The organism is Citrobacter sp. B72 (genome assembly GCF_016894305.1).
In the GTDB taxonomy this organism is placed as follows: domain Bacteria; phylum Pseudomonadota; class Gammaproteobacteria; order Enterobacterales; family Enterobacteriaceae; genus Citrobacter; species Citrobacter portucalensis.
Window position 1 is genome coordinate 2818553 of record NZ_CP069801.1, and the last position, 115343, is coordinate 2933895.

Below are 115343 nucleotides of genomic sequence, written 5' to 3' on the forward strand. Positions count from 1 at the left end.
GAAAATATAGGAGTCGAGCATCGGCTTCGCCCAGACGTGGAACGTCTTACCGGCTTCCAGCGCGGCGTCTACGGAACCAAACTGTTGGTAGATAGAGATGTTTTCCAGCGCCCATGGCGTCATGATACCGCTGTCCAGCGCAGTCAGCGCCAGTGAACCGTGAATACCGAAGAACCACAGCAGCGGAACAAAAATCACATAGGCCCAACCCACTACGCTACCCAGCGATGCCAGCGGCGTTGAAATGGAATCCATAATGATCTGGTGGAAGTTGGTACCCCAGGTGTTCAGCGCCCAGGCGATGATCCCCATAATGGAGAGAATAAGGAAGCCAGGAATCAACGCAGAGAAGGAACGCGATACGGACGTCGGTACGCTATCAGGTAATTTAATCACCCAATTACGATGGACCACAAAAGTGAACATTTCCGCGACCACCAGGCCGATAATAATACCGGAAATAATATTGGCACCGCCGAGCCAGTTCGCGCCAACGGCATAGGCTTCACCCACGCTATAAGGCGTTACGGTCATAAACGCGGCGACGGATAACAGCCCGGCAGCCAGTGAGTCGACTTTACGTTCTTCTGCCAGCGCCATGCCGATAAAGAACGGTGCCATCAATGACATGATACCCAGCGTACCGTTATAGACGTTTCCACCAATGCCTTTCAAGCTATTCAAAGTTTCAATAGTTGAAGCATCAAGTCGAATGCCCATTGAATAAAAAAACGACCCCTCCCCAAAGCTCAGGAAAACGTTATTGATTAATACAAACATGGCCCCTGCGAGGGTTAACGGCATTAAACGAATAAAGCCGTTCTTGATTGCATTAACGTGTGGCTGCTTTCCAATTTTTACAGCAAAAGGAAGGAGTACCTTTTCAAGTGAAGCAATAGCGTTACTCATAGAAAAATACCCTTAAATACCGCAATTAAAAATTGCGGTGAATGTTAATGAAATAACTCTTTGACGGGAAAAATTAAAATAAAATAATTAATTTGCTGCGGCTTTTTTAATTGCTGCAACAGCAGCCTTAAGCACGCCTAAACCATCGACTTTGCCATACAGCAGCGAGTCAATCACTTCCACAGGCTTGTTGGGTAACAAACGCTGAATTTCGGGCAACATATAAGCAATTTGTGGACCTAATAACACGACATCGGCGACAGGACCTTTTTCTCCGGCCAGCGTTTCAGGAAATGCTTCAAGAATAACCGGTACTTCGTATTTTTCGGCCTGAGCACGCATCTTCGAAACCAACAATGAAGTCGACATGCCCGCAGAACAAAACAGATAAATGTGTTTCTTTTCCATTAAAACGATCCTCATGTGCGATTATCTGTCAACCAGACACTCCGCAAGCCATAACCTGCATCCATGCTCTGGGTAACTTGCGTCAGCTAAATTACTTTTTTAGGTGGCTGAAATGAGTATACGGGATTGCACCGGTGGATGGTATTTCCTTGACCAACTAAATTGTCTCTCCTTGACCTATCGTTATGACCCCCCTCACATTTCGGGCAAATAATTCGCAGCAATAAATAAGATCGTTCGGCACAAAAAAACCGGCACGATGGCCGGTTTTCCAGAGAGCTCAGGCAATAAGCAGTTGTTACTTCTTCGCCGCCTGCGGGTCAGTGTCGTACTCTGCGCAGGTCTGGTAACCGGAGTTAATCACATGTCCGGTGTCGTCTAAAGCAACAAAATAGGTTTCAGCTTTACCATCTCGTTGACCCAAGATGTAGGTCTGGCATGTCCCTCGCGCATGAATCATGCTGACTTCAGAAGAAGGTTTACCGGCAATCTGCGCCACCTGCGCCCGGCTCATCCCTTTCTTCACATCTTTCACCACGGGCTGAACAAATTGGTCTTTGGTGCGATCGTAGGCCGTACATCCTGCCAGCATAGTCAAAACAGCCGCTGCGCTTAGAATTCCTGTTAGGTTCTTGTTCATATTCCGTCCTCTTGTATTTCAGCGTGTTATATAAGCCTGGAGCACAACAACACATTTTTCAAGCAATCAGATGATACTTAGGTCGTTTCGGAAAATTCTATTAAAACAAAATGATGTTAGATCAGGCCTGCATCCCTTGTCGTTTGGGTCCCAACGCGTTAGCTTTAACACATCATTTTTTTGATCATTTCATTTTTCGGAGGGGGTTAAATGACTCTGCAGCAAGAGATAATCCAGGCGCTTGGCGCAAAACCGCAAATTAATGCAGAAGAGGAAATTCGCCGCAGCGTGGATTTCTTGAAATCCTACCTGCAAACCTACCCTTTTCTGAAATCACTGGTATTAGGGATAAGCGGCGGACAGGACTCAACGCTCGCGGGAAAACTTTGCCAGATGGCTATTTCCGAGCTTCGCGAAGAAACGGGGAATGACGCGCTGCAGTTTATTGCCGTACGTCTGCCGTATGGCGTTCAGGCTGATGAACAGGACTGTCAGGATGCCATCGCCTTTATCCAACCTGACCGCGTGCTCACAGTAAATATTAAGGGTGCGGTACTGGCCAGTGAACAGGCCCTGCGTGAAGCGGGTATTGAACTGAGCGATTTTGTCCGTGGCAATGAAAAAGCCCGTGAACGTATGAAGGCCCAGTACAGTATCGCCGGAATGACCAGCGGTGTTGTCGTGGGTACCGATCATGCAGCAGAAGCCATCACCGGATTTTTCACCAAATACGGCGATGGCGGTACTGACATTAACCCTATTTTCCGCCTGAACAAGCGTCAGGGTAAGCAGCTGCTTGCCGCGCTGGGTTGCCCGGAACATTTATATAAGAAAGCGCCAACCGCCGACCTCGAAGACGATCGCCCTTCTCTGCCGGATGAAGCCGCATTAGGCGTCACCTATGACAACATCGACGATTATCTGGAAGGAAAAACGCTGGCTGCCGACATCGCGAAAAAAATTGAAGGCTGGTATCTGAAGACCGAGCACAAACGTCGCACACCGATCACGGTGTTTGATGACTTCTGGAAAAAAGCGTAATTTTTTTAATCACATATCGCCGGATAGCACTGGGATCACCGCTGTCCGGCCCCTCCCCCTGGTCTGATGCCGCTTTTTTAATCGGTTTCAAACTGCTACACTGGATGAATAACCAGCATCCGGAGTGAGAAGTGGTACGGCGTCAATCAGCCCCACGCCTGACATTTGAGGCAGCAGCAATCTATGAATATCCAGAACACCTGCGCCCATTTTTGAGTGCGCTTCCCACCGCACCAGGCGTCTATCTGTTTCACAGTGAAAGCGACACTATGCCTCTCTACATTGGTAAAAGCGTCAATATTCGCAGCCGCGTGCTGGCACACCTGCGTACCGCGGACGAAGCGGCAATGCTGCGTCAGGCCAAACGCATTAGCTGGATTTGTACGGCGGGAGAAATTGGTGCCCTGCTGCTGGAAGCGCGGTTGATCAAAGAACAACAGCCGTTGTTTAATAAACGACTGCGGCGCAATCGTCAGCTTTGCGCCTTGCAGCTTACCGACCGAACTGTTCAGGTTGTCTACGCACGAGATATTGATTTCTCCCATGCACCCAATCTGTTTGGCCTGTTTGCCCATCGTCGCGCAGCGCTACAAGCGTTGCAAAACCTCGCGGATGAACAGCAGCTGTGCTACGGCCTGTTGGGGCTGGAACCCCTGAGTCGCGGGCGTGCCTGTTTTCGCTCCGCGCTTAAACGCTGCGCCGGGGCGTGCTGCGGGAAAGAGAGTCATGAAGCGCATCACTCGCGTCTGCTAGAGGCGCTGGAAAGAGTGAAAGTGATTTGCTGGCCATGGAGCAATGCCATTGCCTTGCAAGAAACCGGTGCCGAAATGACACAGTACCATATCATCAACAACTGGCTGTGGCTGGGAGCCGTTTCAACGCTGGATGAAGCGACTACCCTGGCGCGTATGCCAGCAGGCTTTGACCATGATGGCTACAAAATTCTCTGCCGGCCTGTTCTGTCTGGTCAATATGACATTATTGAACTGCATCCGGAGAATGCCCCGGCATCCAGTTAATCTCGCTGAACAGCAATTTTCCCTCGCGTTCCAGCAGTCGTAATGTGTGTTTGCCGTCATGCCAGCTCGCACCCTGGTCGGCCGTCAGCAGTTTATCGCCCAGTTGCCATGCACCACTGATAACAAACACCACGCCGCCGCGTGAACCAAAGGTCGTAAAGGTGCGATCGGCCACTCTGACTTTTGCCTGGCAAACATCTCGTCGGGTCATGATATTAAAATCCATCGACATCTGCCCTTCCGTCAGCTTTGCTTTTACCACCTTGTCACCGGCAAAGGTAAAAGGTTGATGCTGTTTCAGGGTATGCGTAAAGATGTTCGCTTCTTCCAGAGTGACTTCCCCTCCCTCCAGCAGCGTAATCACGCGCTCTACACCCGGGAAAAGTGAAAATTCACCGTTTGCTGCAATGGAGGCGATACTCGCCCGCCAGTGAAAATCTCGTGTTGCTGGCGGAAAACAGCAAATCTCACGCGTTTCTCCCGCACCATTCCGCCAGAGATTAACCGGCATTTTGCGGATATCAAAGTATTCCATCATCCCTCCAGAAAGGAGCAGCATGGCAGCCTGCCGTAAACAGACAGCCATAAATCATCATTATTATGTTCACCCTGCAGATTATTGTTATCGGCAGCAGAGTTGATTTGCCTTAGCGATGAACCCGGCATTTTGCAAAAAAGAATAACGCGCTGATCCAGGTAGAATTTTCGCGGGCTTCAGGAGAATAGCGTGTCGTGCGTCCGGTGCAATAGGCAGAAATGAAAAAACCGCCGATCCTGCCCACATCGTTATACGTGTTGTGGACAAGAGCGGCGGTCTTGAGTTTGGTTTCACACTGTGCGGCAATCAGCGCGACACAGTGTGAATGATTTAGTGTAGACGCTGATCGATTACTCAGCAGCTTCTGGCATTTTACCTTTCTGCGCTGCACGTTCTGTCAGACGCTTCTCAAAATTGGCATTAAACTGCTTTTTCTGTTCCGGGGTAAGAATGTTGTAAATTTTGTTCTGGGTTTCCATATGCGCCAGCATGTTGGCTTTGCGCTGTTCTTCCATCTTCGCAATCTGCGCTTCGGCTTTCGCTTTATCGAAGCTATCGCTGGCGATGATATCGTGCATTGCACGGCGTTCTTCCAGCGGCGGACGTTTCATCTGATCGCGCTGGCCTTTCATGATTTCGCGGATCTGCTGTTTCTGTGCGTCAGTCAGGTTCAGGTCTTTAAACATCATGTCGTGATGCGGGGCAAATTTGCCGTTGTGATGCATCATCGGTTTAGCATCCGCTGGTGCAGCTGTTGTAGTGTCAGCAGCATGAGCCAGGTTCGCAGCACCCAGCGCCAGAGTAGAGGCAACAAACAGAGCAGTCAGTTTACGCATAATTTCTATCCTTTCTTTCAGTTATTTTTACGACACTCATGCGACTCTTATGCAATGTGATGTCGTGTTGACGAGATTAACTTTACCGGCTTAAGCGTCAATTAATCAGAGCAACGGTAAAACAGTGAAAGTGTAAAAAACAAACTTTCATCAATTATGAAGAAAAAAAGAATAAATTGCGCAGAGTTGCAATAAAAAATTACAACCGGATGATTTTGAAAGGATTATGGAGAACTATACCTGAACCCTGATTATTAAGAAAGCAATTCACCAGGAATAATCCGTAATAAATAAAAACAGCACGCAAAAATAAGCCCTAAAGGATAAACCTGCAGGGCGAATATATTTATCACAACTTTTCGAGCATCAATCCGGCACGTAAACCACAGGCCACGTTAGGGTTGGGAAAGAGAACGTATTCAACATCATGGGTGACGATAAAACGTTCATCTCCGTCCTGCGCCAGCAAGGTGCCTTCTTTAAAGGGGGTAAAGTTTAGCGTCTGGTTATCCATGTGGAGAATGAAATCATTGCTACGACGCGTGATTTGCGACACCACGCGATAACGCAGCGGGGATATTTCTCTCGTCGACACCCGTTCACCCCGCAGCAGTTTTTCCAGTGCGTCTGCCGTTTGTGCAAACTGGGTGAGATCGTTTTGTCCAAACGGCAGCGCTTTACCCAGTTCCAACGTACAGGCCAACGCACCAAAATGTTCCCCGCTAAAATGGGTGAACGTGCCGCCAGGCGTCTGATGGAAAACCAGCGCTTCCAGTCCCGCGTCTCCCAGCCATTCAAGGAAATCCTCGTCCCAGGCAACGTTGCGTTGTGGCAATACGCCAAAGCGCAGATGCTGTGAACCGCGAATCGCGGTATGCAGATCCAGATGCCAGCGCACAGGCTCCTTTGCGCGCGAATAAAAATCTTCCAGACACAGCTCAAGCCCATGGGCTCGGTGCGTTTCTTCACTTGCGGTAAAAATCTGCCACCGACCGCCAAACATACGATTCAGGTCGCTATGACAATACCGTTTTCCCGCAGCCAGCGCCTGCGGGTTTCCCAGAATCACCAGCAGCCGCCATGTCAGTGTCAGCTCGCCGCTAAACAGCCTGGAAAGCAATGAATCGAGTATCTCTACCGGCGCTGTTTCATTGCCATGGATCCCCGCAGACAGCACCAGAGAATGTTCAACGGGTGCAAGCGGCGTCAGTTCCAGAATTCCGTGACCGATCCACTGCCAGTCAAAACCATGAGTGGCTCCTTGCGTTTTCTCTGGAGTGGTGCCTGCGAGCGTAATAGCCAGAAAGTTATCCATGGCGCATCCCCTCCTGCTGGAAAGGATACACTGAGCCGAGGTTGAGCAATTGGGTCAGCGTATCCAGCGCTTCACGCCCCTCGCGCAACAGCTGTGGGTCGGCAAGGTCGGCAGCGGTAAGACGATCGCGATAGTAACGGTCAACCCAGTTATTCAACGTGTTAAACAGCGTGTCGTTCATGATAACCGCCGGATTCACCGCCTGCTGTTCCTGCAGAGTGAGCACCACTCTCAGGCGCAAGCATGCCGGACCACCGCCGTTGGACATACTTTCACGCAGATCGAATACCCGCAGGTCATCGATCGGATTGTCTTCCTCGAGAAGCCGGTTCAAATACCGCCACACGCCAGCATGCTCCCGACACTCCTGCGGCAGGACCAGCATCATCGAACCGTCACTACGACTCAGCAACTGACTGTTAAACAGATAAGTGGTCACGGCATCCTGCACCGACACTTCCGCTGTCGGGACTTCCAGCGGGGTAAAACCTGCCACCTGACTGCGCAACTGCTCTAACAATGCCTGCTGTCTGACAAACGCCTGCTGATGACAAAACAGCACCTGGCGATTCGACACCGCAATCACATCGTTATGGAACACGCCAAGATCGATAACGTCCGGGTTTTGCTGAGCAAAAATGCGCTGATGCGGGTTGACCTGATTCAGTCGCGCGACCGCCTCGCTGGCCTCACGGGATTGCCTTGCCGGATAGCGCTTCGGTTGGGATGCATTGCCTTCTTCACGACCGTAAACAAATAGCTGTACGCCGGGGTCACCGTAATCTCCACCCAGGCGGTTATGGTTTGCCGCCCCTTCATCGCCAAATAGCGCAACCTGGGGTAACGCACCGTGGACCGCAAAGCTATTCTCATCACGGAAAATCGCCCGTAACAATGCTTCGGTAGTAGGCGCTTCCAGTGAACGGTGGAACTTATTATTCAGATTCGCCACCGTCAGATGCACTTTCCCGTCCAGCGAGTCTGCCGAAGGGCAAACCGTCGCCGCATTCGCTACCCACATAGGCGATGCGGAGCTGGCACTGGAGAGCCAGTGAGGCGCCTGACGCGCCACTTTATCCAGCACCTGTTCGTCACTGCCGCTAAAACCCAACTGACGCAGAACCGGAATATAAGGCCGCTCGTGGGGTGGGATCACCGCCTGAGGAAATCCCGCATCCGCCAGCGCTTTCATCTTTAGCAGACCTTGCTTTGCCGCCAGACGCGGGTTCGACACCTGAAATCGATGTTTGGTTGAGGCCTCATTACCAAATGACAATCCAGCATAGTGGTGAGTTAGCCCCACCAGACCATCAAAATTTACCTCACGGGCTTTCATAGCTTATCCTCGCGAGAAAAATCCAGTCCGGGGCTAAGCGCCGATGGCAGCGTTAAGGCCGGGGATTCCAGACTTGCCATCGGCCAGGCGCAATAATCTGCGGCATACCACGCGCTGGCGCGATGGTTCCCGGAAGCGCCTACACCGCCAAACGGTGCGGTACTCGCAGCGCCGGTTAACGGCTTATTCCAGTTGACGATCCCTGCCCGCGCCTCCAACAGTAGCTGTTCAAACTGGCCGCGATCGGGCGAAACTAACCCACACGACAATCCAAAGCGGGTATTGTTCGCCAGACGAATCGCATCATCAAAGCTGTCATAACGCCAGACGCCGAGCAGCGGACCGAAAACCTCTTCATCAGGTACGTTCCCCGCCCCGGTCAGTTCGATGATTCCAGGGGTCAGCAGTGACGTTCCGGCATTTACCAGACGTGGCGCTAACAACGTACGGCCGCCCAACGACGCCAGACGCTGCCAGGCATCATAGACGTGCTGCGCGGCCTGTTCGGAAATCAGTCCACCCATAAATGGCTGCGGTTGTGCATCCCAGTTGCCGGGCACTAAACGCTGACTAACCTCCACCAGACGCGTCAGGAACGCATCACCCTGCGCGCCTTTTTTTACGAGCAGGCGGCGGGCACAGGTACAGCGCTGTCCGGCGGTGACAAATGCGGATTGAATAGTCAGATGCACCGCGGCATCAATATCCTCCGGATTTTCAATAATCAGCGGGTTGTTGCCCCCCATCTCCAGGGCAAGGATTTTTTCCGGCTGGCCGGATAACTGCTTATGCAGCTGATAACCGGTATTCGCACTGCCGGTAAACAGCAGGCCATCGAGGTCTTCCAGCGCACTCAACGCCTGCCCCGTTTCACGTCCGCCCTGCACCAGATTCAGCACGCCCGGCGGCACCCCCGCCTGCTCCCACAGTTTTGTTACTGCTTCACCGGTCCACGGCGTCAACTCGCTGGGTTTGAAAATCAACGTATTGCCTGCCAGCAATGCCGGAACAATATGACCATTGGGTAAATGACCGGGGAAGTTATACGGACCAAAAACCGCCAGCACGCCGTGTGGGCGATGGCGCAACGTTGCCGCACCATCCGGTAGTTCGCTGTGCTGCTCACCGGTACGGGCATGATAAGCTTTGACGGAGATGGCGATTTTATTGATCATCGCCGTCAGTTCAGTCGCGGCTTCCCAATGAGGTTTTCCGGTTTCCTTGGCGATAATCTGAGTTAGCTCGGCTTTATTGCTTTCCAGCAATAAAGCAAACTTTTCAACAATAGTCTGGCGTGCGCTGAAAGGCTGTTTAGCCCAACCGACAAAGGCCGCACGTGCGGCCTGGCACGCTTGCGTCACCTGCGTTGCGTCAGCATCATTACCGTGCCACAGCACATCACCGCTTACCGGGTTGGTTTTCACCCGACGCTCGCCCAGACCCGTCACCCAGTCACCGTTTATCCATAGTGTCATGCTGTTTTCTCCTCTGCACAAAGACGTACAAAACGTACATGGTCGCCCGCGTGGCATTTCAGGGCATCCAGTTGCGCCGCCGTCAGTACCAGACGTTGGGTATCCGGGTCTGCGCGAACCAGCATGACGCGGAAATTTTGATAGTTTTCATTGGCAACCAGACAGGCCGGATAATCGCCGGTTGCTGGCTGACCTTCCGCCACTTCCACCAGCCTGCTTTTACGAATAGCCCGAACCCGGTCGATATCGCATTCCAGCGTTGGCCCGCCGTCGAAAATATCGACATAGTTGCGGTAGCGAAATCCTTCTTTCTCCAGCACCGCCCGCGCCGGGGCAGTTTGCGGATGCACCTGACCAATCACGCCTTGCGCTTCATCAGACAGAAAATGGGTATAAATAGGATGCTTGGGCATCAGTTCAGCAATAAAGGCTTTCTGTCCTGTTCCGCAGAGAAAATCCGCCCGGCTAAACTCCATCGAGAAAAATCGTTTGCCGAGGCTTTGCCAGAACGGAGAGTAGCCATGCTCATCGATCACGCCGCGCATCTCGGCCACGACCTTCTCATTGAATCGATCGCGAAAGGCCGCCATAAACATAAAACGCGACTTCGACAGCAAATAACCGTTGCCCTCTTTACGCCAGTCCGGATCGAGAAACAGAGTGCAAAGTTCGCTACTGCCCGTATGATCGTTACTCAGAAACAGCGTCGGCAGCGCGTTGTACACGTTCAGCTCTTTCGACGCGTGCACCAGAGTACCGACCCGGTAGTTGTACCAGGGGTCGTTAAGCCCCACCGCCACCTCGATGGCGCAAATTCCCGCCACGGTTCCGCTGGCGCTGTCTTCAAGCACAAACACATATCCCTGCTCACTTTTTGGCAACTCACCGCGCCAGGTTTGGAGTGAACGTTCGATACGCGCCATCAGCGTAGCTTCATTCGCCGGTAGCGAGGTCAACCCGCCACCGGTCTTACTGGCAAGCTGCATCAACGCGGTGATATCCGCGCGTTCAATGGGACGAATCACCATCATGATGAACCTCCTGCTTTAATGCGTTCGCAGGCCAGCGCAAAGCGATCCAGTCCGGTAGCGACTTCTTCTTCGCTGACGTTGAGCGCTGGCGCAAAACGCACCACGTTAGCGCCAGCGATCAGTACCATCACCCCGGCAACAGCCGCTTCTTGCGAGATGAGTTTCGCTTTCCCGGCAAATTCCGCGTTCAGCACGCAGCCGATCAGCAGTCCGAGTCCACGAATTTCACTAAACAGTCCAAAACGTTCGTTAATGGCGTTTATACGCTCCACAAACCAGTCGTGGCGCTGTTTTACTCCGTTGAGCACTTCCGGTGTATTCACAATTTCCAGCAATTTACCTGCCACCGCCGTCGCCAGCGGGTTTCCGCCGTACGTTGTACCGTGTGTACCAACCGTCATCACACTGGCGCAACGCTCTGTCGCCAGCAGTGCGCCGATGGGGAAACCACCGCCCAGCGCTTTTGCTGTCGTCAGCAGATCCGGCGTCACGCCGTAGTGCATATAGGCATACAGTTCCCCGGTACGGCCAACGCCGGTCTGAACTTCATCAAAAATCAGCAGCGCATTATGGCGATCGCATAACTCACGTAGCCCCTGCAAAAAGGCTTTTGTTGCCGGTACCACACCGCCTTCACCCTGCACAGGCTCCACGATAACCGCACAGGTGGTGTCATCAATCAGTTGGCTGGCAGAATCGAGATCGTTGTATACGGCATGACGGATATCCGGCGGCAGCGGCGCGAAATCCTGTGAGTAGGCAGGCTGTCCTCCGGCGCTGACGGTAAACAGCGTGCGTCCATGGAAAGCATTTTTAAACGCTACAATCCCGCTCTTCTGACTGCCAAAACGATCGTGGGCATATTTACGCGCCAGTTTTAGTGCCGCTTCGTTGGCTTCTGCACCGGAGTTACAGAAGAAAATGCGCTCGGCGAAGGTGGCGTCAATCAGCTTTTTCGCCAGACGCAGTACCGGCTCGTTGGTGTAGCCATTTCCCGTATGCCAGAATTTGCTCGCCTGGTCGTTTAATGCCTCGCGCAATGCCGGGTGGGCGTGACCCAGCGCGTTAACCGCAATGCCTCCCGCGAAATCGATATACTCTTTACCCTGCTGATCCCACAGACGTGAACCTTCACCCCGCACCGGAATAAAAGGGGCCGGAGCATATACGGGCATCATCCATTCATCAAAATTTTCACGCGTAATTGACAGAGACATAGCGACCTCAACGGTAAATAAAAGGTTATTTATATGTTAATAAATATAGTGTTTGCGGTGTAAATGTAGATTGCAGGGTTCGTGCCAGCCAGCGAAAAAAGTGCATAAACGGAGGTCGATGACGAAATATCAACAGGTTACAACGTGGCGATATTCACTGCATGTGCATATAAAGTGAATATGTTTGCGCATCAGGCGACTAAACAGAGGAAAAAACGCAGTTTTATTCAGTCGCCAAATATAATTCTGGAATTGTGATCGTATACGAAATTTTTCGGAAATTATTGCTCCATTCCGACGCGCTTCGCGCCAAAACGGTGCAGTTTTTGCTCCATCGTTAACACCATTAGCAATCATTGTTGGAATCAGGTGACAAGAAGCAGTCAGCCTGCAGAAATTCTGCTACCATCCTTGCACTATTCATCTTGCAAAGTGGCAGCGACTATGAAATTTGTCTCTTTTAATATCAACGGCCTGCGTGCCCGTCCCCATCAACTGGCAGCCATTGTCGAAAAACACCAACCGGATGTTATTGGCTTACAGGAGACAAAAGTCCACGACGATATGTTCCCTCTCGAAGAGGTAGCAAAGCTCGGTTACAACGTCTTTTATCACGGCCAGAAAGGTCATTACGGCGTGGCGCTGTTAACGAAAGAAACGCCAATTGCGGTACGTCGTGGCTTCCCAGGCGATGACGAAGAAGCGCAGCGTCGGATCATCATGGCAGAAATTCCGTCCCCTCTGGGCAGCATCACGGTGATCAACGGCTACTTCCCGCAAGGAGAAAGCCGTGACCATGAAACCAAATTCCCGGCCAAGGCCGCGTTTTATCAGAACCTGCAAAACTATCTGGAGACTGAACTGAAGCGCGACAATCCGGTATTGATCATGGGCGATATGAATATCAGCCCAACCGATCTCGATATCGGCATCGGCGAAGAAAACCGTAAACGCTGGCTGCGTACCGGTAAATGTTCCTTCCTGCCGGAGGAGCGTGAGTGGATGGAACGCCTGCTGGGCTGGGGTCTGGTGGATACTTACCGTCACGCAAATCCTGAAAAGAATGACCAGTTCTCGTGGTTTGATTATCGCTCAAAAGGCTTTGACGATAACCGTGGCCTGCGTATCGACCTGCTGCTGGCGAGCAACCCATTGGCGGAACGCTGCGAAGAAACCGGCATCGACTATGAAATTCGCAGCATGGAAAAACCGTCCGACCATGCGCCTGTATGGGCTAAATTCCGCGTCTGACCTTCTGCGTCTTTTTACTCTCCAGGCCCGGCCTGGAGAGTCTGTTTATTCTGTGCAAAATCAATAAAGTGACGGTAATACATTGTTACGGCCGGGAATTTATTATATCTTCGCGCGCGCTTTTCGCTGACGAAAATGCTCTATTGCACTCGGTTTTACAGGAGAACCCCCATGAAAAAGAAGTTCGCATAAAGCAGAATACCGGCTGCTGATTGTCGCGGTCCTGTTCTGCGTTCTGGCGGGAGTTTTCCATCATTATGGTCTGACCGACCTGATAACCAATTTCCATCATTTACAAGACGTCATCCGCCAAAGCGGTATGTTCGGCTATACGCTTTATATCCTGCTGTTTATTGTTGCTGCGCTGTGTCTGATCCCAGGCAGCATCCTGGTGATCGTCGGCGGTGTGCTGTTTGGCCCCGTGGCTGGGACGCTTATCTCGTTAGTGGCAGCAACCGTGGCCTCAGCGCTGTCGTTTTTGCTTGCTCGCTGGCTTGGACGGGATCTACTACTGAAATACGTTGGGCACACGGCAACGTTTCAGGCTATCGAAAAAGGCATTGCCCATAGCGGAGTAGACTTTCTAATCCTGACCCGGCTCGTACCGCTGTTCCCCTATAATATTCAAAATTACGCCTATGGGCTGACGGCCATTCCGTTCTGGTCATTTACCGTAATATCGGCACTTACCACCTTACCCGGCATCTTTATCTATACGCTGATGTCGCATGAACTCGCCAGCGAAGGCATTACCCTGGTATTCATCGGTAAGCTCAGCGTGGCAGGGCTGGCGTTATTCGCCCTCGTTCAGGCAGCCAAAGCCTGGGCCCGATATAAGCATATCGATCCGTCAGCCAACCATGAGTGTACGGGTAAATGATAAAACGGAATAAAGCGCGGCTGGCTCGCTATTACCGTGCGGGTTTGATTGCTCTGCTACTGCTCGGGCTAATGGCATGGGCATGGATACCTGGCGTGAGTGATTTTCTCCACAGCAGCCTGGCAGCATTTACCACACTCGATCAGCATGCTCTTGAGAACTTTATTCGTTCTTATGGAACCCATGCGGCGGTGGTGTCGTTCTTCCTGATGATCTTACAGGCCATCGTTGCACCGCTTCCTGCGTTTGTGATCACGTTTGCCAATGCCTCGCTGTTTGGCGCATTTTGGGGCGGCGTACTATCCTGGAGCAGCGCAATGGCAGGTGCGGCGCTGTGCTTTTTTATTGCCCGCATTTTAGGTCGCGGTGCGGTGGAAAAGCTGACCGGAAAAACGGTGCTGAACAATATGGACGCTTTTTTCGAGCGCTATGGTAAGCGCACTATTCTGGTCTGCCGCCTGTTACCTTTTGTGCCGTTCGACCCGGTAAGCTACGCGGCTGGCCTGACCTCAATTCGTTTTCGCCATTTTTTCATCGCCACCGGCATCGGACAGTTACCCGCCACTATCGTCTACTCATGGGCGGGAAGCCTGTTAACCGGCGGCACATTTTGGTTTGTGACGGGTCTGTTTGTCCTGTTTGCCCTAAGCGTGGTGATATCGATAGCGAGAAGCCTTTATCTTGAGCGCCAACGGAAAAAAAGCTGAGACCTTCCCCCATTTTTAGCCATGGAGATATTATGCGTTACTGCTTATTGTGTCTGAGTTTGTTGCTCTGCCCGCTGGCGACGTTTGCCCAGGACGCCAGCTGGCAACAAATCAAAAATGACGCCCGTGGTCAAACGGTGTGGTTCAACGCCTGGGGTGGCGACAATGCAGTTAACCAGTATCTCGACTGGGTTAGCGGCGAGATGAAAACGCACTACGACATTAACCTGAAAATCGTGCGCCTGGCGGACGCCGCCGATGCCGTAAAACGCATCCAGACGGAAGCGGCATCCGGGCGAAAAACCGGCGGCTCTGTCGATTTACTGTGGGTTAACGGCGAAAACTTCCGTACGCTAAAAGAAGCCGGGCTGCTGCAAACCCAGTGGGCGCAAACGCTGCCTAACTGGCGCTATGTTGATACACAAAAACCGGTGACCGAAGATTTCTCCGTTCCAACAGAGGGGGCTGAATCACCGTGGGGCGGTGCCCAACTCACCTTTATTGCCCGGCGCGATCTTACCGCGCAGCCGCCGCAATCTCCGCAGGCACTGTTTAAATTCGCGCAGGCGCACCCTGGCACGGTGACCTATCCACGCCCGCCAGACTTTACCGGAACGGCTTTTCTTGAGCAGTTGCTAATTTCGCTCACCACCAAACCACAGGCATTGAAAGTTGCGCCAGATGCAGCGACATTCGCCGAAGTTACCGCGCCATTGTGGCAGTATCTTGATACCTTGCATCCTGTACTTTGGCGTGAAGGCAAAGATTTTCCTCCCACGCCAGCACGAATGGATGCACTGCTCAATAGCGGCACCCTGCGTTTATCATTGACCTTTAACCCTGCCCACGCGCAGCAAAAAGTGGCGAGCGGCGAATTGCCTAAAAGCAGCTACAGTTTTGGTTTCTCACAGGGCATGCTCGGCAACGTGCACTTTGTTGCCATTCCGGCGAATGCCCACGCCAGTGCCGGAGCAAAAGTCGTGGCAAACTTCCTGCTTTCTCCTGAAGCACAACTGCGCAAAGCTGACCCGGCTATCTGGGGAGATCCTTCGGTGCTTGATCCACAAAAATTGCCTGACGAACAGCGTGATGCGCTGCTGGCGCGGATCCCACAGGGGCTCCCTGCCGTGTTGCCAGAACCGCATGCAGCCTGGGTAAACGCTCTGGAACAAGAATGGCTACGCCGCTACGGTACGCATTAATTCTGCTACTCTGGGCCATCATGGCGGCAGTTTATCTGCCGTTGGCGCCAGCGGCATGGTCTCTGATAACACCGGCGCTTAGTACCACACACTGGCTGGCGCTCTTTGCCGATCCTCAACTCCCGCAGGCGTTACTGGCAACGCTGGTTTCCGTCGGCCTCGCGGCTGGGGGCGCACTGATTATCGCGCTGCTGGCGATCCTCGCCTTGTGGCCCGGCGCAGGCTGGGTACGTCTGTATACGCGTCTTCCGTGGCTGCTGGCAATTCCGCACGTTGCCTTCGCCACCAGCGTGCTGTTGGTTTTTGCTGAAGGCGGCATACTTTGGCAATGGCTCCCGTTCCTCAGCCCACAGCCGGACCGCTACGGCATTGGACTTGGCGTAACGCTGGCGGTGAAAGAGAGCGCCTTTTTGTTATGGATCCTCTCGGCCCTGCTAAGTGAAAAACAACTTTCGCAGCAGGTTATCGTGCTGGATTCGCTGGGTTACAGCCGACTGCAATGCCTGAACTGGCTGGTTCTGCCCGCTATCGGCCCGGCATTAGGTAAAGCTATGCTGGCAGTCGTGGCCTGGTCACTCTCCGTTGTTGATGTGGCAATCGTTCTTGGCCCCGGCAATCCGCCAACGCTTGCCGTATTGAGCTGGCAGTGGCTCAGTCAGGGCGACGTCGAACAGCAGGCGAAAGGCGCACTTGCCAGTCTGTTGCTGGTGCTGTTACTCCTTGTTATCGCGCTGGTGGGTTATCTGCTCTGGCGTACCTGGCGACATACTATTCCGGCAGTAAACGGTGAACGCCAGCATTTTTCATCTATGACAATCGTACGCCCGCTGGTACAGATTTTGCCCGTCAGCGGTGTGGTATGCGCGCTGGTACTGGCGCTTATCGCCAGCTATTCCTCGCTAAACAACGAGGCGCTCAGCAATAGCCTGCAACTGGGGCTCCTTTCCAGCGTGCTGGCGCTTCTGATACTTTTTGCCTGGCTGGAATGGGGTCCACAAACCGGACACCGCTGGGTCTGGCTACCGCTCATTTTGCCTGCGCTACCGCTGGTAACCGGACAATATCTGCTGGCGTTATATGCCGAACAAGATGGACTGATGACGACCATTATCTGGGGCCACCTGCTGTGGGTGATGCCCTGGATGCTATTTGTGCTTAAACCGGCGTGGCAGCGCATTGACCCACGATTAATTTTGATTGCGCAAACCCTGGGCTGGACGCGGGGGCGGATATTCTGGCTGGTGAAATGCCCGCAGCTGGCGCGCCCGGCATTGATTGCCTTCGCGGTTGGCTTCTCGGTTAGTATCGCCCAGTATATGCCAACGCTGTGGCTAGGTGCCGGACGCTATCCTACGTTAACCACCGAAGCGGTGGCATTAAGCAGCGGCGGTAGCAGTGCGATTCTGGCAACACAAGCGTTGTGGCAGCTGCTTTTACCACTGCTCGTTTTCGCACTTGCAGCCTTTCTCGCCGCGTGGATCGGCCGCTTTCGACAAGGACTCCGCTAATGCTTACCGTACGAGGCGTTTCGTTGTACCAGGGCGCGAAAGCGCTGGTGAAAGACGTTAATTTTCAGGTTAACAAAAGTGACATTGTCACAATTATGGGACCTTCCGGCAGCGGGAAATCTTCGCTGTTTTCATGGATGATCGGGGCGTTATCTCCCCAGTTCCAGTCCTCAGGCGAACTGTGGCTTAATGAACGGCGCATCGATACGTTACCTACCACGCAGCGCCAGATTGGCATTTTGTTTCAGGATGCGCTGCTGTTTGACCATTTCAGCGTTGGGCAGAATTTACTGCTAGCCTTACCCGCCAGACTGCAAGGTCCTGCCAGGCGTCATGAGGTAGAAAGCGCCCTCGCACGCGCGGACCTGGCAGGATTTTATTCACGCGATCCGGCTTCGCTCTCCGGTGGGCAGCGTTCGCGGGTCGCCCTGCTCCGCGCGCTGCTGGCGCAGCCCCAGGCGCTGTTACTTGATGAACCCTTTAGCAGGCTGGATGCGTCGCTACGCGATAACTTTCGCCAATGGGTCTTCACCGAGGTGCGTAAATTGGGGATCCCTGTGGTACAGGTGACACATGACGCGCAGGACGTACCGCCTGCAGGCCGCGTATTTCAGATGGAAAACTGGGCGTGAATGTGGCGATATGCTGCGTTAACGCAAGGTTTTTACGTAACTGGCGGCACAGAATGTCGTCTTCTTTTTTTCAACGTCGGGCTATTCGATGAAACGTGTTTCTCAAATGACCGCGCTGGCACTGGCTTTAGGGCTCGCTTGCGCTTCTTCCTGGGCTGCTGAAACAGCACAGACGCTCACCCTCAACCAGTTACAGCAAAAGCAAGGCGCGGCGATCGATACCCGTCAGAGCGCTTTTTACAACGGCTGGCCACAATCGCTCAATGGTCCTTCAGGACACGAACCTTCCGCACTGAACCTGTCTGCCGCCTGGCTCGACAAGATGGATGATGAACAACTCAGCGCCTGGGTTAAGTCACATCAACTTAAGACCGACGCTCCGGTGGCGCTGTATGGCAGTAATAACGACATGCAGGCCGTTAAATCCCGTCTGCAAAAAGTTGGCTTTAACCAGATTTCAACCCTCAGCGATGCGCTGACAGATCCTGCGCGTCTGCAACGTCTGCCGCACTTCGAACAGTTGGTCTACCCACAGTGGCTGCACAATTTTCAGCAGGGTAAAGACGTGACTGCCAAACCGGCGGGTGACTGGAAAGTGATTGAAGCCGCCTGGGGCGCGCCGAAGTTGTATCTGCTCAGCCACATCCCGGGCGCGGGCTATATTGATACCAATGAAGTTGAAAGCGAACCGCTGTGGAATAAAGTTTCCGATGAGCAGCTTAAAGCGATGCTGGCGAAACACGGTATCCGCCACGACACCACGGTGATTTTATATGGCCGCGATGTTTATGCCGCCGCGCGCGTGGCGCAAATTATGCTGTACGCAGGCGTGAAAGATGTTCGTCTGCTCGACGGCGGCTGGCAAACCTGGTCCGACTCAGGTTTACCGGTCGAACGTGGTACTCCGCCAACGGTGAAACCAGAACCTGATTTCGGCGTAAAAATCCCTGCCCAGCCGCAGCTGATGCTCGATACGGAACAGGCTCGCGGTCTGCTGCATCGCCAGGATGCGTCTTTGGTGAGCATTCGTTCATGGCCAGAATTTGTCGGTACTACCAGCGGCTACAGCTACATTAAGCCAAAAGGTGAGATCGCAGGCGCGCGTTGGGGCCACGCGGGCAGCGACTCTACCCATATGGAAGATTTCCATAACCCGGATGGCACCATGCGCAGCGCGGATGACATCGCCGCCATGTGGAAGCAATGGAATATCCTGCCGAATCAACAGGTCTCTTTCTATTGCGGTACCGGCTGGCGTGCTTCAGAAACGTTTATGTATGCCCGCGCGATGGGCTGGAAAAACGTCTCTGTTTACGATGGTGGCTGGTACGAGTGGAGCAGCAATCCGAAAAACCCGGTCGCCAGCGGTGAACGGGGTCCGGACGCCAGCAAGTAAGACAGGCATTATTGCCGGATGCGGCGAGAACGCTTTACCCAGCTACCTATATCATTGTTGTAGGCCGGATAAGCGAAGCGCATCCGGCAACGCATTACATTACATCTGACGCTGAACGGTTTTCAGCGTCAGATATCCGCTCCAGATCCGGGTGAACGTTGTCATCCAGCACAACGCGCCAAAGACCCACGCCAGCACGGCAAAATAGTCCGGGAACAGACACCCCAACACAAACAGCAAAATTGTCTCAGTTCCTTCGGTCAACCCGCCCAGATAATAAAACGATTTATGCGCATAACCGGGGTTATCAATCTGATGTTTCGCTGCCAGTGCGGCGAAGGCCAGAAAGCTGCTACCGGTGCCAATAAACGCGAACAACAGCCAACTGCCTGCCAGCGCATTTTGCGCCGGAGCGGCAAGAATAAAGCCAAACGGCACAAGGGCGTAAAACAGAAAATCGAGCGAGATATCGAGAAATCCCCCCGCGTCGGATAGCCCTCTGCGCCGTGCCAGCGCCCCATCCAGTCCGTCAAACAACCGATTGAGCACAATGGCCACCAGCGCAGCCAGATACCAGCCTAACGCCAGAAATGGCAACGCCAGCACGCCAATGGCAAATCCGACCAACGTAAGTCCGTCCGGGGTAATCGCCGGTTTATCGATAATACCTACGCACCGATGCAACAGCGGTTTTAATCGTGGATGAAGATGGCGGTCAAGCATGCGGGCGTCCTTTAAAACTGTCGCACAGTCCCTGCGAGGGAATATCGAGAGCGGCATTAAAACGCGCCGAGAGATTTTGAAACGCAATCAGCGCGGTCATTTCAGTAATCGCGGTATCGGTAAAATACTGCTTCATCTGCACTTTCAGCGCATCGTCAACCTGTGGAGGCGTTGCGGTAACCGCATCGGCATAGGCCAGCGCTACGCGCTCTTCTGCACTGAACAGCGTCGAATCTTGCCAGGTGGCAACCTGCATGACTTTATCCAGCGCGCCACAGCGTTCTGCCAGCCGTAAACTATTCGCATCAACACAGAAAGCACAGTGGCAAACCTGAGAAACGCGGGTCATCAACAGCGCACGCATCACCGGCGTTAAGCGCGCCTTTTTACGCTCCAGAAACCCGACAAACAGCGCCACCAGCCAGAACAGAAACGGCATCCGCCCCCACCAACGCGTGGGATGCAGCACATCGCCATAATGTTTTTTCTGCGTGGCAACGAGCGGTTTTAAACTGGAAGGGATACGCGTTAACGGCTTTACCCACGACTGAGGTTCGTTCAACGGTGGCTCCTGAATACTTTAGATAAAACAAAGATAACGATAGTATGTCATTTTCTGCTGTTAGATCTTGATGAATATGATGAAAACCCTCGACGTGGTCGCCGCTATCATTGAACGTGATGGCAAAATTTTACTGGCTCAGCGTCCGCTGCATGCGGATCAGTCAGGCATGTGGGAGTTTGCCGGCGGTAAGGTTGAATCTGGCGAAAGTCAGCCCGAGGCGCTGATCCGTGAACTGCGTGAAGAGTTGGGCATTGAGGCGGTCGTGGGGCGCTACATTGCCAGTCATCAACGCGAGGTTTCAGGCCGATTGATTCACCTACACGCCTGGCATGTACCGTCTTTTCAGGGGGAATTGAGAGCGTTTGAACATCAGGATATCGTCTGGTGCTCACCCGAAGAGGCGCTGCGTTATCCGCTGGCGCCCGCCGATATCCCGCTGTTAGAGACGTTTATCCTTTTACGCGCCGCCAGACCAGCGGATTCGTGCTGATCGTTTTATCATCGCGCTGGCACTGCAACAGAACGCCATCGGCTTTAATCACCGCCCCTTCAGAGTAGTTTTGATCCTGATAAATACAGCACTGGCTACAGGGCTGCGCCCGCTGACCGCTGGAACTGAACACTTCCGGCGGTACATTCACCTGCACGTCCGGGCGATAAAGCTGATTTGCCAGCGTCGCGCAGGACACCAGTACCAACGCTCCTGCCATGATTAAACGGCGCATTGTCTTTCCTTTTTAACTGACATTTATGCTCAGTATAACGGTATAAATCGGCAGAAACTTTAGTCCCTTCCATCATCGCTTTTGGTTATGACCCACGGCGCAATATTAATTTACTTAGCGGGATTAATTTTTTCTTGCGTCCCGTCACACTGCTGATGGTATAGTCAAAAACTGCACAACACATAACATAAATATCAAAAATATAACCATATCAATACATAAGAGGTTCTTATATCTATGGATCAGACATGTTCTCTGGAGTCATTTCTCAACCATGTGCAAAAGCGCGACCCGAATCAAACCGAGTTCGCGCAAGCCGTTCGTGAGGTAATGACGACGCTGTGGCCCTTTCTCGAGCAAAACCCGCGTTATCGTCAGATGTCGTTGCTGGAACGTCTGGTTGAACCGGAGCGCGTGATCCAGTTCCGCGTAGTTTGGCTGGACGATCGCAATCAGGTACAGGTCAACCGCGCGTGGCGCGTACAGTTTAGCTCTGCCATTGGCCCGTACAAAGGCGGTATGCGTTTTCACCCTTCCGTGAACCTGTCTATCCTGAAATTCCTGGGTTTCGAGCAGACCTTTAAGAACGCCCTCACCACGCTGCCAATGGGCGGTGGTAAAGGCGGGAGCGATTTCGATCCGAAAGGTAAAAGCGAAGGCGAAATCATGCGTTTCTGCCAGGCACTGATGACCGAACTGTTCCGCCATTTAGGTCCTGATACCGACGTCCCGGCGGGCGATATCGGCGTGGGTGGTCGTGAAGTCGGCTTTATGGCCGGGATGATGAAAAAACTGTCCAACAACAGCGCCTGCGTCTTTACCGGTAAAGGTCTCTCTTTTGGCGGCAGCCTGATCCGCCCGGAAGCCACCGGCTACGGTCTGGTGTACTTCACCGAAGCAATGCTCAAACGCCATGGTCTGGGCTTTGAAGGCATGCGCGTGGCGGTTTCTGGCTCCGGCAACGTAGCGCAATTCGCCATAGAGAAAGCCATGGAGTTTGGCGCGCGAGTAGTTACCGCCTCCGATTCCAGTGGTACCGTAGTTGACGAAAGCGGATTTACCAAAGAAAAACTGGCGCGTCTGTGCGCGATCAAAGACAGCCGTGACGGTCGCGTGGCGGATTACGCCCGTGAGTTTGGCCTGACCTATCTGGAAGGCAAACAGCCGTGGTCGGTTCCGGTCGATATCGCCCTGCCGTGCGCCACTCAGAATGAACTGGATGTCGATGCAGCGCGCGTACTGATCGCCAACGGCGTGAAAGCTGTCGCCGAAGGGGCAAACATGCCGACCACTATCGAGGCCACCGATCTGTTCCTCGAAGCGGGCGTACTGTTCGCACCGGGTAAAGCCGCCAACGCCGGTGGCGTAGCGACATCCGGTCTGGAAATGGCGCAAAACGCCGCTCGTCTGGGCTGGAAAGCGGAGAAAGTGGATGCGCGCCTGCACCACATCATGCTGGATATTCACCATGCCTGCGTTGAATACGGCGGCGAAAGCAAGCAGACCAACTACGTACGTGGCGCCAACATCGCGGGCTTCGTGAAGGTTGCCGACGCGATGCTGGGTCAGGGCGTGATTTAACATTGTCTCTGCAGGCCGGATTAGGCACGGGTGCCGCATCCGGCTAAGCCTGATGCGCTATGCTTATCAGGCCTACAAACTTACAGGCCCGCCTCTTCAGATGGCGGGCTTTTTTTCGCCGGACGTTTACGCGGCGCGCTTTTTTTCTTATCGCTACCACTACCGCCAGGTGCAGCAATTCCACGAAAGCGTCGTACCGGTGTGCTGCGCGCCTGATCGATAAGCTGATACAGCGTCCCCACCAGCGGTTGCATGAAATCCTGATAGCGGCACTGCTTTTCGCTGATTTGGGTCAGGATAGATTCCCAGTGCGCGGTCATGTCCGGGCGCGTCGCCATTTCTGGCAGCGAGTGGAACAGCGCTTTTCCCGCATCGGTCGAATGGATATAACGTCCTTTTTTCACCAGGAACCCGCGCTTAAACAGCAGCTCGATAATTCCGGCGCGCGTCGCTTCCGTACCTAAACCATCCGTTGCGCGCAGGATCTTCTTCAGATCTTTATCCTGCACGAATCGCGCAATCCCGGTCATCGCTGACAGCAGCGTGGCATCGGTAAAGTGCCGCGGGGGCTGGGTCTGACGTTCAACCACTTCGCCTTTTTCGCACAGCAGTTCGTCATCTTTTGCCACCACCGGCAGCGGCGTTCCGTCGTTATCTTCGTCGCGCTCTTTGTTACCGAGGAGCGTGCGCCATCCGGCTTCCGCCAGAAAACGCGCTTTGGCGACAAACTTACCTTTGGCGATATCCAGCTCAATAACGCACTTCCTGAATACCGCATCTGCGCAAAATTGCATCAGATACTGACGGGCAATCAGGTTGTAAATTTTCGCTTCGTTGTCGTTCAGGTTAATGGACGAACTGCGTGCGGTAGGAATGATGGCGTGGTGCGCATCCACTTTTTTGTCGTCCCAACAGCGATTTCGCGTATCGGGATTGACCGCCGGCTGCGGGAGCAGATCCGGCGCATGGACGCTAATCGCGTTCAGTACCGCGTGACGTCCGGCAAAGTGTTCTTCCGGCAGATAACGGCTATCCGAACGCGGATAGGTAATCAACTTATGGGTTTCATACAGCTTCTGGCAGATATCCAGAACGTTTTGCGCACTTAAACCGAAGCGCTTCGCCGCTTCAATCTGCAACGCCGACAGCGAGAACGGCAACGGCGCGGATTCTGATTCCCGTTTATCGTTATAACTGGTGACTATCGCCGGTTGACCGTTAATGCGGTTCACCACGTGTTCAGCCAGCGTGCGATTCAGCAAGCGCCCTTCTTCATCCTGATACGGCTCACACGCTTCGCTCGGCTGCCAGATAGCGGTAAACCGCTCATCGGCGGGCGTTACGATATGCGCTTTCACTTCGAAGAAGTCTTTGGCGACGAAGTTCTCTATCTCTTCATCGCGACGCACAACCAGCCCGAGCACCGGCGTTTGTACGCGCCCGACCGAAAGTACGCCCTGATAGCCCGCGTTACGTCCAAGAATGGTGTAAGCGCGCGTCATATTGATACCGTACAACCAGTCCGCACGCGCTCGCGCCAGTGCCGACACGCACAGCGGGATAAACTCACTGTTGGCGCGCAGCCGCTCAATAGCCCGCTCAACGGCCTGTGGGTTGAGGTCGTTAATCAGGCAACGCTGCACCTTCTGGCGCTTTTCAGGTGCCAGTTGCAGGTAATCCAGCACTTCATCCACCAGCAGTTGCCCTTCACGATCGGGGTCACCGGCGTGAATAACTTCGCTGGCTTCATGCAAAAAGCGCTTAATGACGTTGAGCTGTTTGGTCACCGAGGGGCGCGGTTGCAGTTGCCACTTTTCCGGGACAATCGGCAGATCGACCAGACTCCAGCGAGCGTAACGACTGTCGTAGGCATCCGGCTGCGCCTGTTCAAGCAGGTGACCAATACACCAGGTCACCACTTGTCCATTTCCGCATTCAATAAAACCATCGCCTTTGCGATGCGGCTTCGGCAGCACATCGGCGATAGCACGTGCCAGACTTGGTTTTTCGGCAATAAACAACCGCATCGAGTTAACGAATCTCAACCATGGCGCGACCGCCACGAGCTTCCACTAACTCACCAATGGCGGTGAGATCGATACCGAACTGCGCCGCTGCCGCTTTCACTTCGGCTTCAGCTTCCGGCGTTACCGCCAGCAGTAGACCACCTGAAGTTTGCGGATCGCACAGCAGATCGCGTACCGATTGCGGCATTTCACCCATCAGGTGTCCGTAGCTGGCAAAGTTACGTTGGGTACCACCCGGCACCGCGCCCTGCGCGATGTATTCTTCAACGCCAGGCAGCTTAGGAATATCCTGGTAGACGATCTGTGCCTGAACGCCTGCGCCCTGGCACATCTCACTCAGATGCCCCAGCAGACCAAAACCGGTAACATCGGTCATGGCTTTCACGCCGTCAATATCGGCGAATGCCGCACCGGCAATGTTCATCCGGCACATCACTTCTGTCGCCAGTCCTTTATGTTCTTCCTTCAGTAGTGATTTTTTCTCTGCGGTTGTCAGAACACCTATGCCCAGAGGCTTGGTCAGGAACAACTTACACCCTGCCTCAGCGGTGCTGTTTTTCTTCACGCGTTCGGTCGGCACAACGCCGGTTACCGCAAGGCCGAAGATAGGCTCTGGGGCATCAATAGAGTGGCCGCCCGCCAGCGCAATACCCGCCTGACGGCAGGCAAAGCGTCCGCCTTCGGTGACTTCACGGGCGATTTCCGGTGCCAGTTTATCCAGCGGCCAGCCCAGAATAGCAATTGCCATAATCGGTTTGCCGCCCATGGCGAAAATATCGCTGATGGCGTTAGTCGCTGCGATGCGTCCAAAATCAAACGGATTATCGACAATCGGCATAAAGAAATCGGTGGTGCTGATAACGCTGGTGCCGTTTCCCAGATCGTATACGGCCGCGTCGTCGCGGGTTTCATTACCCACCAGTAAGTTCGGATCAACAAACTTCGCCTGCTCGCTGTGCAGGATGGTTTCCAGCACTTTTGGGGAAATTTTACAACCGCAACCGGCTCCGTGGCTGTATTGCGTTAAACGAATAGCTTGCTCGCTCATGGACATCTCCTGTCATTGCAATCCGGATATGGTAGCGCTCATTCCTTGATGTGGTAAGAGTGACTGTCTGAATTCGGGTGTCTTTGCTCAGAATCCAGACAGTTTTGCCGTTGATATCAGAAATAACGGACGAATGCGCTCGGATCGGCAAGGTTAATCGTCGTGGATGCTTTTAGCTGCGGTGTGCCCAGATAGAGGAAACCGACGATTTTATCTTGCGGGCGACAGTCGAATGCTTCGCGCACGACCGCACTTTCGGTTAATGCACCACTGCGCCAGATACCGCCAAAGCCCTGGGCAATTGCGGCCATCTGCATAGCCATCACCGCACAACCGGCAGACATTTCTTGTTCCCACAGAGGAACCTTGTCGTTTTCTTCACATTTCGCCACCACGGTAATAATCAGCGGTGCGCGAAACGGTGCGCTGCGTGCTTTTTCCTGGGCTTTCTCGTCACTGCCTGCGGCGATCGCCCCTTTTTCAAGCACCGCGCTAAAACGCTCACGCCCTTCGCCCTCAATGACAAAGAATTGCCACGGTTGCAGCGTTTTGTGGTCTGGCGCGCGCATACCCGCCCGCAGAATGTTTTGCAGTTGCTCTCCTGTCGGGGCCGGCTCGACGAGACGAGAGGCGCTACGACGGGTAATCAGTAATTCGAGTGCATCCATTTGCTTAACTCCAACAATGAGATTTGTTCACAAAATTAACACGTGAGCGGATTTTGTTACAGCACAGGCGGTGATTCCTGCTGACAAGTGCCTGTCGGGTCATTACGATAGCCTCATCTTATCGCCTTTCTCCGGAATTTCGGGATGGCGTGTTGTTAATCGGTAGGGAGAATACATGCGAACCCTGTGGCGATTTATTGCCGGATTTTTTAAATGGACATGGCGATTACTGAATTTCGTCCGTGAATTTGTGCTTAACCTGTTCTTCATCTTCTTGGTGCTGGTGGGCGTGGGCATCTGGATGCAGGTCAGCAGCAGCAATACCAGTGAACACGCTGAGCGAGGCGCACTGCTGCTGGATATCTCGGGGGTGATTGTCGATAAGCCTTCGAGCACCAGTCGCTTAAGCGTTATTGGTCGTCAGCTGTTTGGTGCCAGTTCCGATCGTCTGCAGGAAAACTCCCTGTTCGATATCGTGAATACTATTCGCCAGGCAAAAGATGATCGCAACATCACCGGCATTGTGATGGATCTGAAAAATTTTGCCGGGGCCGACCAGCCTTCCATGCAGTATATCGGTAAAGCGCTGCGGGAATTCCGCGACAGCGGCAAACCGGTCTTTGCCGTGGGCGATAACTTCAGCCAGGGGCAGTACTACCTCGCCAGTTTCGCCAATAAAATTTATCTCTCTCCGCAGGGCTCCGTTGATCTGCACGGCTTTGCCACCAACGGTTTGTACTACAAGTCCCTGCTCGACAAGCTGAAAGTTTCCACGCACGTGTTCCGTGTCGGGACTTATAAGTCTGCCGTAGAACCGTTCATTCGTGATGATATGTCTCCTGCCGCGCGCGAGGCCGACAGCCGCTGGATCGGCGAGCTGTGGCAGAACTATCTCGACACGGTCGCTGCCAACCGCCAGATCCCTGCTCAGCAGGTGTTCCCGGGCGCACAGGCCATGCTGGACGGTTTGACAAAAGTCGATGGTGATACCGCGAAATATGCGCTCGACAACAAACTGGTGGATGCACTGGCCTCCAGCGCCGAAGTCGAAAAAATGCTGACCAAACAATTTGGCTGGAGCAAAGCGGATAAAAATTATCGCGCCGTCAGCTATTACGATTACTCGCTGAAAACGCCAGCGGATACTGGGGACAGCATTGGCGTCGTCTTCGCGAATGGCGCAATTATGGACGGTGAAGAAACCCCTGGGAATGTGGGCGGTGACACGACTGCCGCGCAGATCCGCGAAGCGCGTCTTGATCCGAAAGTGAAAGCAATTGTCCTGCGCGTGAACAGCCCTGGCGGCAGCGTCAGCGCTTCCGAAGTCATTCGCGCTGAGCTGGCTGCGGCAAAAGCGGCAGGCAAGCCGGTTGTCGTGTCCATGGGCGGCATGGCGGCATCCGGCGGGTACTGGATCTCCACCCCAGCAAGCTACATTGTGGCGAACCCCAGCACGCTGACCGGTTCAATCGGGATCTTTGGCGTGATCAACACTGTGGAAAACAGTCTGGATTCCATTGGTGTACACACCGACGGCGTGGCGACATCCCCACTGGCGGATATCTCCTTCACCAAAGCGTTACCACCTGAAGTGCAGCAAATGATGCAACTGAGCATCGAGAACGGCTATAAGCGCTTTATCACGCTGGTCGCAGATGCGCGTAAGACAACGCCTGAGCAGATTGACAAAATCGCGCAGGGCCACGTCTGGACCGGCCAGGATGCGAAAGCCAACGGTCTGGTAGACAGTCTGGGTGATTTTGATGACGCCGTGGCGAAAGCGGCTGAGCTGGCCAAACTGAAGCAATGGCACATTGAGTATTATCAGGACGAACCGACATTCGTTGATATGGTGATGGACAGCATGTCCGGTTCCGTTCGTGCCATGCTGCCTGAAGCGATCCAGGCGATGCTCCCGGCGCCGCTCGCTTCTGCGGCGAGTACGGTTAAAGCGGAGAGCGATAAGCTGGCAGCGTTTAACGATCCGCAAAACCGCTATGCGTTTTGCCTGACCTGCGCCAACGTTCGCTAACCTGCCAATGCTGCCCCTGTCGGGGCAGCATTTTTTACGCATTCTGATGTCGCGTACTGCGAAAATCTCCAGGCGTACAGCCAAACTCCCGACTAAACAAACGAATAAAGTGCGCACAGTCGCTAAATCCCAGACGCAGCGCAATCTCCGTGACACTCTCTCCAGAATTCATCAACAGCCAGTGGGCATAACGCAAACGCGCACGTCGGATAAACTCTCCCGGCGACTGGGCGAACTCGGCGTTAAACAACCGGGTAAGCTGTCGCGGACTCAGGTTGACTTCAGCGGCCAGCCAGCGGGTCGAAATGGGCTTTACCAGTCCTTGCTCAATTAAAAAGACCGCTTTGCGTAACCGACTGTCGCTCACGTGGGTAAAACCTATCGCTCTGGAGACCGCCACTGACGTGCTGTCTATGCGGTTGGGGACGGACATCTGGAAGATGGCTTTTGTCGCCCTGTCGGGACCACAGTGGCGGCGAATAAGCTCTGTTGCCAGCCCTATCGTCGAAATGCCCCCCGGACAAGTCAGAATCCCTTTTTCCTCAACAAAATCGACCCCGCTACGGGCAGCCAGCTGAGGAAATTGCGTTTTAAAATCATTCAGATGCCAGGGATGGATCGCCGCCATCAGCCCATTGAGGAAACCTTCTTGCGCCAGAACAAAGCTCCCCGTGCAGATACCTACCAGCGGAATGTTGAGCTGATGCGCAAGATGCAGGTAACGTCGCGCGGCCCGATCGGCTTTCGCCATACTGCGCAGCAAGCCGCCAATCACCACCACATAATCAAATTGTTCCGGTGCAACGAATGCGCTATCCGGCATCATCGCCATTCCTGAACTGCTTAGAACTGGTCGGTCTGGTGTAGCGCTCATCAGACGCCAGGAGCAGCGAATTTTCTGGCTATCATCCCCCATATCCGCCGCATGACGTAACGCATCGGTTAACCCCGCCAGCGCCAGCAGAGGAAATTCCGGCCACAGAAGAATGCCGACATTCAACTGTGGTCTGCGCGGTGTCTCTGTCTGACTCGCATCGATAGCCGTAATGATGTCTCCATCCGCCCACTCGCCTGGCTGAAAAATTCTCAGGTCTTTCTTCACTTCAGGCTCCCGTTATAAACGTGAAAGGCGGCGTAAATTCGCGCTGGGGGGTAATGAAACACAAAGCAATCCAATCAATATCAAGAGAGCGCCTGCGATAAACGCGGGCTGCAGGGATTCACCAAGAAAGAGTACCCCGGCAATGATTCCCATCGCTGGCGTCATTAAAATCAGGGTTCCCAAAGATGCGACATGATAATAACGCAGCAGGGTAAACCAGATCAGGTAACTTAAAAAGGCGACAATCACCGTCTGAAAAGTCAGACTCATCACCAACACAGTCGTCAGTTGTACCGTCGTTTCTCCCAGCATCAGTCCGATAAGCAATAAAATCAGCGCGGTAGTCGCCAGTTGATAAAACAGTGTGCAGGACGAGGGAATAGTGGCGAGTCGGCTACAGCGGATCAACACACTGGACGCCCCCCACGCCATACCGGCGAAAAGCCCGCACAGATCGCCCGTCAGGCTCCATTGTGTGTTGCCATTTTGAGGAACCATCGTAACGGCGATGGCGATGCCCAAAAAGGCGATCGCAAGCCCACACCATTGCATACGACTCAGTCGCTCTTCAGGTAAAAGAAAATGTAATCCAATGGCCGAAAACAAAGGCGCAGTATACAGATAAAGCGCCATATGGGAGGCCGTCGTTAACGTGATCCCTACGGAAACCAGCACAAATTCAAGCGCAAATAGTAATCCAACGATTGCGCCCATTTTGGCGATATTACGGTCACGCAGAAGGCCAAAAATATTATCTCGTCGCTGAAACAACAATCCAATAAACAGCGCGGCGATTGCGGAACGCAAACCGACCTGTAAAAAAGGTAACATATCATCAGCAGCCGCTTTAATTGCCACCTGCTGACTGCCCCAGACACCGCAAATCACCACCATCAGCAAAATAGCCGCATTATCAATTCTCTTTCTGATCATTTCTGCACTCGACAACAACACACACCATAGAAGGCTGCTACTGTAGGGCCGAGGGTGCAAAACCACACTGAACAAACGGGACAAGGCACTGAACATAAATGACATATTGATCGGATGGCAGGTATGCGTCATTTGCACTGTATTTTTTCGGGGGGAACTTTATACTGCGCCTGTTTATGCACAACTTAACCTGTGACGCCCATGCAAAAGAAATCGATTTACGTTGCCTATACCGGCGGTACCATTGGTATGCAGCGCTCAGAACAGGGTTATATTCCTGTTTCCGGTCATCTCCAGCGTCAGCTGGCACTGATGCCTGAATTCCACCGCCCAGAGATGCCAGACTTCACCATCCACGAATACGTCCCGCTGATGGATTCCTCAGACATGACGCCAGAAGACTGGCAGCATATTGCTGAAGACATTAAAGCGCACTACGACGATTACGATGGTTTTGTCATTCTGCACGGCACTGACACCATGGCGTTTACGGCTTCGGCGCTCTCATTTATGCTGGAGAATCTGGGCAAGCCAGTCATTGTGACAGGGTCACAAATCCCATTAGCAGAGCTACGTTCTGACGGACAAATCAATTTGCTGAATGCGTTGTACGTTGCAGCAAATTATCCGATCAATGAAGTGACCCTGTTTTTCAACAACCGACTGTTTCGCGGCAACCGGACCACTAAAGCGCATGCTGATGGTTTTGACGCGTTTGCCTCACCCAACCTCGCACCACTGCTGGAAGCCGGGATCCACATTCGTCGGCTGGGAACACCGCCCGCACCTCACGGCACAGGTGAGTTGATTGTGCATCCTATCACTCCGCAACCGATTGGCGTGGTCACTATTTATCCAGGGATCTCCGCTGATGTAGTACGCAACTTCCTGCGCCAGCCAGTAAAAGCATTAATTTTGCGCTCCTACGGCGTGGGCAATGCGCCGCAGAATAAAGAGTTCCTGAAAGAACTTGAAGATGCGAGCTCGCGTGGCATTGTGGTGGTGAACCTTACGCAGTGTATGTCCGGCAAGGTGAACATGGGGGGCTACGCGACAGGGAATGCGCTGGCGCATGCTGGCGTGATTGGCGGCGCGGATATGACCGTCGAAGCCACACTCACCAAACTGCACTATTTGCTGAGTCAGGGACTGGATACGCAGACAATTCGTGAAGCAATGACGCAAAATCTGCGTGGTGAGCTCACGCCCGACGATTAAAGGAGTCTATGCCCATGGCCCGAGCCTTACTGTTGGTCGATTTACAAAACGACTTTTGTGCCGGTGGTGCCCTCGCGGTCCCACAAGGTGACAGCACAATCGATATCGCCAACCGCCTGATTGACTGGTGTGCCATACGCGGCGACACGGTCGTTGCCAGTCTGGACTGGCACCCGGCGAATCATGGTAGTTTTGCCAGCCAGCATCAGGTCGAGCCCTACAGCCAGGGACAACTCGATGGCCTGGCGCAGACGTTCTGGCCCGATCATTGCGTACAAAACAGCGAAGGTGCTGCCCTGCATCCGCTGCTGAACCAGCGTGCGATAACTCAAACGTTCACTAAAGGTGAGAACCCGCTGGTCGATAGCTACAGTGCTTTTTTTGATAACGGTCGTCGTCAGGCAACCGCGCTGAATGCATGGCTACTCGAACACCGCATTGCCGAGCTCATCATCATGGGTCTGGCTACCGACTATTGCGTCAAATTCACCGTACTGGATGCGCTCGATCTTGGCTACACCGTCAGCGTTATAACCGACGGCTGCCGTGGCGTTAATATTCACCCCCAGGACAGTGCAAACGCCTTTATGGAAATGGCGGCTACGGGCGCAACGCTGTATACGTTGGACGACTGGCTGGAAACCCAGCCGTAAGCGATGCCGACAGGGTCACTCCTGTCGGCGCGTTATCTCAGGCCAGCGCTGAAATCTCTTCCAGCGATACTTTGCGTGTTTCGATGCCAAAACAAAAAAGAATCAGCGCGCATAGCACCAACATTGCTCCTAGCACGACAAAGACCGTAACCGAGCCATAGCGGGTCAACAAAATAGCGACGCCATAAGGCGTAAACACAGCGACAATCCTCCCCACCGCATTCACAAAACCCGATCCTCTCAATCTAAGATGCGTGGGCCATAGTTCCGGGACATAAACTGCTGAGGCAAAGCAGACATACATATACAGAAAAAAAATCATCACCAATCCGTAGCTCAGAATTGCCCACTCTTCAGTTTGAAGCGAATAGAAATACCCAAGCAAGGCGATAATAATCAACAAGAATGAGCCAAACAATCGCCGAGGAAAGCGATCGATAATTAACGCGGCAATAAATATCCCAACCGGGGCGCCAATCATAATTATCGCGGTCATAAATATGGATTTCGTTACATCGATTCCCGAATTAACAAATATCGTCGGGATCCATACCGTAATGGTATAGAGCGAAATATTCATTGCAATAAGCACCGTGATCGCCACCAGTGTACAGCGCAACATTGGCCCCTTAAACAAGAGCCAAAATGAACCACTTATCGTGCTTAAATCCGCCGACGAGCATTCGTTCCGGCAGGATGGTAAAGTGATGTTTTTTTCTTTCTCAATTTGCGATTCCACCTGCATAAGATGTTTTTCAGCTTCGCTTCTCTGCCCTTTGCCAGCCAGCCAACGCGGGGATTCAATATAGTATTTTCCCGACAGATACCAGGCCAACAGCATTGCCATGCCGCCGAGCAGAAACATCACCCGCCAGCTTAAAAGTGCAATAATCACGACGCCAATTGCCGCAGATAGCATTGGTGCCCAGTTGCCGACAAATGACAGACGGGCAGACCATTTCCCACGAACCGCGGGTGGAATGAATTCTGTAAATGAGGCATAGCCCACCATAATTAGCGCCCCCATTCCTATCCCCATCAGACAGCGGAAGAAAATAAGCCAGTACATGTTGGGCACAAACGTTGCAGCGCAGGCTGAGACCCCGACGATTAACAAATTGACGCGGAACGCTTTGCGTCGACCGAGATAATCACCAATAAAGCCACCGGCTAGCGAACCGATAAAGTAACCGAACATCAGCGCTGAAGTAAACGCGGCATTGAGATAATTGTTTGACCAGCCTGTGCTGACTAGTTTTGCTAATACCACATTCCCGGAATAGCTGAGAAAACCAGTTATTAACAAACTAACACTAATAATTCCAAAAATACGAAAATGAAATCGAGATAAAGGTAAGCGATCTAATCTTGCGCCGATAGGGTCACATTGTTCCATCTGGATGCCTCAAATTCAGCTAAATAGAAAGTATGGCGATCGCGGCAGAAAAATTTTGCCGCGCCATCCATCATCATTAGATTCTTATGGCATTTACCCGGTGCAAACTTAAAATAATATCGACACAACCCTCGTTATAGCTAATAAACGAGTTGAATATTATTCTCTTTGCAAAATGCAATCCACTCTGCACCCGGTGCCTTGTTGGTTATTAGGTAATTAATATGGCTAAAGTCCACGAGCTGAACGAAAGCTTTACGGTCAAACTTTGAGTGATCAACTAACAGGGCCACCTCAGTCGCCTGGCGGATCATGGTTTTTTTGATTTCCGCTTCCGCTTCATTAGAATCAAGCGCCCCACTCTGCATATCCAAACCTTTGCAGCTCATCACCATGATATCAACATGATAACGGCTGATAATCTCCTTGGTGATTCTTCCCTGCAGCGACAGCGTATTCTTATTCAGCTCACCGCCGGTAGAAACCACGTTAATTTCTGACTGCGCCAACTCATGAAATGCTTCAGCCGAATTGGTAAGCAACGTCAGATCGTTTCTTTCCTTCAACAGCTTTAATAATTCCATCGCGGTACTGCTGGAGTCGGCAGCCATTGTGGTCTTATTTTTAATAAACGGTAATGCATTACGGGCAATAATCTGCTTTTCTTCGAAGAAAGATTTTGCACGCTTATAAAAATGAATATTGTCGGACAACGCGGTGGTATTGAGCACTGCACCGCCATATGTTCGGGTCAAAAAACCTTCATCTTCCAGTTTTTCAAGATCGCGGCGAATCGTTTCCTCAGTCACCTGAAAGATTGAACTTAAATTAGATACCGCCACTTTCTTATCGTTAGCCACCATTTGCTTAATGGCTTGAATCCTGTCTTTTGCCGCCACGATGACACCTCTGTTTCCTGCAAAGTAATAATAAGACCCTAGTATCTCACAGGCTATGTTTATTTTCAAAAGAACATGTCTGAATCACAGATTTCAATACTTTTTTACGCAGAAACAGAGGTCAATTCTATCCGACTTAATTTATATCCAACGCTTCCGCCATTCGCCTCATCAATAATGAATCATCATCTGTCAGGGGAATGGTTAACGCCTCGACGTTCTCGCGAACCTGTTCAGGTGCGGTTGCACCACTCAGTAAGGTGATCAAATCGCTTTGCTTTAAAATCCACGCCAGAGCTAATGCGGGGATTGTGCAGCGGTATTTTTCACACAGTGGCTGCCACTGCTCTAGCATATCAATCACCCGCAGCATATTTTCCCGCTGAAACCAAACCTTGTTAGCCCGTGCGCCGCCAGGAACATAATCTCGGGTGATAGTACCAGTCAACAACCCCTGCTCAAGCGGTGAATATACCTGCACGATGATGCCATTCTGCTGGCATAGCGGCAGCAGATCAGCTTCCAGCGCCCGGTCAAGAATGCTGTACTTGGCCTGGATGATATCCAGCTCACCGTGTTTGAGATACTCCCTTATATGCCCGGCATCGACGTTCGCCGCACCAATCGAACGGATTTTTCCCTCTTTTTTCAGTGTATTCAGCGTGTCTACGGTTTCCGCAATCGGCGTAAAACAGGGTTCAACCGACTGCCAGTGGGTCATATAAATATCAATACTGTCGATACCCAATCTTTGCAGGCTGGCATCAACCTCCTCACGAATCGACTCAGGCGTGAGGTTTTTATACAGCTGGCGATCGCCCACTTTGTTAAACAGGCTGCCTGTTCGCTCCCAGACGATGCCGCATTTGGTTTCAACCACTACCTCGCTGCGCGGCAGCTTTTTCAGCGCCTGACCGACTATCACTTCACTGTTGCCAAAGTTGTATCCTGGCGCGGTATCAATCAGATTAATACCGCAGCGATGCGCCTCAACAATGGTATCAATACAAATCTGCAAATCGAGATCGCCATTCCATGCCGGACCGCCGCCAATGGCCCATGTACCTAATCCCATGCGGGAAAGCGTAATATCCGTACTGCCTAAAGGAATCATTTTCATCTGCCGCTATTACCCTTCGTATTCGTCAAGAAGTTGTTCAACCAGCTTTCTGTTCTTCACACCCGTCGTCGCACCCACGCTCAGTACCGATATTGCCGCCGTTGCATTAGCAAACAGCGCGCAGTCGCGAAGCGGCTTACCTTCAAGCAGCGCGGAGATAAATCCTGAAGCAAAGTTATCCCCCGCGCCGATGGTGTCGATGGCGGTAATCCCCGACACGGCAGGGACTACCATTTTCATATCGACACGTTTGATAAAGCAGCCTCTTTTGCCGGTCTTAATCACGACGGTTTTCACACCACAGTTCAGGAAACTGTCGGCAATCTCATCCAGCGTATCTTTCCCGGTGAGCAGTTTTGCCTCTTCAAAATTGGGAAACAGATAATCCACGTAGCTCAGCGCTTCACGGATGTCGTCCAGCGTTTCGTTAAGCCGTGGCTTAATCATGTCGGCGCAGATAATTAATCCATGCACTTTGGCCTGAGTGAAAATATCCGTTAACGCCTGGCCATCAAGCAGCGGACTATTAAAAATACTCGCCAGCGACAGCAGCTTTGCCTGCGAGAATCGGTCAAAATCAACATCGTTTATATTCAGTTTCCATAAACTGCCGTTACGGTTAGTCACAAAGGTGCGTTCACCATCAGCGGTGACTAAACCTACGTTAATGGAAGTATCAATATCAGCATCCTGCTTCAGGCTTTTAATATCAATATTCTCCCGATGGCAGTGGTCGACAATAAAATAACCGGCTGCATCATTACCTATCCGACTCATTAACGCCGTGCGATGGCCAAGGCGAGAAATAATCGTCGCCTCATTAATAGCGTCACCTCCCGTGGTCATTGCTATTCGTTCTAATGGATAAGAGTCAACATCAAAGATATTTTTACTCACTGGTTGCAAGGGAATATCAACAATTGCCGCCCCTATACAAATAACCTCGATATTATCCATATTGTCATTCCGCTTTACCGTCAGAGCCAAACAGTTTGATTTTCTCCAGCGCGCGCTCTTTTACCGCTTTGCGAACTTCACGCTCAACGTGCAGGAACGGCTGATTCTGGTTCTCCTGCACCGCCGCCATTGCCGCCTGGCACAGTTCGGTATGAATATTGATTTTCGAAATACCTAATGAAATGGCTTTTTTGATATCCGCATCGCTAATGCCGGACGCGCCGTGCAGCACCAGCGGAACGGATACCGCCTCGCGCACGCGTTTGACCACATCGAAATTCAGTTTCGGCTCAGAGGTATAAACGCCGTGCTGGTTACCAATCGCCACCGCCAGAGAATCGCAGCCGGTACGCTCGACAAATTCCGCCGCCTGGCTCGGGTCGGTATAGTGATAGCCCGCCAGCGCTTCTTCATAAACCGTTTCATTCCCCACGTGGCCCAGCTCCGCCTCAACCGGAATACCCAACGGATGGAAGAAGTCCACCGCCTCTTTAGTCAGGCGAATATTCTCTTCGAAATCAAAAGCGGAGGCATCGCGCATCAGTGAATTCATGCCGTGAGTCCAGGCGTTATGGATAATTTCCATACTGCGCCCGTGGTCCCAATGGGTAATAACCGGCACTGAGGCTTTTTTCGCCATCGAAACCATCATATGCGAAAAATCTTCAAACGATGTATTACCCACAAAGCCGGTGCCGAATGAAATAATTACCGGCGATTTAGACTCTTCCGCCGCATCCATCACCCCCATTAACATTTCCGCATTCCACACGTTAAAGTGGGCAATCGCATAATGTTTATTCTGGGCATCATTTTCCCAATATTTAATATCTGCCAGCATGGTTGTCTCTCCCTTTTCAATAAATTAATGGTTAACTTTAATAACACCTTTGATAATTTCGCATTTGTTGTTAACTGACTCATCAAACGCGCGCTGAACATCTTCATAATCATAAATATGCGTCACCATCGACTTGACATCGAAACGCCCGGAGGAAATGGCTTCAATAGTGACCGGATAGCGGTTGGCGTAGCGGAAAACGGTCTGAATGGAGACTTCACGGTTAATTTTGAGGAAATTAATCGCCGAATCACCGGGAACCGTCCCAACGATCATGATTTTCCCGCCGCGCATCACCAGGTACGGAGCCTGCTTAACGGTGATCGCCGAGCCGGCAGTTTCAAAAACAATGTCAGCTCCCATATCGCCGGAGAACTGCTGACAGCGGGCAACGGTGTCCTCTTTCGCTCCGTTGATCACCGTCGTCGCACCAAGCTGCTCGGCCATGGCCAGACGTTTTTCCAGAACATCAACAACGGCGATGTCGGTAGCCCCCAAACATTTACAGGCTTGCAGGGTCATTAAACCAATACAGCCCGCCCCCAGAATGACGATTTTCTTGCCCGGTTTAACGTCTGCCAGCATTGCGGCATGCATCCCTACCGCCGCAGGCTCTACCAGCGCGCCTTCCATGGTGTCCATGTTATCGGGCAGCTTGTAAGTGAAGCTCTCCGGATGGCACAGATAGTGGGTTAGCGCGCCGCGATAATTAGGCTGCGTGGCCATAAAGTCGACATCAGGACAGATGTTGTATTTGCCCTCCAGACAGTAGCGGCAGTGACCACACGGCACGCCGGGTTCAATGTTCACCCGATCGCCCGGTTTAAATTTACTGACGCGATTTCCTACCGCCACCACCGTACCGGCACATTCATGTCCGAGGCCAATTTCCTGGTTTGGGTCTTTTGGCGGAATAAAGGGACCTGATTCGAAACCGTGAACATCTGAACCGCAAATACCTACGTATTCAATTTTGATCAGTACTTCATGCTCTTTGGGTACCGGGATATCGGCGGCAATAATTTTCATCGTGCCCGGCGTTTTTAATATCGCTTTTGAATTTTTCATTTTATTTCCCCATCAATATTATTTGCTGGTAACTGCATCAATACCGAGACTTTCGACAGAGACGCCTTTGGTTTCAATTCCGATGGTAGCAATGGCGACAGCGACAATAATGGAGACCGCACCCAGCAGGACAAACACCCCCGTTACGCCATAACCGTTAAGCAACACCGCCACCGCATAAGGCGCGGCGATACCGCTGATACGCCCTACCGCATTCGCCAGACCAGAACCGCGAAGTTTTGCTTCGGTCGGCCATATTTCCGGGACATATACCGCAGAGGCATAACAAACATACATATAGACAAAGGTAATCAGGAAGAAGCCAATTAGCGTAATCAGCAGCATGCTGGTTTGCAGTGAATAGATATATCCCAGCACGGCGATTAATACTAATAAGCCCACCCCCATGGTCTTTCTGTGAATTTTATCCATCACCAGCATGGCGATAAAAATCCCAAACGGCGCACCGAACATGCTCATGGTATTTAAGACAATCGAGTCTTTCAGGTTAATCCCCTGAGTCATAAATATGGTCGGCAGCCAGTTAATTAAGGTGTACTGCACAACGTTCATGGCAATCAGGACAAAGGAACCTAAAATAACGCGCTTCAGTAACACACCCGTTAATAAGGCCGAATAAGGAACCGTGCGCGGGGCTTTGCCGTCATCTTCAATTACCACAGGCGGCAGCGGCTTGCCGGTCTGCTGAACAACCCCTTCTTCAATGGCCCGCATCACCTTTTCAGCTTCGGCGTAGCGTCCGCGGGATTCCAGCCAGCGGGGCGACTCCGGGAAACTACGCCAGGCAATAACGGTCGCCACCAGCGACAGTATGGCCGGGATCAGCAACTGCACGCGCCAGTTCCATTCGGCGCTGATTAACGGCGTCAAACCCATCGCGATCAGCGAACAGAGCGGATAAGACCAGTTACCGATAAACGAGACCCGGCTTGACCAGGTGCCGCGATTCCTGCCGGGCATATATTCGGTGAACCCGGCAAACAGAGTCACCAGCAGCGCGCCTAATCCAACCCCCATGACAAAACGGCAGGCGATCAGGAAGGTCATATTCGGTGAGAATGCCCCAATGACCATGGCAATAATATGAATCGCTTCATACAGGATAAACGCATTTTTACGCCCGATTTTATCGCCTATGATTCCGCCGCCGAGCGCGCCGAGAAACATTCCCGCCGTCGTAATGGCGGAAAACGTGGCGGTGGTGGAATTATCGGTCCAGCCAAGTTCTTTTAACTGCGCGAGAATTAATCCGCCGACGGCATTACTCCAGCAGACCAGTAATCCAAAGGCGACCATGGCAAACATCGATGAGTGCCAGCGACAGTCAGGCAGCCTGTCCAGCCTGGCGCCGCAGTGCGGTTTCGCTATCTGTTCCATCCGGGAACCTTCCTTTAATAAATGGGATTATTCATCAAAGTCATAGGTCATGATGACCTTAATCGCGGTTTTATCGACCATGGCGTCAAACCCTTCGCGCCATTGCGACAAGCCGATACGGTGAGTAATCATCGGTTTAACTTTGATCGCGCCGCTGGCCAGCAGGCGTATAGCGTTGCGCCAGGATGTGGAATCGTAGGCCATATGGCCAATGATGCTTTTATTCCACGCGGTGATGTCGTTGATGGAGAAATCGAGAGGTTTAAAGCCCATACCGACGCGAACGACTTCACCATTCGGGCGCAGCATTTCGATTGATTGTTTAAGGGCGATATTGGCACCAGAGCATTCGATGACCAGCCCCAGATTGTCTTTACCGCAGATTTCCTGGCAGCGTGCAACCACATCTTCGGTCGAACCGTTAACGACAGCTGTCGCGCCCAGCTCTTTGGCGATCGGGAAGCGTACGGCAACATCCTCTTCCAGCCCGACCATCACAATATTAACGGCCCCCATAATGCGCGCCATTTGAACAGAAAAGAGTCCTAACGGACCGGTACCAAAGACCACCACATCCTGGCCTGGAAGAAATTTGGATTGCTGAGCGATAGATTTGTAGGCATTGCAGATAGGATCCAGTACAGCCGCCTCTTCATAATCTACCCCTGCCGGGATTTCCCACAGAGCATGGCGGTGAATTTTGAGGATTTCCCCAGGGACCAGACAATATTTAGAAAACCCACCGCCCCAAGTATTGTTGTCCAGACCTAAATTCACCTTTTCTGTACAACAAAGAAAATCGCCCTGTTCACAGGCCGGACAAACGCCGCAAACGTGCCCGCTGTTGTCAGACACAACTCGCTGTCCCACCTTCCAGTCCTTAACCTTGTCGCCAACCTGCACAATTTGACCCGCAAATTCATGACCACGAATCGAATTAAACTGCTCGGATCCACTGTCGACATTGTAGTGTTTCATGTCAGCGCCGCAGATAGCAGCAGCCTTAATTTCAATCACAACGTCATCCGGACCACATACAGGTTCCGGAACATCAATCATCTTGTAGCCGCCAAAGGCCTTGCCAAATCTCGCCAGTGCTTTCATGGAATTTTCCTTTGTGTTTAGTTTTGCATCAGTGACCATCATACTTATCCATATAATTTTTGAGGTCAACACCAAATCTTTAAAACACAGATTTTGATCTGTATTTCACAACCAAGATCACAAATAAATGCAAAGATGAACTGAAACCCAAGTGAACGTGGCTGCCGCTTCGCTAAAATGGCGTGAACCCCTTCGCATTTTTCCTGTTATGAAACTGTTAACCTGCGGGTGCTGTTTTTTTCGCCACGCCATTTCCGTGGCGTGTTTGCTTGTTTAAATGTCAAAGAGGAACACCGATGAAACTATTGCCTTTGTTGGCAGCATTACCCCTGCTCTGCGCCAGCGTTGCTTCCGCCAGTTCACTGATGTCAGTTGGCTACTTTAATGGTGGCGGCGACGTCACTGCCGGTCCCGGTGGCGACATCAATAAACTGGATGTTCGCCAGATAACCCATCTCAACTATTCGTTTGGCCTTGTCTACAACAACGAAAAAGACGAGACCAATGACGCCTTAAAAGACGCCAGCAAACTGCATCAGATTTGGCTTTCACAGAAAGTGCAGGATGATTTGCTGAAAATTCCACAGCTGCGTAAACAAAATCCAAACCTGAAAGTGTTGCTTTCCGTCGGTGGTTGGGGAGCGCGTGGATTCTCTGGCGCGGCAGCAACGAAAGAAACGCGTGCGGTGTTTATTCAGTCTGCGCAGGAGATAATTGCGAAATATGGTCTGGATGGCATCGACCTCGACTGGGAATATCCAGTTAACGGCGCCTGGGGACTGGTCGAAAGCCAACCGACTGACCGCGCTAACTTCACCGCGCTGCTAACAGAACTGCGCGCCGCATTGGGGCATAAAAAACTGCTGACCATCGCCGTGGGCGCAAATGCAGAAAGTCCGAAAAGCTGGGTGGATGTAAAAGCAATTGCACCATCGCTCGACTACATCAACCTGATGACCTACGACATGGCTTACGGCACCCAGTATTTCAACTCGAACCTGTATGATTCGACGCAATGGCCAACGGTCGCCGCGGCGGATAAGTACAGCGCCGATTTTGTGGTCAATAACTATCTCGCCGCCGGTCTGAAACCGAGTCAAATGAATCTGGGCATTGGCTTTTATGGACGGGTACCAAAACGCGCCGTTGAGCCAGGTATTGACTGGAGCAAACCTGACGCGCAGAAAAACCCGGCTACCCAGCCCTATTTCGAGTCAGCTCAAATTGAGTTGTTCAAATCACTGGGCGTCGACCTGAGCAAAGACACCTACGTGAAGTACAACGATATCGTGGCGAAGTTGATCAACGATCCGCAAAAACGCTTTAGCCAACATTGGGATGATGAAGCGAAGGTGCCGTGGCTGTCGGTACAGTCTGCGGATGGAAAAAAACTCTTTGCCCTCTCCTATGAAAACCCGCGTTCGGTGGCGATCAAAGCCGACTACATCAAAAGCAAAGGGTTGGCAGGCGCCATGTTCTGGGAGTATGGCGCGGATGACAATAATCAGTTGGCAAAGCAGTTAGCCGATTCGTTAGGCATCAAACACTGATCCCAACGCCTGACACAATAGGTTATGATTAGCGCATTCCGCTGCGCCAGCTTTTGGCGCAGCTCTTCATTTCTACTGGAGGCATGAGCTTTATGGCTTTTATCCCTAAAAATTACGCCCGTCTGGAAGTCGGTTACCGGGAAAAGGCGCTTAAACTCTTTCCCTGGGTCTGCGGACGCTGTTCCCGTGAGTTCGTGTATTCAAATTTGCGCGAGTTGACGGTACACCATATCGATCACGATCACTCGAATAACCCGGAAGATGGTAGCAACTGGGAAATGTTGTGCCTGTACTGCCACGATCACGAGCATTCCAAATATACGGAAGCGGACCAGTATGGTTCAACGGTGGTTGCAGGAGAAGATGCGCAAAAGGCCGTAGGCGAAGCGAAATACAACCCGTTCGCCGATCTGAAGGCGATGATGAACAAGAAATAACATCAACTGCAGGCCCGACACAGATGTTTGCCGGGCCTGGGTAATCAGGATTTAAACGTCGCAATCGGTTCTGGTGTAATACCAAACTCAACCTTCAACTGCTGCTTGCTCTTCATCACCATCTCACCGTTGGTATCAATCGTCATATGCTGCGCGTCAATATTGTTTCGCGCCTGCCATAACATCACCAGCTGTAAGCTATTCTCTTTTTGTTCTGCCGTTAGCGCTACGCCATCCGGCCATTTTCCGAGTTCAACGGCAGTCGATAAGCGCTGATAAACTTCCGGCGTCATGCTGTTGATCATCTCATCAAGATTCATGTTAAATCCACTCTCCGTAGAATAATTTGCTGAATCGTTTCTTCAACCCTTGGTTTGCTCACCGTTTTCACCATCGGTGAAGTTCAAAGACGCTGAGTTAACGCAGTACCGTTCACCGGTAGGTTTCGGACCATCCGGGAAGACGTGTCCCAGGTGTGCATCACAGTTTCCGCAGCGGATTTCAATGCGCTGCATGCCGTGTGACGTATCTTTTATGTAACGGATAGCCTCATCGCTGACAGGCTCGTAAAAGCTGGGCCAGCCGCAGCCAGAGTCATATTTTGTCTCGGAACGAAATAGCGGATTGTCGCAGATCAAACAGTGGTAGATGCCGTCACGTTTGTTATGTAGCAAACGTCCGGTAAATGGCGGTTCTGTCCCGTGATTCTGCGTTACGTAGAACTGCATTTCGGTTAAATTTTTTTTCAGTTCTTCTGGAGAAGGTTGATTAGCCATTTGCTCACATCTCGCTTTATCTAAACTCACATCGCGAGACAGATTCTAACAAAACATTAACACCGGAGTGCGAACTTTTGTTCTAAACTTGATCCTTGCGAAATGGCAGCCTGCAATTCGTGATCAGAATCACGTTTTTATCTTGATTGCCCTTTAAAATTCGGGCCGCCGACCCCATGTGGTTTCAAGCCCAAAGGAAGAGTGAGGCGAGTCAGTTGCGCAAAGCTTAGGCAGCAGATTGATTTGTCGCAATGATTGACACGATTCCGCTTGACGCTGCGTAAGGTTTTTGTAATTTTACAGGCAACCTTTTATTCACTAACAAATAGCTGGTGGAATATATGACTATCAAAGTAGGTATCAACGGTTTTGGCCGTATCGGTCGCATTGTTTTCCGTGCTGCTCAAGAACGCTCTGACATCGAGATCGTTGCAATCAACGACCTGTTAGACGCTGACTACATGGCTTACATGCTGAAATATGACTCCACTCACGGCCGTTTCAACGGTACCGTTGAAGTGAAAGACGGTCATCTGATCGTAAACGGTAAAAAAATCCGTGTTACCGCTGAACGTGATCCGGCTAACCTGAAATGGGACGAAGTTGGTGTTGACGTAGTAGCTGAAGCTACTGGCCTGTTCCTGACAGATGAAACCGCTCGTAAGCACATCACTGCTGGCGCGAAAAAAGTGGTTCTGACTGGTCCGTCCAAAGATAACACTCCGATGTTTGTTAAAGGCGCTAACTTTGACAAATACGAAGGTCAGGACATCGTTTCTAACGCTTCCTGCACCACTAACTGCCTGGCTCCGCTGGCTAAAGTTATCAACGACAACTTCGGCATCATCGAAGGTCTGATGACTACTGTTCACGCGACCACCGCTACTCAGAAAACCGTTGATGGCCCGTCTCACAAAGACTGGCGCGGCGGCCGCGGCGCATCCCAGAACATCATCCCGTCCTCTACCGGTGCAGCTAAAGCAGTAGGTAAAGTACTGCCAGAACTGAACGGCAAACTGACTGGTATGGCGTTCCGCGTTCCTACCCCGAACGTATCCGTTGTTGACCTGACTGTTCGTCTGGAAAAAGCTGCTTCTTACGAAGAAATTAAGAAAGCAATCAAAGCTGCTTCCGAAGGCCCGATGAAAGGCGTTCTGGGTTACACCGAAGACGACGTAGTATCTACCGATTTCAACGGTGAAGTTTGCACTTCCGTGTTCGATGCTAAAGCTGGTATCGCACTGAACGACAACTTCGTGAAACTGGTATCCTGGTACGACAACGAAACCGGCTACTCCAACAAAGTTCTGGACCTGATTGCTCACATCTCCAAATAAGTTGAGATGAAACAGTAATCTGTAAGAGCGACTCAGGTCGCTCTTTTTTTTGCCTGAAGAAAGGATTGCGTAATGATTAATAAAATTTTTGCACTTCCGGTAATCGAACAAATTACCCCTGTCCTCTCCCGCCGTCAGCTTGATGAGCTTGAGGTTCTTGTTGTCGATCACCCACAGGTTAAAGCTTCTTTCGCACTGCAGGGCGCACATCTTCTTTCCTGGAAACCAAATGGTGAAGAGGAAGTCCTGTGGTTAAGTAATAATACCCCGTTTAAAACCGGCGTAGCGCTGCGTGGCGGCGTACCAATTTGCTGGCCGTGGTTTGGTCCGGCTGCTAAGGAGGGCCTGCCCTCGCATGGTTTTGCCCGCAACCTGCCATGGACGCTGAAAGCGCACAACGAAGACGACAATGGCGTGGTGCTGACGTTTGAACTGCAGAGCAACGCTGAAACGCGTCAGCTTTGGCCGCACGAGTTCTGTCTGCTGTCTCGCTTCAAAGTGGGAGCCACCTGTGAAATGGAGCTGGAAGCTCATGGTGAGTTTGAAACCACCTCGGCACTGCATACCTATTTCAACATTGGTGACATTGCGGCAGTGAAAGTCAGTGGTCTTGGCGATCGCCTGATCGATAAAGTGAATGATGCTAAAGAAGATGTGCTGGCTGATGGTATCCAGACCTTCCCGGACCGCACCGATCGTGTCTATCTGAATCCGGAAGCGTGCAGCGTGATTCATGATGATGCGTTGAATCGCAATATAGATGTTGTCCACCACCACCATCTGAATGTCGTGGGCTGGAACCCTGGCCCGGCGCTGTCCGTCAGCATGGGCGACATGCCGGATGATGGCTACAAAACGTTTGTTTGTGTAGAAACGGCTTATGCGACCGCTCCGCAGAAAACCACCGAAGAAAAACCATCTCGCCTCGCGCAGACTATTCGTGTAGCTAAACGCTAACACAGTTCCGCGCACCGTGCCGGATGCGGCTAACGCCTTATCCGGCCTACAAACTACATACAGCCGCAGGCCTGATAAGCGCTGCGCCATCAGGCAGTTCCGCGCACCATGCCGGATGCGGCTAATGCCTTATCCGGCCTACAAACTACACGCAGCCGCAGGTCTGATAAGCACAGCGCCATCAGGCAGTTCCGCGCATCATGCCGGATGCGGCTGACGCCTTATCCGGCCTACAAACTACACGCAGCCGCAGGTCTGATAAGCACAGCGCCCTCAGGCAGTTCCACGCACCATGCCGGATGCGGCTAACGCCTTATCCGGCCTACAAACTACACGCAGCCGCAGGCCTGATAAGCTCAGCGCATCAGGCAGTTCCGCGCACCGAGCCTGGATGCGGCCAACGCCTTATCCGGCCTACAAACTACATACAGCCGTAGGCCTGATAAGCACAGCGCCATCAGGCAGTTCCGCGCACCATGCCGGATGCAGCTGACGCCTTATCCGGCCTACAAACTACATACAGCCGCAGGCCTGATAAGCACAGCGCCATCAGGCAGTTCCACGCACCATGCCGGATGCGGCTAACGCCTTATCCGGCCTACAAACTACACGCAGCCGCAGGCCTGATAAGCTGCGGGAACATCGGCATTTGGTAAATCAGGCCATATCCAGCGCGGTTTTACCTTTTGGCGCCGGATACGCCTTATCTAACTGCTTCAACTCATCTACAGAGAGCGTTATCTCCAGCGCGGCGGCATTTTGTTCGACATGCGCTACGCTTGCGGCTTTCGGAATGGCTATTACACCCGACTGATGAATCACCCATGCCAGCAAAATCTGCGCAGCGCTAACATTGTGCGCGTGCGCGATGTCATTCACCACAGAGTTAGAAAGCAAATCGCCACGCAGTCGTCCCGCCTGGGCCAGCGGACTGTATGCCATGACCGGCATCTGCTGCTGCTGGCACCACGGCAGTAAATCATATTCAATACCGCGCGAGGCTAAATGATAAAGTACCTGATTAGTTGCGCACTCCCGTCCACCGGGAACCTGCCATAACGCCTGCATATCATCATAATCGAGATTTGAGACGCCCCAACGGCGGATTTTCCCCTGCGCAATCAGTGTTTCCATGGCATCGATGGTCTCTGCAAATGAAAAATCGCCCATCCAGTGCAGCAAATAGAGATCCAGATAATCAGTTTTCAGTCGACGCAGGCTCGCTTCGCAGGCGGCAATGGCGTTCTGTCCACCAGCATTCCATGGGTAAACTTTCGAGACTAAAAAAGCGCTATCACGCCGTCCCGTTAATGCTTCACCCACCACCTCTTCCGCTGCACCATCAGCGTACATTTCTGCGGTATCAATCAATCGCAGGCCGAGATCCAGTCCGGCCTGCAGCGCAGACACTTCATCCCGGCGTCGGCTTGGATCCTCGCCCATGTACCATGTTCCCTGCCCAATAGCAGGAAGCGATACCTGGTTTGTAAACGTCACCTGTTTCGCTGTCATCGCACCCTCCTGTGTTAATGCACCACAGTAAAGCAAAACAACGTGCATGTGTCCTGTTAGGGTGCACAAATTGCACCATTATGGATTGGAAACCAATCGTTAAGGCGAGCGAAATAAAAAGCCCGGGAACAGCAGATGTTCCCGCGCCGAAAAAATATAAAATCTTATCTACGAAGTGGTTATTTCAACCGACCTAAATATTTTCCCTCTTTCATAGCGTTGATTTTTCCGTTTTTATAGACGATAACGGAAATCAAACCTGCGCTATAAGACTGAGCTTCTGCACTATTCTCATCATTTGCCGCAGGCTTGCCATTAATATAAGCAATGCCATCAGCACCACGTTTAAAGTCCACGCCCAGTTTATTCACATGCACGGGTGTGGTTTTGCTGGCGTGCACCGGGGCATTAGCATCGCTGACCTGAGTTTTGTGTTCATGCTGTAATTGCTGACGATATGCTTCGCTGATAGCATAAGCAGGCGCAGCAGATGAAGCCACCAGCGCAGCGATAATAATCAATTTCTTCATGAGTTAAACCTTAGTATTTATCGTGTTTGTGGTGATGGTCGGAATGGGTGCCATCAGAGCTATACAGATTTTGCGCGTTTTCCAGGGCCTGTTTTTCAGCCGCGGCATTGATTGTCGCCTGACGGTTTTGTTCGGCGATGTAGCAGGCATCGCGGCTGAACCCTTTACTTTCGCATGCACTCATGCGTGAAGCCTCGCTGGTGCATCCAGCCAGGATCCCGCCCATCACAGTTATCATGATTAACTTTTTCATTATTTATACCAGGTTTTACTCAAGATATCCCCATGGCATATTTAAGGCCTTACCACGAGAGTTGCTATCACTACTTTTAAAGTTTAATGAATATCGGCAATAGGATATTTAATGTCAATTTTAATTTTTTCAGACAAATACCTAAAGGATGTAAAATAAAAACAAATAATTAATTTTTATTTTTTCACCTGAAAGTTAACATTCAAAATAAGCCAAAATAGTTATCAGTTATCTTTACGCCACTTGAGAATAAATAGCTCGCGCATCGTGACACAATAAAATACAGTATTATCAATAAATTATGACCCCAGAAAACGACAGCCCAGAACAATAAATCATTAAGGCATGGCGATATTACCTCATGCAAAAAAGAATAGATACCAGGCTAGTAAAATGAGAGGTTTATTTTTAGTAACAGCGACAGGAATAATACGTTAAAAATTCGTTGTAGCCTGACAGAATGTCAAATCAGCACAAAAGATGAAATCTCATGTTTTAGATCAATATTCATATCGGTAGCGCACAAAAAAGCCCGCATGTCTGCGGGCTTGTGTTCAACACTGAATGTCATCAGAACTTGTAGGTCACACCCACTGAGAAGATGCCAGACCAGGACTTATCGACCATCGGACTGTCCTTCACTTCATCACTCAAGCGCACATAACGGCCAGTTCCGTATACGTTCCAGTTTCCAATGAAGTTATAGCTCGCGGTCAACTCCAGGTACGGATCCCATCCATCGTCAGCGTTGTAGCTTTTCAGACCACTGCGGCGAGACTCGTGATTGGACACGCCATAATAATAGTCGTTGTAGTTTTCGCTGCTGTACTGCACACCGATACCCGGTGTCAGAGTCAGCCCACCATTGGTGTAACGGTAGAGCCAGGCCAGATCCCAGATAAAGCCGTTGCTGTTATCCAGAGTATCACCCGCCAGTGCAGTACGCAGGAAACCATACTGGGTGTTATGTACATACGAGAGGCCAGCCATCAAGCTGCTTTTACGCTTGTCGAGTTGGCGCAAAGCATGGCTATCGCTATCACCCGGCTTGAAATGCGTCGGATCATAGTACGCCATGATGGAAAGCTTATCTGCCGTGTCATTCCACAGATAGTAGCCGCCACCCAAGCCGTGGAACCAGACATTATCGCCTTCATAGGTGACAACCGGAACAGGGTAAACATCGCGGTCATACTGTTTGTATGGGCTGTTAATCACGCCGACACCCGCGCCAACAGTCCACTGGCTTTCAGCCTGTGCGGTGCTAACTGCGGTTGCGGCAAGGATGCCAAGTGCCAGAAGTTTGAGTTTGGTCACAATCCATAATTCCTTATTCAAATGTGTAGCGGTCAAAGTGTAACCGCCAATACGCTTCAGCCCAACTATTTTACGTATTCGCCCCAGAATGTAACCCCCTAATTTCTCAGCGAGTGATGACATTTTGCTTGCAGGACGATGAACACCGCATGAATCCCGCTCCAATTCTTTACATAAGATGTGCTTTTTTTGCTGATGAGTTATTGATATGCCATTGAAATTCATTTGCGCACACAGGCAAGTTTTGCAAATGCCATCTACGCTTAATTTTAGAAGGTGTATCACCGAATACGTTGATCTCCTGACCACTAAAATGGCATGAGAGTTGCTTATTTCTTCAGCAGAAACGTCGTTCAGTTTACCTCTTCAGGGGCCTCTACTATTCATATGAACGGCTCTTAACATGTGCTAAAAAACGAAAGGACGGCATACCATGAATATATTCGATCACTATCGCCAGCGTTATGAAGCTGCCAAGGACGAAGAGTTCACGCTGCAGGAGTTTCTTACCACTTGTCGGCAAGATCGCAGTGCTTATGCCAACGCGGCAGAGCGGCTATTAATGGCTATTGGTGAGCCTGTCATGGTCGACACTGCCCACGAACCTCGACTATCTCGACTCTTTTCGAATCGGGTAATTGCACGCTATCCCGCCTTTGAAGAGTTTTACGGCATGGAAGACGCCATTGAGCAAATTGTTTCTTATTTGAAACATGCGGCTCAGGGTCTGGAAGAGAAGAAGCAGATTCTGTATCTGCTGGGGCCTGTGGGAGGGGGGAAATCATCTCTTGCTGAGCGGCTGAAGTCGCTGATGCAGAGAGTACCGATTTATGTCCTGAGTGCCAATGGCGAACGTAGCCCGGTCAACGATCATCCGTTATGCCTGTTTAATCCGCAGGAAGACGCGCAGATCCTGGAAAAAGAGTATGGGATCCCGCGTCGCTATCTCGGTACGATCATGTCGCCCTGGGCTGCGAAACGTCTGCACGATTTTGGCGGGGACATTACAAAATTCCGCGTCGTCAAAGTCTGGCCGTCTATTCTGGAGCAGATCGCAATCGCCAAAACGGAGCCTGGTGATGAAAACAACCAGGATATTTCTGCGCTGGTCGGGAAAGTGGATATTCGTAAACTCGAACACCACGCCCAGAACGATCCTGATGCCTACGGTTATTCGGGGGCACTGTGCCGCTCAAACCAGGGGATTATGGAATTCGTTGAGATGTTTAAAGCACCGATTAAAGTGCTGCATCCTCTGCTGACCGCCACCCAGGAAGGAAACTACAACGGGACAGAAGGTATCTCTGCCCTGCCGTTTAACGGGATTATTCTTGCCCACTCGAACGAGTCCGAATGGGTAACGTTCCGTAATAACAAAAATAATGAGGCGTTCCTTGACCGTGTTTACATCGTCAAAGTGCCTTATTGCCTGCGTATCTCTGAAGAGATCAAAATTTACGAAAAACTGCTTAACCACAGTGAGCTGACCCATGCGCCTTGCGCACCGGGCACACTGGAAACGCTCTCTCGTTTCACTATTCTTTCTCGCCTGAAAGAACCTGAGAACTCGAGCATTTACTCGAAGATGCGCGTTTACGATGGCGAAAGCCTGAAAGATACCGATCCGAAAGCGAAATCCTATCAGGAGTATCGGGATTACGCCGGGGTTGATGAGGGAATGAACGGTCTGTCCACGCGTTTCGCGTTTAAGATCCTCTCTCGCGTCTTTAACTTTGACCATGCCGAAGTGGCTGCTAACCCGGTACATCTGTTTTACGTACTGGAGCAGCAAATCGAACGTGAACAGTTCCCGCAGGAGCAAGCTGAGCGTTATCTTGAGTTTCTGAAAGGCTATTTGATCCCGAAATATGCTGAATTCATCGGCAAAGAGATCCAGACGGCTTATCTCGAATCCTATTCCGAATACGGACAGAACATTTTCGACCGTTATGTCACTTATGCGGATTTCTGGATTCAGGATCAGGAGTATCGCGACCCGGATACCGGTCAGCTGTTTGACCGCGAGTCGCTGAACTCAGAACTGGAGAAAATTGAGAAACCGGCGGGTATCAGTAACCCGAAAGATTTCCGTAACGAGATCGTCAACTTTGTTCTGCGTGCCAGAGCGAATAACAGCGGTCGCAATCCAAACTGGACCAGTTACGAAAAACTGCGCACGGTTATTGAGAAGAAAATGTTCTCCAATACCGAGGAGCTGCTGCCGGTCATTTCGTTCAATGCTAAAACCTCGACTGACGAGCAGAAAAAACACGACGATTTCGTCGACCGTATGATGGAAAAAGGCTACACGCGTAAACAGGTGCGTTTACTGTGCGAATGGTATTTGCGCGTACGTAAATCGTCTTAACACAAGTGCTCGGTGGCGCATGCGCTTACCGGGCTTGCAAAACAATGTTCCGTAGGCCGGATAGCGCCAGCGCCATCCGGCACTTACAGACATGGCGAACAGTTGGCAGTACGGGGGGCTTATGACCTGGTTTATTGACCGGCGTCTTAACGGCAAAAACAAGAGCACGGTAAACCGCCAGCGCTTCTTACGCCGTTATAAATCGCAAATTAAACAGTCGATCTCCGAGGCCATTAACAAGCGTTCGGTGACTGATGTGGATAGCGGCGAATCTGTCTCTATTCCGACTGATGATATTAGCGAACCAATGTTTCATCAGGGACGTGGTGGCCTGCGCCATCGCGTGCATCCGGGTAATGACCATTTTGTGCAGAATGACCGCATTGAACGCCCACAGGGCGGCGGTGGCGGTTCAGGAAGCGGACAAGGCCAGGCCAGCCAGGATGGTGAGGGTCAGGATGAGTTCGTCTTTCAGATCTCTAAAGATGAATATCTCGATCTGTTGTTCGAAGATTTAGCACTTCCTAACCTGAAGCAGAATCAGCAGCGTCAGTTAACGGAGTACAAAACGCACCGGGCAGGTTTTACCTCTAACGGTGTGCCTGCCAACATCAGCGTGGTGCGATCCCTGCAAAACTCACTGGCGCGCCGCACGGCGATGACAGCGGGTAAGCGTCGCGAACTGCATGCTCTCGAAGCGGATCTGGAAACCATCGCGAAAAGCGAACCAGCGCAGTTGCTGGAAGAGGAACGGTTACGCAAAGAGATTGCTGAACTACGGGCAAAAATCGAACGCGTGCCATTTATCGACACCTTTGATTTACGCTACAAGAATTATGAAAAACGCCCCGATCCTTCCAGCCAGGCGGTGATGTTCTGCCTGATGGACGTCTCTGGTTCAATGGATCAGTCGACCAAAGATATGGCTAAACGTTTTTATATCCTGCTGTATCTGTTCTTAAGCCGGACCTATAAGAACGTGGAGGTGGTTTATATTCGCCACCATACCCAGGCGAAAGAAGTGAATGAGCACGAGTTCTTCTACTCTCAGGAAACCGGGGGAACCATTGTCTCCAGTGCGCTGAAGTTAATGGATGAAGTGGTGAAAGAGCGCTACAACCCTGCCCAGTGGAACATCTATGCTGCACAGGCATCGGACGGTGATAACTGGGCTGATGATTCACCGCTGTGTCATGAGATTTTGGCGAAAAAGCTGCTGCCAGTGGTCCGCTATTACAGCTATATCGAAATCACTCGCCGTGCTCACCAAACCTTATGGCGTGAATACGAACATCTGCAATCAACCTTTGATAACTTTGCAATGCAACATATTCGCGACCAGGATGATATTTACCCGGTATTCCGCGAACTGTTTCATAAGCAAAGTACCACCAGCAATAATTAAGCGACCACTTTCGGCCGAGGCTTCGGCTTCGGCTGATTACATTACCCTGTATCATGATCGTGACATTTTGCAATGGTTTATCCCGCCGCTTCGTTAGAGCGAATGTGGAGCATGTGGTAAAATCGCATCTCTAACCTATGGGCTGTAATTCATTATGAAGTTGCATCATAAAGCGCTCAGGCTCTTTATCTCAGTCAGCGTTATTGTTTTGACATCTTCTTTTTTGGTTTATGAACTCATTGCCAGTGATAAGGCAATGAATGCCTATATGCGCTATATCAATGAGAAAGCCGACTCCTCCTTTCTCTATGATAAGTACACCAATCAGAGTATTGCAGCCCATCTGATGCGCACCTTTTCATCCCCTAAGGAACCCGCATCTGTCGAACAACAAAAAGCGTTCTGCGATGCTTTCGATAGCGTTAACGGTACACATGGGCTCAATCTCACAACGCATAATTACCTGCCATTACACGGTACGCTTCAGACCACCTCAACCAAATGTAGCGGGCAACTCGAAGACGTATTCCTCTTACCCTCTTTTGACCGGGCGGTGAACGTCAATCGCCTGCAAAAAGATTACGGTCAGGGATTAGGAACGCTGGAGTATAAATTTCGCTACTACGTCGATCTCAAGAATAACTACGTCTATTTTTATAATCTGATCGACTCACGGAAATTTGCGATACACAACTGGACATTTTTGCAAAAAGGCTCGCTGGGCATCGATCAGAATGATATTGACGGTATTTTCACCGGCCGCACGGTGATTTCCAGCATTTATGAGGATAACCTGACCGAGAAAAAGGTGATGAGCTTTTTAACCCCGGTCTACTATGCCGGTAAGCTAAAAGGCGTGGTGATGGTGGACATCAACAAAGAGAATTTAAAGAATATTTTCTATACCAGCGATCGTCCTCTGGTCTGGCGCTATCTTAACGTGACGCTCTCTGATATCAGCTCAGGTAAAGAGATCCACGTTCACCAAAGTGAGACCAATCTATTCCGCTACGTTCACTATGAGAAGGACATACCTGGCGGTATACGTATCACCCTCTCACTTGATGTTATGTACTTTCTTGTCTCTTCCTGGAAGATATTCGCCTTCTATCTACTGGCAACGATATTGCTGCTGAATATGGTTAGAACGCATTTTCGCTTGTATCACAACGTCACACGGGAAAACGTCAGTGATGCGATGACAGGGCTCTACAACCGTAAAATTTTAACGCCAGCGCTTGAGCAGCGTTTGCAACAGTTGGTGAACACGGGAACGCTCGTGACCTTTATCGCCATTGATTGCGACAAACTAAAAGTTATTAATGATACGTTGGGGCATAAGGAAGGCGATCGCATTATCACCCTCCTGGCCAAAGCTATTCAAACGTCCATTCGCAAAAGTGACTATGCCATCCGCCTCGGTGGCGATGAGTTTTGCATTATCCTCATCGATCACCCCAGTGAATTAACGCCCCGCCTGCTGGAGAGGATTCGCTATAACTTACAAATTATTGCGCAAGATAGATCAATCAGCTTCTCTGTCGGGATTTATAATATGCAGCCAAACGACACCATTGATGATGCCTACAAAGCATCTGATGCACAGCTCTACCTGAACAAACAGAAAAAACGCACCGATGCGTAATTACTTTTTTGACAGGATTTTCATTGTTGTACCAGGAGTAAGTCATGACGGAAGTAAACAAAGGAAACGCAACGCACCAGCGTTTAATCTCCCTGTTGTCAGAACACGGTGCGACCTACCGCGTAGTCAGCCATGAAGCCGTAGGCAAATGTGAAGCTGTCTCTGAAATTCGCGGTACCGCACTGGGTCAGGGTGCAAAAGCGCTGGTCTGCAAAGTAAAAGGCAACGGCGTCAATCAGCATGTTCTGGCGATCCTCTCTGCCGATCAGCAGGCCGACCTGAGCCTGTTGGCCAGCCATATTGGCGGGTTGAGAGCGTCACTTGCCAGCCCGGCGGAGGTAGATGAACTGACTGGCTGCGTATTTGGTGCTATCCCACCGTTTAGTTTTCATCCGAACCTCAAGCTGGTCGCCGACCCGCTGTTGTTTGAGCGTTTTAATGAAATTGCGTTCAATGCCGGAATGCTGGAAAAATCCGTGATCATGGATACCGCAGATTACCTGCGCATCGCGCAACCAGAATTAATCCCGTTCCGCAGAGAACAATAACTGCACAAGTTAGCAGTAAAAAACATCGCTTCGTGCGTTAGCCCAAAAAAATCATAATCATTAAAAAAAGCCTGTTCCGTCACGCATTTACGCGTACAGTAAGCAGGCTTATTTTTTCTTTTGGCAAGGAAACTACGATGTTTGATGTCACTCTGCTGATCCTGCTCGGACTGGCAGCTCTGGGCTTTGTCAGCCACAACACCACTGTCGCTGTTTCAATTCTGGTGCTGATCATAGTCCGTGTTACCCCACTGAATACCTTCTTTCCCTGGATTGAAAAACAGGGCCTGACCGTCGGGATTATAATTCTGACCATTGGCGTCATGGCGCCGATCGCCAGCGGAACGTTACCGCCCTCCACGCTCATCCACTCCTTTGTGAACTGGAAATCACTGGTTGCTATTGCCGTTGGGGTATTTGTCTCCTGGCTTGGCGGACGCGGCGTTACGCTAATGGGTAGTCAGCCTCAGCTTGTTGCTGGTTTACTGGTGGGCACGGTACTGGGCGTGGCGCTGTTTCGTGGTGTGCCAGTGGGGCCGCTTATTGCGGCAGGTCTGGTCTCATTGATTGTTGGGAAGCAGTAGCCAGCCCGTTCAGATAACGGCCTGGTGTCTGTCCCAGGCCTTTTTTGAACATAGTGATAAATGCCGTGGTCGAATCGTACCCGAGCATTTGCGCGACCTGTTGTACATTGCGACCATCAATTAACGCCTGCAGCGCCAGAATCAGCTGGAGCTGGTGACGCCAGCGGCGAAAACTCAACCCCGTTTCTTTGACGACCAGGCGAGCAAGGTTACGTTCACTCATCGCAAATACGCTGGCCCATTGTCCCAACGTCTGCCATTGTGCAGGCTCTCTCGCCATCGTTGCGACCATTCTGCGAATTTTCGGGTGATCGGAAACCGGCAACTGCATTTGCTCCTGGGGTTGCTGCGGCAGTTCATCAAACAACACTTGCGTCAGCCGCTGGGTTGCCGGCTCCAGCCGTTGGGCATCCGTTTTAGATGCCAGCGCCAGAATAAGCTCCCGGCACAACGGAGCAATTTTCAGCGTGCAGCAACGATCGGGCATCACGACGGCCTGCGGCTCAATAAACAAAAAGCACAATTGCGCGCCAACGGTAACGTGGTTGCTGTGTGGAATTTCACCGGGGATCCACACCGCATATTGCGGGGGCACCATCCACATAGCATTCTCAACCTCACAGGTGATCGCGCCATGCAATGCCAGAATCAACTGGCCTTTACGGTGCTGATGCAACGGACTGAAAAGTTCATCTTCCCGGGCCTGAATACAAAACGCCACCGCCGCATCGTGGTGAAGATCGGGTTCGTATCCATCCAGCCTCAGTCCTAACATAAAAATGTCCGATTTAAGCGATAAACTGTCATTTTAGCTTGATTCATCCATTGAGTAAAAACGCTAAGGTATCGCCTCGCCTGACTATATGAGAAAAAAATGACAAATACACCTTCCTCCCGTGGCAAGAGCGCAGCATTGCTGATCGCGGGGATCCTGATGATTGCCACCACATTGCGCGTCACCTTTACCGGTGCAGCCCCGTTACTGGATGCAATTCGCGCCGACTACGGTCTGAGTACCGCCCAGACGGGGCTTCTGACCACGCTGCCACTGCTGGCTTTCGCACTGGTTTCACCTCTGGCTGCTGCCGTTGCGCGCCGTTGGGGTATCGAACGCAGCCTGTTTGTCGCTATGCTACTCATTTGCGCGGGTATTGTGATACGTTCGCTGCCTTCACCAGGGTTCCTGTTTAGCGGCACCGCGATCATTGGTTGCGGAATCGCCTTGGGAAATGTGCTTTTACCCGGACTGATTAAGCGTGATTTTGCTCAGCATGTGGCGAAACTCACTGGCGCATACTCGCTGACCATGGGCGCGGCAGCGGCACTGGGTTCCGCCATTGTGGTACCGCTGGCGTTGAACGGGTTTGGCTGGCGCGGTGCGCTGATGGTACTGATGGCCTTTCCGCTACTGGCACTGATCATCTGGTTACCCCAATGCCGCCAGACGGCCAATGCCAGCTTGAGCAACTCGCGCGCTCTGCATTCCCGCGCGATCTGGCGCTCCAGCCTCGCCTGGCAGGTGACGCTGTTTCTGGGGATCAATTCGCTTATCTACTACGTCATCATCGGCTGGCTGCCCGCCATTTTGATCAGCCACGGCTACAGCGAGGCGCAGGCCGGTTCGCTGCATGGTTTACTGCAGCTGGCGACCGCCGCGCCGGGATTATTGATTCCTCTCGTCCTGAACAGATTTAAGGATCAGCGCGCCATCGCCGCTCTGGTTTCATTAATGTGCGCCGTCGGCGCGGCGGGATTCGCCATAATGCCCGACCAGGCATTGCTATGGACCATCCTGTTTGGCTTTGGCTCAGGCGCGACGATGATCCTCGGCTTGACCTTTATTGGCCTGCGCGCAAGCTCAGCGCATCAGGCTGCGGCCCTCTCCGGCATGGCACAGTCTGTCGGATATTTACTGGCGGCCTGCGGACCACCGCTGATGGGGAAAATTCACGACCTCAACGATAGCTGGCTGATTCCATTAGCGGGTGTCGCCGTGTTAGCGATGCTGATGGCGGTATTTGGTCTGTGCGCGGGGCGTAATCGGGAGATCGCGAGCGCATAATGCACAGGGCAGGTCCGTGGACAACCTGCCCGTTTTTTTATCCGCGCGCGGCGCGCAGCATCGCCTGGACTAACGGCACGGGTTTACCCGCCAGCGCGCCACGTTCATGCTGAAAGAGTGTGCCAACATAAAATGGATGCGTCACCAGCTCAATGGCACGAATATCACCAGCCTCATCCCAACCGGTCACCCGAAGATCGCCGCTTTCAAGCTCGGCGGCAAAATCCTCCGATACGCCATAGTTGCAGTGATATCCCTCGGTGATAACATCCCGCCCGTAGGCTTTGGCAATCAGCGTATTGGCCCGCAGCTCAATATCATCCGTTTTTTCTACCAGCGAGCAGGTCAATGGTGCTATCACCATCCGACCCGTGGTGTCAGTCTCGGCGTGGGCGGCGTCGCGCCAACCCAGCACGTTGCGGGCGTACTCCAGAATCGCATGTTGAAAGCCGCCGCAGGTACCCAGGAATGGGATGCTGTTTTCACGCGCGTAGCGTATCGCTATCAGCGCCCCTTCAAGATGGCGATATGGACTGCCTGGAACGACCCAGATGGCATCATAGCCAATCAAGTCCTCACTGCTGTTGATATCAGATGTAGTTAGCCAGTCATAATCAGCCACCAATTCCAGGACGGCGGCAGCATCATCGATAGCAAGGGGAATAGCCTGGTGCGCCACAATATCGGGGCTATAATCACCCACCAGCGCAATGCGAAGCGTATCTTTAATTGGGGAAATTTCCATTAAGCTTTCCTTGTGTCCTGACAATAAGGGACAGCATAAGGAGCCTCAGCCTACCGACTTTTTAGTGGTATCACAATCCCTTAAATTGGGAGTCAGGGTGGGCAAAATGCTATAATGGTCACGTTTTACGATCTTATTTAACCATAATAAAATCGATGAGCAATACCTGAGCGGTAGCTGAAAGGAGCGGATGAAGAGATGAAGATTCAGTGTAAACGCGTGTATGACCCGGCAGAAAAAAGCGATGGTTATCGCGTGTTAGTCGACCGGTTGTGGCCACGCGGGATAAAAAAGACTGACCTTGCTTTCAACGAATGGAATAAAACGCTGACGCCATCTTCTGAATTGCGCAAAGCATTCCACGCAGAACTGATCGATTTTTCAAACTTTTCCGAGCAATATCGCGCAGAGCTGGCCCAACAGCAGCAGGAAGGAAAGCGCCTCGCAGAGATTGCCCAGCAGCAAACCTTAACGCTACTGTATGCGGCGAAGAATACCCAGCAAAACCACGCGCTGGTGCTCGCTGAGTGGCTACGTCAATGCTGACCGCGTATTACTTGGCCGTTGCCGGATGATCTCTACGCCAGAGTGACCATTCATCAATCACTTCCCCGTTGGGTAGTTTGCAGTCAGACTTAACACCTTGCGGAGTCTGCACCGCAATCAACGAGCCGCCCTTTTGTTCGCAATACACCGATGCTGGATTCGCCATGCCAACTTTCGGTGGCACAGGCGCTTCCGGTTCCGTGGTACACCCCGCCAGCACCAGCAAGCCGGGCAAAACAATAGATGCCAGTTTCATATTTACTCCTGTTAAAAACCTTATCCTGGCAGGTTACCCCGACTTTCCATCTATCTCCATGTTTTCCTGCCAGCTATCCATTTTATGTTTACATTCTGAGCTGGATGGCGTGTTTCATCTTTCACCTTGATGTTCTATCATGCGGGCAACGTCAGCCCAGTCATTACTCAGGAGCATTTACATCTCATGTCGGACATGATCCTTGCCAGAGTCTCACAATCCTTAGCCACGGAGCAGTCTGTTGAAAGTCTGGTTCGGCAACTTCTGGAGATGCTGGAGATGGTGACTGAGATGGAATCGACCTACCTGACCAAGGTCGATCTGGATGCCCGTCTGCAGCATATTCTGTATGCGCGTAATAGCCGCCAAATGCAGATCCCCGAAGGGCTATCCGTGCCGTGGGATGAAACGCTGTGCAAACGTGCTATTGAGGAAAACTGTCTGTACAGTGACAACGTGCCCGCACGCTGGCCGGAATGTACCGCCGCTCGCGCACTGGACATCACCACCTTTCTGAGCACTCCCGTTCATCTTCCCGACGGAACGTTTTACGGAACGCTCTGCGCTACCAGTCGCCAGCAGCAGGCATTGAGCCAACGTGGAGAACAAGTATTACATCTGTTTGCCGGTCTGATCGCCCAGTCGATTCAAAAAGAGTCGCTGGTTGCTCAGTTACGTGAAGCGAACGCCGCGCTGATTGCTCACTCCTACACTGATGCGCTGACCGGGTTACCGAACCGGCGCGCAATTTTTGAAAATGTGGAGACCCTTTTTTCGCTTGCCCGTCACCTCAGGCAGAAGATAGTTGTCGCCTATATCGATTTGGATGATTTCAAATTGATCAATGACCGCTTTGGCCACGAGGTTGGTGACCAGTTCCTGATCCAGATTGGGCAGCGCCTGCTCCGTGAATGTAGTGATAATGACATTCTCGGTCGACTGGGCAGCGACGAATTTTTAGTCGTTCGCCTGTCAGCGGAAGATGAACTTGATCAGCTTATGCGTCTGCAGCAGGTGAAAAATCAGCTGCAACAGCAGATTTGCGGTGACTACCACCTGGGTGACATTCATCTGTATTATCCTGGTGCCAGTCTGGGTGTGGTGGAAATTGATCCGCTGGAGACTGATGTAAACTGTGCGCTTCATCTTGCAGACAGCGCAATGTATCAGGATAAAAAGCGTCAGGATAAAACCCCTTTTGTCGTACATTAAGCCCTGCTATGCTGGCTCGTCTTTAAATAACTCTGGTAGATAATCGTATGCGACTCGGTATTATTTTCCCTGTCATTATTTTCATTTCCGCTGTCGTTTTCTTATCCTGGTTTTTTATTGGCGGCTACGCTGCGCCGGGAGCATAACGATGAAAAAAACAACGATTATTATGATTGGCGTGGCGATCATCGTGGTTCTGGGCACGGAACTGGGGTGGTGGTAACCAAAATAAAGGCCACTTCTCAGTGGCCCCTATTGTCTGTATGTTTACTTAGCTTTTGATTTTTCTGTAGATAAACAACACCACAATCGCACCGATAACCGCTACGACGAAACTGCCGAAGTTGAAACCATCAACTTTACCAAAACCAAAGAAGGTACTGATCCAGCCACCCACTACCGCACCGACAACCCCTAAGATAATGGTCATAAAGAATCCGCCGCCATCTTTACCCGGCATAATCCATTTTGCCAAAATCCCAGCGATAAGACCGAAAACCACCCATGAAATAATGCCCATAATTTTCCTCACTTATGTTTTTAAATTAACGATTCACTCGTTGTATAAAAGCATAGCATAGCGCTGAAAAATTAAAATTTGTGATCGTCATCACTTCATATTTTCATCTTTTTCCGATGTTTCATAAGGTTATGACTGCTGACCGGCAGGCTAAATTTTTGCCGCTCCTCGTCATTAATGTCGAATCGTCAGTCATTATGCTTAACACTTTTGCCGTCAGCCCCGTTATTGCTGGGTTTTCACTTCTGGCACACTTTATGCTTAAACAACCCGTCGCTACGACAAATCGTAGTCCGCGGTGCTTATCGCGCGGCTGCGTCTACAATTCGCGCTATTTCAGCATTTAACAGGTCTGTTATTGATGAAAAAAATCACCAGTGTTTGCCCATACTGTGGGGCCGGGTGCAAGCTCAAGCTTGTTGTCGAAAATAACAAAATCATCCGCGCCGAAGCCGCAGAGGGTGTAACGAACCAAAATCAGTTATGCCTGAAAGGCTATTATGGTTGGGACTTTCTTAACGACACCCGCCTTCTGACTCCCCGTCTGACTCGCCCGATGATCCGTTATGAAAAAGGTGGCAAATTCACGCCCGTTAGCTGGGATGAAGCCATTCGTTACACCGCTAAACGCTTATCTGAAATCAAAAATACCTATGGTCCTCGCGCCATCATGACGACAGGTTCCTCCCGGGGAACAGGCAATGAGACCAACTACGTGATGCAAAAATTCGCCCGTGGGGTGCTCAATACCAATAATGTCGACTGCTGTGCCCGTGTCTGTCACGGTCCTTCCGTTGCCGGTTTACAGGAAACGCTGGGCAATGGCGCAATGAGCAACTCCATCAGCGAGATTGAAAACTCAAAATGCCTGCTCATCTTTGGTTATAACTGCGCGGACTCACACCCAATCGTGGCCCGACGAGTGATTAAAGCTCGCCAGAATGGCGCAAAAATCATTGTCTGCGACCCACGTCGTATTGAAACCGCCCGTATTGCTGACCAACATTTGCAGTTGAAAAACGGTTGCAACATGGCGCTGGTTAATGCCTTTGGTCATGTTCTTATCGAAGAGCAACTCTACGATCGCGAGTATGTGCAAAAGCATGCGGAAGGGTTGGAAACATACTGGGAAACCGTTAAGGACTATGCGCCTGAAGCCGTTGAACATTTGACCGGCATTCCCGCACAGCAGGTTCGTCAGGCAATGCGTACATTTGCCGCAGCACCATCGGCAACCGTAATGTGGGGGATGGGCGTCACCCAGTTTGGTCAGGCCGTTGATGTGGTTCGCGGTTTGTCGAGCCTGGCGTTGTTGACCGGGAATCTGGGTCGCCCTAACGTCGGCGTTGGCCCCGTTCGCGGGCAAAATAACGTGCAGGGAGCGTGCGATATGGGGGTACTACCTAACCAGTTCCCGGGGTATCAGGACGTGACCGATTCCGCCGTCAGGGAAAAATTCGCCAGCGCATGGGGCATTGACGTTAATCAGATGGATGACAAGGTTGGAACGCGCATCACCGAAGTTCCTCACCTTGCTATCGAAGGCAAAATAAAAGCCTACTACATCATGGGAGAAGATCCGCTGCAAACCGAGGCGGACCTGGGCCTGGTTCGCGAAGGGTTTAACGCGCTCGATTTTATCGTCGTGCAGGATATCTTCATGACTAAGACAGCAGAAATGGCCGACGTCCTCCTGCCGGCCACCTCATGGGGCGAACATGGCGGTGTCTTTACCTGCGCCGATCGTGGCTTCCAGCGTTTTGAGAAAGCGATTGAACCCACCGGTGATGTAAAGCGTGACTGGGAGATTATCAGCCTGCTGGCCAGCGAAATGGGCTATCCAATGCAGTATCAAAATAACCAGCAAATCTGGGATGAGATGCGCGAGCTGTGCCCGCTGTTCTACGGCGTGACCTATGAGAAAATGGGGGAAATGGGGCATGTTCAGTGGCCGTGCCCCGATCTCGATAGTCCTGGTACGCCGTACCTTTACGCGCACAGCCAGTTTGATACCGTCAACGGCAAAGGCAAACTGTTTGCCGCACCGTGGCGAGCGCCCGCAGAAGTTCCGGATGACAATTATCCGCTGGTGTTGTGTACCGTGCGTGAAGTTGGGCATTACTCCTGTCGCTCGATGACCGGTAACTGCGCAGCGTTACAAGCGTTGGCTGATGAACCAGGATATGTGCAAATCAATACCCATGATGCCGAAAAACTGGGTATCCGTCATCGTGATCTGGTGTGGGTCAGCTCGCGTCGGGGTAAGGTCATCAGCCGTGCGGATGTATCCAAGCGTATCAATTCCGGAACGGTGTATATGACCTATCAATGGTGGATTGGTGCATGCAACGAGTTGACCCAGGATAACCTCGATCCAATCTCGAAAACGCCGGAAACCAAATATTGTGCCGTAAATATCGAGCACATTAGCGATCAGAGATGGGCTGAAAAGTATGCCGCTCAATCGTATAGCGACATGAAATCACGCTTATGTGAGGCCATTGCGTAATTCCCCACCCTCGCCACCTGAGTCTGGATACCCAGACTCAGGTTTTATCTCATTACTTTACCAGGTGTGGTTCACTGAAGCGGATGGAGGCAGATTCCTCCTGCATATCCCGCTGCATAAAACCGAGGTTCATCAGAAACAGGCCAGCCATAAACGGCAGTTCGTACAATTCTTCAATCATATCGCCATATTGGACATTGTGCAGGAAGATGGGAGCCAGCAGACGATGATGCTCTACCGTATCGGAAATCAAAAATGCGCAGGCGGTGATCGCCAGCAGCCAGAGCGGTAGCGGTTCATTACGCACGCGTCGGACAATATCCAGGCGTAAGCGCTTCGACAACAGCACCGGCAGAATAATCATGGAAATCATTACAACAGAGATAGCTCTGAACAGAAGTCTAGGCTGCTCCGGGAAATAGTCACGGCCCCAACTGGTGCTTCTCCCCAGCAATACCAACCACCACACGGCTGCCCAAAGCCAAAATTGCTTCTCGCCTTCAGGGCGTGATAAAGGCCGGATATAGCCAAGGGTAAATACAGCACCAAACAGTAGCCATAGCGCCTGCCCATTTTCGATCCATCTGACGACAGTGCCGTTAAGCAGCGGAAGATTCCAGTTCGCGGTGAACGGGATCGCCACAATGACCAGTCCTAGAATAAGTGTGGGGAATGTAATTTGGGTATTCAGTTTCATAAGCGCGAAGTTCTGTATTGTTACTATTTTGCGATCATAACTCCTGTGAATGATCGACAATTAGCATTCAATGCGGATTTCTTAAGGTATTCTTAAGGAATCTTTTTTCGGACATCACCTTGCTCAACACAGACAAAAAAACCGCGCGGCGCCGTCAAAACGCAGTGCGGTTATTAGATTAAAATTCTGTGTATTCAATCAGTAGGAGTAATTAACGCCTACCATCCGCACACTTCATGTTCATTCTCGGTATCGTACGAACGAACGGTATTGACCAGGTCTTTGACCACTTCAGCTGCCACATCTGGCACCAGTAATGTCATCGGCGCTTCTGTTTCATAATCAACAGAAACACCGTTACTGTTATTGGTCACGGTTACGGTATAGGTTGCTTTGCCCATGATTTACTCCTTGCCGGTGCGCACGACTTTTCGTTGATTTGCACTCTCCATCAGAACTTCCGGGGCAACGAAAAAATCGATATTAAAGTAAGTGTCGTCGGTCATCACTTCGATGTTATGCCATTTTTCCGGCGGAAAAACGCCAAACTGACCGGCTTCAATAACCATCACCTCTACTGGCTCCGGACTGTGTTCATCGGCGTATCCGAGATATTTGACCGCCCCCTGCATAACCGAAAGTCGTGGATAAACCCCAGCACGAGTTCCTTTATCAAGGTGGCGTTCGAAAATTCCGGCAGGCGCAGTTTCTTTGTTCCAGAATGGTGTAGAGCGTGTATGGATATGATTCTGTGGAATTTGAAGCATTTTTCTTCCCTTTTCCAGTCGACAACCAGCGAGTCTTATTGAATCGCTGCTGTACACAGGGTACGCCTCAAAATATACATTTAAAATACCATTTATTGGTTATAACCCTACAATTATAAATGAAAAGCAAAGCGTCATATTGAAGGCCCGCCGCAACCAGCGGGCCGATAGCATCACGACTGAAGCGTGGCCAGACGAGCGGCAAAACCAACGAAAATCAGGCCGATTAGGGAATTACCCACTTTGGCCAGTTTTTTCTTCGTGCGAATATACTGTGTCACGAACGCGCCGGAGAAAATAAGGAAGCTCAGATAGAAAAAGCTCACTACTTCAAGCGTAATGGCCAAAATAAAGAATGACAGCCCTGAGTGCGGTGCATTGACATCAATAAACTGCACGAAGAACGAAACATAAAACAAAATAGCTTTGGGATTCGTCAGGCTTAGAATTAATGCTCGCTTAAAAATAGCGCCAAACGGGACTTCCTCGGCCGCAGCATCGCTTGCTTTCGATTTCAGTGTCGCATACAGGATCTTCGCACCGAGGTACAGCAGATAAAACGCGCCAAGATAGCGAACGATGTTGAACAAAACGGGCGTTGTTTTGATCAATGCGGCAACACCGGCATAGGCCAGAAACATCAACACGGCATCACCGATAAACACACCGCTTGCGGCGAGATACCCCCCCTTCACTCCCCGACCGACGCTGTTCTTCAACACAAATATCGTATTTGGCCCCGGTACCAACACGATAAAAATGGCTCCCACCAGATACGTCCAGTAATTCAGAACTCCATACTCTGCGAACACGTTAACCTCTTCCTGAAAAAACACATGCACTTGCTGCGATACAATATGCTAACGAATGCATCGGGTGATGGAAAGAGAAGGTTATGAATTAAAAAACCCGCCACTGGTGACGGGTGTGTACAGGTAAGGTTAGCCCGGATTAATGGTGCAGCATCTCATCCACAACCTCTTCTCCCTTCAACTGATAAGGGTAATAGGTAGGCCAGTTTTCCATCTCTTCAAGCAAGGCTGCCTGCGAGGTATTTCCCATAAAGATATGGAAGTGGCTCGATTTACGCGGAGCGATAATATGATCGCTAAATTGCACATATTTAGGCGCTTTGCTGTCAGCGGCTTTACACTCAAACAGATACCGTACACCTTTCTTGCCTGATTTATAATACAGGATCTTATATCCGGCGTAGTCGTATTTACATGATGCAACCTGATTCCCGGTATGAAACTCCATCACGCCATTTTCAATACCGATAGTGTCTACGTTGGTTGCATAGCCTGTACGGTAATACGCTTTGATTTGTTCTGCCGTTTTGCTTTTATCTTTCTCCGCTTTCTTTTTGAATACTGGGTCAAGTTCGCCGCTGACCAGATACGGATAAACAGATTGCCACATGCCATCCCAGTCGGTCAGCGTCCTGTTCTGCACCTGGTTATCATCAAATACCCCTTCCGACGCCTTTTGTTCTGTTTCACTCATTGGCGCACCATGGGAATGATGACCATGCGCCAGAACCGAACTACTGACTAAAAGCATCCCCAGAGCAATTGTCAGTTTCTTAAAACGAATAGCCAAAATTTCACCCTCAAATCATTTGCGAGTGAAATGTTATAATATAACATCACAATTTAATCAATATCATTACTTATCAGAACGGGTGAAATTACGGCGTAAGCAGCGTCCGCGTGCAGATCTGATCAAGCAGCGCCTGCTGATGGCTGATAATCAGCATGCCTAATGGTCGACGCTGGCATTCTTCGAGCAGCAGTACCCAGATATCTCTTTGAATGGAAGGGTCGAGCTGGGCGGTAATCTCATCGGCAATAAGAAAACGGGTACGCGGGTCCAGCGCACGAAGTATGGCGATTCGCGCCAGTTCACCACCAGAAAGCTGTCCAGGGCGACGGGTTAACCATTCCGGTTTGATATGCAGGCGGGTAAGGATTTCTGCGCCAGGCCGCCAGGCGTCATGCACCGCATCGCCGGTGCTGCGTCGGGGGTTAAAGGTTAATTCCGGATGCTGTGGCACCAGTTGCACCGGGCAATACTGGTGCATCGGCAAAGGTTGATCATCAATCAGAATGTCACCCGAGGTCGGCTTTTGCCAGCCCGCCAGCACACGTCCCAACGTCGTTTTGCCGGTTCCGCTGGGCGAACAAATCCCAATACGTTCTCCAGGGCGTAGAGAAAAGGTCAGATTTTGCCACAGAACCTTTTCCCCCTGACAGATTGTTACATCACGACAGCACAGCATCGCGCTCTCCAAAAAGTTGATTTCTTTCAGGCAGCGCCCGCCATTGTCGTTGCAGGTGTTCGCTAATCTCTCCGCGTAACAGCTGTTCCCGGCTGACGTTATCCGACACCCTTCCCTGATGCAGCGCGACAATACGATCCGCATGGCGGGCCGCCAGCGTGAGGTCATGCGTTACCCATAAAACGCCAGCCCCTTGCTCACATTGCTCACGCAACTGTTCAAGCAGTTGATTAGCGAGAGGTGCATCAAGCCAGGCGGTAATTTCATCCGCCAGAATATAGCGAGCCTGACTCAGAGACGCATGACAAGCCAGAACACGTTTTGCCATACCGCCTGAAAGCTGGCGCGGAAAAGCATCTAATACGCGACTTTCCAGTCGGCTACGCTGGAGTAATCGGTCAATTTTTCCGGCATTCCATTGCTGGTCAGAAAGCTGGCATGCCCTGCGCAGATGCTTTTCAATCGAGAGCAGCGGGTTAAGTGCCTGAATACCTTGCGGGACGTAGCTGAAGGTATTACCACGACATTTGCGAATATCATCACTGCCCAGCGTTTTACCTTCCAGGGTAATAACGCCGTTGAAACGCAAATTGTCTGGTAAGAGATCGAGCAAACATTGCAGCAACAGGCTCTTACCTTCGCCACTTCCCCCAACTAGCGCCACCATCTGACCAGGCGCTACGTCGAAAGAGATATCCTGCAACAGCGAAGTCCAGTTTTTCGCGCCGTACCAACGATAACGCGCCACGTCCAGCGAGACCTGCCTTAAACTCAACATGCGTCACCTCGTAACCATAAACGATGCACCGCCCTTGCGAGCTGATCGAATAACATCACCAGACTGAACAGCATCAGTCCTGGAAACAGCACTAACCACCAATCACCATGACTGATAAACCTCAGCGCATCCGCCAGCAGCAGGCCCAGCGACGGTTCATGCGGTGCCAGTCCAAAACCGAGGAAGCTTAACGCCGCGCTGTGTAACACCGCATGGGGAAACATCAGCAATGTCCCGGTTAACCACTGGGGTAACAACGCTGGTAGATAGTGATGCCGCCAGCAGTAAAAATGGCCGTGTCCCAGACGCCAGGTCAACGTCAGATAGTCACTGTGGGCCACGCGCTGCGCTTCAGCACGCAGGATCAGCGCCAGACGCGGCCAGTGCGTTAGTGCAACCGCCATGATTACCCCGTTTTTCCCGCCGCCCAACGTAAAACAGATCAAAATAAGCAACAGCAGATGCGGCATTGATAGCATGGCATCAGTAATCAGACGCATAAGTACATCCAGACGCGGATGTATGCGCGAAACCGCCGCCATCATTAACGCAATGAAACCGCTGCACAACGCCGCACCAATACCAATTTGCAGACTGGTTAGTGCCCCCTGAAAACAACGGACCCACAGATCGCGACCGAGGTTATCGGTGCCAAACCAGTATATCGCATCAGGTGGAAGATGACGGGCAAGCAGATTAACGCTCAACGGGTTATCCAGCATTGCGGCACCATACACTGCAATGAATAACAGGCAGCTAAAAGAGAACAAAAGACGAATTAGCGTCGGCGTCGGGTTATAGAGCATCGGGTCGCTCCAGAGCACGGTTCAACATACGGACAAGCCAAGTAGACAGCGAATTGCCAATGAACACCAGTACGGTACTGAACAACACAATCCCCATCAGTAACGGCAGATCGCCGCGTAACCCGGCATCAATGGTGGCCTGCCCCAGTCCTGGATAAGCAAAGACTTTTTCGGCCAATAGTGCACCTCCCAACAGTTCTCCCAGTGAGGCAAACTGCAAACACAGCGCAGGCGTAATTGCATGACGCAGAACCTGATGGCGTAACAGTGACCAGCCTTTATCTCCCTGGGAACGCGCAAAACGGACAAAATCACTTTTCATCACGCTGGCGATGCTTTCCCGTGTATGCAGCGTAATTTGTCCCAGTCCCAGCAAACTGAGCGCGCAAACGGGAAGTACCAGATGGCGCAGACGCTCAGTCAGCGTCGCCATATCGCTGCTGTTGCCCGGCTCCCACGCGCAGCAGACCGGAAATACCGGCCAGCGCACGGCAAATAACGCCAGCAGCAACATGCCAATCCAGAAGGTAGGCAACGAGGAGAGCAGATAGCTGAGGCGACAGATTGCTTTGTCCGGCCAGCGATTCAGGTAGCGACCCGCGACAAACCCCATTGCCGTTCCCAATATGCCGGAGAGTAGCCACGCGCCGCCAAGCAGCGCAAACGAGGTGGAAAAGCGTTCCTTGATCACGCTGGCAACCGGCGCATTAAACAACATGGAATAGCCGAGATCGCCCTGCAATACACGAACAAACCAGTGACCAAAACGCTCCCATAGCGGCTGGTCCAATCCCCAGCGAGCAGCAATGCGCGCATATTGCTCCGGCGGCACATGCAGGAGATCGTTGCCGATATAAGCGCGAATCGGATCGACTGGAGAAAAGCTGAGCAGCACAAAAGTGCCAGCCGCAACCAGCACTAATAACACTATCAGCCGTAGAAAATGGCCCACAACAGACTTCATCAACGGCAGGTCCAGGTCCATTCGTCCAAATTATTGAGCAGTGACCAGCTACCGTGAATCTCCGGTGCGCCTTTGCCTAAATCAATACACGGATTTGCCAGATAAGTGTGCTGAATATTCAGCAGCCATGCCCAGGCAGCATCGCCCTGCACGCCAGCCCCTTGCTTACCATCCCACTCCACCTGTTGCCAGAAAGGTAACGCCTTTTGCCAGTCTGGGGCGTCGATAGCCTGTTTAAGGTGCTGTTCAACAACAGGATTGCTGTAATAACCTGGGTTGTAATATTCCACGCCCGCGGCCTGATTACTGTAATGATGGAAAAGCTCCATCGGATCCAGGCTTCCCCAACCAAATAGTGTTGGGTTCGCATGCATGTGACGCTCAACCGTTTCCCAGCTTCCTGATTGCAGCGAGATCTGAATACCCACCGGCTCCAGCATTGCACGTACGGCCTCAGCTAAATCCCGGCGCGTACTGTCACCGCTGGCGTACCATAAAGTCAGTCGAGCCTCTTTGCCGTCTTTCACTCGCACGCCATCTTTACCTACCTTCCAGCCGGCTTCTTCCAGAATCGTACGTGCTTTTTCGCTATCACCATCTTTGAACGCAACGGATTGCCCCTGCCATGGCAGCCCTTGCACTGCGCTATATGCAGGAATCGCATGACCTTCCATGACCTGATCGGCAAGCTGCTTACGGTCGATGGCATAGTTTATGGCGCGCCTGATGGCAACATCGGCAGTGATATCGTTCCCAATCGGATAGCCATTGGCGTCTTTTTTACCTGCAGGAACCATCGGGAACACAATGCCCCGGTTTTCCACGCTATCGCGTACCCAAAGTTTCAAGTTTTTCTGCTGAGGAGCGACCGCCATCGACGGCGCGATACGTACGAGTCCCAGTTGGCCACTGCGCGCTGCGGCATAAGCGTTATCTTCATCAAGGAAGACAAACACCAGCTTACTGAAATCATTTTTCTTACCGGCATACCAGGGGTTAGCCTCCACGATCAACTGCTGTCCCGGCTGAAAACTCACCAGCCGATAAGGACCCGCGCCAATCGGATTTTTGGCAAATGTTTTTTCGTCATACCGTTTCGCCGGAACAATACCCAAAGAACCCAGCACATTCACAAAGGTGCTCTGTGGGCTATTCAGCGTAATTTCTACCGTGCGGTTATCTTTCAGGCTGGCATGGGTGAAGTTTCCCATATCGATTTTGCCGCCGCTTTTTGCTGCTTTGTTATAGGTGAACACCACATCTTCAGCGGTTAGCGGGAAACCATCAGAGAATTTAAGGTCAGGTTTTAACGTCAACGTCCAGGTTTTGCCGTCTGCGCTGGTCTCTACTTTTTCCGTCAGCAGGTTTCCCCAGCTCATATCTGCATTTTGTTTTAATAATGGTGCATGCAAAAGCAAATAGCTGCCATGACTCCAGCCCAGCATCGGGTCAAACCCTTCCGTTGGTTCTGGGCCAATTGCCAGTTTTAACGTCTGCCCTTCGCTCGCATTTTGCGCGGCAAGAAGTGGTGAGGTTAATGCGAGAGTCAATGCGCACGTAAGCAGTGCCAGCTTGCCTTTGATCATTATGATATCCAGATTTACGTTATTTTTATGCCGCATAACGATTTACCGTCGTTAAGCAGTCTCCTGGGGAAGGGATTATGGCGGACAGAAATGATGAAAAAAATGATGCGGCGCAGAAAAGTATGACGATTTTCTAAAATTATCATACTTTTTTCTGATACTCCGTTATGAGTACGATGTGAATCTCAGAAAATAGATTAATCCCTCGCCATTTATTCACAGGAATATTAATCCCGAACTAATAATTGCCTGTGCGGACTATTGACCCTTCCTGCTAATTCCTTATCTAAAACTCATGACAATTTATGTATATTTATTCAAGAAAAACACCAGAAGTGACAAGTTATGTAAATTTGTAATGATAATTATTTGTATTATCATTTCCATCAATTATCTTACTGCCTTTGAATTTTTAACAAAGGAAGTTTGACTATGCGTTTAAAACCTGTTGCCTCTGTCGTTCTGTCCTGTTTAGGATTTTCCAGCCCCCTGGTATTTGCTGAAGATGTCATGGTGGTAACCGCTTCTGGTTATGAAAAGAAAATCACCAATGCCGCCGCCAGCGTCTCTGTTATTTCGCAGCAAGAGTTACAAACCAATAAATATAATGACTTAGGTGAAGCCCTGCGTTCTGTTGAAGGGGTAGATGTTGAAAGCAGCACCGGTAAAACCGGCGGTCTGGAGATCAGCATCCGTGGCATGCCTGCCAGCTATACCTTGATCCTGATTGACGGTATTCGTCAAAACGGCAGCAGCGACGTAACGCCAAACGGTTTCTCTGCCATGAATACCAGCTTTATGCCCCCTCTGGCGGCGATCGATCATATTGAGGTGATCCGCGGCCCGATGTCGACGCTTTATGGGTCCGACGCAATCGGTGGCGTGGTGAATATCATCACCAAAAAAAGCACCGATAAATGGAGCACTTCCATCAATACCGGCGTTAACCTGCAAGAGAGTAATAAATGGGGTAACAGTACCGTTGCCAACTTCTGGTCAAGTGGCCCGTTAATCGCGGGCGTACTGGATATGCAGGTTCGGGGGAGCACAACCCAGCGTCAGGGTTCCAGCGTCACCTCCCTCAGCGATACCTCCTCCACCCGCGTACCTTATCCTACCGAATCGGAAAACTACAATATCGGTACGCGCTTCGACTGGAAAACCAATGAGAACAATACGCTGTGGTTAGATCTCGATTCCGCCAGACAGCGCTATGACAACGATGACGGGCAGTTGGGCAACCTGACAGGGGGGTATGATAAAACGCTACGCTATGAGCGTAACAAAGTGACCCTCGGCCACGATACAGCCTTAACTTTCGGCACCTGGAAATCCTCCCTCGGCTGGAATGAAACTGAAAACAAAGGCCGGCAATTGGTATCTTCCGCACTCACGCCAGAGAACGCAGGTCGGGCCGGTGACGCGCGTGAACTGAAGAACACCAACGTCATTCTTGACTCAGTGCTGCTGACGCCATTAGGTGATTCACACCTCTTAACCCTTGGCGGAGAATACTGGGATGCACGGATGAAAGATGGTGTGGTGCTGGCCAATACCGGCGAGACGTTCCATCAAAAAACGTGGGCAGCCTATGCGGAAGATGAATGGCATATTCTAGACTCTCTGGCCTTAACCGTAGGAACACGCTATGAGCATAACGATGTCTTTGGCGGTCATCTCAGCCCGCGTGCCTATATGGTCTGGGACGCATCCGACGAATGGACCCTCAAAGGCGGTGTAACGACAGGTTATAAAGCACCATCACTAAGCCAGTTGCATAACGGGATCAGCGGTGTAACCGCACAGGGAACGGTGAATACGGTCGGTAACCCGGACCTCAAACCTGAGGAAAGTATCAGCTACGAAACCGGGCTGTATTACGAGAACGACGCCGGGCTTAACGCCAACATTACCGGCTTCTATACCGAATACAAAAATAAAATTGTCTCATATTCTATCGATGATAATACCAACAGCTATACCAACAGCGGCAAGGCAAGGACCGATGGCGTTGAATTTGCCAGCACCTTCCCTCTATGGTCGGATGTGCTGACCTTATCTCTCAACTACACCTACACTCAGAGCAAGCAAAAAGATGGTGAAAATAAAGGCGCGCCATTAAGTTACACTCCAAAACATATGGCTAACGCCCGTCTGAACTGGCAGGCAACGGAAGATATGAACGCCTGGCTCAGCGCACGTTATCGCGGCAAAGCCCCACGCTTTACCGAAAATTACGACAACCTTAGCGCGGTACAAAAGGCCGTCTATGACGATAAAGGCGCTGATTTAAAAGCCTGGACCGTTGTCGATATGGGGATGTCTTATAAGCTGACCAAAGATCTGACGCTTAATACGGCGGTTAATAACGTGCTGGATAAAGACTTTAGTGAGGTCAAATTGTACCAGGTGGGGCGTAATAGTACCTACGCAGGTGATTATTATCAAACGGCGCAATCCACTACCGGATACGTAAACCCTGGTCGTAACTACTGGGTATCTTTAAATTATCAGTTCTAATTTTATAAGATCCTGTTGGTCGAACTATCACGTGCATCCCATCCAGCCGGTATCATTCAGAAAAATATCCTGAATGATTTCATAGAGTCGCCTTACAAAGGCGACTCACATCTTCTTCTAACCGCATCCCTAATTCATTTATCCCAACATAAACCTAATCGCCTTGTCCATAGCACGGTACATTCATAAACGCCGTGAATTATATTCATTCAGAATAATTACCATGAGTCATAATTACCTTTCGTATTTTTATGAATTCATTCATCAAATTTATATAATAAAAGTCAACATTATTACTGATTTGAAAGCCCATAAAGAAAGTGGTAACATTTGCAAAAATAATATTCATGGTAAAAGCAATGATTATCACACACAATATATTAAATAAGATAATGGAAAATAGAATTTCCGATGATTGCATTATTTACCTGTCCGGACCATCATCATTGGACACTCCATTAAGTAGAATGCGCGATAAAAATTTTATTTGCGTAAACGGAAGTGCCGGTCATTTAATCGACAACAACATCCCTATTTTTATCTATGTTGTTTGTGATGGCTCATTTTATGAAAACAATAAAGACTTATTTCATAAGTATTCCTCCTATGCTCAGCATACCTTTATTAGTGAAGATGTTATTAAAAGAGCTGATTCAACAGAGGCAGAGTACTTGCTCAACACATGTTTTCTGTTAAAGGACATTTGCAAATCCAGAGGTGGTATCGGTAGAAAGATTCGCTATAAAATAAAAACAATGACTAACAGGAATCTTCGAATTAAATGTTCTGCATTCAGAAAAGTGAAAACAATTGCATTTTCAACTAATGTAACACATGGCCATTTTGGTAGTGCTACGGTCGCATTTAGCGCGTTACAAATAGCCATTAGTCTAAAGTTTGAAAGAATAATTTTTTCCGGTTTAGATTTGAAAGGTAGCTGTAAACGGTTTTACAATGAAGTTAACGCCCAACCCACGACTCTCCCCGCTGATCTTAGCTTTATATTAAGGTCATTTTCTTATGTAAGTAGCCACTATGACGGTAAGATCTACAATCTTTCCCCACAAACTGCTATTCCCTACGATGTTATTCCGTTCATCAAGACAGAAGAAGTAGCTTGTTCCAGCTCCTACTAGCAATACAGCAATGATAAGAATATTTAAACAATCAATACAAAAACACTCCTTCCTGCACCATTAGGTACAATGCCAAAACAATAACCCCGACGATACCGCCTAAAAATAGTACTGCGGCAATCGCAAGCTGGTTGCGATTTGTGTACTTCGCTTTGCTTCGCACATCCAACTTATTTTTCGCCGCTCTGTGACTTGAATCACGCTCCATCGCGAATGTTATATCTGCCATACCATTATCCAGTTGCTGTATTTGAAAACATAAATAACCACCATATCGATAAGGGTATAGATTTTAAATAACAGAATCTGAGATTTGTCTCACGATAAAGATAATCGTCGGATTTTTACTACCGAAACAGATTTTATGCTCCCTTTTCATCAATAAGGTTATCTTGTATTTATTCAACAAAAACCTTCACTTTAGGCTTTGACAGCAGAATCATGACGAACTCAGTGAAGGTTACTGGTTTATAGAAATAGTACCCTTGTAGGAAAACAATGTTGTTTTTGTTGAGATAATCAAGCTGGGCCTTCGTTTCAACCCCTTCTGCAACGATGCTTAAAGATAGTTTACGAGCCAGATCGAGGACACAATCCAAAATTCGGGTTGAATCGGGAAGCTCATTTACCCTCCCCACAAAGCTCTGATCGATTTTAATGTAATCAATGTGCAGGTCATGCAAATAAGAAAGCCCAGAATAGCCCGTACCAAAATCATCCAGCGCAATCACAAAGCCATTCTCATGCAGGATATTGAGCCTCTGCACAAGATCTTCATCCACATCTAACGGCTCGCGCTCAGTAACTTCGATTACCAGATTGAGGTCATCTCGGTTAAAACTATCCCTGTAATGCAGGCATTCCTGCACGAATGTAGGGGATGTGATATGGGATGCGCTGAAGTTAATGCCGACATGGAAGCCGGATGGCAGTTTGCTGGCAATGGCGTTCATGTTTTCCGCGACCTGCCTCATCAGGCTTTGAGTTAGTGGCACTATCAGGCCTGATTTTTCAGCGACGGGAATGAAGGAAGCAGGAGAGATATATCCGGCCTTAGGATGTTTCCATCGGGCCAGCACTTCAACACCGCGTAACGTCCCCTCGCGACCATTTACGATAGGTTGATAAAAAGGCACGATCTCTCCTTTTACTATCGCCCTGCGCAACGTTTCTTCAGGGGTATCGTTCTTGTTCAGATACTTATCAATGGCATAAGCGGCTGCAAAAGACATTAACAGGATAAAACCCAGAATCCCTGAACCCTGTGTAACCAGCCTTTTTGCACTAAACAGTGGCGGTTTATTATAAATAATACTGAACGGATACTTTGCGGAATTAAGTTGACCAGACGCACGTGCGCTTGTTGTAACGGTTTTCACATCGCCCAATAATCCAAGTACGTTGTCACCCACCAGCAATGAGTATGCTACTCCCTTTAACGGAACTTTCAGAGCCCCTCGAATATGCACCCCACTAATAGTGACAATAATACGACTGGTTTGAAAACGAGTTTGATACAGCAGAACAGGTATCTCGTTTTCCGTATTTCTTGCGGGAGTCAGCAACAGATTTGTATCAGCAATTACGGGGATTTGCTTAAGTAAAATCCTATTCCCCGGCAATGACGTACACCAAACCTTCCCCTGCCGGATAATGATCAGCGTTCGCAAATGAGGGCGAAGTGCAGCTTCGGTTCCAAGTTGGTATTGTCCCTCCAGATCGCATTTTTTTTCAGCAATATGCCTGGCGGTGCGGGTTGCCTGGAAAGCTTCATCAAGTATGTTATCCATATTTTTCGCGGCATATCTGGCTCCTCCAAGGGTTTCTGTCGAAGATGAATACCAAAGCTGCATATTAAGAATAAAAACACCGATCAAAAAAAGACACACCGCAGCGGTTACCGGTAAAAGTGCTTTGCGCATTCTCATGTCCTGTAGCGAAAACTGATCAGTCGTTGCGATGAGCATTGACGTGTTCTAATTTATCTCTACAGAGCATGGTAGACAGAAACAAAAGTCGCCATGCGCCCAGTCACATTTCCTCAATAACAACGTAACTTACTAATTTATTGATAAAATCATTACTGAAATTCGCAGTACAAAACCGGCGTTTCACCTCATCCAATTTTGCTATCATAGGAATGCACTAATAAGAGGTAATCAAATGAAAATCTTTATCACTGACAATGACGGGAACCTGATTCCTGTTGACGGAAAAAGCGTTGTCATCGAATTGAATAGTGGCGGAACCATCGAGATCGCCGAGGAGTACAGCCGGGACGATGTTCCTGAAGGCATTAATCTGTGGGGCGGACGAGAACCCTCCCCTTCACTCTCTTTCGAGGAAATCAAAGCCAGAACAGAAGGCCTGGGCGTTTATCCCATCGCAGCCAACGCTCTGCATGTATTTCCGTACAAACTTTCAGCAAAAGAATAATTGCACACAGCAGACGAAGCGTTTTTCTCAAACCAAAGTAAGGCCATGGTTATCATAAAAAACTCTGGCTTTGGGGGGAAGTCAGCTCGCCGATATCTGCTACTTTCTAATTGCAGCCCATGCCGGCGCTGCATTATTTCATCACTATATACAGAAGGATAATACGCTTTTGAGAGTGATGCCTGAGCATAACCATTTGAATAATTAATAAATGATTAAAATATCAAGAACATAAGCACTCAAGACCGTATGTGCGTGTTCTTAAATATTAATCGTCATCATAATGCTTATGTTTCTTGTGATCACTCATAGCCTCTTTGAAAGCATCCGCTTGTGTATTAGCGGCCTGCAGTCGACTCATATTAGCACTGTAATTATTCCAATATTCTTTTTCTTCGTGATAACAAACATCACGGCTAATTCCCTTCGCTTCGCACTTTGCTAAGCGTTGTTCTTCTGATACACAACCAGACATCAAGGAAACAGCAGAAAACGCACCCAATATTATCATTAATTTATTCATATAAATAACCTTAGAATGTCCAGCCGGCGCCGACTACAATACTATTAGCTTGTGCGCCAAAGACCTTAGAACCTTCATAGCCTGCATCAACAGTGAAACCTGCAATGGGGATAAACTGAATACCAGCGCCATAGGCAAAACCTGTAGAAGTGTCAGTTTCACCATTAGCTTTGATCGCACCTCTCCCAATACCCGCCATTACATAAGGTTTTACCACATCATTTACTTTATAACTTGCGCCGACTAATGCAGAACCATAACCACGATCTATATCATTATCGTCATTTGCTGAAATGGTTAAGGATGTCATAACACCAAAATCACTCTCATCTGGGGTATAACCATATTTAGCGTTAAAACCATTAAGGTTCTGTCCATCTGTCCGGGTATGTACATAACCGCCGGTGACTACGCTTTCTCCTGCATAAACCGTCATAGCAAAACATAATGTAACAGCCACTAAACCTGTTTTTAAACTTAGCATTTTAATAACCATTTTCATCATCAACTAATAGTAAGTAACACACATAATAAGGAATCATGCTTTGAGTTTTATTTCTCAAGCATGTTGCCAAGAGAAAAACAGAAAGGTAAAAAAACATCAATCGGAGAAAATGTTCATTTTTGGACATTACTAATGTTCAGAATAATCAACTGTCATAACACGCTGATAAAAATGGATTTAAAATTAGAGTAAAAAATCTTAAAACGCTTCTTCTTTATAAAAATTTCCGATATTTTTCTTATTTTTAAAATGATTATTTCCCATCTGATAATCAATAAGATACAAACACCACTCAATTATAGTTAGTTCTCATACCCGAATAGAGTTAAATAAAGAAATATTGACAGCCATGGGAATTTTTATCAAAAAATAAAATTGTAATGGCAAAGATAAAAATTTGTTCTCCAGTGCTATTTAAATGAGTTTAATAGTATGAGCGCCAGGAAAGCGTTTTGCAGGTAAAAAAAACGGGAACCTCTCGGCTCCCGTTCTCATACAACCCAAGGTCTGGATTACATGTTTTCGATGATCGCGTCACCAAACTCTGAACATTTCAGCAGCTTAGCGCCTTCCATCAGACGTTCGAAGTCATAGGTTACGGTCTTGGCGTTGATCGCGCCTTCCATACCTTTAACAATCAGGTCAGCCGCTTCTACCCAACCCATGTGGCGCAGCATCATTTCAGCAGACAGAATGATGGAACCTGGGTTCACTTTATCCTGACCTGCATACTTCGGTGCAGTACCGTGGGTTGCTTCGAACAGAGCGCATTCGTCACCGATGTTTGCACCCGGCGCGATACCAATACCACCAACCTGTGCGGCCAACGCATCGGAGATGTAGTCACCGTTCAGGTTCATACAGGCAATCACGTCATACTCAGCCGGGCGCAGCAGGATCTGTTGCAGGAACGCATCGGCGATAACGTCCTTAACCACGATCTCTTTACCGGTTTTCGGGTTCTTGATTTTCACCCATGGACCGCCGTCGATCAGTTCACCACCGAATTCTTCACGCGCTAACTGGTAACCCCAGTCTTTGAACGCGCCTTCGGTGAACTTCATGATGTTGCCTTTGTGTACCAGGGTAACTGAATCACGATCGTTGGCGATGGCGTATTCAATCGCTGCACGCACCAGACGTTTAGTCCCTTCTTCAGAACACGGTTTGATACCAATGCCGCAATGTTCCGGGAAGCGGATTTTCTTCACGCCCATCTCTTCGCGCAGGAATTTAATCACTTTCTCAGCATCGGCAGAGTCAGCTTTCCACTCAATACCCGCGTAGATGTCTTCGGAGTTTTCGCGGAAGATGACCATGTCGGTCAGTTCAGGGTGTTTAACCGGGCTTGGTGTGCCCTGATAATAACGCACCGGACGCAGGCAGACATACAGGTCAAGTTCCTGACGCAGAGCTACGTTCAGAGAGCGAATACCGCCGCCAACAGGAGTGGTCAGAGGGCCTTTAATGGCAACACGATATTCACGAATCAGATCTAAGGTTTCAGCAGGCAGCCAGACGTCCTGGCCATAAACCTGAGTGGATTTCTCGCCGGTGTAGATTTCCATCCAGGAGATTTTACGCTCGCCTTTATAGGCTTTCTCGACAGCAGCATCGACAACTTTGATCATCGGTGGGGTTACATCAACGCCGATACCGTCGCCTTCAATGAACGGGATAATCGGATTTTCAGGAACGTTGAGTTTGCCGTTTTGCAGGGTGATCTTCTTACCTTCCGCCGGAACAACTACTTTGCTTTCCATTCACCTCTCCTTCGAGCGCTTCTGGTTCTGCTCGTCTGTCATCACGCTGCATGTGCGTTTGCGTCCTGCTACACGGATGCGTTAGAGCAACTTTTTGTTAATGATTTGTAATGAGCGTGTCAATACTACCCTATTGTTCGCCGCCATGAAAGACACTCGTTCTTAGGCTATAATGCGGCAATTGATATAATCTGAAAATACCATGCAAAAAACTTCTTTTAGAAATCACCGGGTTGAGCGATTCAGCTCACGACAAGTCACTAAGCAGCGTAAAGAAAACCAGCCAAAACGCGTGGTTTTGTTCAATAAACCCTACGATGTTTTGCCACAATTTACTGACGAGGCTGGCAGAAGCACGTTAAAAGATTTTATTCCCGTGCCGGGAATTTATGCGGCGGGCCGACTCGACCGGGACAGCGAAGGGCTTTTGGTGCTGACCAATGACGGCGCTCTGCAGGCGCGGTTAACGCAACCCGGTAAGCGTACCGGGAAAATTTATTACGTCCAGGTTGAAGGTGAGCCGACAGCAGAAGCGCTGGACGCCCTGCGTAACGGAGTAACGCTCAATGATGGCCCCACTCTACCCGCAGGCATTGAAGTAGTGGAGGAACCCGTATGGCTGTGGCCGAGAAATCCACCGATTCGGGAACGGAAAAACATTCCCACCAGCTGGTTGAAAGTTACCTTATATGAAGGTCGCAACCGTCAGGTACGTCGTATGACAGCGCATGTTGGATTTCCTACGCTGCGCCTCATCCGCTATGCCATGGGGGATTACACGCTGGAAAATCTTGCTAACGGCGAGTGGCGGGAACTGAAATCGTAACCGTACGGTTTAACGTGAGTGTTAACAGGGAAGAATGAAAAAAAATGGATAAGCAGCTTTTTGCAGCATTCATCCTGCTCGGCGTGTCACCGTTTTGTTCAGCAAAACTGGACTGTGAGACAATTGCCGGAACAGCAGCCGGAGAGGCAAACTACCTTTATGAGTCTGCCAAAGTAAAAACCGACTCACGCCTGCATTTCTATTCTGCACCAGCAACAGAGTGTCAACTCCCCGCGTTCATGGTCAATGGCGACACCGTCGAGGTACTCAGGAGTTCACAGCGCTACAAAAGCACGGGCATGCTTTCCAAAGATGAGCCTTATCGTTACGTACGTTATCGGGACGCTAAAGGAGCCTTCGCCACCGGCTGGGTCTCGGTAGATGGATTAACGCCGTTATCCAGTCCGCTTGCAGTAAGCGCGTCTTGCCAGACATGGGCAAATAAAGCGATGTCGCAGCGCGGGTTCTTACCCTCCTCCTCCGCAAACCACTATCAGGTAACAGGAGACACCCGCGCATGGTTCTATGCGATGCCAACCGAACAGTGTCGCAGCCCGTCCGTATTTTTAGTGCCCGGCGACCTCGTCTCTGTACAAGAACAATCCAACGATGATTTTATGGAAGCGGTCTATTACACCACCGATCGCCAAATTATACGCGGTTGGTTAAAAAAGTCGCAGTTACAGGCTATAAACAGCGGTGACCACTATCGCGACGACATCAACCCGCTGTCGACAGAAAAAGCAACGAGAGTCGCCACCCTTGGGCTACGTCACGACCACGAATGTATCTTTTATGAAAGCTGGAATGCTAAAAAGGCCATTGAGATTATCGTGCGCGAGGATCATCAAACCGCATTGTGCCGTGGAGGGGCCGACCCACAAACGTCACCTCCCGTGGCTTATATCAGTATCGACAAGGCCAGCGGTGAAATTAGCTGGCCAGATGTTACCGAAGGATTTGCTGAGGAATAAGGGGAAAACATGTTCAAACCGCACGTCACGGTCGCCTGCATTGTGCATGCAGAAGATAAATTCTTAGTCGTTGAAGAAACGATCAATGGTAAAGCCTTGTGGAATCAACCCGCAGGACACCTGGAAGCCGATGAAACGCTGGTGCAAGCCGCAGCACGCGAACTGTGGGAAGAAACGGGCATTAAAGCGCAGCCACAGCATTTCATTCGTATGCATCAATGGATTGCGCCAGACAGAACGCCCTTTTTGCGTTTTCTTTTCTCTATCGAGCTTGCCAATATGTGCGCTACAGAACCCCATGACAGCGATATAGATTGCTGTCGTTGGGTCAGCGCAGAAGAGATTTTCTCTGCGCCAAACCTGCGTTCGCCGTTGGTTGCAGAGAGTATTCGCTGTTATCAGAGCGGACAGCGCTACCCACTGGCCATGATCGGCGAATTTAACTGGCCGTTTACAGAGGGTGTCAAGTAAAGGGCTGCGTGCTAGAATATGCCGCCTTGAAGTTCAATGTCGTGAGTATTCCTATGTCTGAAAGCCCAAAAAAAGTGATCGTCGGCATGTCCGGCGGTGTCGATTCCTCCGTTTCTGCCTGGCTGTTACAACAACAGGGCTATCAGGTAGAAGGCCTGTTCATGAAGAATTGGGAAGAGGACGATGGCGAGGAATACTGCACAGCGGCCGCCGACCTTGCGGATGCGCAGGCTGTCTGTGACAAACTCGGCATTGAACTGCATACCGTCAACTTTGCCGCAGAATACTGGGACAACGTCTTTGAACTGTTCCTTGAAGAGTACAAAGCGGGCCGTACGCCAAACCCGGATATTCTGTGCAATAAAGAAATTAAGTTTAAAGCCTTCCTTGAGTTTGCCGCCGAAGATTTAGGTGCCGATTACATCGCCACCGGTCACTACGTGCGTCGCGCGGATGTCGACGGCAAAAGCCGCCTGCTGCGTGGGCTCGATGGCAATAAAGACCAGAGTTATTTCCTCTATACGCTCGGCCATGAGCAAATCGCACAAAGCCTGTTCCCGGTCGGTGAACTGGAAAAACCACAGGTGCGTAAAATTGCCGAAGATCTTGGTCTGATCACGGCCAAGAAAAAAGACTCCACCGGCATCTGCTTCATTGGCGAACGTAAGTTCCGCGAGTTTCTTGGTCGTTACCTGCCGGCTCAGCCAGGCAAAATCATCACCGTTGACGGCGAAGAGATTGGCCAGCACCAGGGGCTGATGTACCACACTTTAGGTCAGCGTAAAGGTCTGGGTATTGGCGGAACGAAAGAAGGGACAGAAGATCCATGGTATGTGGTGGATAAAGACGTTGAGAACAACATTCTGGTTGTCGCTCAGGGGCATGAACATCCACGTCTGATGTCCGTTGGCCTGGTGGCGCAACAGCTGCATTGGGTCGATCGCGAACCGTTCACCGGCACCATGCGCTGTACGGTGAAAACCCGCTATCGTCAGACCGACATTCCGTGCACCGTTAAGGCACTGGATGCAGAGCGTATTGAAGTCATTTTCGACGAGCCAGTCGCGGCGGTCACGCCGGGTCAGTCGGCTGTCTTTTACAATGGCGAAGTGTGCCTCGGCGGCGGCATTATCGAACAACGATTGCCTCTGCCGGTATAATTACTTACACATTTGATACAAGGAAGCAGTGAACGTGGCAAAGAATTATTATGACATCACCCTCGCCCTGGCAGGCATTTGTCAGTCGGCACGCCTGGTGCAGGAACTGGCGCACCAGGGGCATTGTGATGCCGATGCATTACACGTTTCACTGAACAGTGTCATCGACATGAATCCCAGCTCTACGCTGGGCGTGTTTGGCGGCAGCGAAGCCAACCTGCGTCTTGGCCTTGAAACGCTGCTTGGCGTGCTGAACGCCAGCAGTCGTCAGGGGCTGAACGCGGAACTCACCCGCTATACGCTAAGCCTGATGGTGCTGGAGCGTAAGCTGTCAGCGGCCAAGGGCGCTATGGACACGCTGGGAGACCGTATTAGCGGCTTGCAGCGCCAGCTGGACCATTTTGATTTGCAGTCAGAAACGTTGATGAGTGCGATGGCTGGCATTTATGTTGACGTCATCAGCCCACTCGGCCCGCGTATTCAGGTCACGGGTTCTCCGGCCATCCTTCAGAGCCCACAGGTACAGGCTAAAGTACGCGCTTCGCTGCTGGCTGGCATCCGTGCTGCCGTGCTCTGGCATCAGGTTGGTGGAGGCCGTCTGCAACTCATGTTTTCTCGTAATCGCCTGACGACTCAGGCAAAACAAATTCTTGCTCATTTAACCCCGGAGTTGTGATCTATGGAATTATCCTCACTGACCGCCGTTTCCCCTGTCGATGGACGCTACGGCGATAAAGTCAGCGCGCTGCGCGGGATTTTCAGCGAATACGGTTTGCTGAAATTCCGTGTACAGGTTGAAGTACGCTGGCTGCAAAAACTGGCCGCGCACGCAGCGATCAAGGAAGTTCCTGCTTTTGCTGCCGACGCAATCGGTTTCCTTGATGCGATCGTCGCTAACTTCAATGAAGAAGATGCTGCGCGCATCAAAACCATTGAGCGTACGACCAACCATGATGTGAAGGCAGTTGAGTATTTCCTGAAAGAGAAAGTGGCGGATATCCCGGAACTGCATGCCGTTTCCGAATTTATCCACTTTGCGTGTACTTCAGAAGACATCAACAACCTGTCTCACGCGCTGATGCTGAAAACCGCACGCGACGAAGTGGTCCTGCCATACTGGCGTAAGCTTATCGACGCGGTGAAAGATCTGTCTGTACAGTATCGCGATATTCCTCTGCTCTCCCGTACCCACGGTCAGCCAGCCACCCCGTCTACGCTAGGCAAAGAAATGGCTAACGTGGCTTACCGTATGGAGCGTCAGTATCGTCAGCTCAACCAGGTTGAAATTCTTGGTAAGATCAATGGTGCAGTCGGTAACTATAATGCCCACATCGCTGCTTACCCGGAAGTTGACTGGCATCAGTTCAGCGAAGAGTTTGTCACCTCGCTGGGCATCCAGTGGAACCCGTACACCACGCAGATTGAGCCGCACGACTACATTGCCGAGCTGTTTGACTGCATCGCCCGTTTCAACACTATCCTGATCGACTTTGACCGCGATGTCTGGGGTTACGTGGCGCTGAACCATTTCAAACAGAAAACCATTGCGGGTGAAATCGGCTCTTCCACCATGCCGCACAAAGTTAACCCCATTGATTTCGAAAACTCCGAGGGTAACCTGGGTCTGTCTAATGCGGTACTGCAGCATCTGGCAAGCAAACTGCCGGTCTCCCGTTGGCAGCGTGACCTGACTGACTCTACCGTTCTGCGTAACCTGGGCGTAGGCATTGGCTATGCGCTGATCGCGTATCAGTCCACACTGAAAGGCGTGAGCAAACTGGAAGTGAACCGCGATCATCTGCTGGATGAACTGGACCATAACTGGGAAGTTCTGGCAGAGCCGATTCAGACCGTGATGCGTCGCTACGGTATTGAGAAGCCGTACGAAAAGCTGAAAGAGCTGACCCGCGGTAAGCGCGTTGACGCCGAAGGTATGAAGCAGTTTATCGACGGTCTGGCGCTGCCGGAAGAAGAGAAAACTCGCCTGAAAGCAATGACGCCTGCCAATTATATTGGTCGTGCCATCACCATGGTTGATGAACTGAAGTAATCTGTTTGATGCCGGAGCGCGCTTGCACCTGTTCCGGTATTTCGTTCATATCGTAGTAAGCCGGAATGCATCAGCGTTTCCGGCTTTTTTATTGCCCACGAGATTATCCCTTTGCCCGGTTTATTAAATGTTTATCCCCACAGCCACATAATCAGCGTTAAACTATTCATACCATTATTTTAGGGAGAAACGATGATGCGCGTACTGGTTGTCGAGGATAATGCTTTATTACGCCACCACCTCAAGGTTCAGTTGCAGGATTTAGGGCATCAGGTGGATGATGCAGAAGATGCGAAGGAAGCGGACTATTATCTGAATGAACATCTGCCGGATATCGCGATCGTTGATTTAGGACTCCCCGATGAAGATGGTTTGTCGCTGATCCGCCGCTGGCGCAGTAATGAGGTTTCGCTGCCGATTCTGGTATTAACCGCGCGTGAAGGCTGGCAGGATAAAGTGGAAGTCCTCAGCGCCGGTGCTGACGATTACGTCACCAAACCGTTTCACATCGAAGAAGTGGCTGCGCGCATGCAGGCACTGATGCGCCGCAACAGCGGTCTGGCATCGCAAATTATCTCCCTTCCGCCTTTTCAGGTGGACCTCTCTCGACGCGAGTTATCCGTCAATGATGAAGTTATCAAGCTCACTGCGTTTGAATACACCATTATGGAAACGCTCATCCGTAATAATGGCAAAGTGGTCAGTAAAGATTCGCTCATGCTGCAGCTTTACCCGGATGCCGAGCTGCGCGAAAGTCACACCATTGATGTTCTAATGGGACGTCTGCGTAAGAAAATTCAGGCGCAATATCCGGACGACGTCATCACCACCGTGCGTGGTCAGGGATATCTTTTTGAACTGCGCTAATGAATAAACTATTGCGTCATTTTTTCCCGCTATCGCTGCGGTTGCGCTTTTTACTGGCAACTGCGGGCGTGGTGTTGGTGCTCTCGCTGGCCTACGGCATGGTTGCTCTGGTGGGCTACAGCGTCAGCTTTGATAAGACAACGTTTCGCCTGCTGCGGGGTGAAAGTAATCTGTTTTATACCCTGGCAAAGTGGGAAAACGGCAAGATAAACGTCGAGTTGCCTGAAAATCTCGATATGCAAAGCCCAACAATGTCGCTGATCTATAACGAAAGCGGTGAGTTGTTGTGGGCTCAGCGCAATGTTCCCTGGCTGACGAAAAGTATCCAACCGGACTGGCTAAAAACGAACGGTTTTCATGAAATTGAAGCCAATGTAGACGCCACAAGCACTTTACTGGGCGAAGATCACTCCGCTCAGCAGCAGTTAAAAGAAGTCAGAGAAGATGATGACGACGCCGAAATGACCCACTCCGTGGCGGTGAACGTCTACCCCGCCACAGCCAGAATGCCGCAACTGACCATTGTGGTTGTCGACACTATTCCTATAGAGCTAAAGCGCTCGTATATGGTCTGGAGCTGGTTTATTTATGTGCTGGTCGCCAATCTGTTGCTGGTCATTCCGTTGTTATGGGTGGCTGCGTGGTGGAGCCTACGGCCGATTGAATCACTGGCGCGTGAAGTCCGTGAGCTTGAGGAACATCATCGTGAGATGCTAAATCCCGCCACCACACGCGAACTGACCAGCCTGGTTCGTAATCTCAATCGGCTTTTAAAAAGCGAACGTGAGCGCTACGATAAATACCGCACCACATTAACCGATCTCACTCATAGCCTGAAAACGCCACTGGCGGTACTGCAAAGTACGCTGCGCTCAATGCGTAACGAAAAGATGAACGTCAGCGACGCTGAGCCTATCATGCTGGAACAAATCAGTCGTATTTCCCAACAGATAGGCTATTACCTGCATCGCGCCAGTATGCGTGGCAGCAGTGCCCTACTCAGCCGCGAGCTGCACCCGGTCGCGCCGTTGCTGGATAAGCTCACCTCGGCGCTGAATAAAGTGTATCAGCGTAAAGGGGTCAACATTAATCTCGATATCTCACCTGAGATAAGCTTTGTGGGCGAACAGAATGATTTTGTCGAGGTGTTGGGCAACGTGCTGGATAACGCCTGTAAATATTGTCTGGAGTTTGTCGAGATTTCGGCGCAACTGTCCGAGGATCAACTGCATATTCTGGTTGAAGATGATGGTCCTGGTATTCCGCAAAGCAAACGGGAAGTGGTGTTTGACCGCGGACAGCGCGTAGATACGCTACGTCCCGGACAAGGCGTCGGTCTGGCGGTGGCGCGAGAAATCACCGAACAGTATGACGGGCAGATTATTGCTGGTGATAGCCTGCTGGGTGGTGCGCGCATGGAAGTTATTTTTGGTCGCCAGCAGCCGGGCCAGAAAGACGAGTAATCGTCGCATGTAATAAATATGTACTGACTTCACGCTTGAGGTTAAGTATCCGTTATAATCGGTTGCAGATACCAGCCTGCGGGATGCTCACTATGGAATACCAACTCACACTTAACTGGCCCGATTTTCTTGAACGCCACTGGCAGAAACGCCCGGTGGTCTTAAAACGCGGGTTTAACAACTTTATTGATCCAATCACTCCTGACGAACTGGCTGGACTGGCAATGGAAAGCGAAGTCGACAGCCGACTCGTCAGCCATCAGGATGGTAAATGGCAGGTTAGCCACGGTCCCTTCGAAAGCTACGACCATCTTGGCGAGAACAACTGGTCTTTGCTGGTGCAGGCGGTCAACCACTGGCACGAACCTACCGCCGCGCTGATGCGCCCGTTCCGTGAATTACCGGACTGGCGTATCGACGATCTGATGATTTCTTTCTCTGTACCCGGTGGAGGCGTTGGCCCGCACCTGGATCAGTACGATGTATTTATCATTCAGGGAACCGGTCGTCGTCGCTGGCGCGTAGGCGAAAAGCTGCAGTTGAAGCAGCACTGCCCTCACCCGGATCTCCTTCAGGTCGACCCGTTTGAAGCTATCATCGATGAAGAGCTGGAACCCGGCGATATCCTGTACATTCCACCGGGATTCCCGCACGAAGGCTATGCGTTAGAAAACGCGATGAACTATTCGGTTGGCTTCCGTGCGCCAAACACTCGCGAGCTGATCAGCGGGTTCGCCGATTACGTTTTACAACGCGAACTGGGCAGCACCTATTACAGCGATCCTGATCTGCCACCGCGCGATCATCCGGCAGATGTTCTGCCGCAGGAAATGGACAAGCTGCGCGAAATGATGCTGGGCCTGATTAATCAGCCAGAACATTTCCAGCAGTGGTTTGGCGAGTTTATTTCTCAGTCCCGTCATGAGCTGGATATTGCCCCGCCGGAGCCACCGTATCAGCCAGACGAAATTTATGATGCCCTGAAACAAGGTGATGTGTTAGTGCGTCTGGGCGGGTTGCGCGTATTGCGCATTGGCGATGACGTCTACGCTAACGGTGAGAAAATTGATTCGCCGCATCGTCCTGCGCTGGAAGCGCTGGCCAGTCATATTGTGCTGACGGCTGAGAACTTTGAGGATGCGCTGGAAGATCCTTCTTTCCTTGCCATGCTTGCCGCGCTGGTCAACAGCGGGTACTGGTTCTTCGAAGGGTAATGCGGACTGTGCCTGATACGACGCTATGCGTCTTATCAGGCCTTCTGGAGTGAAATATTGTAGGCCGGATAAGCAAAGCGCCATCCGGCAACTACACATGCTTTATTTTTGTTTCGCGGCCAATTCAGCAATACGCACAATCACCTGCACCGCTTTTTCCATTCCTTCCAGGGTTACAAACTCATGCTTGCCATGATAGTTGTAGCCGCCGGTGAACAGATTCGGACACGGTAATCCCATAAATGACAGCTGTGCGCCGTCAGTGCCGCCACGGATCGGTTTCAGCACAGGCTCAATATCACAATCGCGCATTGCCTGCTGGGCGATATCCAGCACGTGCGGATGCTCAATCACTTTTTCGCGCATATTGTAGTAACTGTCTTCAATCACCAATTCGATATAACAGTCCGGGTGTAACCCTTTGCCGACCTTCTTGGCGATATCCATGATCTTACGTTTACGCGCTTCAAACTGCTTACGGTCAAAATCACGAATAATGTAGTGCATATCCGCCCGATCGACCGTCCCTTTCATGCTCGCCAGATGATAAAAGCCTTCGTAGCCTTCCGTCTTTTCCGGGCTTTCATCTGCTGGAACCTCTGCATGAATACGCGCTGCCAGCGACAGCGCATTCACCATCACCCCTTTTGCGGTGCCGGGATGCACATTGTTGCCAACAATTTTGATATTAACCGACGCGGCGTTGAAGTTCTCAAACTCCAACTCACCTACGCCACCACCGTCAACGGTATAGGCCCACTGCGCATCAAATGCCGGAACATCAAAATGCTTCGCCCCTTTACCCACTTCTTCGTCCGGCGTAAAGGCCACGCGGATATCACCGTGCGGAATATCTTTTTGGATAAGCACAGCCAGTGCGGTCATGATTTCCGCCACGCCTGCTTTATCATCCGCGCCCAGCAACGTTTTACCGTCTGTGGTGATCAGCGTCTGACCCAGAAGTTGATGCAGCACCGGGAACATCACCGGCGATAAAACTTCATCACCAATGCCTAACGCAATATCGCCACCGCGATAGTTTTCAACGATTTGCGGATTGACATTTTTACCGCTGAAATCCGGTGAGGTATCCACATGGGAAATAAAGCCGATCGCAGGAATATTACCAGCAACGTTCGCGGGTAACGTTGCCATCAGCGTGCCTTTTTCGCTCAGTGAAATATTAACCAGCCCCATCTCTTCGAGCTGTTGTTTGAGCAGTTGTAATAATTTCCACTGTCCTTCGGTGCTGGGTACCTGCCGCACGCCCGATTTTGATTGGGTGTCCAGCGACACGTAGTGTAAAAAACGCTCAAGTAGTTTATCCATGCAGTCACCCTCACTTTTTGTGACAACATTATCAATAAGCAACAAAAGACAAATATTGCGTCAGGTCACTTTTATCCCCGCAAGTGAGAATATTTCGCCCTGACATCCCCTCTGACTATAGGGCTAAGTCAGTAATTCGCAACAAGGATTGGCGATTACAATGGTTTGCCGTAGAATAACGGCCCTCATTAAGAGTCATCAAGGTGGTTAACCACAAACCCCGCATCGGTCAGCCATCCGTTGCGTTTACATGGGACAGAGTAAAAAATTGAATAAACAACCGCGTTCGCTTTCTCCACTGGTGCAATTAGCGGGAATTCGCAAAAGTTTCGATGGCAAAGAGGTGATTTCCAGCCTGGATTTGACCATCAATAATGGCGAGTTTCTTACGCTGCTTGGCCCCTCTGGCTGCGGTAAAACAACCGTTCTTCGCCTGATTGCCGGTCTGGAAACGGTTGATTCCGGTCATATTTTGTTGGACAACGAGGACATCACTCACGTTCCAGCGGAAAATCGCTACGTGAATACCGTCTTCCAAAGCTATGCGCTATTCCCCCACATGACTGTGTTTGAAAATGTGGCCTTTGGTTTGCGCATGCAAAAAACGCCCGCAGCCGACATTTCTCCCCGCGTTACCGAAGCCCTGCGCATGGTGCAACTGGAAGAGTTCGCCCAGAGAAAACCGCATCAACTTTCCGGCGGACAGCAGCAGCGCGTAGCGATTGCCCGAGCAGTGGTCAACAAACCCCGCTTACTCTTGTTAGATGAATCCCTCTCTGCGCTGGACTACAAACTGCGTAAGCAGATGCAGAATGAACTGAAAGCACTGCAGCGTAAGCTTGGTATCACTTTTGTCTTTGTCACACACGATCAGGAAGAAGCGCTAACCATGTCCGACCGCATCGTGGTGATGCGCGATGGTAAGATTGAGCAGGACGGTACGCCGCGCGAAATCTACGAAGAGCCAAAGAATCTGTTTGTCGCCGGGTTTATCGGCGAGATCAATATGTTTAACGCCACGGTGATTGAACGTCTGGATGAACAGCGTGTTCGTGCTAACGTTGAAGGCCGCGAGTGCAATATTTATGTCAACTTCGCGGTAGTTCCCGGACAAAAGCTGCACGTCCTGTTACGCCCTGAAGATTTGCGCGTTGATGAAATCAATGATGATAATCATATTGAAGGCCTGATCGGCTACGTGCGTGAACGCAACTACAAAGGCATGACGCTGGAATCGGTTGTGGAACTGGAAAATGGCAAAATGGTGATGGTCAGCGAATTCTTCAACGAAGACGATCCTGACTTTGACCACTCGCTCGACCAGAAAATGGCAATTAACTGGGTAGAAAGCTGGGAGGTCGTACTGGCTGATGAAGAGCACAAGTAAATTCCAGAGTGTGGTGATCTTCACCATTGTCGGTTGGCTTGTGTTATTTGTCTTTCTGCCCAACCTGATGATCATCGGCACCAGCTTTTTGACCCGTGACGACGCCAATTTCGTCAAAATGGTCTTTACGCTGGAGAACTATACGCGCCTGCTCGATCCGCTCTATTTTGAGGTACTAGTTCACTCCCTCAATATGGCGCTGATTGCCACGCTCGCCTGTCTGGTACTCGGCTACCCGTTTGCCTGGTTTTTGGTGAAACTGCCGGAAAAAGTACGCCCGCTGCTGCTGTTCCTGCTGATTGTTCCGTTCTGGACCAATTCTCTGATTCGCATCTACGGACTCAAAATTTTCCTCAGTACCAAAGGCTATCTCAACGAGTTTCTGTTATGGCTCGGCGTTATCGATACACCCATTCGCATTATGTTTACCCCCAGCGCGGTGATTATCGGGCTGGTATACATCCTGCTGCCGTTTATGGTGATGCCGCTCTATTCCAGCATTGAAAAGCTCGATAAACCGCTGCTGGAAGCCGCACGCGATTTAGGCGCCAGTAAGCTTCAGACCTTCACCCGCATCATTATTCCGTTGACGATGCCGGGGATTATCGCCGGATGCCTGCTGGTCATGCTGCCCGCAATGGGGCTGTTTTACGTTTCCGACTTAATGGGCGGCGCGAAAAACCTGCTGATTGGTAACGTAATTAAAGTTCAGTTCCTGAACATTCGCGACTGGCCGTTTGGCGCCGCCACCAGCATAACGCTGACTATCGTGATGGGGCTGATGCTGCTGGTCTACTGGCGCGCCTCCCGCCTGCTGAATAAGAGGGTAGAACTCGAATGATCGGTCGACTGCTTCGCGGCGGTTTTATGACCGCTATCTACGCGTATCTGTACATTCCAATCATTATTTTGATTGTGAACTCCTTTAACAGCTCGCGCTTTGGCATCAACTGGCAAGGTTTTACGACCAAGTGGTACGGTCTGCTGGTGAACAACGACAGCCTGTTGCAGGCGGCGCAGCACTCGCTGACCATGGCGGTGCTCTCCGCCACGTTCGCCACGCTGATCGGTTCACTTACTGCGGTCGCGCTTTATCGTTACCGTTTTCGCGGTAAGCCGTTCGTCAGTGGCATGCTCTTCGTGGTGATGATGTCGCCGGATATTGTGATGGCAATATCTCTGCTGGTGCTGTTTATGCTGATCGGCATTCAACTGGGCTTCTGGTCGCTGCTGTTCTCGCATATCACTTTTTGTCTGCCTTTTGTGGTGGTGACGGTTTACTCTCGCCTGAAAGGTTTTGATGTCCGCATGCTTGAGGCGGCTAAAGATTTGGGTGCCAGCGAAGTAACTATTCTGCGCAAGATAATACTGCCACTGGCTATGCCTGCGGTGGCTGCGGGTTGGTTGCTGAGCTTTACGCTGTCGATGGATGATGTTGTTGTTTCATCTTTCGTCACCGGACCGGGTTATGAAATTTTGCCATTAAAAATCTACTCAATGGTTAAAGTCGGCGTATCACCTGAGGTGAACGCGCTGGCGACCATTTTGTTGGTTCTGTCGCTGGTTATGGTGATTGCCAGCCAGCTTATTGCACGTGATAAAACCAAGGGCCGCTGAGGCCCTTTATTCAGGGGACGTTAAATGATGAAAAAATGGTCACGCCACCTGCTCGCGGCGGGTGCTCTGGCACTGGGCATGAGCGCCGCTCACGCGAATGACAACAACACGCTCTATTTCTATAACTGGACCGAGTATGTCCCGCCAGGGCTGCTGGAACAGTTCACCAAAGAAACCGGCATTAAGGTTATCTATTCGACCTACGAGTCGAATGAAACCATGTACGCCAAGCTCAAAACCTATAAAGACGGCGCATACGATTTGGTGGTTCCGTCCACCTATTACGTCGATAAAATGCGTAAAGAAGGCATGATCCAGAAGATCGACAAGTCGACGTTGACCAACTTCCACAACCTCGATCCGGAAATGCTCAACAAGCCGTTTGACCCGAACAACGACTACTCCATCCCGTATATCTGGGGTGCGACGGCCATTGGCGTCAACAGCGATGCTATCGATCCGAAAACCGTCACCAGTTGGGCCGATCTGTGGAAGCCGGAGTACAAAGGCAGTCTGCTGTTAACGGATGATGCGCGAGAAGTGTTCCAGATGGCGCTGCGCAAGCTGGGATATTCCGGCAATACCACCGATCCCAAAGAGATTGAAGCCGCCTATAACGAGTTGAAGAAGCTGATGCCTAACGTTGCGGCATTTAACTCTGACAACCCGGCCAATCCGTATATGGAAGGCGAAGTCAATCTGGGAATGGTGTGGAACGGCTCCGCGTATGTTGCGCGTCAGGCGGGCACACCGTTGGAAGTGGTATGGCCGAAAGAAGGTGGCATTTTCTGGATGGACAGCCTGTCTATTCCGGCTAACGCGAAAAACAAAGAAGGTGCGCTGAAGCTGATTAACTTCCTGCTGCGCCCGGACGTCGCGAAAGAAGTCGCAGAAACTATCGGTTACCCGACGCCAAACCTGGCAGCACGCAAGCTGTTAAGTCCTGAGGTCGCGAACGACAAAACGCTCTACCCTGACGCGGAAACCATCAACAAAGGGGAATGGCAAAACGATGTCGGTTCCGCCAGCGCTATCTATGAAGAGTATTATCAGAAGCTAAAAGCAGGACGCTAATACTCGTGCAACCCGGCAGGCGTCGCTGCGCCGGGTTGCTACCTGCCAATCCCTACTTTTTACGTCTTTCGACTGATTCCCGCTCCCCAGTTTCTGGCTATGCTTACAGTATTCCAGGCCGGCTTCTGAGGCTTCCAATGACAACGCTCTGGCTGCTACTTGAGTTGGCTAATCTGATCGTATTTACGCTGGTGATTCTCCCTCGTAAGCAGCCGGTAAACGCTCGTCCTTTGCTGCCTGTCATCGCAACCCACCTGCTACGGCTCACCTTTTTAATACCGATCCTGGTTTTTGGTTATAGCCTGTTTTTCAGTCATCAGATTGGCCCGGTGGAGTGGGGATGTCTGATTCTGGCGATCGTCGGTAACGCGCTGGTCATCAAAGGGAAATGGGATTTGGGGGAGAGCCACACATGGACAGGCTACTATTTACCTCGTGCAAAAAGGGTTACGCGCGGCATTTTTGCCTGGATTGCGCACCCCATGTATACCGGAATTATTCTGGTGATTATCTCGTGCAGCCTGGTTTACATTACCCGACTACCCATATGGCTGAGCGCACTGGGGCTGATCTGTTGTTTTTACATCGTAGGATTTTTGATTATGGCGGCCCTGCGTGAGGACCGCCAGTTTGTACAGGCTTAAACAGTATTATCCGGATAGCCGTTACAGCCCTTTCAATAACTTCTCAACGAACTCAGGCACCACCTGGCTTGCCGGACCGTAATACTTCTCTTCAAACTCGCTGCCTACCTGGCTCGGTTCGAGATTGAGTTCTACCGTATGTGCCCCATGCAGCCGCGCCTCATGCACAAAACCCGCTGCCGGATAAACATGTCCCGATGTGCCAATCGCAATGAACACATCTGCCATTGCCAGCGCCATATAAATTTCATCCATACCCAGCGGCATTTCACCAAACCACACTACGTGTGGTCGCAGCGGTGCCGGAAACTGGCAGCAATGACATTTATCTTCCGGGGTCACATCGCCCGTCCACTCCAGAATCTGCCCGCTTTGCGAACAGCGAACTTTGAGCAACTCGCCGTGCATATGGATAACGTTCTGGCTGCCCGCACGCTCATGCAGATTATCAATGTTCTGCGTCACCAGTAAAAAACGATCGCCCAGCTCGGCTTCGAGTTTTGCCAGTGCGATATGCGCCGCGTTGGGTTGGATTTCAGGCTGCTGCAACTGATGGCGACGGGCGTTATAAAACGACTGAACCAGTTCCTGATTTCGACTAAATCCTTCCGGAGTCGCAACGTCCTCTACCCGATGTTCTTCCCAGAGACCATCCGCCGCGCGGAATGTTCGAATTCCTGACTCAGCGGAGATTCCCGCTCCAGTCAGTACCAGCACTCTTGGTTTTTCCATCAATTCAGGCACCACTCTGTCTCTGAAAAAGATTCGTTGACGCAGGCGATCGCGCAAATGGCGTTTATTTTTACGAAAGCGGCTTAACCGATGACCCCGACGCGACAGCATAACAACCTCTTTGTATTAATCGGTAAGATGTAGGAAAGCGGCCCCGCGCATCCCGCCGGCATCACCGTGCCGTGCCTGCTCAATACGCGGCACCCGAGCAACCGGCAGCAGATGACGTGGCAGTCGATCCGCCAGTTGCGTCGTAATAGCGGTAAAATTCGACAAGCCTCCGCCAATCACTACCAAATCAGGATCGACGATAGTCAGGATATTCCCAAGACACACCGCCAGCAAATCCAGATAGCGTTCAACGTGGGCACGCGCGTGTTCATCACCCTGCTCCCACAGCGCAATAATTTCGCGGGCATCCAGCGGTTGATGGTAGTAATGCTGATACAACCACGCAAATCCACCGCCGGAAAGATAGCTTTCGATGCATCCCAGTTGACCGCATCCGCAGCGGCGCAGCGGGAAATCAAAGCCCATCAGCGTCAGCGCATCGACCGGCAAACGAATATGACCAAACTCACCGGTGATATAGCTGCGTCCGGTGATGGATTTTCCGTTAAGCACCAGGCCGCCGCCGACGCCCGTACCGAGGATCAACCCCATTACCAGCGGATATTGGGTGAACTCGTCATCCCAGGCTTCGGAGAGAGCAAAACAGTTCGCATCGTTATCCAGACGCACATCGCGGTCAAGGCGAGCGCTGAGATCGGCGCGGAGCGGTTTGCCACTGGCGGCAGGAACATTGGCCGCGTACAGCGTGCCGTCTTCGGTTTCCGGCATGCCCGGAATGCCGATGCCTACCGAACCTTTGATGCCGAACCGCTGATCCGCTTCCGTCACCAGATTGCAGACCGCATCAAGGAAAGCGTCGTAGCTGTCGCGAGGCGTAGGAACGCGAGTTTCCCATTGCAGACGACGTTGCTTATCAAACACGCCCAGCGCAATTTTGGTCCCGCCGATGTCAAATCCGTAATACATCACCGCTCCTTGATACACGTCATCCTTCAAGATGCCTCTGCGTTGGCTACGCCTTGATGCAGCATGAATGCTGTCGTGTATTATTGTTGTTATTGGCCGCTAAGTACTCTCGCAGGATCAATATTGCTGGCGCGACGCGCCGGATACCAACTTGCCAAAAGACTCAGCACGAGTGCTGTCACCAGCACGTAAATCACATCCAGCCAGTGTAATTCCGATGGCAGGAAGTCAATGAAATAGATATCGCCGGACAGGAACTGATGGCCGATAAGCGCCTCAATCCCGTTTATGATCGGCGTCAGTTGCAACGACACAACCACCCCGATGACGACGCCTATCAGGCTACCGAACAGACCCGCCAGCAGGCCGTACCAGACAAAAATGGCACGGATCAACCCATCTTTCGCCCCGAGTGTTCTTAATACCGCAATATCGCCGCTTTTGTCTTTTACCGCCATCACTAACGTGGAAACGATATTAAAACAGGCCACGCCAATCACCAGCACCATAGCCAGATACATAATGGCGCGGATCATCTGAATATCGCGGTACATATAGCCGTAGGTGCCAATCCAGCTCTTGATGTAAACATAGTTATTGGTGACTTCACCCGCGTCTCGCACCAGCTTATTGGCGTTAAACACGTCGTTAACCTTCAGCGCGATCCCGGAAACGCTGGTTCCCATATCCAGATATTGCTGGGCATCTTCCATTGGGATCATGGCAAAGCTGTGATCGAGCTGACCGCTCAGTTGCAGGATCCCCGTCACGTGCAAACGCACGCGTTTAGGCTGCTGTAGCTTATGATCCGCGCTGGCGTTAGGGATCATAATCGACACCCAGTCGCCCTGCTTCACCTTCAGCGCATCGGCAATACCCTTACCAATGATGATTTGTTGTTCACCGGCTTTAAAATTATCCCAGGCGTGGTTTTGCACGAAGGATGGCAGCGCGCTTAAACGCTGTTCCTGTTTCGGGTCAACGCCCTTCACCTGCACCGCGCGTAAGTTCGCCCCGCTCTCCACCAGTCCGGTAAAGTTGATATAAGGCGCCGCGGCGACAATACCCGGCACTTTTTGTACCTTGTCGAGCGCTTCCTGCCAGTTATTCCACGGCTGATTTACGGCTTCAATCTCTCCGTGTGGGACTACGGCCAGAATACGGTTGTTCAGCTCACGCTCAAATCCGTTCATGGCACTTAAACCGACGATCAACACCGCCACACCCAACGCGATGCCAACGGTAGATATCACCGAAATCAACGAAACCATACCGCCGCGCCGCCGACCACGGCTAAAGCGCAGACCAATCAATAACGATAAAGGCGAAGCCATTACTCAGCTCCCATCAGGCTCAGTTCAGCCGTCAGGCGACCATCGCGCATTTCAAGCTGGCGACTCATCCGCTTCGCCAGTTGCAGATCGTGCGTCACCACCAGAAATGCCGTGCCCTGAGAGCGGTTCAGCTCGCCCAGAAGCTCGAAAATGCTGTCCGCGTTACGCGCATCCAGGTTACCCGTTGGCTCATCTGCCAGGACCAGGCGCGGGTTATTCACCAGCGCACGCGCGATGGCCACACGCTGACGTTCGCCGCCAGACAGTTCAGACGGGCGATGACTGGCACGATGATCCAGCCCTACCGCTTTCAGCATATCCCGTGCGCGCTCGGTGATTTCAGCCGGTTTTTTCTTGCCGATCAGCAGCGGCATCGCTACGTTTTCCAGTGCGGTAAAATCCGGCAGCAAATGGTGGAACTGGTAAATAAAGCCCAGCTTCTGATTACGCAGTTCCGCTTTCGCCGCCGACGAGAGCTTGCTCATTGGCTGACCGCTAAAAATGACGTCGCCGGAAGTCGGGGTATCCAGCCCGCCTAACAGATGCAGCAGCGTACTCTTGCCGGAGCCTGAGCTGCCGACAATCGCCATCATCTCACCTTCGCCGACGCAAAAACTGACATCGTGCAGTACATCGGTCTGCACAGTGCCTTCCTGATAGCGTTTGCACAGGTTGTCGCATTGCAACAGGATCTTATTCATAACGTAAAGCCTCAGCGGGTTGAGTGGCGGCAGCGCGCCAGGAAGGATAAAGCGTAGACAGCAGCGCGATGGCCATCGCCACCAGAGCAATGACGATAACCTGCAGCGGCTCAATGGCGACCGGCAGCGCAGCGCCATCCAGCAGCACACCAATAATTGGCATCAGATTGTTCAGTTGGCTGGCGAGCAATGCCCCCAGCACAGCGCCCAGCAGCGCGCCAATCACCCCGGCACTGGCCCCCTGAACCATAAACACCATCATTATCTGCCGCGGCGTTAGCCCCTGCGTTTGTAAAATCGCCACTTCCCCTTGCTTCTCCATTACCATCAGACCCAGCGAGGTAATAATATTAAAAGCCGCCACCGCCACGATCAGGCTAAGCAGCAGCCCCATCATGTTCTTTTCCATGCGCACGGCCTGGAACAGTTCCCCTTTGCGCTCGCGCCAGTCCTGCCATTTGGTGCCTTGCGGCAGCGTTTGCTGGCTCAGCGTGTCAACTTTTAACGGTTCGTTAAGCCACAGACGCCAGCCAGTGATATTACCCACCGGATAACGCATCAGACGCGAGGCATCCTGAATGTTGGTCAGCATCTGGTAGCCATCGACTTCGCTGTTGGCGGCGAAAGTGCCAATCACCGTAAACAAACGCTGGCTCGGCAAACGCCCCATCGGCGTAAACTGACTGGCCGAGGGCACCATCACACGGATTTGATCGCCACGGTTCACGCCCAACTGCCCGGCAAGCTGCTCGCCGAGGATGACATTATACTTACCCGGTTGCAGATCTGTTTGCTTCACATTGACCAGATACGGCATTAATGGATCTTTTTGCGCCGGATCGATACCGAGCATCACGCCGACCGCCACGCTACGCGCACTTTGCAGCACCACATCTCCCGTAGTTATAGGCGCAACGCGGTTGACGCCGTTCAACACCACCGCTTTTTCCGGCAGTTGTTGCGGGTTGAGGGAACCCTGTTCAGACGAGAGTACGGCCTGAGGCATCAGGCCAAGAATATTGTTTTGCAGCTCGCGCTCGAAACCGTTCATCACCGACAACACCGTGACCAGCGCCATTACCCCGAGAGTAATGCCTATGGTGGAGAGCCAGGAAACGAAGCGACCGAAGCGATCTGCTGCACGCCCACGCATATAACGCAGGCCGATGAATAGAGCGACAGGTTGGTACATGAAATCCGTCTGGTTGCTGTTAGCAAAGTCACGAGTATATAAGCGAAAGCGGAATGGGTAAATGACTGAACCGTAAGTGTTCGTCAGCACTATTCCTAAAAGTATAAATAAATCAATTCGCTAAAGTTGTCCCTCTTTCCTTCAGCCCGGGTCCCTGATCTTTATCTTAAAAAAACAAAATGCAGACAGTTACGCATTACAGCGCACAGCGGGTTGCGCAGGATGGCAGGCTATAGCCAACAATATGGATACGCCGTCTCGATGAAGAAAAAAGAACTATGGATTAATCAAATCAAAGGGTTATGTATTTGTCTGGTGGTAATTTACCACTCGGTAATCACGTTTTACCCGCACCTCACTACTTTTCAGCATCCGCTTTCAGAGCTGCTGAGCAAATGCTGGATTTACCTCAATTTGTACCTGGCGCCGTTTCGCATGCCGGTCTTTTTCTTTATTTCGGGGTATCTGATCCGTCGCTACATTGATAGCGTCCCGTGGACCACCTGCGTGGATAAGCGGATCTGGAGCATTGCCTGGGTGCTGGTGCTTTGGGGAGTGGTGCAATGGCTGGCGTTAGTCGCGCTCAATAACTGGCTGGCCCCACAGCGCGATCTGAGCCATGCCGCCAACGCTGCGTATGCCAATTCGATCACAGGTTTTACCCACGGAATGCTGACCGCCAGCACCAGCTTGTGGTATCTGTACGCGCTGATTGTCTATTTTGTTCTGTGTAAGATTTTCAGCCGCTGGGCGGTGCCGCTGTTGGCGTTATTTGTGGTGCTGAGCGTGGCGATCAATTTTGTCCCGACGCCGTGGTGGGGAATGAACAGCGTGATTCGCAATCTGCCCTGGTACAGCCTCGGTGCATGGTTTGGCGCAACGCTGATGGTATGGATCAAGGAGGTGCCCCTGCGCCGCCATGCGGTCATTGTTCTGGTTAGCGCAATCGCCGCCGTCGTCGCGTGGCTGGCAAATGTCTCACTATTACTTTCTCTGCTTTCCATTGTGCTGATCATGAAGCTGTTTTATCAATTTGAGTTGCGCTTTGGTATGCGTAAGTCCGGCCCGTTAAGCGTGATTGGATCCAATACCATCGCCATCTACACTACCCACCGTATTCTGGTTGAGCTGTTCAGCTTAACGCTAATCCCTAAAATCAATCATACCGCCTGGGCTGCATATGCGGAGCTGGCCCTGCTGCTGGTGTATCCGTTCGCCTGCCTGCTACTGTGCACCTTGTTTGGCCTGTTGGTACGTAAAATTTCACAAAAAACCGTGGCCGACCTGCTCTTTTCCCCGCCTTCTTTATCGACCGCCTCGCGCTAACCCCAACGCGCTTTTTGCCCCCATTCGGGGGCGAATCAATTTGCTTATGAGAAACGATCACGGATAATAAAGAACATTGCTTATCAGATGTATATCTAAACGAGATCCTGACAACCGAATGCCTGAACAACATCGTTACACGCTCCCAGCGAAAGCAGGCGATCAGCGCCAGTTGGGTGAGCTTACCGGCGCGGCCTGCGCAACGCTGGTTGCCGAAATCGCCGAACATCATGCCGGTCCAGTGGTCCTGATCGCGCCGGACATGCAAAATGCGCTGCGTTTGCATGATGAAATTCGTCAGTTTACCGACCAGATGGTAATGAACCTGGCCGACTGGGAAACGCTTCCCTACGACAGCTTTTCTCCTCATCAGGAGATTATCTCCTCGCGTCTCTCCACGCTGTATCAGCTGCCTGCCATGCAGCGCGGCGTGCTGATCGTTCCGGTAAATACCCTGATGCAGCGTGTCTGTCCGCACAGCTATCTGCACGGCCATGCGCTGGTCATGAAAAAGGGCCAGCGACTTTCACGTGACGCTCTGCGTGAACAGCTGGACAGTGCGGGCTATCGCCATGTTGATCAGGTCATGGAACACGGCGAATACGCCACGCGCGGCGCGTTGTTGGATCTGTTCCCGATGGGCAGCGAGTTGCCTTATCGTCTGGATTTCTTTGATGACGAAATCGACAGCCTGCGTCTGTTTGATACCGACACCCAGCGCACGCTGGAAGAAGTCGATGCCATTAATTTGCTACCCGCACACGAATTCCCGACTGACAAAACGGCCATCGAGCTATTCCGTAGCCAGTGGCGCGATACCTTTGAGGTGAAACGCGACGCCGAACATATTTACCAGCAGGTCAGCAAAGGCACGTTACCTGCGGGTATTGAATACTGGCAACCGCTGTTTTTCAGCGAGCCGCTGCCGCCGCTGTTCAGCTACTTTCCCGCCAATACGTTATTGGTGAATACCGGTGATATCGAGACCAGCGCAGAACGCTTCCAGGCCGATACCCTGTCACGCTTTGAGAATCGCGGTGTTGATCCGATGCGCCCGCTTCTGCCGCCGGAATCGCTGTGGCTGCGGGTTGATGAGCTATTTTCTGAACTTAAACGCTGGCCGCGCGTTCAACTGAAAACCGAGAGTCTGGCGATCAAAGCAGCGAATACTAACCTTGGGTTCCAGAAGCTGCCGGATATCGCCGTTCAGGCACAGCAAAAAGCGCCGTTAGATGCGTTACGTAAATTCCTTGAAGGCTTCACCGGTCCGGTGATTTTCTCGGTGGAAAGTGAAGGCCGCCGTGAAGCACTTGGCGAACTGCTCGCCCGTATCAAAGTGGCGCCGAAGCGGATATTGCGACTCGATGAAGCCGTTGATAACGGTCGTTATCTGATGATTGGCGCAGCTGAGCACGGCTTCATTGATAGCAAACGCAATCTGGCGCTGATTTGTGAAAGCGATCTGCTTGGGGAACGCGTGGCGCGCCGCCGCCAGGATTCTCGTCGCACCATCAACCCGGATACCTTAATTCGTAACCTCGCAGAGCTGCATCCCGGTCAGCCGGTGGTGCATCTGGAGCACGGCGTGGGTCGTTATGCCGGTATGACCACGCTGGAAGCGGGCGGCATCACCGGTGAATATCTGATGCTCACCTATGCCAACGACGCCAAACTGTACGTGCCGGTGTCGTCACTGCATCTCATCAGCCGCTATGCAGGTGGCGCAGAAGAGAATGCGCCGCTGCATAAACTTGGCGGCGATGCCTGGTCACGTGCCCGACAGAAAGCCGCTGAGAAGGTGCGCGATGTTGCGGCAGAGCTGCTGGATATTTATGCCCAGCGCGCGGCGAAAGAAGGCTTTGCCTTTAAGCATGACCGTGAACAGTATCAGCTGTTTTGCGACAGCTTCCCGTTTGAAACCACGCCTGACCAGGCGCAGGCGATTAACGCGGTACTCAGCGATATGTGTCAACCGCTGGCCATGGACCGCCTGGTCTGCGGCGACGTCGGCTTTGGTAAAACCGAAGTCGCGATGCGCGCGGCCTTTCTCGCCGTAGAGAACCACAAGCAGGTTGCCGTGCTGGTGCCGACCACCCTGCTCGCACAGCAGCACTTCGACAACTTCCGCGACCGCTTTGCCAACTGGCCGGTACGCATTGAGATGTTGTCCCGTTTCCGTAGCGCCAAAGAGCAAGCGCAGATTCTGGAGCAAGTTGCCGAGGGAAAAATTGATATTCTCATCGGCACGCACAAACTGCTGCAAGCGGATGTGAAGTTAAAAGATCTGGGTCTGCTGATTGTCGATGAAGAGCACCGTTTTGGCGTTCGCCACAAAGAACGCATCAAGGCGATGCGCGCAGATGTCGATATTCTGACCCTGACGGCAACGCCAATTCCACGTACGCTCAATATGGCAATGAGCGGCATGCGCGATCTGTCGATTATCGCCACGCCGCCCGCTCGTCGTCTGGCGGTCAAAACCTTCGTGCGCGAATACGACAACCTGGTGGTACGCGAGGCGATCCTGCGTGAAGTTCTGCGCGGGGGACAAGTTTATTATCTGTTTAACGACGTCGAAAACATTCAGAAAACCGCTGACAGATTAGCAGAACTGGTGCCGGAAGCGCGTATTGGTATCGGTCACGGACAAATGCGCGAGCGCGAACTGGAACGCGTGATGAACGATTTCCACCATCAGCGTTTTAACGTGCTGGTGTGTACCACCATTATCGAAACCGGGATCGACATCCCCACCGCTAACACCATCATCATCGAACGAGCGGATCACTTCGGTTTAGCGCAATTACACCAGCTGCGCGGTCGTGTGGGACGTTCTCACCACCAGGCTTACGCCTGGCTGCTGACGCCGCATCCGAAAGCAATGACCACCGACGCGCAAAAACGTCTGGAAGCCATCGCCTCGCTGGAAGATTTGGGTGCAGGTTTTGCGCTGGCGACCCACGACCTCGAAATTCGCGGCGCCGGGGAATTACTGGGTGAAGATCAGAGTGGTTCCATGGAAAGCATCGGCTTCTCGCTGTATATGGAACTGCTGGAAAACGCGGTCGATGCGCTCAAAGAAGGGCGTGAACCGTCACTGGAAGATCTCACCAGCCAGCAAACCGAAGTTGAACTGCGCATGCCGTCTCTGCTGCCGGATGACTATATCCCGGATGTAAACACCCGACTGTCGTTCTACAAGCGCATTGCCAGTGCGAAAGGCGAAAACGAACTGGAAGAAATTAAGGTCGAGCTGATAGACCGTTTTGGCTTGCTGCCCGACCCGGCTCGTACGCTGCTGGATATCGCCCGTTTACGCCAGCAGGCGCAGAAACTGGGGATCAGAAAGCTCGAAGGCAATGAAAAAGGCGGTACCATTGAATTTGCCGAGAAAAACCACGTCAACCCGGTCTGGCTGATTGGTTTACTGCAAAAGCAGCCGCAGCACTTCCGTCTGGACGGTCCAACCCGGCTGAAATTTATGCAGGAGTTGAGCGAGCGTAAAACGCGGATCGACTGGGTCCGCCAGTTTATGCGTCAGCTTGAAGAAAACGCCGTAGCATAAGCATAGTGAACAGGCCGGGTGAGCACACCACTCACCCGGCCTGATGAATTTACAAACTCTTTGCACTTCCCTGCACTTCCCGACACAGCAAACAGCCATAATTCTCGTTTACTTTTACATAATAAAAACCACGTAAAAACAATGGACTTATGGTGATGTTAAACAATAAACGACTCTCTCGCTGGCTCGCGTTTTTTACGCTTGCAGCGACATTCGCGTTAGCACTTCCGGCTCAGGCAAACACCTGGCCGCTGCCGCCACCGGGAAGCCGTCTGGTGGGTCAGAATGCCGTTCACGTTGTTGAAGACAATGGCGGTTCTCTGGAAGCGATTGCGAAAAAGTACAATGTCGGCTTTCTCGCGCTGCTGCAGGCCAACCCTGGCGTTGACCCTTACGTACCACGTCCGGGCAGCGTTTTGACGATCCCGTTACAAACTCTGCTACCTGATGCCCCGCGCGAAGGTATTGTTATCAACCTCGCCGAACTGCGTCTTTATTATTACCAGCCGGGGACCAATTCGGTGACCGTGTATCCTATTGGTATTGGCCAGTTAGGTGGTGACACGCTGACGCCTACGATGGTAACCACCATCTCTGATAAACGCGCCAACCCCACCTGGACGCCGACGGCAAATATCCGCGCGCGATACAAAGCAAACGGGATTGACCTGCCTGCCGTTGTGCCTGCCGGTCCGGATAACCCGATGGGCCATCATGCGATTCGCTTAGCGGCATACGGCGGCGTGTACCTGTTGCACGGTACAAATGCTGATTTTGGCATCGGAATGCGCGTCAGTTCCGGCTGTATTCGTCTGCGCGACGGTGATATCGAAACCCTGTTCCGTCAGGTAACGCCCGGAACTAAGGTCAATATTATCAATACGCCGATCAAAGCATCCGTTGAGCCTAACGGCGTGCGCCTGGTGGAAGTACACCAACCGCTGTCCGAAAAAATCAATGACGACCCGCAACTGCTGCCGATCGTGCTGAACGCGTCCATGCAGACATTTAAAAATGCGGCGCAAACAGATACCGCCGTCATGGATCATGCGATGGAGATTCGCTCAGGCATGCCGGTCGATGTGACCCGTCATCATGACGTTGCTCAACAACCGCTGTAAACGTAGCGTATAAAAAAACCCCCGCTGGATTTTATTCCGCGGGGGTTTTTTAATTAACTCGCAGTGGCATTGCGATGGGTTAAATCTTATTTATAGATAACTGCAGTTCCGTGAAGAGTGTTAGGACCGGTAACGGAAGTAATACGGAAAGACTTCGCACCCATCTCATCGGCTTTCTGCGCCAGTTGATCTTCCAGAGAACCTAAGTTAGTCCCCGCATTCGCAGAAATAGTACCGACTTTCTCTTGACCCGCAGGGGTGGACTGAACTTCAACAGCGGCAAAGCTTGCAAATGACAGTGAGCTAAGAACAGCAGCGACAAACAGTGTTTTTACGTTTTTCATGATAGTGACCTTTAGCAGATGAATGGGTGTCGAGAAGATTAACTTAACGATCGATAGGTAAATCATAGATGTGATCCAGGTCACACGTCAACATTTTTTTATAATGATCGTTATATAAAATATAAAGGTCTTATTTTTCATGCTAATAGCTATAAATTATTTTTATCGTGAATCCGCTGGAGTGTGCAGTCGAATATTTTTATAATGGTTATTCAATAAACCCAACAAAGGTACATCGGCACCATGACAACTGAAACGACAGGTTGTGCAAAAAAAAGCCGTGGCCGACCAAAAGTGTTCGACAGGGAAGCCGCGCTTGATAAGGCCATGACACTCTTCTGGCAGCACGGATATGAAGCGACCTCGCTCGCCGATCTCGTGGAAGCCACCGGCGCAAAAGCGCCTACGCTGTATGCGGAGTTCACCAATAAAGAAGGGTTGTTCCGTGCCGTACTGGACCGCTACATCACCCGCTTTGCGGCGAAACACGAAGCCCAGCTGTTTTGTGAAGAAAAAAGCCTTGAGTCCGCACTGGAAGACTATTTCACCGCTATAGCGACCTGCTTTACCAGCAAGGACACCCCGGCGGGATGTTTCATGATTAATACTTCTGCGACGCTGGCAGCCTCTTCCCGCGATATTGCACACACGGTGAAATCCCGCCATGCAATGCAGGAACAGACGCTTACCCAGTTCCTTCACCAGCGCCAGCAACGAGGCGAAATTCCGGCCCATTGCGACGTGCAAAAACTGGCCGAATACCTGAACTGTATTTTACAAGGTATGTCGATCAGCGCCCGTGAAGGCGCAACGTTTGAAAAACTGATGCAGATCGCACACACAACCCTGCGACTGTGGCCCGAACTCGTCAAAGCTTAACCCTTTCCCACAATTCCCCCGCTGTACTCACACCACCGGGAGCTGATAAAGCCCCCGGTTAGATTCCCGTTCTATTGACCCTACATTTCTCATTGTTTTCATCGTGTTACCCGATCATTTTTTGTAAAAAGTATTGATAACGACAATTATTATCAGCAATATTCGCATTTGTTTTAATGCCTGTTTCACAATGTAACCATCGGTTTCTCTACCGCTATAACAAAAACAGACCGACTTTTTTAAAAGGAATACAAATGCATAAGCGTCTCTGGGTGCTCAATCCTCTTCTGTTATCTTTAACTCTACCCGCCGTTGCGGCTGAGGAAGAGAACCTCATCGTCAGCGCCAACCGTAGCCAGCGCACAGTGGCAGAAATGGCGCAAACGACCTGGGTTATTGAAGGAAGCGAAATTGAACAGCAAGTTCAGGGTGGTAAAGAGTTCAAGGATGTTCTTGCTCAGTTAATCCCCGGAATTGATGTCAGCAGTCAGGGACGAACCAACTACGGCATGAACATGCGTGGTCGCGCCATTGTCGTGCTAATTGACGGCGTCCGTCTGAATTCCTCGCGAACCGACAGCCGTCAGCTTGACTCCATTGACCCATTTAACATTGCGCACATTGAAGTCATTTCAGGCGCAACCTCACTTTATGGCGGTGGCAGTACCGGCGGATTAATCAACATTGTCACCAAAAAAGGCCAGCCGGAGCGTGAAGTAGAACTCGAACTGGGGAGCAAAAGCGGCTTCAACAATAGCAACGATCATGATGAACGCGTTGCCGCGGCGGTGAGTGGCGGAACCGATCGCGCTTCCGGGCGTATGTCCGTCGCGTATCAACGATTTGGCGGCTGGTATGACGGTAATCACGATGCCCTGCTGCTCGATAACACCCAAACCGGGTTACAGCACTCCGATCGTCTGGACGTCATGGGCACAGGGACGATTGAACTTGACGACAACCGTCAGTTGCAACTGGTTACGCAGTACTATAAAAGTCAGGGGGATGACGATTACGGGCTGGATCTCGGCGAGAACATGTCCGCCGTGACCGGAAACGGCAAAGCATATACCAGCAGCGGACTGAATTCCGATCGTATTCCCGGCACCGAACGTCATCTTATTAGTCTGCAATATTCAGATGCAGATTTTTTTGGCCAGAACCTGGTCAGCCAAATCTATTACCGTGACGAATCGCTGAAATTCTACCCCTTCCCTACGCTCAGCAAAGGCAAAGTCACCAGTTTCTCCGCATCACAGCAGGACACCGACCAGTTTGGTGCCAAAATTACCCTCAATAGCCAGTTGATGGATAACTGGGAGCTGACGTGGGGTGTCGATGCCGATCACGAAACCTTCGACTCCAATCAGAAATTCTTCGATCTGGCCTGGTCCCTGCCCTCCGGCGGCATGGATAACCGTACCGCTTATACCACCGGGCGTTACCCCGGTTACAGCATCACCAACTTCGCGCCTTTCCTGCAAAACAGCTATGACATTAACGATATCTTTACCCTCAGCGCCGGCGTGCGCTATCAGTGGACCGAAAACAGGGTTGATGATTTCGTTGGCTATGCTCAACAGCAGGGAATCGCGACCGGGCTTGCGAACTCTGCCGATACCATTCCAGGCGGCAAAACCGATTACGATAATTTCCTGTTCAACGCCGGTATCCTTGCCCACCTGACCGACCGTCAGCAAACGTGGTTTAACTTTTCTCAGGGCGTGGAGCTTCCGGACCCAGGGAAATATTACGGTAACGGTACCTATTCGCTGGTTGGCGATCATTACCAGCTCCAGCGCAGCGTCAACGTGGCGGATTCACGTCTGGAAGGGATTAAAGTTAACTCGTACGAACTGGGGTGGCGCTATACCGGCGATAGTCTGCGCACGCAACTGGCCGCTTACTACTCGACTTCAGATAAATCGATCGTTATCAACCGCAGTGATATGACCATTAACGTTCAGCCCGACGATCGCCGCATTTATGGCCTTGAAGGTGCGGTGGATTATTTCATTGCGGACACGGACTGGAGCCTGGGTGGCAACTTCAACGTCATTAAATCGGAAGTGAAACAGAACGGTAAATGGCAAAAATGGGATGTCACGCTGGCCTCACCGTCCAAAGCAACCGCGTGGGTCGGCTGGGCACCAGAACCGTGGACCTTGCGCGTACAGAGCCAGCAAACATTTGATCTGACCGACGCCAGCGGTAACAAGCTGGATGGCTATAACACGATGGACTTTATCGGCAGCTATCAGCTCCCGTTGGGTAAACTGACCTTCAGCGTGGAAAACCTGCTGAATGAAGAGTACACCACACTGTGGGGACAACGTGCGCCACTGCTGTATAGCCCAACCTACGGCAGCCCGTCACTGTATGAATACAAGGGCCGGGGTCGTACATTTGGTCTGAACTACGCCTTAACCTTCTGATAAAAAAAGCCCCCCAGCCTGAGCGAATGGGGGGCTAATGTTCAGGATAATGCTATTTTACGCTTTGTTATTCAGTACCAACTGTCCGTTGTTATCCAACGGAATTTGCGCGCCGGGGTCCTTATCCATACGGATTTTCCCCTGCTGATCGCCAATTTTGTACGTCACGTCGTAGCCCAGCATCTTTTCAGATTTGTCATACACCGTTTTACAACGCTGCTGCGTGGTGGTGTAAGTATCGTTTTCCTGCATCGAACCCTGAATCTGGTTACCTGCATAGCCGCCGCCTAAAGCACCGGCCACGGTAGCAATATCTTTACCACGTCCACCGCCAAACTGATGCCCAATAACACCACCCGCAACCGCGCCCAGTACGGAACCCGCGATACGGTTTTCATCTTGTACCGGCTTGCGGTGGGTGACCGTTACGTTCCGGCACTCCTGACGCGGTGTTTTTACCGACTCTTTAATCGGTGTTGCAGAGACAACTTGCGCATACTGTGGGCCACGCTCGAAAACGTTCAGACTGGCCACCGCTGCAACACCCAGCGCAGCAGCTACGCCAATCCCTATACCCGCCAACATTGATTTATTCACGGGACTACCTCCTTTTTTGCTATTAGCAACAACTTTGCAACAGAAGGTAAGGAATGCCAATCAGATTACGGATGAAAATAGCAGGAGGAGGTACGAACGCAGGATGATTCGGAGAACTCTGAAGGAAGGCGCAGGATGCATAAAATCATCCGGCGCCACAAGTCGATATTAATGCAGTTTCAGACGCGGGCGAATCACCCGGTTGATACTGCCGACCAGCATCATCAGGCCGGTTTTGAAGTAGCCGTGCAAAGCAATCTGGTGCATGCGGTACAGTGAGATGTACACAAAGCGCGCAATACGCCCTTCCACCATCATCGAACCACGGGTCAGGTTGCCCATCAGGCTACCCACGGTAGAGAAGTTAGAGAGCGAGACCAGAGAGCCGTGATCTTTGTACTGATACGCTTTCAGCGGCTTGCCATTCATCTGTGCCAGAATATTGTTCATCGCGCAGGTCGCCATCTGGTGTGCTGCCTGAGCGCGCGGAGGCACAAAACCGCCTTCCGGGCGAGCGCAGGAAGCGCAGTCGCCAATCGCGTACACGTCAGGATCGCGCGTGCTCTGCAGAGTTGGCTCAACCACCAGTTGGTTAATACGGTTCGTTTCCAGACCGCCAATGTCTTTCATAAAGTCTGGCGCTTTGATACCCGCCGCCCACACCATCAGATCGGCTTTAATGTATTCGCCATCTTTGGTGTGCAGTCCGCCTTCATCAGCGCTGGTTACCATCGTCTGGGTCAGTACGCGTACGCCCAGTTTGGTTAACTCATTATGCGCAGCACCGGAAATACGCGGCGGCAACGCAGGCAGAATACGCTCACCGGCTTCGACCAGCGTAACGTTCAGCGCGTCATTGGTCAGCCCTTTGTAACCATAGCTGTGCAGTTGTTTTACCGCATTGTGCAGCTCAGCGGAGAGTTCAACACCCGTCGCACCGCCGCCCACAATGGCGATATTCACTTTTCCGTTAGCGCCCAGATTCGCGGAATACTTCAGGAACAGATTCAGCATCTCCTGGTGGAAACGACGCGCCTGATGCGGGTTATCGAGGAAAATGCAGTTTTCTTTCACGCCAGGGGTGTTGAAATCGTTGGACGTACTGCCCAGCGCCATCACCAGCGTGTCATACGGCACTTTACGCTCAGGAACCAGTAGCTCACCCTTCTCATCGCGCAGCTCAGCGAGAGTAATGGTCTTCGCTTCACGATCGATATCCACCACCGAGCCTAACTGGAACTGGAAGCCATGGTTACGGGCATGAGCCAAATAACTCAGCGCATCCACACCTTCGTCCAGTGAACCCGTCGCCACTTCATGCAGTAACGGTTTCCACAAGTGACTGTGGTTTCTGTCTACCAGTGTGATTTTGGCCTTTTTCTTACGCCCGAGTTTTTTACCCAGCTGCGTCGCCATTTCCAGTCCGCCAGCACCGCCGCCGACAATCACGATCCTTTTCAATGGTGTAGTCAACGTGACCCCCTCAAATTTATTAACCAATTGTTAATTAAAAGTTATTAACACAGCCTTTAATTAACAACAAGTTACGGTAATGAAAATGTTCTTCGAGAGTGAGAATAACACGAACGGTGCATTGGTCATACCAAAATTGATGTGTATCAAGTTTTGATGCTGAAAAGATAGACAACCGGAACTTTAAGAACAAAAAAACCAGCCCGGCGGCTGTAATGCCAGTCAGTTAGCGCCTCAGTTTCAGAAAGCTTCAACCTGTGCTGCCCGAGGTAAAGAACATGCTATCTCGGAGAAAGAGTTCCGTTCACCTCATGCTCATCATTTCTCTTAAGCACCGATTCCTGTGAACGTGTAAAGGGCGTTCTCCGCCACGCCCTTTACAATCCCGGCTCCCGGCGGGAAAATTGTTGCTGCGCAATACCCTCCGCTTATTCCTCCAGGCTACCGGGCCGGGCGCGAGGTAGCATCCATGCAAAGCGCGCCCTGAGCCAGCATCCATGCTGGCTCTCCCGGCCTTACGGAATCACGTCGGCAATTTTCAGTCGGACCAGCCCACACCTGACCATCTGCGTTTTTTTGTTTAAACAGCAAAAAAGATTTAACTGGAAGTCAGTGCGTTGAAGCGATGACCCCGGTCCGGCTGAAAATCGATGAGGCGTTGACGACTGACCGGGTCTGCCCGCAGGGATGCGGGCAGAGGGGACGGCCTGCACGGACGCAGGCTCGACCCCGACCCGACAGGCAGACGGCATAAGACGAATAACTCGCGTAGCGACGATTTTCCCGCCGGGAGCCTGGGTTGCAAGGGAGGCGGCGGTGAGCCTCCCTTGCACGTTCACAGGTATCTGCGCTTCAGAGAAATGACACCACTGAGGTGAACGGAACCCTGAGCCGGAATCACATGTTCACCATACGTTCGTAACTGACGAGCATTAGCCCGATGGCTGGTTTTTTACACACTCAATAAGAATTAACCTAACGTCTTGAACGCTTTGATGCGCTGCAAATGCGGAGAGATATTCTTAAACTTATGCGTCTGCTCTTCGTCCCAGACTATCTCGTAAAAATGATGCAGCTCTTCCGACGAACGCTGACTGTTAAGCGCTTCATCATGACGTGACAGGATCACCAGGCAGCGATCGCGATTCTTCTCACGGAAATTGGTCACGCATTTTGTTGCGATGTCTGCATACTCCTCAGGTCTGTCAATTTTGCCTTCCATGTTCTCATACGGGAACAGGTTGGGATTAAACACTACCTGACGAATATCACACAGGAAACCAATCCGTTCAGCCCAATATCCCCCGAGCCCCACACCACAAATCAGCGGACGGTCATCCACATTCAGCTGCAGCATTTTGTCCACTTCTTTCAGCAGATGCTGCATATCATGTTTAGGATGCCGCGTACTGTAGCTAATCAGCCTGACATCCGGGTCGATGAATTGCAGCTGCAACACCTTCTCATGGTTGCCCGGGCTGTTAGAGTCAAAACCGTGTAAATAGATAATCATCGCATCCTCGCCAAACTTGCGTTAATGACCTGCTTTCTCTTCCTGCCAGCGCTCATGAAGTTGGTTAAGCTGAGTGCTTACCGTCTTCCAGCGTGCCGAGTCCATCAGTTCCTGACGTGAAAATGAACCTTTATGATACAAACGTGTAACACGTTCTGCATTGATCGGCGACAGATTATCTAACACACTGACCGCTCCCTTACGATTATTGCAGACCAGGATCATATCGCAACCTGCATCCAGCGATGCCTGTCCACGCTCCGCATAGCTTCCCATAATCGCCGCCCCTTCCATCGACAAATCGTCGGAGAAAATGACACCATCGAAGCCAAGCTCCTGGCGTAGCACCGTTTTCAACCAGTGAGGTGAACCACTCGCCGGACGCGGATCGACATCACTGTAGATGACATGCGCAGGCATAATGGCATCCAGTTTGTTTTCCGTAATCAACGTCTGGAACACGGACATATCTTTCGCACGAATCTCGGCTTCTGAGCGTGGATCGGTTGGGGTTTCTTTATGTGAATCCGCCGTCACCGCCCCATGTCCTGGGAAATGTTTACCGGTCGTTTTCATGCCAGCAGCATGCATCCCGTCAATGAAGCGGGTCGCCATCGCCAGCGCTTTTAGCGGATCGGCATGGTAAGAACGCTCGCCGATTGCCGCGCTGATATGGCCCACATCCAGCACGGGTGCAAAGCTGATATCAATGTCCATCGCGATCATTTCGCTGGCCATCAACCACCCTGCGTCCTGAGCCAGTTTGCCGCCTTCTTCCAGACCGTGC

112 protein-coding genes and 2 pseudogenes (2 of these 114 running past the window's edge) are annotated in these 115343 nt (G+C 51.1%); 52 read left to right on the forward strand and 62 right to left on the reverse strand.

What is annotated here, in order from left to right:
- The 3 genes from chbC to osmE form a co-directional block, all read right to left on the reverse strand.
- Window positions 1-909: the 5' portion of a PTS N,N'-diacetylchitobiose transporter subunit IIC gene (gene chbC, locus JQN59_RS13440; RefSeq protein ID WP_006684840.1), read on the reverse strand. It extends 450 nt beyond the left edge of the window; 909 of the gene's 1359 nt are visible here — the first part of the coding sequence; its start codon is at window positions 907-909; its stop codon lies off the left edge, out of view.
- Window positions 910-996: 87 nt separating this feature from the next.
- Window positions 997-1317 carry a PTS N,N'-diacetylchitobiose transporter subunit IIB gene (chbB, locus tag JQN59_RS13445; protein WP_204528081.1) on the reverse strand — a complete coding sequence of 107 codons (321 nt, stop codon included), beginning with the start codon at window positions 1315-1317 and terminating at the stop codon, window positions 997-999.
- Window positions 1318-1615: 298 nt separating this feature from the next.
- Window positions 1616-1957: an osmotically-inducible lipoprotein OsmE gene (gene osmE, locus JQN59_RS13450; RefSeq protein WP_003030621.1), complete on the reverse strand. Its 342-nt coding sequence runs from the start codon at window positions 1955-1957 to the stop codon at window positions 1616-1618.
- Window positions 1958-2167: 210 nt separating this feature from the next.
- Here osmE and nadE point away from each other — a divergent pair, with 210 nt between their 5' ends.
- Together nadE and cho are read left to right on the forward strand one after the other, a co-directional pair.
- On the forward strand, window positions 2168-2998 hold the full coding sequence (gene nadE, locus JQN59_RS13455; protein WP_032943150.1) for an ammonia-dependent NAD(+) synthetase: 831 nt from the start codon (window positions 2168-2170) through the stop codon (window positions 2996-2998).
- Window positions 2999-3129: 131 nt separating this feature from the next.
- Window positions 3130-4017 (forward strand): excinuclease Cho, encoded by an 888-nt coding sequence (cho, locus tag JQN59_RS13460; RefSeq protein ID WP_048226765.1) that lies wholly within the window; start codon window positions 3130-3132, stop codon window positions 4015-4017.
- Here cho and ves read toward each other — a convergent pair.
- From ves to astC, 7 genes are all read right to left on the reverse strand, one after another.
- Window positions 3977-4552 carry an environmental stress-induced protein Ves gene (gene ves / locus JQN59_RS13465; RefSeq protein ID WP_032943147.1) on the reverse strand — a complete coding sequence of 192 codons (576 nt, stop codon included), beginning with the start codon at window positions 4550-4552 and terminating at the stop codon, window positions 3977-3979. The two genes, cho and ves, sit on opposite strands and share 41 nt — an antisense overlap.
- A 353-nt stretch (window positions 4553-4905) precedes the next feature.
- Complete coding sequence (gene spy, locus JQN59_RS13470) at window positions 4906-5391, reverse strand: ATP-independent periplasmic protein-refolding chaperone Spy (protein ID WP_003832537.1); 486 nt, start codon at window positions 5389-5391, stop codon at window positions 4906-4908.
- 349 nt (window positions 5392-5740) lie between these two features.
- A complete protein-coding gene (astE, locus tag JQN59_RS13475) occupies window positions 5741-6706 on the reverse strand; it encodes a succinylglutamate desuccinylase (RefSeq protein ID WP_149607149.1) in 966 nt (321 codons plus the stop codon).
- Entirely contained in the window at window positions 6699-8042 is a 1344-nt protein-coding gene (astB, locus tag JQN59_RS13480) for an N-succinylarginine dihydrolase (protein WP_149607148.1), read from the reverse strand. The genes astE and astB overlap by 8 nt, the downstream gene beginning before the upstream one ends.
- The gene (astD, locus tag JQN59_RS13485; RefSeq protein WP_149607147.1) at window positions 8039-9517 is read right to left on the reverse strand and encodes a succinylglutamate-semialdehyde dehydrogenase; all 1479 of its coding nucleotides are present in this window, start codon (window positions 9515-9517) and stop codon (window positions 8039-8041) included. The genes astB and astD overlap by 4 nt, the downstream gene beginning before the upstream one ends.
- Window positions 9514-10548, reverse strand: coding sequence for an arginine N-succinyltransferase (gene astA, locus JQN59_RS13490; protein ID WP_048214344.1), 1035 nt, complete (start codon window positions 10546-10548; stop codon window positions 9514-9516). The genes astD and astA overlap by 4 nt, the downstream gene beginning before the upstream one ends.
- A complete protein-coding gene (gene astC / locus JQN59_RS13495) occupies window positions 10545-11765 on the reverse strand; it encodes a succinylornithine/acetylornithine transaminase (RefSeq protein WP_048214345.1) in 1221 nt (406 codons plus the stop codon). The genes astA and astC overlap by 4 nt, the downstream gene beginning before the upstream one ends.
- 444 nt (window positions 11766-12209) lie before the next feature.
- Here astC and xthA point away from each other — a divergent pair, with 444 nt between their 5' ends.
- The 7 genes from xthA to JQN59_RS13530 all read left to right on the forward strand — a co-directional run bounded on the left by xthA (window position 12210) and on the right by JQN59_RS13530 (window position 19341).
- The gene (xthA, locus tag JQN59_RS13500) at window positions 12210-13016 is read left to right on the forward strand and encodes an exodeoxyribonuclease III (protein WP_003030642.1); all 807 of its coding nucleotides are present in this window, start codon (window positions 12210-12212) and stop codon (window positions 13014-13016) included.
- 223 nt (window positions 13017-13239) lie between these two features.
- A complete protein-coding gene (locus JQN59_RS13505; RefSeq protein ID WP_170974252.1) occupies window positions 13240-13896 on the forward strand; it encodes a TVP38/TMEM64 family protein in 657 nt (218 codons plus the stop codon).
- Window positions 13893-14603, forward strand: a complete 711-nt coding sequence (locus JQN59_RS13510) for a TVP38/TMEM64 family protein (protein WP_149607146.1) — start codon at window positions 13893-13895, stop codon at window positions 14601-14603. The genes JQN59_RS13505 and JQN59_RS13510 overlap by 4 nt, the downstream gene beginning before the upstream one ends.
- Window positions 14604-14635: 32 nt before the next feature.
- The gene (locus JQN59_RS13515; RefSeq protein ID WP_008784548.1) at window positions 14636-15805 is read left to right on the forward strand and encodes an ABC transporter substrate-binding protein; all 1170 of its coding nucleotides are present in this window, start codon (window positions 14636-14638) and stop codon (window positions 15803-15805) included.
- Complete coding sequence (locus tag JQN59_RS13520; protein ID WP_149607145.1) at window positions 15778-17313, forward strand: thiamine ABC transporter permease; 1536 nt, start codon at window positions 15778-15780, stop codon at window positions 17311-17313. The genes JQN59_RS13515 and JQN59_RS13520 overlap by 28 nt, the downstream gene beginning before the upstream one ends.
- The gene (locus JQN59_RS13525; RefSeq protein WP_048214351.1) at window positions 17313-17945 is read left to right on the forward strand and encodes an ATP-binding cassette domain-containing protein; all 633 of its coding nucleotides are present in this window, start codon (window positions 17313-17315) and stop codon (window positions 17943-17945) included. Before JQN59_RS13520 ends, JQN59_RS13525 begins: the two co-directional genes overlap by 1 nt.
- Before the next feature lie 88 nt (window positions 17946-18033).
- The gene (locus JQN59_RS13530; protein WP_149607144.1) at window positions 18034-19341 is read left to right on the forward strand and encodes a sulfurtransferase; all 1308 of its coding nucleotides are present in this window, start codon (window positions 18034-18036) and stop codon (window positions 19339-19341) included.
- Window positions 19342-19440: 99 nt separating this feature from the next.
- Here the strand turns inward: JQN59_RS13530 and JQN59_RS13535 are convergent, their stop codons facing one another.
- Together JQN59_RS13535 and JQN59_RS13540 are read right to left on the reverse strand one after the other, a co-directional pair.
- Entirely contained in the window at window positions 19441-20064 is a 624-nt protein-coding gene (locus tag JQN59_RS13535; protein WP_048214353.1) for a CDP-alcohol phosphatidyltransferase family protein, read from the reverse strand.
- Window positions 20057-20626, reverse strand: a complete 570-nt coding sequence (locus tag JQN59_RS13540) for a carboxymuconolactone decarboxylase family protein (RefSeq protein ID WP_136391779.1) — start codon at window positions 20624-20626, stop codon at window positions 20057-20059. The genes JQN59_RS13535 and JQN59_RS13540 overlap by 8 nt, the downstream gene beginning before the upstream one ends.
- Before the next feature lie 79 nt (window positions 20627-20705).
- Here JQN59_RS13540 and JQN59_RS13545 point away from each other — a divergent pair, with 79 nt between their 5' ends.
- A complete protein-coding gene (locus JQN59_RS13545; RefSeq protein ID WP_048216321.1) occupies window positions 20706-21119 on the forward strand; it encodes a pyrimidine (deoxy)nucleoside triphosphate diphosphatase in 414 nt (137 codons plus the stop codon).
- Here JQN59_RS13545 and JQN59_RS13550 read toward each other — a convergent pair.
- Window positions 21079-21339, reverse strand: coding sequence for a YnjH family protein (locus tag JQN59_RS13550; RefSeq protein WP_171846094.1), 261 nt, complete (start codon window positions 21337-21339; stop codon window positions 21079-21081). The two genes, JQN59_RS13545 and JQN59_RS13550, sit on opposite strands and share 41 nt — an antisense overlap.
- Before the next feature lie 252 nt (window positions 21340-21591).
- Between JQN59_RS13550 and gdhA the strand changes: the two genes are divergently transcribed.
- Complete coding sequence (gene gdhA / locus JQN59_RS13555; protein WP_003832501.1) at window positions 21592-22935, forward strand: NADP-specific glutamate dehydrogenase; 1344 nt, start codon at window positions 21592-21594, stop codon at window positions 22933-22935.
- Between the two features lie 80 nt (window positions 22936-23015).
- Here gdhA and topB read toward each other — a convergent pair whose 3' ends face one another.
- The 3 genes from topB to JQN59_RS13570 all read right to left on the reverse strand — a co-directional run bounded on the left by topB (window position 23016) and on the right by JQN59_RS13570 (window position 26678).
- Window positions 23016-24962, reverse strand: coding sequence for a DNA topoisomerase III (topB, locus tag JQN59_RS13560; RefSeq protein WP_032934436.1), 1947 nt, complete (start codon window positions 24960-24962; stop codon window positions 23016-23018).
- Window positions 24963-24966: 4 nt separating this feature from the next.
- Window positions 24967-26010 (reverse strand): selenide, water dikinase SelD, encoded by a 1044-nt coding sequence (gene selD / locus JQN59_RS13565; protein ID WP_003832497.1) that lies wholly within the window; start codon window positions 26008-26010, stop codon window positions 24967-24969.
- A 116-nt stretch (window positions 26011-26126) separates the two neighbouring features.
- Window positions 26127-26678 carry an NAD(P)H nitroreductase gene (locus JQN59_RS13570; RefSeq protein WP_008784540.1) on the reverse strand — a complete coding sequence of 184 codons (552 nt, stop codon included), beginning with the start codon at window positions 26676-26678 and terminating at the stop codon, window positions 26127-26129.
- A 175-nt stretch (window positions 26679-26853) separates the two neighbouring features.
- Here JQN59_RS13570 and sppA point away from each other — a divergent pair, with 175 nt between their 5' ends.
- On the forward strand, window positions 26854-28710 hold the full coding sequence (gene sppA / locus JQN59_RS13575) for a signal peptide peptidase SppA (protein ID WP_149607143.1): 1857 nt from the start codon (window positions 26854-26856) through the stop codon (window positions 28708-28710).
- A gap of 34 nt (window positions 28711-28744) precedes the next feature.
- Here sppA and JQN59_RS13580 read toward each other — a convergent pair whose 3' ends face one another.
- Together JQN59_RS13580 and JQN59_RS13585 are read right to left on the reverse strand one after the other, a co-directional pair.
- A complete protein-coding gene (locus JQN59_RS13580; protein ID WP_149607142.1) occupies window positions 28745-29812 on the reverse strand; it encodes a GlxA family transcriptional regulator in 1068 nt (355 codons plus the stop codon).
- A gap of 12 nt (window positions 29813-29824) precedes the next feature.
- The gene (locus JQN59_RS13585) at window positions 29825-30745 is read right to left on the reverse strand and encodes a DMT family transporter (RefSeq protein WP_149607141.1); all 921 of its coding nucleotides are present in this window, start codon (window positions 30743-30745) and stop codon (window positions 29825-29827) included.
- A gap of 201 nt (window positions 30746-30946) precedes the next feature.
- Here JQN59_RS13585 and ansA point away from each other — a divergent pair, with 201 nt between their 5' ends.
- The gene (gene ansA / locus JQN59_RS13590; protein ID WP_003832492.1) at window positions 30947-31963 is read left to right on the forward strand and encodes an asparaginase; all 1017 of its coding nucleotides are present in this window, start codon (window positions 30947-30949) and stop codon (window positions 31961-31963) included.
- 14 nt (window positions 31964-31977) lie between these two features.
- Window positions 31978-32616: a bifunctional nicotinamidase/pyrazinamidase gene (gene pncA, locus JQN59_RS13595; protein ID WP_149607140.1), complete on the forward strand. Its 639-nt coding sequence runs from the start codon at window positions 31978-31980 to the stop codon at window positions 32614-32616.
- A 37-nt stretch (window positions 32617-32653) separates the two neighbouring features.
- On the opposite strand, the gene JQN59_RS13600 is transcribed toward pncA, so the two are convergent.
- From JQN59_RS13600 to JQN59_RS13635, 8 genes are all read right to left on the reverse strand, one after another.
- A complete protein-coding gene (locus tag JQN59_RS13600; protein ID WP_204528082.1) occupies window positions 32654-34012 on the reverse strand; it encodes an MFS transporter in 1359 nt (452 codons plus the stop codon).
- A gap of 140 nt (window positions 34013-34152) precedes the next feature.
- On the reverse strand, window positions 34153-34911 hold the full coding sequence (locus JQN59_RS13605; protein WP_032943120.1) for a DeoR/GlpR family DNA-binding transcription regulator: 759 nt from the start codon (window positions 34909-34911) through the stop codon (window positions 34153-34155).
- A gap of 136 nt (window positions 34912-35047) precedes the next feature.
- The gene (ydjG, locus tag JQN59_RS13610) at window positions 35048-36031 is read right to left on the reverse strand and encodes an NADH-dependent methylglyoxal reductase (protein ID WP_060682321.1); all 984 of its coding nucleotides are present in this window, start codon (window positions 36029-36031) and stop codon (window positions 35048-35050) included.
- A gap of 9 nt (window positions 36032-36040) precedes the next feature.
- Window positions 36041-36988, reverse strand: coding sequence for a carbohydrate kinase family protein (locus tag JQN59_RS13615; protein WP_008784533.1), 948 nt, complete (start codon window positions 36986-36988; stop codon window positions 36041-36043).
- 4 nt (window positions 36989-36992) lie between these two features.
- Entirely contained in the window at window positions 36993-37829 is an 837-nt protein-coding gene (locus JQN59_RS13620) for a ketose-bisphosphate aldolase (protein WP_003832486.1), read from the reverse strand.
- Between the two features lie 24 nt (window positions 37830-37853).
- Window positions 37854-38897, reverse strand: a complete 1044-nt coding sequence (locus JQN59_RS13625; protein WP_149608243.1) for an NAD(P)-dependent alcohol dehydrogenase — start codon at window positions 38895-38897, stop codon at window positions 37854-37856.
- An 18-nt stretch (window positions 38898-38915) separates the two neighbouring features.
- Entirely contained in the window at window positions 38916-40295 is a 1380-nt protein-coding gene (locus JQN59_RS13630; RefSeq protein WP_048214365.1) for an MFS transporter, read from the reverse strand.
- Window positions 40296-40322: 27 nt separating this feature from the next.
- A complete protein-coding gene (locus JQN59_RS13635; protein ID WP_048214366.1) occupies window positions 40323-41399 on the reverse strand; it encodes a zinc-binding dehydrogenase in 1077 nt (358 codons plus the stop codon).
- Window positions 41400-41695: 296 nt separating this feature from the next.
- Between JQN59_RS13635 and JQN59_RS13640 the strand changes: the two genes are divergently transcribed.
- Window positions 41696-42949 (forward strand): glycoside hydrolase family 18 protein, encoded by a 1254-nt coding sequence (locus JQN59_RS13640; protein WP_103014582.1) that lies wholly within the window; start codon window positions 41696-41698, stop codon window positions 42947-42949.
- Window positions 42950-43041: 92 nt separating this feature from the next.
- The gene (gene yajD, locus JQN59_RS13645; RefSeq protein ID WP_003832478.1) at window positions 43042-43386 is read left to right on the forward strand and encodes an HNH nuclease YajD; all 345 of its coding nucleotides are present in this window, start codon (window positions 43042-43044) and stop codon (window positions 43384-43386) included.
- Between the two features lie 44 nt (window positions 43387-43430).
- Here the strand turns inward: yajD and JQN59_RS13650 are convergent, their stop codons facing one another.
- Together JQN59_RS13650 and msrB are read right to left on the reverse strand one after the other, a co-directional pair.
- Window positions 43431-43706, reverse strand: coding sequence for a YeaC family protein (locus JQN59_RS13650; protein WP_003030693.1), 276 nt, complete (start codon window positions 43704-43706; stop codon window positions 43431-43433).
- A gap of 42 nt (window positions 43707-43748) precedes the next feature.
- On the reverse strand, window positions 43749-44162 hold the full coding sequence (gene msrB, locus JQN59_RS13655; protein WP_003832475.1) for a peptide-methionine (R)-S-oxide reductase MsrB: 414 nt from the start codon (window positions 44160-44162) through the stop codon (window positions 43749-43751).
- A gap of 341 nt (window positions 44163-44503) precedes the next feature.
- Between msrB and gapA the strand changes: the two genes are divergently transcribed.
- Both gapA and JQN59_RS13665 read left to right on the forward strand, forming a co-directional pair.
- Window positions 44504-45499, forward strand: coding sequence for a glyceraldehyde-3-phosphate dehydrogenase (gene gapA, locus JQN59_RS13660; RefSeq protein ID WP_003030697.1), 996 nt, complete (start codon window positions 44504-44506; stop codon window positions 45497-45499).
- A gap of 72 nt (window positions 45500-45571) precedes the next feature.
- The gene (locus tag JQN59_RS13665; RefSeq protein WP_048214368.1) at window positions 45572-46456 is read left to right on the forward strand and encodes a D-hexose-6-phosphate mutarotase; all 885 of its coding nucleotides are present in this window, start codon (window positions 45572-45574) and stop codon (window positions 46454-46456) included.
- A 657-nt stretch (window positions 46457-47113) separates the two neighbouring features.
- Here the strand turns inward: JQN59_RS13665 and JQN59_RS13670 are convergent.
- The 4 genes from JQN59_RS13670 to JQN59_RS13685 form a co-directional block, all read right to left on the reverse strand.
- Window positions 47114-47968, reverse strand: a complete 855-nt coding sequence (locus JQN59_RS13670) for an aldo/keto reductase (RefSeq protein ID WP_048214369.1) — start codon at window positions 47966-47968, stop codon at window positions 47114-47116.
- A gap of 179 nt (window positions 47969-48147) precedes the next feature.
- Window positions 48148-48498: a hypothetical protein gene (locus JQN59_RS13675; RefSeq protein WP_103014579.1), complete on the reverse strand. Its 351-nt coding sequence runs from the start codon at window positions 48496-48498 to the stop codon at window positions 48148-48150.
- A 10-nt stretch (window positions 48499-48508) separates the two neighbouring features.
- Entirely contained in the window at window positions 48509-48751 is a 243-nt protein-coding gene (locus JQN59_RS13680) for a hypothetical protein (protein ID WP_149608242.1), read from the reverse strand.
- Window positions 48752-49321: 570 nt separating this feature from the next.
- Window positions 49322-50068, reverse strand: coding sequence for a MipA/OmpV family protein (locus tag JQN59_RS13685; RefSeq protein ID WP_149608241.1), 747 nt, complete (start codon window positions 50066-50068; stop codon window positions 49322-49324).
- Window positions 50069-50501: 433 nt separating this feature from the next.
- Between JQN59_RS13685 and yeaG the strand changes: the two genes are divergently transcribed.
- From yeaG to JQN59_RS13710, 5 genes are all read left to right on the forward strand, one after another.
- Window positions 50502-52436, forward strand: a complete 1935-nt coding sequence (gene yeaG / locus JQN59_RS13690) for a protein kinase YeaG (protein ID WP_003030707.1) — start codon at window positions 50502-50504, stop codon at window positions 52434-52436.
- Between the two features lie 121 nt (window positions 52437-52557).
- Complete coding sequence (locus JQN59_RS13695) at window positions 52558-53841, forward strand: YeaH/YhbH family protein (protein ID WP_149608240.1); 1284 nt, start codon at window positions 52558-52560, stop codon at window positions 53839-53841.
- A 154-nt stretch (window positions 53842-53995) separates the two neighbouring features.
- Window positions 53996-55486: a diguanylate cyclase DgcJ gene (gene dgcJ / locus JQN59_RS13700; protein ID WP_149608239.1), complete on the forward strand. Its 1491-nt coding sequence runs from the start codon at window positions 53996-53998 to the stop codon at window positions 55484-55486.
- 44 nt (window positions 55487-55530) lie between these two features.
- The gene (locus JQN59_RS13705) at window positions 55531-56034 is read left to right on the forward strand and encodes a YbaK/prolyl-tRNA synthetase associated domain-containing protein (protein ID WP_032943105.1); all 504 of its coding nucleotides are present in this window, start codon (window positions 55531-55533) and stop codon (window positions 56032-56034) included.
- A gap of 137 nt (window positions 56035-56171) precedes the next feature.
- Window positions 56172-56618, forward strand: coding sequence for a DUF441 domain-containing protein (locus JQN59_RS13710; RefSeq protein WP_003832453.1), 447 nt, complete (start codon window positions 56172-56174; stop codon window positions 56616-56618).
- Here the strand turns inward: JQN59_RS13710 and JQN59_RS13715 are convergent.
- Window positions 56595-57393 (reverse strand): annotated as a pseudogene (locus tag JQN59_RS13715) (AraC family transcriptional regulator). The gene JQN59_RS13710 and the pseudogene JQN59_RS13715 overlap by 24 nt on opposite strands.
- Window positions 57394-57492: 99 nt before the next feature.
- On the opposite strand from JQN59_RS13715, the gene JQN59_RS13720 reads away from it, so the two are divergent.
- Window positions 57493-58680: a CynX/NimT family MFS transporter gene (locus JQN59_RS13720; protein WP_048214376.1), complete on the forward strand. Its 1188-nt coding sequence runs from the start codon at window positions 57493-57495 to the stop codon at window positions 58678-58680.
- 37 nt (window positions 58681-58717) lie between these two features.
- Here the strand turns inward: JQN59_RS13720 and JQN59_RS13725 are convergent, their stop codons facing one another.
- Window positions 58718-59425 carry a CTP synthase C-terminal region-related (seleno)protein gene (locus JQN59_RS13725; protein ID WP_048214377.1) on the reverse strand — a complete coding sequence of 236 codons (708 nt, stop codon included), beginning with the start codon at window positions 59423-59425 and terminating at the stop codon, window positions 58718-58720.
- Window positions 59426-59623: 198 nt separating this feature from the next.
- Here JQN59_RS13725 and JQN59_RS13730 point away from each other — a divergent pair, with 198 nt between their 5' ends.
- Window positions 59624-59971 (forward strand): DUF488 domain-containing protein, encoded by a 348-nt coding sequence (locus JQN59_RS13730; RefSeq protein WP_111465759.1) that lies wholly within the window; start codon window positions 59624-59626, stop codon window positions 59969-59971.
- Between the two features lie 7 nt (window positions 59972-59978).
- Here the strand turns inward: JQN59_RS13730 and JQN59_RS13735 are convergent, their stop codons facing one another.
- On the reverse strand, window positions 59979-60227 hold the full coding sequence (locus tag JQN59_RS13735) for a putative hemolysin (protein WP_048214378.1): 249 nt from the start codon (window positions 60225-60227) through the stop codon (window positions 59979-59981).
- 186 nt (window positions 60228-60413) lie between these two features.
- On the opposite strand from JQN59_RS13735, the gene JQN59_RS13740 reads away from it, so the two are divergent.
- From JQN59_RS13740 to yoaJ, 3 genes are read left to right on the forward strand one after another with little or no spacing between them, the layout of a single operon-like run.
- Window positions 60414-61439 (forward strand): sensor domain-containing diguanylate cyclase, encoded by a 1026-nt coding sequence (locus JQN59_RS13740; protein ID WP_149608238.1) that lies wholly within the window; start codon window positions 60414-60416, stop codon window positions 61437-61439.
- Window positions 61440-61486: 47 nt separating this feature from the next.
- Entirely contained in the window at window positions 61487-61585 is a 99-nt protein-coding gene (locus tag JQN59_RS13745; protein ID WP_032941789.1) for a YoaK family small membrane protein, read from the forward strand.
- Between the two features lie 2 nt (window positions 61586-61587).
- Window positions 61588-61662: a protein YoaJ gene (yoaJ, locus tag JQN59_RS13750; protein WP_095533175.1), complete on the forward strand. Its 75-nt coding sequence runs from the start codon at window positions 61588-61590 to the stop codon at window positions 61660-61662.
- Between the two features lie 48 nt (window positions 61663-61710).
- Here yoaJ and JQN59_RS13755 read toward each other — a convergent pair whose 3' ends face one another.
- On the reverse strand, window positions 61711-61959 hold the full coding sequence (locus JQN59_RS13755) for a GlsB/YeaQ/YmgE family stress response membrane protein (RefSeq protein ID WP_003832440.1): 249 nt from the start codon (window positions 61957-61959) through the stop codon (window positions 61711-61713).
- A gap of 361 nt (window positions 61960-62320) precedes the next feature.
- Here JQN59_RS13755 and fdhF point away from each other — a divergent pair, with 361 nt between their 5' ends.
- A complete protein-coding gene (fdhF, locus tag JQN59_RS13760; protein ID WP_149608237.1) occupies window positions 62321-64468 on the forward strand; it encodes a formate dehydrogenase subunit alpha in 2148 nt (715 codons plus the stop codon).
- A gap of 52 nt (window positions 64469-64520) precedes the next feature.
- Here fdhF and JQN59_RS13765 read toward each other — a convergent pair whose 3' ends face one another.
- The 10 genes from JQN59_RS13765 to JQN59_RS13810 form a co-directional block, all read right to left on the reverse strand.
- Complete coding sequence (locus tag JQN59_RS13765) at window positions 64521-65165, reverse strand: hypothetical protein (RefSeq protein WP_149608236.1); 645 nt, start codon at window positions 65163-65165, stop codon at window positions 64521-64523.
- Between the two features lie 218 nt (window positions 65166-65383).
- Entirely contained in the window at window positions 65384-65566 is a 183-nt protein-coding gene (locus JQN59_RS13770; RefSeq protein ID WP_003832433.1) for a DUF1869 domain-containing protein, read from the reverse strand.
- Between the two features lie 3 nt (window positions 65567-65569).
- The gene (gene yeaR, locus JQN59_RS13775) at window positions 65570-65932 is read right to left on the reverse strand and encodes a DUF1971 domain-containing protein YeaR (protein ID WP_003030735.1); all 363 of its coding nucleotides are present in this window, start codon (window positions 65930-65932) and stop codon (window positions 65570-65572) included.
- A gap of 173 nt (window positions 65933-66105) precedes the next feature.
- Window positions 66106-66744 (reverse strand): leucine efflux protein LeuE, encoded by a 639-nt coding sequence (leuE, locus tag JQN59_RS13780; protein WP_048227040.1) that lies wholly within the window; start codon window positions 66742-66744, stop codon window positions 66106-66108.
- A 139-nt stretch (window positions 66745-66883) separates the two neighbouring features.
- Window positions 66884-67495: a metal-binding protein ZinT gene (gene zinT, locus JQN59_RS13785; protein ID WP_239484227.1), complete on the reverse strand. Its 612-nt coding sequence runs from the start codon at window positions 67493-67495 to the stop codon at window positions 66884-66886.
- A gap of 127 nt (window positions 67496-67622) precedes the next feature.
- Window positions 67623-68213, reverse strand: coding sequence for an ATP-binding cassette domain-containing protein (locus JQN59_RS13790; protein WP_149608234.1), 591 nt, complete (start codon window positions 68211-68213; stop codon window positions 67623-67625).
- Window positions 68197-68991, reverse strand: coding sequence for an ATP-binding cassette domain-containing protein (locus JQN59_RS13795; protein WP_149608233.1), 795 nt, complete (start codon window positions 68989-68991; stop codon window positions 68197-68199). The genes JQN59_RS13790 and JQN59_RS13795 overlap by 17 nt, the downstream gene beginning before the upstream one ends.
- Complete coding sequence (locus tag JQN59_RS13800; RefSeq protein ID WP_149608232.1) at window positions 68985-69797, reverse strand: ABC transporter permease; 813 nt, start codon at window positions 69795-69797, stop codon at window positions 68985-68987. Before JQN59_RS13800 ends, JQN59_RS13795 begins: the two co-directional genes overlap by 7 nt.
- Entirely contained in the window at window positions 69787-70761 is a 975-nt protein-coding gene (locus tag JQN59_RS13805; protein ID WP_103014571.1) for an ABC transporter permease, read from the reverse strand. The genes JQN59_RS13800 and JQN59_RS13805 overlap by 11 nt, the downstream gene beginning before the upstream one ends.
- Window positions 70761-72383, reverse strand: a complete 1623-nt coding sequence (locus JQN59_RS13810) for an ABC transporter substrate-binding protein (protein WP_149608231.1) — start codon at window positions 72381-72383, stop codon at window positions 70761-70763. The genes JQN59_RS13805 and JQN59_RS13810 overlap by 1 nt, the downstream gene beginning before the upstream one ends.
- 396 nt (window positions 72384-72779) lie before the next feature.
- Between JQN59_RS13810 and JQN59_RS13815 the strand changes: the two genes are divergently transcribed.
- A complete protein-coding gene (locus JQN59_RS13815; protein WP_149608230.1) occupies window positions 72780-74867 on the forward strand; it encodes a TonB-dependent receptor in 2088 nt (695 codons plus the stop codon).
- Window positions 74868-75226: 359 nt separating this feature from the next.
- Window positions 75227-76003 carry a 3-deoxy-D-manno-oct-2-ulosonate III transferase WaaZ gene (gene waaZ / locus JQN59_RS13820; protein ID WP_048214389.1) on the forward strand — a complete coding sequence of 259 codons (777 nt, stop codon included), beginning with the start codon at window positions 75227-75229 and terminating at the stop codon, window positions 76001-76003.
- A 31-nt stretch (window positions 76004-76034) separates the two neighbouring features.
- On the opposite strand, the gene JQN59_RS13825 is transcribed toward waaZ, so the two are convergent.
- Together JQN59_RS13825 and JQN59_RS13830 are read right to left on the reverse strand one after the other, a co-directional pair.
- Entirely contained in the window at window positions 76035-76232 is a 198-nt protein-coding gene (locus JQN59_RS13825) for a hypothetical protein (RefSeq protein ID WP_048214390.1), read from the reverse strand.
- A 169-nt stretch (window positions 76233-76401) separates the two neighbouring features.
- Window positions 76402-77925 carry an EAL domain-containing protein gene (locus tag JQN59_RS13830; RefSeq protein ID WP_149608229.1) on the reverse strand — a complete coding sequence of 508 codons (1524 nt, stop codon included), beginning with the start codon at window positions 77923-77925 and terminating at the stop codon, window positions 76402-76404.
- A gap of 241 nt (window positions 77926-78166) precedes the next feature.
- Here JQN59_RS13830 and JQN59_RS13835 point away from each other — a divergent pair, with 241 nt between their 5' ends.
- Together JQN59_RS13835 and JQN59_RS13840 are read left to right on the forward strand one after the other, a co-directional pair.
- Window positions 78167-78439: a hypothetical protein gene (locus JQN59_RS13835; protein WP_063941461.1), complete on the forward strand. Its 273-nt coding sequence runs from the start codon at window positions 78167-78169 to the stop codon at window positions 78437-78439.
- A gap of 88 nt (window positions 78440-78527) precedes the next feature.
- A pseudogene (locus JQN59_RS13840) lies at window positions 78528-78647 on the forward strand (cytochrome b); the annotation flags it as partial.
- A 60-nt stretch (window positions 78648-78707) separates the two neighbouring features.
- Here JQN59_RS13840 and JQN59_RS13845 read toward each other — a convergent pair.
- From JQN59_RS13845 to icd, 3 genes are all read right to left on the reverse strand, one after another.
- Complete coding sequence (locus tag JQN59_RS13845) at window positions 78708-78962, reverse strand: hypothetical protein (protein ID WP_048214393.1); 255 nt, start codon at window positions 78960-78962, stop codon at window positions 78708-78710.
- A gap of 10 nt (window positions 78963-78972) precedes the next feature.
- Complete coding sequence (locus tag JQN59_RS13850; RefSeq protein WP_032934565.1) at window positions 78973-79458, reverse strand: outer membrane beta-barrel protein; 486 nt, start codon at window positions 79456-79458, stop codon at window positions 78973-78975.
- A 521-nt stretch (window positions 79459-79979) separates the two neighbouring features.
- The gene (icd, locus tag JQN59_RS13855) at window positions 79980-81230 is read right to left on the reverse strand and encodes an NADP-dependent isocitrate dehydrogenase (protein ID WP_088902426.1); all 1251 of its coding nucleotides are present in this window, start codon (window positions 81228-81230) and stop codon (window positions 79980-79982) included.
- Between the two features lie 202 nt (window positions 81231-81432).
- On the opposite strand from icd, the gene rluE reads away from it, so the two are divergent.
- From rluE to roxA, 9 genes are all read left to right on the forward strand, one after another.
- On the forward strand, window positions 81433-82056 hold the full coding sequence (gene rluE, locus JQN59_RS13860) for a 23S rRNA pseudouridine(2457) synthase RluE (protein ID WP_003832405.1): 624 nt from the start codon (window positions 81433-81435) through the stop codon (window positions 82054-82056).
- 44 nt (window positions 82057-82100) lie between these two features.
- A complete protein-coding gene (locus JQN59_RS13865; RefSeq protein WP_149608228.1) occupies window positions 82101-83030 on the forward strand; it encodes a hypothetical protein in 930 nt (309 codons plus the stop codon).
- Between the two features lie 9 nt (window positions 83031-83039).
- The gene (locus JQN59_RS13870; protein WP_008784446.1) at window positions 83040-83501 is read left to right on the forward strand and encodes an NUDIX hydrolase; all 462 of its coding nucleotides are present in this window, start codon (window positions 83040-83042) and stop codon (window positions 83499-83501) included.
- A gap of 53 nt (window positions 83502-83554) precedes the next feature.
- On the forward strand, window positions 83555-84661 hold the full coding sequence (mnmA, locus tag JQN59_RS13875) for a tRNA 2-thiouridine(34) synthase MnmA (RefSeq protein ID WP_003832402.1): 1107 nt from the start codon (window positions 83555-83557) through the stop codon (window positions 84659-84661).
- Window positions 84662-84695: 34 nt separating this feature from the next.
- Window positions 84696-85337, forward strand: coding sequence for a high frequency lysogenization protein HflD (gene hflD, locus JQN59_RS13880; RefSeq protein WP_003832401.1), 642 nt, complete (start codon window positions 84696-84698; stop codon window positions 85335-85337).
- Between the two features lie 3 nt (window positions 85338-85340).
- Window positions 85341-86711 (forward strand): adenylosuccinate lyase, encoded by a 1371-nt coding sequence (gene purB / locus JQN59_RS13885; RefSeq protein WP_003832400.1) that lies wholly within the window; start codon window positions 85341-85343, stop codon window positions 86709-86711.
- A 195-nt stretch (window positions 86712-86906) separates the two neighbouring features.
- Window positions 86907-87578 (forward strand): two-component system response regulator PhoP, encoded by a 672-nt coding sequence (phoP, locus tag JQN59_RS13890; protein ID WP_003846709.1) that lies wholly within the window; start codon window positions 86907-86909, stop codon window positions 87576-87578.
- A complete protein-coding gene (phoQ, locus tag JQN59_RS13895; RefSeq protein WP_008784442.1) occupies window positions 87578-89041 on the forward strand; it encodes a two-component system sensor histidine kinase PhoQ in 1464 nt (487 codons plus the stop codon). Before phoP ends, phoQ begins: the two co-directional genes overlap by 1 nt.
- Before the next feature lie 92 nt (window positions 89042-89133).
- Window positions 89134-90255: a [50S ribosomal protein L16]-arginine 3-hydroxylase gene (gene roxA, locus JQN59_RS13900; protein WP_149608227.1), complete on the forward strand. Its 1122-nt coding sequence runs from the start codon at window positions 89134-89136 to the stop codon at window positions 90253-90255.
- A 102-nt stretch (window positions 90256-90357) separates the two neighbouring features.
- Here roxA and pepT read toward each other — a convergent pair whose 3' ends face one another.
- Window positions 90358-91584, reverse strand: coding sequence for a peptidase T (gene pepT, locus JQN59_RS13905; protein ID WP_149608226.1), 1227 nt, complete (start codon window positions 91582-91584; stop codon window positions 90358-90360).
- 250 nt (window positions 91585-91834) lie between these two features.
- Here pepT and potA point away from each other — a divergent pair, with 250 nt between their 5' ends.
- From potA to JQN59_RS13930, 5 genes are all read left to right on the forward strand, one after another.
- Window positions 91835-92971, forward strand: coding sequence for a spermidine/putrescine ABC transporter ATP-binding protein PotA (gene potA, locus JQN59_RS13910; protein ID WP_003832287.1), 1137 nt, complete (start codon window positions 91835-91837; stop codon window positions 92969-92971).
- Window positions 92955-93812, forward strand: a complete 858-nt coding sequence (potB, locus tag JQN59_RS13915; protein WP_008784439.1) for a spermidine/putrescine ABC transporter permease PotB — start codon at window positions 92955-92957, stop codon at window positions 93810-93812. Before potA ends, potB begins: the two co-directional genes overlap by 17 nt.
- Window positions 93809-94588 carry a spermidine/putrescine ABC transporter permease PotC gene (potC, locus tag JQN59_RS13920; protein WP_006684943.1) on the forward strand — a complete coding sequence of 260 codons (780 nt, stop codon included), beginning with the start codon at window positions 93809-93811 and terminating at the stop codon, window positions 94586-94588. Before potB ends, potC begins: the two co-directional genes overlap by 4 nt.
- A 27-nt stretch (window positions 94589-94615) precedes the next feature.
- On the forward strand, window positions 94616-95662 hold the full coding sequence (gene potD / locus JQN59_RS13925; protein WP_003030797.1) for a spermidine/putrescine ABC transporter substrate-binding protein PotD: 1047 nt from the start codon (window positions 94616-94618) through the stop codon (window positions 95660-95662).
- Window positions 95663-95799: 137 nt separating this feature from the next.
- Window positions 95800-96306 carry a methyltransferase family protein gene (locus JQN59_RS13930; protein WP_149608225.1) on the forward strand — a complete coding sequence of 169 codons (507 nt, stop codon included), beginning with the start codon at window positions 95800-95802 and terminating at the stop codon, window positions 96304-96306.
- A gap of 21 nt (window positions 96307-96327) precedes the next feature.
- Here the strand turns inward: JQN59_RS13930 and cobB are convergent, their stop codons facing one another.
- The 5 genes from cobB to lolC all read right to left on the reverse strand — a co-directional run bounded on the left by cobB (window position 96328) and on the right by lolC (window position 101303).
- Entirely contained in the window at window positions 96328-97149 is an 822-nt protein-coding gene (gene cobB, locus JQN59_RS13935; RefSeq protein ID WP_149608224.1) for a Sir2 family NAD+-dependent deacetylase, read from the reverse strand.
- Window positions 97150-97164: 15 nt separating this feature from the next.
- Window positions 97165-98076, reverse strand: coding sequence for an N-acetylglucosamine kinase (gene nagK / locus JQN59_RS13940; protein WP_020996481.1), 912 nt, complete (start codon window positions 98074-98076; stop codon window positions 97165-97167).
- An 89-nt stretch (window positions 98077-98165) separates the two neighbouring features.
- Entirely contained in the window at window positions 98166-99410 is a 1245-nt protein-coding gene (gene lolE, locus JQN59_RS13945) for a lipoprotein-releasing ABC transporter permease subunit LolE (RefSeq protein ID WP_003030804.1), read from the reverse strand.
- On the reverse strand, window positions 99410-100111 hold the full coding sequence (gene lolD, locus JQN59_RS13950; RefSeq protein WP_003832278.1) for a lipoprotein-releasing ABC transporter ATP-binding protein LolD: 702 nt from the start codon (window positions 100109-100111) through the stop codon (window positions 99410-99412). The genes lolE and lolD overlap by 1 nt, the downstream gene beginning before the upstream one ends.
- Window positions 100104-101303, reverse strand: a complete 1200-nt coding sequence (gene lolC, locus JQN59_RS13955) for a lipoprotein-releasing ABC transporter permease subunit LolC (RefSeq protein ID WP_149608223.1) — start codon at window positions 101301-101303, stop codon at window positions 100104-100106. Before lolC ends, lolD begins: the two co-directional genes overlap by 8 nt.
- Window positions 101304-101564: 261 nt before the next feature.
- On the opposite strand from lolC, the gene JQN59_RS13965 reads away from it, so the two are divergent.
- The 3 genes from JQN59_RS13965 (at window position 101565) to ldtC (ending at window position 107315) form a co-directional block, all read left to right on the forward strand.
- A complete protein-coding gene (locus JQN59_RS13965; protein ID WP_149608222.1) occupies window positions 101565-102629 on the forward strand; it encodes an acyltransferase family protein in 1065 nt (354 codons plus the stop codon).
- A 118-nt stretch (window positions 102630-102747) separates the two neighbouring features.
- Window positions 102748-106194, forward strand: a complete 3447-nt coding sequence (gene mfd, locus JQN59_RS13970) for a transcription-repair coupling factor (RefSeq protein WP_149608221.1) — start codon at window positions 102748-102750, stop codon at window positions 106192-106194.
- A 155-nt stretch (window positions 106195-106349) separates the two neighbouring features.
- On the forward strand, window positions 106350-107315 hold the full coding sequence (gene ldtC / locus JQN59_RS13975) for a L,D-transpeptidase LdtC (protein ID WP_032944376.1): 966 nt from the start codon (window positions 106350-106352) through the stop codon (window positions 107313-107315).
- Window positions 107316-107401: 86 nt separating this feature from the next.
- Here the strand turns inward: ldtC and bhsA are convergent, their stop codons facing one another.
- A complete protein-coding gene (gene bhsA / locus JQN59_RS13980; protein WP_003030810.1) occupies window positions 107402-107659 on the reverse strand; it encodes a multiple stress resistance protein BhsA in 258 nt (85 codons plus the stop codon).
- Between the two features lie 243 nt (window positions 107660-107902).
- Here bhsA and comR point away from each other — a divergent pair, with 243 nt between their 5' ends.
- Together comR and JQN59_RS13990 are read left to right on the forward strand one after the other, a co-directional pair.
- Complete coding sequence (comR, locus tag JQN59_RS13985; RefSeq protein WP_008784432.1) at window positions 107903-108538, forward strand: TetR family copper-responsive transcriptional repressor ComR; 636 nt, start codon at window positions 107903-107905, stop codon at window positions 108536-108538.
- Window positions 108539-108792: 254 nt separating this feature from the next.
- Window positions 108793-110973 (forward strand): TonB-dependent siderophore receptor, encoded by a 2181-nt coding sequence (locus JQN59_RS13990; RefSeq protein ID WP_103014556.1) that lies wholly within the window; start codon window positions 108793-108795, stop codon window positions 110971-110973.
- Window positions 110974-111030: 57 nt separating this feature from the next.
- Here the strand turns inward: JQN59_RS13990 and JQN59_RS13995 are convergent, their stop codons facing one another.
- The 4 genes from JQN59_RS13995 to nagZ form a co-directional block, all read right to left on the reverse strand.
- Window positions 111031-111570: a glycine zipper 2TM domain-containing protein gene (locus JQN59_RS13995; RefSeq protein ID WP_003030814.1), complete on the reverse strand. Its 540-nt coding sequence runs from the start codon at window positions 111568-111570 to the stop codon at window positions 111031-111033.
- A 168-nt stretch (window positions 111571-111738) separates the two neighbouring features.
- A complete protein-coding gene (gene ndh, locus JQN59_RS14000; RefSeq protein WP_003832263.1) occupies window positions 111739-113043 on the reverse strand; it encodes an NADH-quinone dehydrogenase in 1305 nt (434 codons plus the stop codon).
- 970 nt (window positions 113044-114013) lie between these two features.
- Window positions 114014-114556 (reverse strand): alpha/beta hydrolase YcfP, encoded by a 543-nt coding sequence (gene ycfP / locus JQN59_RS14005; RefSeq protein WP_003030817.1) that lies wholly within the window; start codon window positions 114554-114556, stop codon window positions 114014-114016.
- A 21-nt stretch (window positions 114557-114577) separates the two neighbouring features.
- On the reverse strand, window positions 114578-115343 hold the 3' portion of the coding sequence (gene nagZ, locus JQN59_RS14010) for a beta-N-acetylhexosaminidase (protein WP_149608120.1). Its footprint extends 260 nt past the window's final position; the window shows 766 of its 1026 coding nt (coding positions 261-1026); its start codon lies off the right edge, out of view — the gene reads right to left on this strand; the stop codon is at window positions 114578-114580.

What these genes read in the sequence shown, in the direction of transcription:
- JQN59_RS13585 (WP_149607141.1), bottom strand. Translation starts at nt 30,745, where the DNA reads ATGATCAGAAAGAGAATTGATAATGCGGCTATTTTGCTGATGGTGGTG.
- ydjG (WP_060682321.1), bottom strand. Translation starts at nt 36,031, where the DNA reads ATGAAAATGATTCCTTTAGGCAGTACGGATATTACGCTTTCCCGCATG.
- JQN59_RS13830 (WP_149608229.1), bottom strand. Translation starts at nt 77,925, where the DNA reads ATGCGCAAAGCACTTTTACCGGTAACCGCTGCGGTGTGTCTTTTTTTG.
- osmE (WP_003030621.1), bottom strand. Translation starts at nt 1,957, where the DNA reads ATGAACAAGAACCTAACAGGAATTCTAAGCGCAGCGGCTGTTTTGACT.
- sppA (WP_149607143.1), top strand. Translation starts at nt 26,854, where the DNA reads ATGCGAACCCTGTGGCGATTTATTGCCGGATTTTTTAAATGGACATGG.
- gapA (WP_003030697.1), top strand. Translation starts at nt 44,504, where the DNA reads ATGACTATCAAAGTAGGTATCAACGGTTTTGGCCGTATCGGTCGCATT.
- JQN59_RS13765 (WP_149608236.1), bottom strand. Translation starts at nt 65,165, where the DNA reads ATGAAACTGAATACCCAAATTACATTCCCCACACTTATTCTAGGACTG.
- potB (WP_008784439.1), top strand. Translation starts at nt 92,955, where the DNA reads ATGAAGAGCACAAGTAAATTCCAGAGTGTGGTGATCTTCACCATTGTC.
- phoP (WP_003846709.1), top strand. Translation starts at nt 86,907, where the DNA reads ATGCGCGTACTGGTTGTCGAGGATAATGCTTTATTACGCCACCACCTC.
- JQN59_RS13810 (WP_149608231.1), bottom strand. Translation starts at nt 72,383, where the DNA reads ATGCGGCATAAAAATAACGTAAATCTGGATATCATAATGATCAAAGGC.
- JQN59_RS13695 (WP_149608240.1), top strand. Translation starts at nt 52,558, where the DNA reads ATGACCTGGTTTATTGACCGGCGTCTTAACGGCAAAAACAAGAGCACG.
- ves (WP_032943147.1), bottom strand. Translation starts at nt 4,552, where the DNA reads ATGGAATACTTTGATATCCGCAAAATGCCGGTTAATCTCTGGCGGAAT.
- JQN59_RS13680 (WP_149608242.1), bottom strand. Translation starts at nt 48,751, where the DNA reads ATGAAAAAGTTAATCATGATAACTGTGATGGGCGGGATCCTGGCTGGA.
- waaZ (WP_048214389.1), top strand. Translation starts at nt 75,227, where the DNA reads ATGATTATCACACACAATATATTAAATAAGATAATGGAAAATAGAATT.
- xthA (WP_003030642.1), top strand. Translation starts at nt 12,210, where the DNA reads ATGAAATTTGTCTCTTTTAATATCAACGGCCTGCGTGCCCGTCCCCAT.
- ldtC (WP_032944376.1), top strand. Translation starts at nt 106,350, where the DNA reads ATGTTAAACAATAAACGACTCTCTCGCTGGCTCGCGTTTTTTACGCTT.
- roxA (WP_149608227.1), top strand. Translation starts at nt 89,134, where the DNA reads ATGGAATACCAACTCACACTTAACTGGCCCGATTTTCTTGAACGCCAC.
- JQN59_RS13865 (WP_149608228.1), top strand. Translation starts at nt 82,101, where the DNA reads ATGGATAAGCAGCTTTTTGCAGCATTCATCCTGCTCGGCGTGTCACCG.
- yeaR (WP_003030735.1), bottom strand. Translation starts at nt 65,932, where the DNA reads ATGCTTCAAATTCCACAGAATCATATCCATACACGCTCTACACCATTC.
- JQN59_RS13815 (WP_149608230.1), top strand. Translation starts at nt 72,780, where the DNA reads ATGCGTTTAAAACCTGTTGCCTCTGTCGTTCTGTCCTGTTTAGGATTT.
- potC (WP_006684943.1), top strand. Translation starts at nt 93,809, where the DNA reads ATGATCGGTCGACTGCTTCGCGGCGGTTTTATGACCGCTATCTACGCG.
- JQN59_RS13670 (WP_048214369.1), bottom strand. Translation starts at nt 47,968, where the DNA reads ATGACAGCGAAACAGGTGACGTTTACAAACCAGGTATCGCTTCCTGCT.
- JQN59_RS13735 (WP_048214378.1), bottom strand. Translation starts at nt 60,227, where the DNA reads ATGAAACTGGCATCTATTGTTTTGCCCGGCTTGCTGGTGCTGGCGGGG.
- mfd (WP_149608221.1), top strand. Translation starts at nt 102,748, where the DNA reads ATGCCTGAACAACATCGTTACACGCTCCCAGCGAAAGCAGGCGATCAG.
- JQN59_RS13650 (WP_003030693.1), bottom strand. Translation starts at nt 43,706, where the DNA reads ATGAATCTTGATGAGATGATCAACAGCATGACGCCGGAAGTTTATCAG.
- JQN59_RS13730 (WP_111465759.1), top strand. Translation starts at nt 59,624, where the DNA reads ATGAAGATTCAGTGTAAACGCGTGTATGACCCGGCAGAAAAAAGCGAT.
- yajD (WP_003832478.1), top strand. Translation starts at nt 43,042, where the DNA reads ATGGCTTTTATCCCTAAAAATTACGCCCGTCTGGAAGTCGGTTACCGG.
- JQN59_RS13640 (WP_103014582.1), top strand. Translation starts at nt 41,696, where the DNA reads ATGAAACTATTGCCTTTGTTGGCAGCATTACCCCTGCTCTGCGCCAGC.
- JQN59_RS13665 (WP_048214368.1), top strand. Translation starts at nt 45,572, where the DNA reads ATGATTAATAAAATTTTTGCACTTCCGGTAATCGAACAAATTACCCCT.
- comR (WP_008784432.1), top strand. Translation starts at nt 107,903, where the DNA reads ATGACAACTGAAACGACAGGTTGTGCAAAAAAAAGCCGTGGCCGACCA.
- ansA (WP_003832492.1), top strand. Translation starts at nt 30,947, where the DNA reads ATGCAAAAGAAATCGATTTACGTTGCCTATACCGGCGGTACCATTGGT.
- JQN59_RS13795 (WP_149608233.1), bottom strand. Translation starts at nt 68,991, where the DNA reads ATGTTGAGTTTAAGGCAGGTCTCGCTGGACGTGGCGCGTTATCGTTGG.
- JQN59_RS13720 (WP_048214376.1), top strand. Translation starts at nt 57,493, where the DNA reads ATGACAAATACACCTTCCTCCCGTGGCAAGAGCGCAGCATTGCTGATC.
- JQN59_RS13990 (WP_103014556.1), top strand. Translation starts at nt 108,793, where the DNA reads ATGCATAAGCGTCTCTGGGTGCTCAATCCTCTTCTGTTATCTTTAACT.
- nadE (WP_032943150.1), top strand. Translation starts at nt 2,168, where the DNA reads ATGACTCTGCAGCAAGAGATAATCCAGGCGCTTGGCGCAAAACCGCAA.
- chbB (WP_204528081.1), bottom strand. Translation starts at nt 1,317, where the DNA reads ATGGAAAAGAAACACATTTATCTGTTTTGTTCTGCGGGCATGTCGACT.
- JQN59_RS13515 (WP_008784548.1), top strand. Translation starts at nt 14,636, where the DNA reads ATGCGTTACTGCTTATTGTGTCTGAGTTTGTTGCTCTGCCCGCTGGCG.
- JQN59_RS13930 (WP_149608225.1), top strand. Translation starts at nt 95,800, where the DNA reads ATGACAACGCTCTGGCTGCTACTTGAGTTGGCTAATCTGATCGTATTT.
- JQN59_RS13705 (WP_032943105.1), top strand. Translation starts at nt 55,531, where the DNA reads ATGACGGAAGTAAACAAAGGAAACGCAACGCACCAGCGTTTAATCTCC.
- ycfP (WP_003030817.1), bottom strand. Translation starts at nt 114,556, where the DNA reads ATGATTATCTATTTACACGGTTTTGACTCTAACAGCCCGGGCAACCAT.
- gdhA (WP_003832501.1), top strand. Translation starts at nt 21,592, where the DNA reads ATGGATCAGACATGTTCTCTGGAGTCATTTCTCAACCATGTGCAAAAG.
- pncA (WP_149607140.1), top strand. Translation starts at nt 31,978, where the DNA reads ATGGCCCGAGCCTTACTGTTGGTCGATTTACAAAACGACTTTTGTGCC.
- astA (WP_048214344.1), bottom strand. Translation starts at nt 10,548, where the DNA reads ATGATGGTGATTCGTCCCATTGAACGCGCGGATATCACCGCGTTGATG.
- dgcJ (WP_149608239.1), top strand. Translation starts at nt 53,996, where the DNA reads ATGAAGTTGCATCATAAAGCGCTCAGGCTCTTTATCTCAGTCAGCGTT.
- JQN59_RS13825 (WP_048214390.1), bottom strand. Translation starts at nt 76,232, where the DNA reads ATGGCAGATATAACATTCGCGATGGAGCGTGATTCAAGTCACAGAGCG.
- JQN59_RS13725 (WP_048214377.1), bottom strand. Translation starts at nt 59,425, where the DNA reads ATGGAAATTTCCCCAATTAAAGATACGCTTCGCATTGCGCTGGTGGGT.
- JQN59_RS13620 (WP_003832486.1), bottom strand. Translation starts at nt 37,829, where the DNA reads ATGCTGGCAGATATTAAATATTGGGAAAATGATGCCCAGAATAAACAT.
- JQN59_RS13675 (WP_103014579.1), bottom strand. Translation starts at nt 48,498, where the DNA reads ATGAAGAAATTGATTATTATCGCTGCGCTGGTGGCTTCATCTGCTGCG.
- JQN59_RS13710 (WP_003832453.1), top strand. Translation starts at nt 56,172, where the DNA reads ATGTTTGATGTCACTCTGCTGATCCTGCTCGGACTGGCAGCTCTGGGC.
- bhsA (WP_003030810.1), bottom strand. Translation starts at nt 107,659, where the DNA reads ATGAAAAACGTAAAAACACTGTTTGTCGCTGCTGTTCTTAGCTCACTG.
- JQN59_RS13525 (WP_048214351.1), top strand. Translation starts at nt 17,313, where the DNA reads ATGCTTACCGTACGAGGCGTTTCGTTGTACCAGGGCGCGAAAGCGCTG.
- JQN59_RS13550 (WP_171846094.1), bottom strand. Translation starts at nt 21,339, where the DNA reads ATGGCAGGAGCGTTGGTACTGGTGTCCTGCGCGACGCTGGCAAATCAG.
- purB (WP_003832400.1), top strand. Translation starts at nt 85,341, where the DNA reads ATGGAATTATCCTCACTGACCGCCGTTTCCCCTGTCGATGGACGCTAC.
- nagK (WP_020996481.1), bottom strand. Translation starts at nt 98,076, where the DNA reads ATGTATTACGGATTTGACATCGGCGGGACCAAAATTGCGCTGGGCGTG.
- JQN59_RS13535 (WP_048214353.1), bottom strand. Translation starts at nt 20,064, where the DNA reads ATGCTTGACCGCCATCTTCATCCACGATTAAAACCGCTGTTGCATCGG.
- lolD (WP_003832278.1), bottom strand. Translation starts at nt 100,111, where the DNA reads ATGAATAAGATCCTGTTGCAATGCGACAACCTGTGCAAACGCTATCAG.
- JQN59_RS13850 (WP_032934565.1), bottom strand. Translation starts at nt 79,458, where the DNA reads ATGGTTATTAAAATGCTAAGTTTAAAAACAGGTTTAGTGGCTGTTACA.
- selD (WP_003832497.1), bottom strand. Translation starts at nt 26,010, where the DNA reads ATGAGCGAGCAAGCTATTCGTTTAACGCAATACAGCCACGGAGCCGGT.
- JQN59_RS13745 (WP_032941789.1), top strand. Translation starts at nt 61,487, where the DNA reads ATGCGACTCGGTATTATTTTCCCTGTCATTATTTTCATTTCCGCTGTC.
- lolE (WP_003030804.1), bottom strand. Translation starts at nt 99,410, where the DNA reads ATGGCTTCGCCTTTATCGTTATTGATTGGTCTGCGCTTTAGCCGTGGT.
- yeaG (WP_003030707.1), top strand. Translation starts at nt 50,502, where the DNA reads ATGAATATATTCGATCACTATCGCCAGCGTTATGAAGCTGCCAAGGAC.
- rluE (WP_003832405.1), top strand. Translation starts at nt 81,433, where the DNA reads ATGCAAAAAACTTCTTTTAGAAATCACCGGGTTGAGCGATTCAGCTCA.
- JQN59_RS13870 (WP_008784446.1), top strand. Translation starts at nt 83,040, where the DNA reads ATGTTCAAACCGCACGTCACGGTCGCCTGCATTGTGCATGCAGAAGAT.
- JQN59_RS13740 (WP_149608238.1), top strand. Translation starts at nt 60,414, where the DNA reads ATGTCGGACATGATCCTTGCCAGAGTCTCACAATCCTTAGCCACGGAG.
- JQN59_RS13800 (WP_149608232.1), bottom strand. Translation starts at nt 69,797, where the DNA reads ATGCTCTATAACCCGACGCCGACGCTAATTCGTCTTTTGTTCTCTTTT.
- JQN59_RS13615 (WP_008784533.1), bottom strand. Translation starts at nt 36,988, where the DNA reads ATGGATAATATCGAGGTTATTTGTATAGGGGCGGCAATTGTTGATATT.
- potA (WP_003832287.1), top strand. Translation starts at nt 91,835, where the DNA reads ATGGGACAGAGTAAAAAATTGAATAAACAACCGCGTTCGCTTTCTCCA.
- zinT (WP_239484227.1), bottom strand. Translation starts at nt 67,495, where the DNA reads ATGCTTTTAGTCAGTAGTTCGGTTCTGGCGCATGGTCATCATTCCCAT.
- JQN59_RS13570 (WP_008784540.1), bottom strand. Translation starts at nt 26,678, where the DNA reads ATGGATGCACTCGAATTACTGATTACCCGTCGTAGCGCCTCTCGTCTC.
- JQN59_RS13805 (WP_103014571.1), bottom strand. Translation starts at nt 70,761, where the DNA reads ATGAAGTCTGTTGTGGGCCATTTTCTACGGCTGATAGTGTTATTAGTG.
- JQN59_RS13545 (WP_048216321.1), top strand. Translation starts at nt 20,706, where the DNA reads ATGAAAACCCTCGACGTGGTCGCCGCTATCATTGAACGTGATGGCAAA.
- fdhF (WP_149608237.1), top strand. Translation starts at nt 62,321, where the DNA reads ATGAAAAAAATCACCAGTGTTTGCCCATACTGTGGGGCCGGGTGCAAG.
- JQN59_RS13835 (WP_063941461.1), top strand. Translation starts at nt 78,167, where the DNA reads ATGAAAATCTTTATCACTGACAATGACGGGAACCTGATTCCTGTTGAC.
- astB (WP_149607148.1), bottom strand. Translation starts at nt 8,042, where the DNA reads ATGAAAGCCCGTGAGGTAAATTTTGATGGTCTGGTGGGGCTAACTCAC.
- topB (WP_032934436.1), bottom strand. Translation starts at nt 24,962, where the DNA reads ATGCGGTTGTTTATTGCCGAAAAACCAAGTCTGGCACGTGCTATCGCC.
- JQN59_RS13770 (WP_003832433.1), bottom strand. Translation starts at nt 65,566, where the DNA reads ATGGGCAAAGCAACCTATACCGTAACCGTGACCAATAACAGTAACGGT.
- phoQ (WP_008784442.1), top strand. Translation starts at nt 87,578, where the DNA reads ATGAATAAACTATTGCGTCATTTTTTCCCGCTATCGCTGCGGTTGCGC.
- astC (WP_048214345.1), bottom strand. Translation starts at nt 11,765, where the DNA reads ATGTCTCTGTCAATTACGCGTGAAAATTTTGATGAATGGATGATGCCC.
- JQN59_RS13635 (WP_048214366.1), bottom strand. Translation starts at nt 41,399, where the DNA reads ATGAAAGCACTGGCGAGATTTGGCAAGGCCTTTGGCGGCTACAAGATG.
- JQN59_RS13510 (WP_149607146.1), top strand. Translation starts at nt 13,893, where the DNA reads ATGATAAAACGGAATAAAGCGCGGCTGGCTCGCTATTACCGTGCGGGT.
- astD (WP_149607147.1), bottom strand. Translation starts at nt 9,517, where the DNA reads ATGACACTATGGATAAACGGTGACTGGGTGACGGGTCTGGGCGAGCGT.
- JQN59_RS13530 (WP_149607144.1), top strand. Translation starts at nt 18,034, where the DNA reads ATGAAACGTGTTTCTCAAATGACCGCGCTGGCACTGGCTTTAGGGCTC.
- potD (WP_003030797.1), top strand. Translation starts at nt 94,616, where the DNA reads ATGAAAAAATGGTCACGCCACCTGCTCGCGGCGGGTGCTCTGGCACTG.
- JQN59_RS13755 (WP_003832440.1), bottom strand. Translation starts at nt 61,959, where the DNA reads ATGGGCATTATTTCATGGGTGGTTTTCGGTCTTATCGCTGGGATTTTG.
- icd (WP_088902426.1), bottom strand. Translation starts at nt 81,230, where the DNA reads ATGGAAAGCAAAGTAGTTGTTCCGGCGGAAGGTAAGAAGATCACCCTG.
- JQN59_RS13845 (WP_048214393.1), bottom strand. Translation starts at nt 78,962, where the DNA reads ATGAATAAATTAATGATAATATTGGGTGCGTTTTCTGCTGTTTCCTTG.
- pepT (WP_149608226.1), bottom strand. Translation starts at nt 91,584, where the DNA reads ATGGATAAACTACTTGAGCGTTTTTTACACTACGTGTCGCTGGACACC.
- JQN59_RS13965 (WP_149608222.1), top strand. Translation starts at nt 101,565, where the DNA reads ATGAAGAAAAAAGAACTATGGATTAATCAAATCAAAGGGTTATGTATT.
- lolC (WP_149608223.1), bottom strand. Translation starts at nt 101,303, where the DNA reads ATGTACCAACCTGTCGCTCTATTCATCGGCCTGCGTTATATGCGTGGG.
- JQN59_RS13600 (WP_204528082.1), bottom strand. Translation starts at nt 34,012, where the DNA reads ATGGAACAATGTGACCCTATCGGCGCAAGATTAGATCGCTTACCTTTA.
- cobB (WP_149608224.1), bottom strand. Translation starts at nt 97,149, where the DNA reads ATGCTGTCGCGTCGGGGTCATCGGTTAAGCCGCTTTCGTAAAAATAAA.
- spy (WP_003832537.1), bottom strand. Translation starts at nt 5,391, where the DNA reads ATGCGTAAACTGACTGCTCTGTTTGTTGCCTCTACTCTGGCGCTGGGT.
- astE (WP_149607149.1), bottom strand. Translation starts at nt 6,706, where the DNA reads ATGGATAACTTTCTGGCTATTACGCTCGCAGGCACCACTCCAGAGAAA.
- JQN59_RS13520 (WP_149607145.1), top strand. Translation starts at nt 15,778, where the DNA reads ATGGCTACGCCGCTACGGTACGCATTAATTCTGCTACTCTGGGCCATC.
- JQN59_RS13630 (WP_048214365.1), bottom strand. Translation starts at nt 40,295, where the DNA reads ATGGAACAGATAGCGAAACCGCACTGCGGCGCCAGGCTGGACAGGCTG.
- JQN59_RS13790 (WP_149608234.1), bottom strand. Translation starts at nt 68,213, where the DNA reads ATGCTGTGCTGTCGTGATGTAACAATCTGTCAGGGGGAAAAGGTTCTG.
- mnmA (WP_003832402.1), top strand. Translation starts at nt 83,555, where the DNA reads ATGTCTGAAAGCCCAAAAAAAGTGATCGTCGGCATGTCCGGCGGTGTC.
- JQN59_RS13625 (WP_149608243.1), bottom strand. Translation starts at nt 38,897, where the DNA reads ATGAAAAATTCAAAAGCGATATTAAAAACGCCGGGCACGATGAAAATT.
- msrB (WP_003832475.1), bottom strand. Translation starts at nt 44,162, where the DNA reads ATGGCTAATCAACCTTCTCCAGAAGAACTGAAAAAAAATTTAACCGAA.